104 protein-coding genes (1 of these 104 running past the window's edge) are annotated in these 114,737 nt (G+C 57.5%); 33 read left to right on the plus strand and 71 right to left on the minus strand.

From position 1 onward, the window contains the following. Positions 1-228 precede the first annotated feature (228 nt). The gene (locus tag VRY85_RS10655) at positions 229-1,620 is read left to right on the plus strand and encodes an L-serine ammonia-lyase (RefSeq protein WP_414598575.1); all 1,392 of its coding nucleotides are present in this window, start codon (positions 229-231) and stop codon (positions 1,618-1,620) included. 35 nt (positions 1,621-1,655) lie between these two features. Here VRY85_RS10655 and VRY85_RS10660 read toward each other — a convergent pair whose 3' ends face one another. Then, the gene (locus VRY85_RS10660; RefSeq protein ID WP_414598576.1) at positions 1,656-2,609 is read right to left on the minus strand and encodes a LysR substrate-binding domain-containing protein; all 954 of its coding nucleotides are present in this window, start codon (positions 2,607-2,609) and stop codon (positions 1,656-1,658) included. Between the two features lie 152 nt (positions 2,610-2,761). Here VRY85_RS10660 and VRY85_RS10665 point away from each other — a divergent pair, with 152 nt between their 5' ends. Further along, positions 2,762-3,835, plus strand: a complete 1,074-nt coding sequence (locus tag VRY85_RS10665) for a YeiH family protein (protein WP_414598577.1) — start codon at positions 2,762-2,764, stop codon at positions 3,833-3,835. A gap of 224 nt (positions 3,836-4,059) precedes the next feature. Next, positions 4,060-4,506 (plus strand): azurin, encoded by a 447-nt coding sequence (gene azu / locus VRY85_RS10670; RefSeq protein ID WP_414598578.1) that lies wholly within the window; start codon positions 4,060-4,062, stop codon positions 4,504-4,506. Positions 4,507-4,660: 154 nt separating this feature from the next. Here azu and VRY85_RS10675 read toward each other — a convergent pair whose 3' ends face one another. Next, positions 4,661-5,998, minus strand: coding sequence for an NAD(P)H-dependent oxidoreductase (locus tag VRY85_RS10675; RefSeq protein ID WP_414598579.1), 1,338 nt, complete (start codon positions 5,996-5,998; stop codon positions 4,661-4,663). A gap of 83 nt (positions 5,999-6,081) precedes the next feature. Then, a complete protein-coding gene (gene arsC / locus VRY85_RS10680; protein ID WP_414598580.1) occupies positions 6,082-6,426 on the minus strand; it encodes an arsenate reductase (glutaredoxin) in 345 nt (114 codons plus the stop codon). Positions 6,427-6,529: 103 nt separating this feature from the next. On the opposite strand from arsC, the gene VRY85_RS10685 reads away from it, so the two are divergent. Both VRY85_RS10685 and VRY85_RS10690 read left to right on the plus strand, forming a co-directional pair. Continuing rightward, complete coding sequence (locus VRY85_RS10685) at positions 6,530-7,015, plus strand: glutathione peroxidase (RefSeq protein ID WP_414598581.1); 486 nt, start codon at positions 6,530-6,532, stop codon at positions 7,013-7,015. Positions 7,016-7,039: 24 nt separating this feature from the next. Then, on the plus strand, positions 7,040-7,852 hold the full coding sequence (locus VRY85_RS10690; protein WP_414598582.1) for an RsiV family protein: 813 nt from the start codon (positions 7,040-7,042) through the stop codon (positions 7,850-7,852). Positions 7,853-7,866: 14 nt separating this feature from the next. Here the strand turns inward: VRY85_RS10690 and VRY85_RS10695 are convergent, their stop codons facing one another. Genes VRY85_RS10695 through mltG form a run of 5 tightly spaced genes read right to left on the minus strand, consistent with a single transcriptional unit; the run spans position 7,867 to position 12,254 of the window. Then, complete coding sequence (locus tag VRY85_RS10695) at positions 7,867-8,664, minus strand: ankyrin repeat domain-containing protein (protein ID WP_414598583.1); 798 nt, start codon at positions 8,662-8,664, stop codon at positions 7,867-7,869. After that, on the minus strand, positions 8,661-9,443 hold the full coding sequence (locus tag VRY85_RS10700) for a TatD family hydrolase (protein ID WP_414598584.1): 783 nt from the start codon (positions 9,441-9,443) through the stop codon (positions 8,661-8,663). The genes VRY85_RS10695 and VRY85_RS10700 overlap by 4 nt, the downstream gene beginning before the upstream one ends. A gap of 35 nt (positions 9,444-9,478) precedes the next feature. Further along, positions 9,479-10,543: a DNA polymerase III subunit delta' gene (gene holB, locus VRY85_RS10705; protein ID WP_414598585.1), complete on the minus strand. Its 1,065-nt coding sequence runs from the start codon at positions 10,541-10,543 to the stop codon at positions 9,479-9,481. Further along, entirely contained in the window at positions 10,540-11,247 is a 708-nt protein-coding gene (gene tmk / locus VRY85_RS10710; protein ID WP_414598586.1) for a dTMP kinase, read from the minus strand. The genes holB and tmk overlap by 4 nt, the downstream gene beginning before the upstream one ends. Continuing rightward, a complete protein-coding gene (mltG, locus tag VRY85_RS10715; protein ID WP_414598587.1) occupies positions 11,247-12,254 on the minus strand; it encodes an endolytic transglycosylase MltG in 1,008 nt (335 codons plus the stop codon). The genes tmk and mltG overlap by 1 nt, the downstream gene beginning before the upstream one ends. A 110-nt stretch (positions 12,255-12,364) precedes the next feature. On the opposite strand from mltG, the gene VRY85_RS10720 reads away from it, so the two are divergent. Next, complete coding sequence (locus tag VRY85_RS10720) at positions 12,365-13,336, plus strand: YgfZ/GcvT domain-containing protein (RefSeq protein ID WP_414598588.1); 972 nt, start codon at positions 12,365-12,367, stop codon at positions 13,334-13,336. Between the two features lie 27 nt (positions 13,337-13,363). On the opposite strand, the gene mmsB is transcribed toward VRY85_RS10720, so the two are convergent. From mmsB to VRY85_RS10745, 5 genes are all read right to left on the minus strand, one after another. Then, positions 13,364-14,254 (minus strand): 3-hydroxyisobutyrate dehydrogenase, encoded by an 891-nt coding sequence (gene mmsB / locus VRY85_RS10725; protein ID WP_414598589.1) that lies wholly within the window; start codon positions 14,252-14,254, stop codon positions 13,364-13,366. A 29-nt stretch (positions 14,255-14,283) separates the two neighbouring features. Continuing rightward, on the minus strand, positions 14,284-15,420 hold the full coding sequence (locus tag VRY85_RS10730) for an enoyl-CoA hydratase/isomerase family protein (RefSeq protein ID WP_414598590.1): 1,137 nt from the start codon (positions 15,418-15,420) through the stop codon (positions 14,284-14,286). Next, positions 15,417-16,571, minus strand: a complete 1,155-nt coding sequence (locus VRY85_RS10735; RefSeq protein ID WP_414598591.1) for an acyl-CoA dehydrogenase family protein — start codon at positions 16,569-16,571, stop codon at positions 15,417-15,419. Before VRY85_RS10735 ends, VRY85_RS10730 begins: the two co-directional genes overlap by 4 nt. Positions 16,572-16,685: 114 nt before the next feature. Next, positions 16,686-16,997 (minus strand): RnfH family protein, encoded by a 312-nt coding sequence (locus VRY85_RS10740; RefSeq protein ID WP_414598592.1) that lies wholly within the window; start codon positions 16,995-16,997, stop codon positions 16,686-16,688. Then, positions 16,987-17,421 carry a type II toxin-antitoxin system RatA family toxin gene (locus VRY85_RS10745; protein WP_414598593.1) on the minus strand — a complete coding sequence of 145 codons (435 nt, stop codon included), beginning with the start codon at positions 17,419-17,421 and terminating at the stop codon, positions 16,987-16,989. The genes VRY85_RS10740 and VRY85_RS10745 overlap by 11 nt, the downstream gene beginning before the upstream one ends. A gap of 59 nt (positions 17,422-17,480) precedes the next feature. Between VRY85_RS10745 and smpB the strand changes: the two genes are divergently transcribed. Continuing rightward, positions 17,481-17,948, plus strand: a complete 468-nt coding sequence (smpB, locus tag VRY85_RS10750; protein ID WP_414598594.1) for an SsrA-binding protein SmpB — start codon at positions 17,481-17,483, stop codon at positions 17,946-17,948. 106 nt (positions 17,949-18,054) lie between these two features. Here the strand turns inward: smpB and VRY85_RS10755 are convergent, their stop codons facing one another. Beyond that, the gene (locus VRY85_RS10755) at positions 18,055-19,263 is read right to left on the minus strand and encodes an alpha-hydroxy-acid oxidizing protein (RefSeq protein WP_414598595.1); all 1,209 of its coding nucleotides are present in this window, start codon (positions 19,261-19,263) and stop codon (positions 18,055-18,057) included. Positions 19,264-19,461: 198 nt separating this feature from the next. Beyond that, on the minus strand, positions 19,462-21,828 hold the full coding sequence (gene ppsA / locus VRY85_RS10760; protein ID WP_414598596.1) for a phosphoenolpyruvate synthase: 2,367 nt from the start codon (positions 21,826-21,828) through the stop codon (positions 19,462-19,464). A gap of 185 nt (positions 21,829-22,013) precedes the next feature. Between ppsA and VRY85_RS10765 the strand changes: the two genes are divergently transcribed. Further along, positions 22,014-22,850, plus strand: coding sequence for a pyruvate, water dikinase regulatory protein (locus VRY85_RS10765; RefSeq protein ID WP_414598597.1), 837 nt, complete (start codon positions 22,014-22,016; stop codon positions 22,848-22,850). On the opposite strand, the gene VRY85_RS10770 is transcribed toward VRY85_RS10765, so the two are convergent. The 16 genes from VRY85_RS10770 to rpsB form a co-directional block, all read right to left on the minus strand. Further along, positions 22,847-23,635 carry a TrmH family RNA methyltransferase gene (locus tag VRY85_RS10770; protein WP_414598598.1) on the minus strand — a complete coding sequence of 263 codons (789 nt, stop codon included), beginning with the start codon at positions 23,633-23,635 and terminating at the stop codon, positions 22,847-22,849. The two genes, VRY85_RS10765 and VRY85_RS10770, sit on opposite strands and share 4 nt — an antisense overlap. Then, positions 23,632-24,249 (minus strand): ribonuclease HII, encoded by a 618-nt coding sequence (gene rnhB / locus VRY85_RS10775; protein ID WP_414598599.1) that lies wholly within the window; start codon positions 24,247-24,249, stop codon positions 23,632-23,634. Before rnhB ends, VRY85_RS10770 begins: the two co-directional genes overlap by 4 nt. Further along, positions 24,239-25,432, minus strand: a complete 1,194-nt coding sequence (gene lpxB, locus VRY85_RS10780) for a lipid-A-disaccharide synthase (RefSeq protein ID WP_414598600.1) — start codon at positions 25,430-25,432, stop codon at positions 24,239-24,241. Before lpxB ends, rnhB begins: the two co-directional genes overlap by 11 nt. Continuing rightward, positions 25,432-26,223 carry an acyl-ACP--UDP-N-acetylglucosamine O-acyltransferase gene (lpxA, locus tag VRY85_RS10785; protein ID WP_414598601.1) on the minus strand — a complete coding sequence of 264 codons (792 nt, stop codon included), beginning with the start codon at positions 26,221-26,223 and terminating at the stop codon, positions 25,432-25,434. Before lpxA ends, lpxB begins: the two co-directional genes overlap by 1 nt. A 1-nt stretch (position 26,224) precedes the next feature. Then, positions 26,225-26,677, minus strand: coding sequence for a 3-hydroxyacyl-ACP dehydratase FabZ (gene fabZ, locus VRY85_RS10790; RefSeq protein WP_414598716.1), 453 nt, complete (start codon positions 26,675-26,677; stop codon positions 26,225-26,227). Between the two features lie 34 nt (positions 26,678-26,711). Next, the gene (gene lpxD, locus VRY85_RS10795) at positions 26,712-27,836 is read right to left on the minus strand and encodes a UDP-3-O-(3-hydroxymyristoyl)glucosamine N-acyltransferase (protein WP_414598602.1); all 1,125 of its coding nucleotides are present in this window, start codon (positions 27,834-27,836) and stop codon (positions 26,712-26,714) included. 6 nt (positions 27,837-27,842) lie between these two features. Then, positions 27,843-28,325 carry an OmpH family outer membrane protein gene (locus tag VRY85_RS10800; RefSeq protein WP_414598717.1) on the minus strand — a complete coding sequence of 161 codons (483 nt, stop codon included), beginning with the start codon at positions 28,323-28,325 and terminating at the stop codon, positions 27,843-27,845. A 199-nt stretch (positions 28,326-28,524) separates the two neighbouring features. Further along, complete coding sequence (gene bamA / locus VRY85_RS10805; RefSeq protein ID WP_414598603.1) at positions 28,525-30,870, minus strand: outer membrane protein assembly factor BamA; 2,346 nt, start codon at positions 30,868-30,870, stop codon at positions 28,525-28,527. 111 nt (positions 30,871-30,981) lie between these two features. Next, positions 30,982-32,316, minus strand: coding sequence for an RIP metalloprotease RseP (gene rseP, locus VRY85_RS10810; protein ID WP_414598604.1), 1,335 nt, complete (start codon positions 32,314-32,316; stop codon positions 30,982-30,984). 26 nt (positions 32,317-32,342) lie between these two features. Continuing rightward, positions 32,343-33,548 carry a 1-deoxy-D-xylulose-5-phosphate reductoisomerase gene (ispC, locus tag VRY85_RS10815; protein WP_414598605.1) on the minus strand — a complete coding sequence of 402 codons (1,206 nt, stop codon included), beginning with the start codon at positions 33,546-33,548 and terminating at the stop codon, positions 32,343-32,345. Further along, positions 33,545-34,402, minus strand: coding sequence for a phosphatidate cytidylyltransferase (locus VRY85_RS10820; protein ID WP_414598606.1), 858 nt, complete (start codon positions 34,400-34,402; stop codon positions 33,545-33,547). Before VRY85_RS10820 ends, ispC begins: the two co-directional genes overlap by 4 nt. A 26-nt stretch (positions 34,403-34,428) precedes the next feature. Then, positions 34,429-35,187, minus strand: a complete 759-nt coding sequence (gene uppS / locus VRY85_RS10825; protein ID WP_414598607.1) for a polyprenyl diphosphate synthase — start codon at positions 35,185-35,187, stop codon at positions 34,429-34,431. A gap of 22 nt (positions 35,188-35,209) precedes the next feature. Continuing rightward, positions 35,210-35,770: a ribosome recycling factor gene (gene frr, locus VRY85_RS10830; protein WP_414598608.1), complete on the minus strand. Its 561-nt coding sequence runs from the start codon at positions 35,768-35,770 to the stop codon at positions 35,210-35,212. Positions 35,771-35,787: 17 nt separating this feature from the next. Next, positions 35,788-36,504, minus strand: a complete 717-nt coding sequence (gene pyrH, locus VRY85_RS10835; RefSeq protein WP_414598609.1) for a UMP kinase — start codon at positions 36,502-36,504, stop codon at positions 35,788-35,790. A 102-nt stretch (positions 36,505-36,606) separates the two neighbouring features. Further along, entirely contained in the window at positions 36,607-37,482 is an 876-nt protein-coding gene (tsf, locus tag VRY85_RS10840; RefSeq protein ID WP_414598610.1) for a translation elongation factor Ts, read from the minus strand. Between the two features lie 120 nt (positions 37,483-37,602). After that, the gene (gene rpsB / locus VRY85_RS10845; RefSeq protein WP_414598611.1) at positions 37,603-38,364 is read right to left on the minus strand and encodes a 30S ribosomal protein S2; all 762 of its coding nucleotides are present in this window, start codon (positions 38,362-38,364) and stop codon (positions 37,603-37,605) included. 417 nt (positions 38,365-38,781) lie between these two features. On the opposite strand from rpsB, the gene map reads away from it, so the two are divergent. Genes map through VRY85_RS10860 form a run of 3 tightly spaced genes read left to right on the plus strand, consistent with a single transcriptional unit; the run spans position 38,782 to position 42,703 of the window. Further along, on the plus strand, positions 38,782-39,597 hold the full coding sequence (gene map / locus VRY85_RS10850; protein WP_414598612.1) for a type I methionyl aminopeptidase: 816 nt from the start codon (positions 38,782-38,784) through the stop codon (positions 39,595-39,597). A gap of 12 nt (positions 39,598-39,609) precedes the next feature. Further along, positions 39,610-42,192, plus strand: coding sequence for a [protein-PII] uridylyltransferase (locus VRY85_RS10855; RefSeq protein WP_414598613.1), 2,583 nt, complete (start codon positions 39,610-39,612; stop codon positions 42,190-42,192). A gap of 19 nt (positions 42,193-42,211) precedes the next feature. Further along, positions 42,212-42,703, plus strand: coding sequence for a disulfide bond formation protein B (locus tag VRY85_RS10860; protein WP_414598614.1), 492 nt, complete (start codon positions 42,212-42,214; stop codon positions 42,701-42,703). 110 nt (positions 42,704-42,813) lie between these two features. Here the strand turns inward: VRY85_RS10860 and VRY85_RS10865 are convergent, their stop codons facing one another. The 5 genes from VRY85_RS10865 to VRY85_RS10885 are packed head-to-tail and all read right to left on the minus strand — an operon-like array spanning position 42,814 to position 50,315. Then, on the minus strand, positions 42,814-44,346 hold the full coding sequence (locus VRY85_RS10865; RefSeq protein ID WP_414598615.1) for a thymidine phosphorylase family protein: 1,533 nt from the start codon (positions 44,344-44,346) through the stop codon (positions 42,814-42,816). After that, entirely contained in the window at positions 44,343-45,722 is a 1,380-nt protein-coding gene (locus VRY85_RS10870) for an MBL fold metallo-hydrolase RNA specificity domain-containing protein (RefSeq protein ID WP_414598616.1), read from the minus strand. Before VRY85_RS10870 ends, VRY85_RS10865 begins: the two co-directional genes overlap by 4 nt. A 29-nt stretch (positions 45,723-45,751) precedes the next feature. Further along, positions 45,752-48,160 carry a xylulose 5-phosphate 3-epimerase gene (locus VRY85_RS10875; protein ID WP_414598617.1) on the minus strand — a complete coding sequence of 803 codons (2,409 nt, stop codon included), beginning with the start codon at positions 48,158-48,160 and terminating at the stop codon, positions 45,752-45,754. A gap of 21 nt (positions 48,161-48,181) precedes the next feature. Further along, positions 48,182-49,369, minus strand: coding sequence for an acetate/propionate family kinase (locus tag VRY85_RS10880; protein WP_414598618.1), 1,188 nt, complete (start codon positions 49,367-49,369; stop codon positions 48,182-48,184). Then, a complete protein-coding gene (locus VRY85_RS10885) occupies positions 49,362-50,315 on the minus strand; it encodes a phosphate acetyltransferase (protein WP_414598619.1) in 954 nt (317 codons plus the stop codon). Before VRY85_RS10885 ends, VRY85_RS10880 begins: the two co-directional genes overlap by 8 nt. A gap of 35 nt (positions 50,316-50,350) precedes the next feature. Here VRY85_RS10885 and VRY85_RS10890 point away from each other — a divergent pair, with 35 nt between their 5' ends. Further along, positions 50,351-53,080, plus strand: coding sequence for a cation-transporting P-type ATPase (locus tag VRY85_RS10890; RefSeq protein ID WP_414598620.1), 2,730 nt, complete (start codon positions 50,351-50,353; stop codon positions 53,078-53,080). Positions 53,081-53,128: 48 nt separating this feature from the next. Here VRY85_RS10890 and purF read toward each other — a convergent pair whose 3' ends face one another. From purF to aceE, 7 genes are all read right to left on the minus strand, one after another. Then, positions 53,129-54,625: an amidophosphoribosyltransferase gene (gene purF, locus VRY85_RS10895; RefSeq protein ID WP_414598621.1), complete on the minus strand. Its 1,497-nt coding sequence runs from the start codon at positions 54,623-54,625 to the stop codon at positions 53,129-53,131. Between the two features lie 91 nt (positions 54,626-54,716). Next, positions 54,717-55,211: a CvpA family protein gene (locus VRY85_RS10900; RefSeq protein ID WP_414598622.1), complete on the minus strand. Its 495-nt coding sequence runs from the start codon at positions 55,209-55,211 to the stop codon at positions 54,717-54,719. Next, positions 55,208-56,002, minus strand: a complete 795-nt coding sequence (locus VRY85_RS10905) for an SPOR domain-containing protein (protein WP_414598623.1) — start codon at positions 56,000-56,002, stop codon at positions 55,208-55,210. The genes VRY85_RS10900 and VRY85_RS10905 overlap by 4 nt, the downstream gene beginning before the upstream one ends. Before the next feature lie 62 nt (positions 56,003-56,064). Next, a complete protein-coding gene (folC, locus tag VRY85_RS10910) occupies positions 56,065-57,501 on the minus strand; it encodes a bifunctional tetrahydrofolate synthase/dihydrofolate synthase (protein WP_414598624.1) in 1,437 nt (478 codons plus the stop codon). 297 nt (positions 57,502-57,798) lie between these two features. Then, positions 57,799-59,580, minus strand: coding sequence for a dihydrolipoyl dehydrogenase (lpdA, locus tag VRY85_RS10915; RefSeq protein WP_414598625.1), 1,782 nt, complete (start codon positions 59,578-59,580; stop codon positions 57,799-57,801). A 9-nt stretch (positions 59,581-59,589) separates the two neighbouring features. Next, positions 59,590-61,338, minus strand: coding sequence for a dihydrolipoyllysine-residue acetyltransferase (gene aceF, locus VRY85_RS10920; RefSeq protein WP_414598626.1), 1,749 nt, complete (start codon positions 61,336-61,338; stop codon positions 59,590-59,592). Positions 61,339-61,352: 14 nt separating this feature from the next. Further along, complete coding sequence (gene aceE / locus VRY85_RS10925) at positions 61,353-64,061, minus strand: pyruvate dehydrogenase (acetyl-transferring), homodimeric type (RefSeq protein ID WP_414598627.1); 2,709 nt, start codon at positions 64,059-64,061, stop codon at positions 61,353-61,355. A 309-nt stretch (positions 64,062-64,370) separates the two neighbouring features. Here aceE and VRY85_RS10930 point away from each other — a divergent pair, with 309 nt between their 5' ends. The 7 genes from VRY85_RS10930 (at position 64,371) to VRY85_RS10960 (ending at position 71,661) form a co-directional block, all read left to right on the plus strand. Then, positions 64,371-66,128, plus strand: a complete 1,758-nt coding sequence (locus tag VRY85_RS10930; RefSeq protein ID WP_414598628.1) for a PAS domain S-box protein — start codon at positions 64,371-64,373, stop codon at positions 66,126-66,128. After that, positions 66,125-66,751 (plus strand): response regulator transcription factor, encoded by a 627-nt coding sequence (locus tag VRY85_RS10935; RefSeq protein ID WP_414598629.1) that lies wholly within the window; start codon positions 66,125-66,127, stop codon positions 66,749-66,751. The genes VRY85_RS10930 and VRY85_RS10935 overlap by 4 nt, the downstream gene beginning before the upstream one ends. Beyond that, positions 66,748-67,620 (plus strand): bifunctional methylenetetrahydrofolate dehydrogenase/methenyltetrahydrofolate cyclohydrolase FolD, encoded by an 873-nt coding sequence (gene folD / locus VRY85_RS10940; protein WP_414598630.1) that lies wholly within the window; start codon positions 66,748-66,750, stop codon positions 67,618-67,620. Before VRY85_RS10935 ends, folD begins: the two co-directional genes overlap by 4 nt. A 27-nt stretch (positions 67,621-67,647) precedes the next feature. After that, a complete protein-coding gene (locus tag VRY85_RS10945) occupies positions 67,648-69,726 on the plus strand; it encodes a M3 family metallopeptidase (RefSeq protein ID WP_414598631.1) in 2,079 nt (692 codons plus the stop codon). Positions 69,727-69,771: 45 nt separating this feature from the next. Beyond that, positions 69,772-70,488: an SCO family protein gene (locus tag VRY85_RS10950; protein WP_414598632.1), complete on the plus strand. Its 717-nt coding sequence runs from the start codon at positions 69,772-69,774 to the stop codon at positions 70,486-70,488. Positions 70,489-70,588: 100 nt separating this feature from the next. Beyond that, positions 70,589-71,464, plus strand: coding sequence for a glutathione-dependent disulfide-bond oxidoreductase (yghU, locus tag VRY85_RS10955; protein WP_414598633.1), 876 nt, complete (start codon positions 70,589-70,591; stop codon positions 71,462-71,464). 68 nt (positions 71,465-71,532) lie between these two features. After that, the gene (locus VRY85_RS10960) at positions 71,533-71,661 is read left to right on the plus strand and encodes a hypothetical protein (protein WP_414598634.1); all 129 of its coding nucleotides are present in this window, start codon (positions 71,533-71,535) and stop codon (positions 71,659-71,661) included. On the opposite strand, the gene VRY85_RS10965 is transcribed toward VRY85_RS10960, so the two are convergent. From VRY85_RS10965 to VRY85_RS11035, 15 genes are all read right to left on the minus strand, one after another. Continuing rightward, positions 71,629-73,017: a dihydrolipoyl dehydrogenase gene (locus VRY85_RS10965; protein WP_414598635.1), complete on the minus strand. Its 1,389-nt coding sequence runs from the start codon at positions 73,015-73,017 to the stop codon at positions 71,629-71,631. The two genes, VRY85_RS10960 and VRY85_RS10965, sit on opposite strands and share 33 nt — an antisense overlap. Then, positions 73,014-73,586 carry a nitroreductase gene (locus VRY85_RS10970; RefSeq protein ID WP_414598636.1) on the minus strand — a complete coding sequence of 191 codons (573 nt, stop codon included), beginning with the start codon at positions 73,584-73,586 and terminating at the stop codon, positions 73,014-73,016. Before VRY85_RS10970 ends, VRY85_RS10965 begins: the two co-directional genes overlap by 4 nt. Positions 73,587-73,670: 84 nt before the next feature. Further along, positions 73,671-74,411 carry a pyridoxine 5'-phosphate synthase gene (locus VRY85_RS10975; RefSeq protein ID WP_414598637.1) on the minus strand — a complete coding sequence of 247 codons (741 nt, stop codon included), beginning with the start codon at positions 74,409-74,411 and terminating at the stop codon, positions 73,671-73,673. Positions 74,412-74,479: 68 nt separating this feature from the next. Next, positions 74,480-76,009: an efflux transporter outer membrane subunit gene (locus VRY85_RS10980; RefSeq protein ID WP_414598638.1), complete on the minus strand. Its 1,530-nt coding sequence runs from the start codon at positions 76,007-76,009 to the stop codon at positions 74,480-74,482. Beyond that, positions 76,006-79,197 (minus strand): multidrug efflux RND transporter permease subunit, encoded by a 3,192-nt coding sequence (locus VRY85_RS10985; RefSeq protein WP_414598639.1) that lies wholly within the window; start codon positions 79,195-79,197, stop codon positions 76,006-76,008. Before VRY85_RS10985 ends, VRY85_RS10980 begins: the two co-directional genes overlap by 4 nt. A 9-nt stretch (positions 79,198-79,206) precedes the next feature. Beyond that, positions 79,207-80,403, minus strand: a complete 1,197-nt coding sequence (locus VRY85_RS10990; protein ID WP_414598640.1) for an efflux RND transporter periplasmic adaptor subunit — start codon at positions 80,401-80,403, stop codon at positions 79,207-79,209. Between the two features lie 194 nt (positions 80,404-80,597). Then, positions 80,598-81,182: a hypothetical protein gene (locus VRY85_RS10995; RefSeq protein ID WP_414598641.1), complete on the minus strand. Its 585-nt coding sequence runs from the start codon at positions 81,180-81,182 to the stop codon at positions 80,598-80,600. Between the two features lie 43 nt (positions 81,183-81,225). Further along, the gene (locus VRY85_RS11000) at positions 81,226-82,200 is read right to left on the minus strand and encodes a lysylphosphatidylglycerol synthase domain-containing protein (protein WP_414598642.1); all 975 of its coding nucleotides are present in this window, start codon (positions 82,198-82,200) and stop codon (positions 81,226-81,228) included. Further along, the gene (clsB, locus tag VRY85_RS11005) at positions 82,197-83,411 is read right to left on the minus strand and encodes a cardiolipin synthase ClsB (RefSeq protein ID WP_414598643.1); all 1,215 of its coding nucleotides are present in this window, start codon (positions 83,409-83,411) and stop codon (positions 82,197-82,199) included. The genes VRY85_RS11000 and clsB overlap by 4 nt, the downstream gene beginning before the upstream one ends. Beyond that, on the minus strand, positions 83,402-84,172 hold the full coding sequence (locus VRY85_RS11010; RefSeq protein WP_414598644.1) for an endonuclease/exonuclease/phosphatase family protein: 771 nt from the start codon (positions 84,170-84,172) through the stop codon (positions 83,402-83,404). The genes clsB and VRY85_RS11010 overlap by 10 nt, the downstream gene beginning before the upstream one ends. 70 nt (positions 84,173-84,242) lie before the next feature. Next, on the minus strand, positions 84,243-85,037 hold the full coding sequence (locus tag VRY85_RS11015; RefSeq protein WP_414598645.1) for an ABC transporter ATP-binding protein: 795 nt from the start codon (positions 85,035-85,037) through the stop codon (positions 84,243-84,245). 2 nt (positions 85,038-85,039) lie between these two features. Further along, positions 85,040-85,930 (minus strand): ABC transporter permease, encoded by an 891-nt coding sequence (locus VRY85_RS11020; RefSeq protein ID WP_414598646.1) that lies wholly within the window; start codon positions 85,928-85,930, stop codon positions 85,040-85,042. A gap of 11 nt (positions 85,931-85,941) precedes the next feature. After that, a complete protein-coding gene (locus VRY85_RS11025) occupies positions 85,942-86,910 on the minus strand; it encodes an ABC transporter substrate-binding protein (protein WP_414598647.1) in 969 nt (322 codons plus the stop codon). A gap of 33 nt (positions 86,911-86,943) precedes the next feature. After that, positions 86,944-87,699 (minus strand): spermidine synthase, encoded by a 756-nt coding sequence (locus VRY85_RS11030; protein ID WP_414598718.1) that lies wholly within the window; start codon positions 87,697-87,699, stop codon positions 86,944-86,946. Positions 87,700-87,739: 40 nt separating this feature from the next. Then, positions 87,740-88,921, minus strand: a complete 1,182-nt coding sequence (locus VRY85_RS11035) for an acetyl-CoA C-acyltransferase family protein (protein WP_414598648.1) — start codon at positions 88,919-88,921, stop codon at positions 87,740-87,742. A 158-nt stretch (positions 88,922-89,079) separates the two neighbouring features. On the opposite strand from VRY85_RS11035, the gene xth reads away from it, so the two are divergent. From xth to VRY85_RS11060, 5 genes are all read left to right on the plus strand, one after another. Further along, positions 89,080-89,871 (plus strand): exodeoxyribonuclease III, encoded by a 792-nt coding sequence (gene xth, locus VRY85_RS11040; protein ID WP_414598719.1) that lies wholly within the window; start codon positions 89,080-89,082, stop codon positions 89,869-89,871. A 4-nt stretch (positions 89,872-89,875) separates the two neighbouring features. Further along, positions 89,876-90,214 (plus strand): hypothetical protein, encoded by a 339-nt coding sequence (locus VRY85_RS11045; protein ID WP_414598649.1) that lies wholly within the window; start codon positions 89,876-89,878, stop codon positions 90,212-90,214. Positions 90,215-90,236: 22 nt separating this feature from the next. Beyond that, the gene (gmk, locus tag VRY85_RS11050) at positions 90,237-90,869 is read left to right on the plus strand and encodes a guanylate kinase (RefSeq protein WP_414598650.1); all 633 of its coding nucleotides are present in this window, start codon (positions 90,237-90,239) and stop codon (positions 90,867-90,869) included. An 82-nt stretch (positions 90,870-90,951) separates the two neighbouring features. Then, the gene (rpoZ, locus tag VRY85_RS11055; protein WP_414598651.1) at positions 90,952-91,155 is read left to right on the plus strand and encodes a DNA-directed RNA polymerase subunit omega; all 204 of its coding nucleotides are present in this window, start codon (positions 90,952-90,954) and stop codon (positions 91,153-91,155) included. 18 nt (positions 91,156-91,173) lie between these two features. Then, positions 91,174-93,444 carry a RelA/SpoT family protein gene (locus VRY85_RS11060; RefSeq protein WP_414598652.1) on the plus strand — a complete coding sequence of 757 codons (2,271 nt, stop codon included), beginning with the start codon at positions 91,174-91,176 and terminating at the stop codon, positions 93,442-93,444. 53 nt (positions 93,445-93,497) lie between these two features. Here VRY85_RS11060 and VRY85_RS11065 read toward each other — a convergent pair whose 3' ends face one another. Further along, positions 93,498-94,340 carry a peptidoglycan DD-metalloendopeptidase family protein gene (locus VRY85_RS11065; protein WP_414598653.1) on the minus strand — a complete coding sequence of 281 codons (843 nt, stop codon included), beginning with the start codon at positions 94,338-94,340 and terminating at the stop codon, positions 93,498-93,500. A 187-nt stretch (positions 94,341-94,527) separates the two neighbouring features. Between VRY85_RS11065 and VRY85_RS11070 the strand changes: the two genes are divergently transcribed. The 3 genes from VRY85_RS11070 to VRY85_RS11080 are packed head-to-tail and all read left to right on the plus strand — an operon-like array spanning position 94,528 to position 97,317. Next, positions 94,528-95,505, plus strand: a complete 978-nt coding sequence (locus VRY85_RS11070) for a TRAP transporter substrate-binding protein (protein WP_414598654.1) — start codon at positions 94,528-94,530, stop codon at positions 95,503-95,505. A 2-nt stretch (positions 95,506-95,507) separates the two neighbouring features. After that, a complete protein-coding gene (locus VRY85_RS11075) occupies positions 95,508-96,014 on the plus strand; it encodes a TRAP transporter small permease (RefSeq protein ID WP_414598655.1) in 507 nt (168 codons plus the stop codon). Next, entirely contained in the window at positions 96,007-97,317 is a 1,311-nt protein-coding gene (locus VRY85_RS11080) for a TRAP transporter large permease (RefSeq protein ID WP_414598656.1), read from the plus strand. Before VRY85_RS11075 ends, VRY85_RS11080 begins: the two co-directional genes overlap by 8 nt. 41 nt (positions 97,318-97,358) lie before the next feature. On the opposite strand, the gene VRY85_RS11085 is transcribed toward VRY85_RS11080, so the two are convergent. Further along, on the minus strand, positions 97,359-98,048 hold the full coding sequence (locus tag VRY85_RS11085) for an ABC transporter ATP-binding protein (RefSeq protein WP_414598657.1): 690 nt from the start codon (positions 98,046-98,048) through the stop codon (positions 97,359-97,361). Here VRY85_RS11085 and VRY85_RS11090 point away from each other — a divergent pair. Continuing rightward, on the plus strand, positions 98,047-98,766 hold the full coding sequence (locus VRY85_RS11090) for an arylesterase (protein WP_414598658.1): 720 nt from the start codon (positions 98,047-98,049) through the stop codon (positions 98,764-98,766). The genes VRY85_RS11085 and VRY85_RS11090 overlap by 2 nt on opposite strands. 150 nt (positions 98,767-98,916) lie before the next feature. Here the strand turns inward: VRY85_RS11090 and VRY85_RS11095 are convergent, their stop codons facing one another. After that, on the minus strand, positions 98,917-100,884 hold the full coding sequence (locus tag VRY85_RS11095) for a SurA N-terminal domain-containing protein (RefSeq protein WP_414598659.1): 1,968 nt from the start codon (positions 100,882-100,884) through the stop codon (positions 98,917-98,919). A gap of 222 nt (positions 100,885-101,106) precedes the next feature. On the opposite strand from VRY85_RS11095, the gene ugpQ reads away from it, so the two are divergent. Then, on the plus strand, positions 101,107-101,862 hold the full coding sequence (gene ugpQ / locus VRY85_RS11100; protein WP_414598660.1) for a glycerophosphodiester phosphodiesterase: 756 nt from the start codon (positions 101,107-101,109) through the stop codon (positions 101,860-101,862). A gap of 12 nt (positions 101,863-101,874) precedes the next feature. Beyond that, positions 101,875-102,783 (plus strand): 23S rRNA (adenine(2030)-N(6))-methyltransferase RlmJ, encoded by a 909-nt coding sequence (locus tag VRY85_RS11105; protein ID WP_414598661.1) that lies wholly within the window; start codon positions 101,875-101,877, stop codon positions 102,781-102,783. Positions 102,784-102,911: 128 nt separating this feature from the next. On the opposite strand, the gene VRY85_RS11110 is transcribed toward VRY85_RS11105, so the two are convergent. Next, entirely contained in the window at positions 102,912-103,646 is a 735-nt protein-coding gene (locus VRY85_RS11110; protein ID WP_414598662.1) for a pseudouridine synthase, read from the minus strand. Positions 103,647-103,681: 35 nt separating this feature from the next. Here VRY85_RS11110 and VRY85_RS11115 point away from each other — a divergent pair, with 35 nt between their 5' ends. After that, positions 103,682-104,251, plus strand: a complete 570-nt coding sequence (locus VRY85_RS11115; RefSeq protein ID WP_414598663.1) for a chorismate--pyruvate lyase family protein — start codon at positions 103,682-103,684, stop codon at positions 104,249-104,251. Positions 104,252-104,331: 80 nt separating this feature from the next. On the opposite strand, the gene VRY85_RS11120 is transcribed toward VRY85_RS11115, so the two are convergent. Continuing rightward, a complete protein-coding gene (locus tag VRY85_RS11120) occupies positions 104,332-104,670 on the minus strand; it encodes a P-II family nitrogen regulator (protein ID WP_414598664.1) in 339 nt (112 codons plus the stop codon). Then, a complete protein-coding gene (locus VRY85_RS11125) occupies positions 104,667-105,950 on the minus strand; it encodes a mechanosensitive ion channel family protein (RefSeq protein WP_414598665.1) in 1,284 nt (427 codons plus the stop codon). The genes VRY85_RS11120 and VRY85_RS11125 overlap by 4 nt, the downstream gene beginning before the upstream one ends. A gap of 84 nt (positions 105,951-106,034) precedes the next feature. On the opposite strand from VRY85_RS11125, the gene argH reads away from it, so the two are divergent. Continuing rightward, positions 106,035-107,459 carry an argininosuccinate lyase gene (gene argH / locus VRY85_RS11130; RefSeq protein WP_414598666.1) on the plus strand — a complete coding sequence of 475 codons (1,425 nt, stop codon included), beginning with the start codon at positions 106,035-106,037 and terminating at the stop codon, positions 107,457-107,459. 83 nt (positions 107,460-107,542) lie between these two features. Here the strand turns inward: argH and rlmD are convergent, their stop codons facing one another. From rlmD to surE, 6 genes are all read right to left on the minus strand, one after another. After that, entirely contained in the window at positions 107,543-108,922 is a 1,380-nt protein-coding gene (gene rlmD / locus VRY85_RS11135; protein WP_414598667.1) for a 23S rRNA (uracil(1939)-C(5))-methyltransferase RlmD, read from the minus strand. Positions 108,923-109,090: 168 nt separating this feature from the next. Next, entirely contained in the window at positions 109,091-109,753 is a 663-nt protein-coding gene (locus tag VRY85_RS11140) for a hypothetical protein (RefSeq protein ID WP_414598668.1), read from the minus strand. 115 nt (positions 109,754-109,868) lie between these two features. Then, on the minus strand, positions 109,869-110,645 hold the full coding sequence (locus tag VRY85_RS11145; RefSeq protein WP_414598669.1) for a 3'-5' exonuclease: 777 nt from the start codon (positions 110,643-110,645) through the stop codon (positions 109,869-109,871). Next, positions 110,642-111,439, minus strand: coding sequence for a peptidoglycan DD-metalloendopeptidase family protein (locus tag VRY85_RS11150; RefSeq protein ID WP_414598670.1), 798 nt, complete (start codon positions 111,437-111,439; stop codon positions 110,642-110,644). The genes VRY85_RS11145 and VRY85_RS11150 overlap by 4 nt, the downstream gene beginning before the upstream one ends. A 12-nt stretch (positions 111,440-111,451) precedes the next feature. Then, on the minus strand, positions 111,452-112,321 hold the full coding sequence (locus VRY85_RS11155; protein ID WP_414598671.1) for a protein-L-isoaspartate(D-aspartate) O-methyltransferase: 870 nt from the start codon (positions 112,319-112,321) through the stop codon (positions 111,452-111,454). Next, positions 112,306-113,064, minus strand: coding sequence for a 5'/3'-nucleotidase SurE (surE, locus tag VRY85_RS11160; protein ID WP_414598672.1), 759 nt, complete (start codon positions 113,062-113,064; stop codon positions 112,306-112,308). The genes VRY85_RS11155 and surE overlap by 16 nt, the downstream gene beginning before the upstream one ends. Before the next feature lie 110 nt (positions 113,065-113,174). On the opposite strand from surE, the gene plsY reads away from it, so the two are divergent. Continuing rightward, complete coding sequence (plsY, locus tag VRY85_RS11165; protein ID WP_414598673.1) at positions 113,175-113,861, plus strand: glycerol-3-phosphate 1-O-acyltransferase PlsY; 687 nt, start codon at positions 113,175-113,177, stop codon at positions 113,859-113,861. Positions 113,862-113,922: 61 nt separating this feature from the next. Here plsY and tsaD read toward each other — a convergent pair whose 3' ends face one another. Continuing rightward, positions 113,923-114,737, minus strand: the 3' portion of a protein-coding gene (gene tsaD / locus VRY85_RS11170; protein ID WP_414598674.1) for a tRNA (adenosine(37)-N6)-threonylcarbamoyltransferase complex transferase subunit TsaD. It continues 244 nt past the right edge of the window; 815 of the gene's 1,059 nt are visible here — the last part of the coding sequence; its start codon lies off the right edge, out of view — the gene reads right to left on this strand; it ends in the stop codon at positions 113,923-113,925.

Raw genomic sequence — 114,737 nt, forward strand, 5'->3', positions numbered from 1 at the left:
GTTCCATAGAACTATAATAAATCAAGAGATTGAATAGTTGCTGCTGCCATATATGGAACAATAAACCAACTGAAAAATGTTATTTTTTTCAAGGATTGCAATGTATTATGCGTTTCTTGCATACACAATTTATTTCATATCTAGGAAAAAATACACAATTAGGCGTAGTGGTGATGTCATTGCTAAGATTGGTTAAACCTATACCTATACCTAAATGGCGAGACATACATGGCGATTGGCGTTTTCGATATCTTCAAAATAGGCATCGGCCCTTCAAGCTCCCACACAGTGGGCCCCATGCGGGCTGCCCGGATGTTTGCCAGAACCTTGCTGGCTGAGGCTTCGGGCGCCGACATCGCCCGCGTGGTGGTTGAGCTCTATGGCTCGCTGGGCGCCACGGGGAAAGGTCACGGCACTGACACCGCCGTCATGCTTGGGCTGGCTGGCCACGACCCGGAAATCGTCGATGTGTCGTTGGTGGAATCCATGTTGGCGGAAATGCGCGACCAGCAAACTCTTGTTCTGCTAGGGGCACAGCCAATCCACTTCAACGAAACCTCTGACATCCTATTTCTGCCGTCCGAAACCCTGCCCTTTCACCCCAATGGCATGCATTGCGTGGCATACGGGCATAACGGCGTAGCCCTGCTGGAGCGCAGTTATTATTCGGTGGGCGGCGGGTTTGTGGTGCAAGGTGACATCGACGGAAAACCGGGGGCTGTGCCCCCTGCTTTGCCTGATATGGCAGAACTGCCCCGCCCTTTTCGTAGCGGCGAAGACCTGCTTCGTTTATGTGAAGAGTACTCGTGCTCCATAGCCGATCTCATGCGAACCAACGAAGCGCATTGGCGGCCCGAGGAGGAAACCATTGCCGGGCTGCAACGTATTTGGGAAACCATGCAAGCCTGTGTCGAGCGGGGTTGCCAAACAGCTGGTGTATTGCCGGGAGGGTTCAACGTCAGGCGCCGAGCTCCGGAGTTGCTAGGGCGGCTGGAAGCCCGTGGCGGGCACGACGGGGCCGACCCACTGACTATCATGGATTACGTCAATCTCTATGCTTTGGCGGTCAATGAAGAAAATGCCGCCGGTGGTCGGGTGGTGACCGCGCCAACCAATGGCGCCGCTGGCATTATTCCGGCTGTGCTGCATTACTACTGGCACTTCATCGAAGGCGCGTCCAGCCGAGGCGTAGAAGATTTTCTGCTGACGGCTGCAGCCATTGGTATTCTGTACAAGGAAAATGCCTCGATATCAGGGGCGGAAGTCGGCTGCCAAGGAGAGGTCGGCGTGGCGTGCTCCATGGCGGCGGGCGCCTTGTGTGCGGTCTTGGGCGGAACGCCCGAACAGGTCGAAAATGCCGCTGAAATCGGCATGGAGCACCATCTGGGCTTAACCTGCGACCCGGTGGGCGGGCTGGTGCAAATACCTTGTATCGAACGCAATGCCTTGGCGGCGGTGAAGGCTATCAATGCCGCCCGTATGGCTTTGCATGGCGACGGTACGCACAATGTCAGCCTTGATCAAGTGATCAAAACCATGCGTGAAACCGGTGCAGACATGCTGAGTAAATATAAAGAGACGTCTCAGGGCGGCCTCGCGGTGAATATTGTCGAATGCTAGGTCACCAATGCGTGACGCCAGCCCCTGCAGAACCTTTACGCGGGACGACTCAGGACATCAAGAAAAGCGCCCACTACGCGGCTGGTGGGCCGGTCTTTACGCTCTAGGCGATAAAGCGATCTCGACAACCCGGGCATGCCGTCTATGTGGAGTTCTATCAGCCGGCCTAATAGCAGCAGGTCCTCCACCACAGCAAAAGGCAGCATTGCAACGCCCAGCCCGGCCGCCACGCCTCGAGCTATCCCTTCGTTGCTGCCGATTTCAATTGTGCGGCGCGGTTGCATGCCTTGCCGCTCTAAAAGGTCTAGCACCACTTCGCGTGTGCCTGAACCTGTTTCTCGCATCAACCAAGTGCTATCGCATAAGTCGCGTTCAGACACCCTCAAGGTTTTCTGAGCGCTAGCCACCGGCCTGAGCTCCGCTATGACCGCTTCAGGCTGTGTGTGGAAAAAGCCCGGTGGCGCCACAATAACCAGCCGTTCTTCCTTCCAGGGGTAGTACGCCACCCCTTCTTTTTGCACCGGCCCTTCTACCAGTGCCATGTCCAGACGGCAATCGTAGAGATCTTCAACAATAGTTTGCGTATTCGCTGCTACGATTTTCAGGACAATGTCCGGCCAGAGGCGCGAAAAACTCTGTAAATAGCGCGGCAGCCAGTAGCTGGCTATGGTGGTGCTGGCACCGATGATGAGTTCGCCCCGTTTAAGGCCACTGCGGGCCTGCAAGTCTTCAATAGCTGCGTGTTCTAAAGAGAATATTGCCCGGGCATGAGCATTTAGTGCCAGCCCTGCATCGGTTAGTGCCAGGCTTGGCCCGGTTTTTTTCACACGCGTGCGTTCAATCAGCATCGTATCGAGCTGACGCTCCAGCTCAGACACGGCCTTGGAAACGGCAGGCTGGCTGATGCAGAGCTGGCGTGCGGCTTCCGAGAAGCTGCCTTCCCGCGCGACATGATGGAAGACACGTAATAAGTGCAGATTGAGTCGCATATAAATCGCTGAATAGAGAATAAGCCGCCCGCTCACCGCAGGAGCAACACTTAGTTTAACTAAAAGTTATGAGGTGGTGAATATTATGCATTCGACTTATAGGATGCCGCTACGTATGCTGTTGATACATTGTTTGTCTGATCTGCCCCATTATGTCCACGCACCACTCAAACCCAACGCTTCCGACCAGCCGGCTTTTCAACTGGCCTGGCGGTTCATGGTGGGCAGGGCTGGCGCTGGCTGGCGCCATTGCCAGTGGCGGCCTGTGGCTGGCCAAGCTTGAAAGCATGAAAAGCGTGGGCTTGAGCGCTCTTACTTTCGCCATTGTGCTGGGGATGGTGCTGGGAAACACGGTTTTTCCCCGTATTGCTCCCCATACAAGTGCCGGTGTCGACTTCTGCAAGGCTAGGCTGCTTAGGCTGGGAATTATTCTGTTTGGTTTCCGGCTTACGTTTCAGGAAGCTGCTGCGGTAGGAGCAGCGGGCATTGTTCTGGATATTGTTATCATTTTTTCTGTCTATGGGCTGGCCATGGCTGTAGGCAGACGCATTCTGAAAATGGATAGCCAGACATGCATGCTGGTTGGTGCAGGCAGCGCTATCTGTGGGGCGGCAGCGGTCATGGCGATGGAACCCATCGCCCGTACGCCCGCGCACAAGGTTTCAGTCGCTGTCGCCACCGTAGTGGTGTTTGGCACCATCAGCATGTTTTTATACCCGCTGCTCTATCCTTACTTGGGGATGTCAGAACACGCTTTCGGTGTATTCATAGGCTCTACGGTGCATGAAGTCGCTCAGGTCGTAGCTGCGGGCGATGCTGTCGGGCCAGTCGCAGCCGGTACGGCCGTAGTGGAAAAAATGCTGCGCGTGATGATGTTGGCGCCCTTCTTGATGCTGGTGTCCTGGTGGGTTCAGCGTCGAGCCAACAAGAGTGCGGCCAGTAGCGCCACCAAACCGGCTGCGCCTGCCCTACCCTGGTTTGCCGTGTGGTTTGTCGTGGCGGTTGGACTCAACTCCACAGGCTTTGTGTCGCCCCAAATTGCGCAAGGGCTGGTAGAAATCAGTACAGTGCTGTTGGCCATGGCAATGGCTGCGCTAGGCCTGCGCACACATGTCAGCGCCATCCGCCAAGCAGGCGCTGCGCCACTGGCTCTGGCAGGCGTGCTGTTTCTCTTCCTGCTGTTGGGAGGCTATGGCTTGAATCTGCTGATCTCTTACTTGCTCTAATCTTAAGGCGCACCCGAAGGCGTAAAATAGGCTCAGGTTCGCTGTTTGCTTCTCACTTCTTGTTGCGAAGCCTAGGCATGGTGGCGAGCCGTTATTGATGCAGATCAATACGTACTTTCCACTAGTGCCGCATAATTAATCGATTCGTAATTACACGGTCGCCCTTGAAGCGAGGACATCCTGACTCGTGAGGGTGCTATTTGATACGACAGGGAGATCTACCTATGTTCGCAAAAGTCTCATTCGCTGCACTGCTGTCCCTCGTGGCTGTTCCTGCCATGGCAGCAAACTGCTCCGCCGACATTGAAGGCAACGATGCCATGCAGTTCAACACCAAAGAAATCGTGGTAGACAAGACCTGCGACGAATTCACGGTCAACCTGAAGCACGTAGGCAAGCTGCCCAAGGCTGCAATGGGTCACAACGTTGTCATCACCAAGGCTGAAGATCGTCAAGCCGTTGCCAACGACGCCACGTCGGCCGGCCCCGCTAATGATTACCTGAAGCCTGACGACGCTCGCGTCATCGCTCACACCGCCCTGATCGGCGGCGGCGAAACGGCTTCCGTCACCTTCAAGACTGCTGACCTCACCGCCGGCGGCGACTACGATTTCTTCTGCTCCTTCCCTGGCCACTGGGCCATCATGAGCGGCAAGGTCGTGGTTAAGTAAGCCACTGATTGCTGGGCAGAATACTGCCTTTAACCGCTGCGCCCCAGAGTTTGGATCAATATCCAGATTTCTGGGGCGCAGTTGTTTTTACGGTTGCTCTGAATCGTTTGCCCAGGATGGCATAGGTTTGTCTTAGGATGCCATGGAATCCTGACTAAACATGCATGGATTCGAGGCGCCGCCGCAGCGCATAGGCGCGGGTGCTGGTGTCCATCTCTACATCATCCCAGGTAATGACTGCGTCCGCTGCCACGTCCCGTTTGAGGCGCACGTCATGGGCCAGCCCCAAGGGAACGGCCCCTAAAGCCAGCGAACGCTCTACTGGCAGCAATTTCCCCCATACGGTGTAGCCGCCCTCCCCATCCAGGACTTCTCCTTGCTTGAGTGCGCGCTTTGAGGTGGCAACGACATCGGCCACCCACTCGGACGGCGTGCCCGTGGCTTCGCCACGCAGGGCCACCGATGCGACAGACATCCCCACTTCCAGCCCGATAAGGTGCCAGCGTTTGTACAGCGTGAAATAGCGGCCGCTCGGGTCGGTGTGGGCGTTGTATTCCTCGAAGCAATGGCGGATGTAGGAAGTTTCTCCTTCTACCGTCACCCACACCCCCATGCGGATATCGTAAGGAATGCTACGACCATCCGGCTCCAGGCAGGACACCACTTCCACCATGCCTTTACGCTCAAGAACCCCTCCCTCAGACGTGGGGCGGGTGACAAAGGGGATGTCGGCAATACTGGCTGGGGGATAAAGCAAACCGCCAGACGGCACGCCCAAGCCCGTAGCGTTGGCCACTGCGGCGCTTTCGATGGAGGGCTTGGAACCGTCGAGAAAGCTGTTGAACATTTTTGGGTTTAAACCGCCGCGTTGCGCCTGTTCGGGTGTCAGACCGTAGTACTCCCAAACGGTTTCGGGCGTGGAGGTTTTGAAATGCGGCAGCCACTTATGGCCGCGCCCTGCGGCAACAACGGGAAAGCCGCAGGTTCGTGCCCAATCGACCAGCTCACAAATCAGGGCGGGCTGGTCACCATAAGCCAGCGAATACACTACCCCCGCCTGCGCCGCTTCGCGAGCTAGCAAGGGGCCGCAAAACGCGTCGGCTTCTACCGTGACGTTGACCACATGTTTGCCATGAGCAAATGCTTGCAAGCAGTGATCCACCGCTGCAATGGGGTGGCCGGTGCATTCCACAACAATGTCGATGCGCTCATCGCTGACGACTGCCTGCCAGTCGTCGGTCACCCAGGTCGTACCCTGAGAAATAGCGGTATCCAAGTTGTCGGCTCCGGCGCGTCCCGTCTCCCAGCCCACGCGCTCAAGATTGCGATGTGCAGATTCAGGATAGAGGTCGGCGATGGCCGCCAGATGCAGGCCAGGCGTTCGGGGTATTTGCGCCAGATACATGGAACCGAACTTCCCTGCCCCGATCAGACCAACGCGAATCGGGCGACCGGCGGCTTCGCGCGCTCGCAATTGCGCATACAGACTCATTTTTTGTCTCCGAGCCGGCCAGCGAATGCAGGCCGGTTTCTACTTTATTGTTGTGCGGGCCGCCTGGAGGCAACCCGGGATGCTTAAAGAATTTCTTCGATGACTTCAGCAGGCCGGCACAGACGCGTACCCTTGTCTGTGATAGCAAACGGCCGGTTCATGAGTATGGGGTGATTCTCCATGGCCTGCAACAGGGTCTCATCGTCTACCGAAGGGGCATCCAGACCCAGTTCTGTGTACAGCGCTTCCTTGCTGCGCACGGCTTCGCGCACGCTCAGCCCGGCAGCTGCGATCATTTTTGCCAAGGCATCGCGTTTGAGCGGATGTTTGAGGTATTCGATCACTTCCACTTCGTGGCCATGTTCTTGCAAGGCTTGCAGGACTTTTCGGGATGTTCCGCAACGGGGGTTGTGATAGATAACTGCCATGCTGATTCCTGAAAAAACTTGAAGGTGCGTGCATATTATCAGAGCGCGGCGCGACGCTTGCCGCAGAATGGTAAATTAAGGCATTGACGTCCAACGCTTATTCATGGAAACGATCTCTTCTTTTTCTGCCCGTTCCATACATGGCGACGAAGTGGCCCTGGCCGACTACGCCGGTCAAGTGCTACTTATCGTTAACGTTGCTTCGGAATGTGGCTTCACGCCTCAATACGCTGGGTTGGAAATACTGTATCGCGACTACAAAGACCAAGGTTTCGCGGTGCTGGCTTTCCCCTGCAATCAGTTTGGCCGCCAGGAACCCGGCGACGCCAAAGCGATTTCGGAATTCTGCGCCTCGCGCTACGACATTACCTTCCCTTTATTTGAAAAAATTGAAGTGAACGGCCCGAACGCTCACCCGTTGTACGTTTGGCTGAAAAGCCAGAAGGCAGGCATTCTGGGAAGTGAAAGTATCAAGTGGAACTTCAGCAAGTTTCTGGTAAACCGTGAAGGCCGTGTCATACAGCGCTTGGGGCCGACCGCCAAGCCGGAAAGCTTGCGCAAGGAAATTGAGCGCGCCCTCGCATCCTGACCCTCTCTGCTACGATTTGAGCTTATGCGAAAAATAACACTCAATGCTTTAGCCCGCCCTGCTCTAGCGTTTTTAAGCGCCGCTCTTGTTGCCGGATGCGCGAGTGGGCCGGCACGTAACATCACCCTGATTCCCGACGCGACAGACGAAATCAGCAGCCGCGACGGCCTGTTCGCTCAGGAAATCAAATGGGAGCGTAGCAAGCCGGGTTGCCAGGGCGACTGCCCGACACTCGAAGTCAATACGCTGGTATTCGCCGGCCACCCAGACCTCACTAACCTGGTCGACCATGCCTTGGCGATGATGACGGGCACGAGTGATACCAGCACACCGCCTTACGACGATATCAATGAGTTCGAAGAGTATTTCTGGCAGGTTGCCGGCTCTCGGGATAGCGTCATGCTGGCAGCCAAGCTGCGTTACCGCAGCAAATTTCTGACTGTTATTGAATTAGATAGTTGGCAGTATTTCACGGGTGCAGCCCATGGCGTGGGGGCGACGCAGTTTTTGAACTGGGACAACGCCAGGCGTACGCTCGTGCCGCTCGACCAAATTTTGGTACCGGGTGGAAAACCCGCCTTTAATACGGCATTACAACGCGCCCATGCACAATGGCTGGCCCGACAGCCGGACGCGCAATCAGACCCCGATGCCTGGGCCCGGCTCTGGCCTTTCCAGCCCAGCGAGAACTATGCCTTCACTGACCAAGGCATTGTCGTGAAATACGACACTTATCAACTCGCACCCTATTCCTACGGCCAGCCTGAACTGCTGATTCCCTATCGTGAACTGGACGGGGTGTTGAGGGTAGATTATCTGTCCATGCGAGCAGGTTGATCCTGCCACATGCCTTAATCTTCTCTTTCGAAGCGATCCAAATCAAAATAGCGCGAGGTACCGCTGGGTTCAGTCGTACTGGCGGCAGGAGCAGGCGCTTCAGGCGTTTTCACAGGTTGTGGCTCAGGCCGCCCCTCGCGTCGTGCCTGCGTGCGCTGCGCGACTTCGTCAAGCTCGCTGGCCAGACGGGTGTGATTGCGCTCGCGCGCCCAGTCTGCGGCGGTATTCTTGTTCAGGTTGACTGCCGTTGCGTCCGCACCATTATCCAACAGAAGCTGCGCGACTTCACGGCTGCCCGCATAGGCTGCCATCATCAGTGCAGTCGTGCCGTCGGGCGCTGGCGCGTTCACAATGGCGCCTTTTTTGATCAGCATGCGGGCCGTGTCGGCTTGGCCGCGTGACGCAGCATAATGCAAAGGCGTCCATCCCAGCTTGTTAACCTGAGCGCCCCGCTCTATTAAGGCCGCTGCACGCTCTGTTTCCCCCAATAAAGCGAGGTACATCAGCGGCGTTTCGCCATGCTGGTTCTGGATCTCGACTTGTATGTCGGGGTGAGCCAGCAAAGCATCGTACACCTGCCACGCGCCACTGCGTATGGCCAGCATTAAGGTTGGCAACTGCTCGGCATCCAAGGCATTAGGGTCGGTGCCGCGCGCCAGCTGCTCGCGCACATTGCTGCCGCGATCATTCACGACATCAATCCACCATGACGCGGCAGGCGCTGCGTGCGCCCCCAGGCTGAATGCCGCGGCGGCTACGCCGCTGATGAGTTTGAGGCGGAGCCGGGAAAGGGGAAATGGATGTGTTTTCATGAGTGTCGGGCCGCTGCGGCTTTGCTGAACAGATCAAAGAAATTGGCTGTGGTCCGTTCTTCGACTTCAGCCACGGAGATACCCCGTAAATCGGCAATCTTCTCCGCTACATGTCGTACTTTTGATGGGTCATTGCGCTTGCCGCGATACGGAACAGGAGCTAGGAACGGCGCGTCGGTTTCGATCAGCATACGCTCAAGCGGAACCCGCTTTGCCACTTCCTGTAATTCCACCGCATTGCGGAAAGTCACGATGCCGGAAAACGAAATATAGAAGTTCAGGTCGAGTGCACCCTGAGCCACTTCCCAGCTCTCTGTAAAACAATGCATGACGCCGCCGGGCTCGTTCGCCCCCTCTTCCGCCATGATGCGCAAGGTATCTTGCGCTGCCGAACGAGTGTGGATGATGAGCGGCAAGCCGCATTGCCGACTGGCTCGAATGTGCACCCGGAAACGTTCACGCTGCCAATCGAAGGGTTCGCTGCCGCGATAATAATCTAGGCCAGTTTCACCAATGGCCACGACTTTTGGGTTTTGAGCTGCTTGCAGCAAGTCTTCAACGCTGGGTTCTTCCGTATCTTTGTAATCAGGATGCACGCCCACTGAGGCATAAAGCTCTTTGTGTGCAGCGGCCATATCGAGTATACGGCCCCATTCAGGCTTGCTGACCGCCACGACCAAGGCATGGCCGACACGATTTTCGGCCATATTGCTCAGGATTTGAGGAAGGTCCTGGGCGAGCTCGGGGAAGTCCAGGTGGCAATGCGAATCAACAAACATATAAAGAAGGAAAAGTGCAAAAGCAGAAGAGGAGTTTAAGTGCTGCCGGCGGAGGCTCGTGAACCGCAGGCCAGTGCGCAGCGTTGCAATACGCTATGGATGAAGAGCTTGGGGCTGAGGGGGTGACCCGCAATAGCGCGTTGCTCAGTTAACCATTTTACTGCTGCGGAAAGCATGGCGGGCGTGGTGCGCCCGGCAATGGTTTGCATGGCGTGTGCCTGCGCCGGGAAATAACGCGGACTGGCTCCTACGGCCACCAGCGAAAGGTCGACAAACAGTCGCTGCAGCGTATCCAGCCAGAGTGCCGGGTCCGTGCCATCGAGGGCGTCGGCGGTGGCAAGCCAGGCGCTATTGTCTGTGTGATCCCCTTTTGCCGCCAGTGCGCCCAAAAAACCTTGCAGCCATGCCGGGCATGGCGCTTCGCCGGTCTGTGAAAGCTGCAAGGCGCGTAAAGGTGCGCCCCCGGCCGCAGCAAGCCAGTCAGCAGGTTGTTTCACGCCTTCATTGCGCAGCCAGTCAGCCGCTTCATCAAAGGCTGGTACAGGCAAAGGCAGACGGCGGCAACGAGAAATAATCGTGGGCAGAAGCAGGTCAGGCGCATCTGTCGTTAATAAGAACACAGTGCGTGGCGGCGGTTCTTCCAGCACCTTAAGTAAGGCGTTGGCGGTAATGTGATTCATGGCTTGTGCTGGGTAGATCACCGCTACACGCCAGCCGCCCCGGTGGGTGGCCGTGTTGAACCAGCCGGATAAGGCTCGTATTTGTTCTACCCGAATCTCGCGTGAAGGATTCTTCTTAGCCTGGGTGCTGCTTTCTTCAGTAACCTCGCCTTCTTCCACCGCTACGGCTTCGGGGCGCACGCGGCGAAAGTCGGGATGGTTGCCCGACGTCAACCAGCGGCAAGCCTGGCATGCGCCGCAGGCCTGACCCTGCTGCGGGTCTTCGCACAGCAAGGCAGCGGCGGCAGCCAACGCGAAACTACGCTTTCCTATGCCGGCGAGACCGTGAATGAGCCAGGCATGAGCGAAACGCTCACGTTCGCCCAGCCATTCGGCTGCAAGGGTTTGTTGCCAGGGGAGAAACTGGGCCAATGTGCTCATGTTTCCTGCCAATGCTTGAGCTCGCCAGACAGGCCTGAATGGGCGGCTTGCGCGAGTTCATTCACCAGCGCAATGGCTTCAGCGGCCACTTGTTGTGCATCGCAACGTGCGTCCAGCACCCTGAAACGCCGGGGGTGCTGCTCCGCTTGCTTCAGGTAGCCGTCGCGGGCACGCTGCAAAAAAGCCAATTGCTCGGCTTCCATGCGATCCAGCGTTTCGCCGCGCTGCTGGACGCGGGACAAACCTATGGCGGGATCAAGATCAAGTATCAGATAGAGATCGGGCTGAAAACCATCCAGCGCCAGAGCATTGATACGCTCGACCAGGGTTAGGTCCAACCCCCGCGCATAATGCTGAAAACTGATGGTGGCGGAATCGAAACGATCACACAGCACAACCTTGCCAGCGGCCAGCGCGGGCAGAATTTTTTCACGCAAATGCTGGGCACGCGCCGCGCCAAACAGCATGAGTTCGGTGAGGTCGCACATTTCCGGGGAATCAGGGCTAAGCAGGATTTCACGGATTTTTTCACCAATGGCCGTGCCGCCTGGTTCGCGGGTCACCACCACCTCAAAACCCAGGCCTTCGAGGTGAGCGCGCAGGTGTTGTATGAGAGTGGTTTTGCCCGCTCCGTTACTGCCATCGCAAACCACCATGAAGCCCCGTGGAGCGCCGGGTTGAGCCGGGTTCTGCGAGGACGTCATTACTTTCTTCCCAAGATATATTTAGCCACCGCGCGGTTGTGTTCGCGCAAGTTGGTGGAAAACGCGCTGCTGCCGTCACCCCGGGCGACGAAATAGTAATAAGCGTGTTCTTCAGGGTGCAGCGCGGCATGCAGGGACGCCCTGCCGGGGCTGGCAATGGGCGTGGGCGGTAAACCGGCTCGTGTATAGGTATTCCACGGGGTGTCGGTTTGCAGATCACGCTTGCGGATGCGGCCCTGATAGCGGTCGCCCATGCCGTAGATAACAGTCGGGTCGGTCTGCAGCAGCATGCCACGCTTTAAGCGGTTGACGAAAACGCCGGATACCCGGGCCCGTTCGTCTGTCATGCCAGTTTCTTTTTCGATAATGGAAGCCAGAATCAGAGCTTCGTAGGGGGTTTTGAGCGGTAGATCGGGGTTGCGTTCTTCCCAGGCTTTCTGCAAAAGCTGTTGCTGTGCCTGGTAGGCTTGCCGCAAGACATCGAAGTCGCTGGTGCCAGGCACAAAGACATAGGTGTCAGGCAGAAACAACCCTTCTGGGTGAGTGTGTTCTGAGCCCAAACGCTTGAGAAGTTCTTTGTCGCTGACGCCTTGCAAAGTCTGCTGAATATTCGGCGATTCGCGCAAGGCCTGGCGTATGCGTTGGTAAGTCCAACCTTCCACCAGTGTCAGGCGGGATTGAACCATTTCGCCGCGCGCCATGCGTTCCAGCAGCCGCTGGGGAGAATCACCGCGCTGCGCCTCATAAGCGCCGGCTTTGATTTGCTTATCGAGGCCGGTCAGGCGTGCCAGCCCCACAAAGGCGTCAGGGTGGATATCAATACCGGCCTGCTGCATGGCATGAACGATGCCACGCAAACCGCTGCCTGGCACTACGGTATATTGAATGCGCTCGGCGTCCATGTCGACGGACTTCTGAGACCAATGCCAAGCATAGGCGGACAGACCAGCGCCGACCATGGCAACCGCCAAGACAAGCGACAATACAATAATGCTGAATTTTTTCATCTGTTCATAGTGTAACGCCGACATGGCGCCACTGGCACGGGTCTATGCGGGCAAAGCCCGTTATCATAAACGTCGGACGCCAATTTGTGTTTAAGGATGCCACCCAGACTATGACTCAATCCAAAGGTTTTCTCGCTTCTCTGGACGATCTCACGGTGATTCGCATCACCGGTGCAGACGCCATTGAGTTCCTTCATGCGCAACTGAGCAATGATATTTCCGGCATGGGCTCCGATCACGCCCGCTTGGCGGCCTACTGTAACCCCAAGGGGCGTATGCTGGGTAATTTGGTGCTCTGGCGTGAAACCGCCGCGCCCGACAGCCCTTTTCTGGCCTTGGCCAAGGCCGATGCAACAGAAGCCATGCTCAAGCGTTTGCGTATGTTTGTGCTGCGCGCCAAGGTCAACTTTGAAATGGCTTCCCTTAAAGTCTATGGCGTCAGCCAGGCAGTGCCAACGGCGCCCGAGGGCGGTGACACCGCTTGGGCGCTTGAGCGCCAGGGTGAACGGGTATTGATTACGGCGCCGACAGGCTCTGACACCCTTAGGCGCACTTGGTTGGTGGCGGGGCCGGAAAGCGCCCCTTCCAGTTTGGCAGCCGAACTGGGGCTGGATCTGGGTAATAGGGCAGCCTGGCAGGCACAGGATATTCAGGCAGGCTTGGGCTGGGTTGAGCAGTCCAATGTCGAGCTGTTCATTCCGCAAAGCTTGAATTACGACCTGAACGGCGGCGTAAGTTTTACCAAGGGCTGTTATCCCGGCCAAGAAGTTGTTGCGCGTGCACACTACCGGGGCGCCGTTAAGCGGCGCGGCATGTCGGCGGTTTGTCGCCTGCCTGACGGCCAGGCATTGCAGGCAGGAATGGATGTTTTCGATGCCGGGCGGCCAAACGCACCAGCCGGGCGCATTATTAATGCTGCCGGCCTCAAAGCGGAATCGGGGCAAGATAACACCTGGCATCTGTTTGTGGAAATCAACCTGAACGATGTCGGCCAGGTTGATTTCCGTGCACTGTCGGCAGAAGGCCCTGCTATTGTTCTTCAGCCTCTGCCCTATTCCCTGGAGCCCGGGGGCGGCCAGTAACCGGGCGAACACAGTAAGGGAAGCGGCCTATTTTTTACGTTCGTACAGCTTAACGATGCTGGAAAAATCCAGGCCGCCGCTCCCGCCTGCACTGTGTAAGGAATACAGGTTTCGAGCCAGCTCGCCCAACGGTGTGGAGGCTCCGGCGTGCAGGGCCGCTTCGGCGGCCAGGCCAAGGTCTTTCAGCATGAGATCCACCCCGAAGCCGCCCGCGTAGTTTTTGGAAGCGGGTACATCGGGCATGACGCCCGGCCATGGGTTGTAGAGTTCGGTCGCCCAGTTGCGGCCGGAACTCTTGGCAATGATGTCTGACAGAACTTTGGGGTCAAGGCCGTTGGCCGCGCCCAATGCCAACGCTTCAGACGTGCCCGCCATAAGAATGCCAAGCAGCATGTTGTTGCAGATCTTGGCAACCTGCCCCGCGCCTGAGTCCCCCGCATGGAAAATGTTCTTTCCCATTTTTTCCAGATAAGGCATTGCAGCTGCGAGGTCGTCGGCTTTACCTCCTACGATGAAGGTCAGGGTTCCTGCCACGGCGCCGCCTGTGCCACCTGATACGGGAGCATCTATCATGCGGATAGCCGCTTGCTCAGCCGCTGCGGCCACCTTGCGCGCAGATTCTGGCGCAATCGTGCTGCACTCAATGACCAGTGTTCCCGGGGCAATCTTGGCCAGCAGGCCCTCGCTACCCAGGTATAGCCCTTCAACATGGCGGCTGGCAGGCAGCATGGATATCACAACCTCAGCGTTCTGAACGCACTGTTCTGCCGAGGCCGCGCTCGCTGCACCAGAATCGACCAAACTCTGCACTGCGGCGGGCACAAGATCAAAGACGGCGAGTTCAAAACCGGCCTTGAGCAGATTCTGGGCCATGGGGCCACCCATATTCCCCAGGCCTATAAAAGCGATACGACTCATTTTTTTGTCTCCCTTATTACGGTGTTGATTCAGCTGCCAAGGTCTGCCAACGGATGTCCATCGCCGACAGGCCAGGGCTCCTCAAAGAAGCGTTCCACCCATGGGGCTGTTGCTTCTTGCAGCGTGGCGGGGTTCCAGCGCGGCTGCCGGTCTTTGTCGATTAAGAGTGCACGGATGCCTTCCTGAAGATCGCCTTGCACGCCGCATTGCAGCGCAACGATATATTCCTGCCTGAAAACATCGGCCAGCGACAGCAGGCGCGCTCGCTCAAGCAGTGTGAATGACAGCCGTGCAGAGCCCGGCGAACCGGCAGTAAATGTGGCGGCGGCTTTTTGCAGCCAGGGGTCGGAATGGTTGGCAAAACGGGCAATGCCATTGCAAACCGCTTCGAAATCGTTGCCATCGCTGACTTCACGGATGGCATCGTAATGCCGGCGCAGCGGCCCCATGTCTTGAATGGGCATGGCCATGGCTTTCAGAATGCCGTCCAGAGCAATCGCGTTCTGATCGGCTTCGTCATGCCAGCCTGCTTTTTTCACGGCGGCAATGAATTCCGGCCAGCGAGCCGATGCTAGTGCGTGATCGGCTAGGCCTAAGAACAGGCAGTCGGCAGCACCCAATTGGGCGCCTGTCAGCGCAAGAAAGCGGCCAACCCCGCCCGGCAGGCGCGACAGCAGCCACGTTCCGCCTACGTCGGGAAACAAGCCAATGGAGATTTCCGGCATTGCAAAGCGTGTGGTTTCGCTCACGACACGGTGGCTGGCTCCGGCCATAAGGCCTACGCCCCCACCCATGACAATGCCGTTACCCCAGCACAGAATGGGCTTGGGGTAGTCGTGAATCAGGTAGTCAAGCCGGTACTCGATATCGAAAAAACGACGTGTGTAGGGGTTGTCCCAGGCATTGCCGGTCTCGTTATTCAGAATGGAATCGTAAATACCATGCAGATCGCCGCCCGCGCAGAAAGCTTTTTCGCCCTCGCCTGTCAGGATGACGAAGGCGATGGAGGGGTCGTTAGCCCAGGCCATCAGTTTGTCGTACAGCAGCTCGCACATGGGCAGAGACAGCCCGTTAAGTGTGCGAGGACGGTTGAGCGTGGCAACTCCCACTTGCAGTCGGCCTGTCGTTAAAACCTCGAAAAGCACCGAATCCGCATCGTTCATCATCTTATGTCTACTCCGTTATCCAGGACCTGGCGCGCAATAATGACGCGCATGATCTCGTTGGTTCCTTCCAGTATCTGGTGCACGCGCGTGTCGCGCACCAGGCGTTCCAGCGGATAATCCTTAAGGTAACCATACCCGCCATGCAATTGCTGCGCATCCAGGCAGACTTGAAACCCAAGGTCGGTCGCCATGCGCTTTGCCATGGCGCAATATACGCTGGCTTGCGGGTTCTGTGTATCCAGCATGTTGGCTGCCAGCCGAACCATCTGCCGCGAGGCAACCACATTGGTCAGCATGTCAGCCAGCTTGAATTGCAGGGCTTGGAACGTTGCCAGAGGCCGTGAAAACTGTTCGCGTTCATGCATGTATTGCCGGGCCGCGTCGTAGGCGCCTTGCGCGGCGCCAACCGAACATGTGGCGATATTAATGCGCCCGCCATCCAGCCCTTTCATGGCGAACACAAAGCCCTGCCCTTCCTCACCCAGCAGGTTTTCAGCGGGAATTTCAACGTTCTCGAAGGTAATGGGCCGGGTGGACTGGCTGTTCCAGCCCATTTTGTCTTCCTTGCGCCCGTAAGTGATTCCTGGGGTGTCTGCAGGCACGACAAAAGCCGAAACGCCCCGCGGCCCCGCTCCGCCCGTGCGCGCCATGACGACCAGCAGGTCGGTATCGCCGCCGCCTGAAATAAAGGCTTTGGAACCATTCAGCACATAGCCTGCGCCACGCCGTTCGGCGCGGGTTTGTAGCGAACCGGCGTCGGAGCCTGCATTGGGTTCCGTCAAGCAATAAGAAGCCAGCTTTTCACCCGAGGACAACAGCGGCCCCCAGTGTTCGCGAATGCTTTCTGTGCCCCAGGTGCCGACCATCCAAGTGGCCATATTGTGAATGGTGAGAAAGGCGGTGGTGGAAGGATCCCATGCGGCCATTTCTTCAAAGACCAGGGTGGCATCAAGCCGGGGCAGGCCCAGGCCGCCTATGGATTCCGGCGCATACATGGCGCAAAAACCCAAAGCGCCGGCGCGCTGAAAGGTTTCCCGAGGGAAAATTGATTCGGCGTCCCAATGCGCTGCGTTCGGTGCCAGTTCACCCAGCGCGAACTCGCGAGCAGCCTCCGCAAAAGCAAGCTGCTCGTCGTTCAAACGAAAATCCATGCTGAAGTCTCCTTAAGAATATTGTTTTGCACTTTTAATTTTTATCAGCTGATTGATATCGCCAACCTTAACGCGTCCCGCCCCCAGCATGCTGTCATGTTGCTGACAATGTGGTCAGGCTTTCTTGCGCTGACGGTGACGCTGGCGCCGTCGCCGTGATTCCATAGGGTCGAACACTAATGGCCGATAGACTTCGACGCGGTCTCCGGCTTGCACGACTTGGTGGGAGGGGCAAATACGCCCGTAGATTCCCAATGGAGGTTCGGAATCTTGATGGAAGTCGGGGTGGCGGGTTAACAAGCCGCTGGCTTGTACGGCTTGCAGTGCGGTGGCTCCGTGGGGGAGTTCTACCTGAGTGCGCCAGATTTCGTCTGGGCGTGCGTAAATAACTTCCACCTGCAAAGTGTTGACCGCGTTATTCCCCATAAACAGCCTGTGCGCGCTGGGTGAACGAATCAATAAACGAGGTGGCAATACGATTAAAAATCGGCCCAACCACTGTTTCGAGCGTGCGGCTGGAAAAGGCATAGCGCATGGTATAGATCACTTTACAAGCGTCTTCAGCCAGTGCGTTGAATTCCCAGGTGCCGGTGAGCTCGGAAAAAGGCCCATCCACCAAGTGAATGGTGATCAGCCCAGGATAGTCGTGCTCATTGCGTGTGGTGAATGTCTGCTTGAGGCCCGCTATGCTGATGGTGACAGAGGCTTCCATGCCTTGCTCGTCGTGCCGATGAACCTCGGAGCCGCCACACCACGGCATGAACTCCGGGTAACGGGCAACATCAGCCACCAGATCAAACATCTGTTTGTTGCTGTATGGGACAAGAACGGAGCGCTGTACTGTGTGCATCGATATGGGTTGGGATAGAATGGAATGTTCTGATTTTAGCGCCTGTAAGATACAAGTTCATGAGCATCGTTGAGAACCGCAAAGCCACGCACGACTATTTCATTGAAGAACGGTTTGAGGCCGGGCTCGTGCTGGAAGGGTGGGAGGTCAAAGCCATCCGCGCCGGTCACGTCCAGCTCAAAGAAAGCTACATTATCGTGCGCAATGGCGAAATCTTCATTATCGGCATGCATGTCAGCCCCCTGCCGACAGCATCCACCCATATTCGTCCGGAAGCCACCCGCACTCGCAAACTGCTGTTGCATGCGGAAGAAATCAAAAAACTGATAGGCAAAACCGAACAGCGTGGCTACACCCTGGTGCCGCTTAACCTGCATTACCGCAACGGCCGTATCAAGCTTGATTTCGGCCTGGGGCGTGGTAAAAAGCTACACGATAAACGGGATACTGCCCGCGACAAAGACTGGGCACGTGAAAAAGAGCGTTTGCTTAAGCACGACACCCGCAACCGCCGCGACAACGACTAATTCTGCACCCCGCCCGGCTTGCCACTCGACAGCGATACCGGCGAGGGCCGCCCAGGCAGGGGGTAGTGTGAGCCTGTTTCTTTATTGGGTGACTGCTTGAAGCAAATCATTGCGCTGCCGCCGTTGTTGCGCCGGGCTCGCTGGGCAGGACGGGTTCTTGCCACGCCGCTGCTTTATGAAGTAAATGGGCTGCTGTCATCTCGTAGGGGTGGCATAAACCCAGCAAAGCTAGGTTGCGGTCCACCTCGTCGCGCAGAATTTTAATGGCGTGCGCCACCCCCTGCTGCCCCGCACATGCCAGCGCATAATTGAATGGCCTGCCCGCGAACACGCACTTTGCGCCCAAGGCAATGGCTTTCAACACATCGGAGCCGCGTCTAATACCGCTATCCATCATGACGGTGAGATCGCCCGCACTGGCAACAATGCTGGGCAGTACATCCAGAGGCGAGACCGCACCATCGACTTGCCTGCCGCCATGGTTGGAAACGATGATGCCATCTGCACCACAGGCAACGCATTGCTGTGCATCTTCTGCTGAAAGAATGCCTTTGATAATGAGGTGGCCTTTCCAGGCATCGCGGGCCATGCGAATATGCCCCCAGTTGAAGTTATCCCTGAATTTCAGATCTTTCTGGAGGTTCTTCGACAAAATCGGTGCGCCCCGTTCCGCCCGCCAATTCTCCAGGTGTGGCATCCCTTCTTTGAAGGTGCGCAACAATGTGCCGACCAACCACTTGGGTCGAGCAATGCCTTGCATGGCCAACCCCAGGCTGGGGCGTAAAGGGGAAGAAAAACCGTTGCGGATATAACGGTCCGGGTTAACGCCGACGGGCAGATCGACCGTAATGACCAACTGCCGGTAGCCTGCCTGTTCTGCCCGCTGCAAGAGACGAATGATGCCTTCCCGGTCGCCGGGCAGGTAGGCCTGAAACCATGCGTTGGGTGCAGCTTGGGCGACTTTCTCGAGCCGGGTGATGGAAGCACCGCTTAAGGCGTATGGAATGTTGGCCTGTTGCGCTGCCCTTGCCAGTGCTACATCGCCGTCGAATGCATACATGGCTCCCATCCCAACAGGGGAAACTCCAAATGGGCTGTCGTACCTGTGCCCGAATAATTCGATGCTCTGCTTGCGCCCCGATACGTCTCTCAGCATATGCGGGACAAAAGCATAATCCTCGAAAGCTTGCCGGTTTCGCCTTAGCGTGACCTCGTCGTCGGCACCGTTATTGATATAGCTGTAGAGACATTTGGGCAATGCACTTTTGGCTCGGATTTCAAAGTCGTGCAGGTTATGGATGTTACTCAGACGCATGGCTGCCCGCAAAAACATAGTAAGAATCGCGCGGGAATACCCGCACGGATGATGTTACAGAATTCTGATTATCGTGACCCTGAGCGCGATACGCTCAAACCCTGTGCACCATACCCCCATCCCCGGCCATTGGGCAATGAAAACGGCCTTGCGTCCGAAGGGATGCAAGGCCGTTTTACTCGTGTTACAGCAGCAGGATCAGGCTTGTGCCAGACGCTGCCAGGTATCTACCACGGTGTCGGGGTTAAGCGACATGGACAGAATACCTTCGTCGCGCAGCCACAGGGCGAGATCCAGGTGATCGCTGGGGCCCTGGCCGCAAATTCCAACGTACTTACCAGCCTTCAGGCAGGCCTGAATGGCACGATTGAGCATGAACTTCACTGCGGCATCGCGCTCGTCGAAGTCGGCGGCCAGGAGTTCCATGCCGGAGTCGCGGTCCAGGCCCAGGGTGAGTTGGGTCATGTCGTTGGAACCAATGGAGAAGCCGTCGAAGTATTCGAGGAACTCGTCTGCCAGAATGGCGTTGGAGGGCACTTCGCACATCATGATGATGCGCAGGCCGTTCTCGCCACGTACCAGGCCGTTCTGTGCCAGCAGCTCGATTACGCGACGTGCTTGATCGACGGTGCGGACGAAAGGCACCATGATTTCGACGTTGGTCAGGCCCATTTCATCGCGAACCTTCTTGAGCGCTTCGCATTCCATGCGGAAGCATTCGGCGAAATCGTCGGAAATGTAGCGCGATGCACCACGGAAGCCCAACATGGGGTTCTCTTCCTCGGGCTCGTAGCGGGAACCGCCGATCAGCTTGCGATATTCATTGGACTTGAAGTCGGACAGGCGAACGATGACGGGCTTGGGATAGAACGCTGCCCCCAGTGTTGCCACGCCTTCAGCAAGTTTTTCGACAAAGAATGCACGGGGGCTGGCGTAACCGCGCGCGGCGGATTCCACAGCGCTCTTGAGTTCGGTATCAACATTGGGGTAGTCAAGCACCGCCTTGGGGTGCACCGCAATATTGTTGTTAATGATGAACTCCAGACGCGCGAGGCCGACACCGGCATTGGGGATCTGGGAGAAATCGAAAGCCAGTTGCGGGTTGCCGACGTTCATCATGACCTTAAGGCCGACGTCAGGCATTTCGCCCCAGCGTACTTCTTCGATTTCGGTTTCGATCAGGCCGTCGTAAATGCGACCTTCGTCACCTTCCGCACACGAAACGGTTACTTCGCGGCCATTGCTCAGCACGTCGGTGGCGTCAGAGCAACCGACAACGGCAGGAATGCCCAGTTCACGCGCAATAATGGCTGCGTGACATGTGCGACCGCCACGGTTCGTGACAATAGCCGAGGCAAGCTTCATGACGGGTTCCCAGTTGGGGTCGGTCATGTCGGTAACGAGAATATCGCCCGCCTGGACTTTATCCATTTCGGAAGCATCGGCCACCACGCGCACGCGACCGGAACCGATCTTCTGGCCAATAGCGCGGCCGGTCACCAGAACTTCGCCGGTTGCCTTCAGGCGATAGCGTTCCTGGACGTCGTTGGCGCTTTGCTGCGATTTAACGGTTTCGGGGCGAGCCTGCAGGATGTAGATTTTGCCGTCGATACCATCGCGGCCCCATTCGATGTCCATGGGGCGCTGGTAGTGGTTTTCAATGATGACGGCGTAGCGCGCCAGCTCGATGACTTCTTCGTCGGTGAGGGAATAACGATTGCGCTCGGAGACCGGCACATCGACGGTACGCACAGCGTGATCGGTGGTGCGGTCTTCGTCGAATTCCATCTTGATCAGCTTGGAGCCAATACGGCGGCTGATGATGGGGTGTTTTTCGGCAGCCAGCGATGGCTTGAAGACATAAAACTCATCGGGGTTAACCGCGCCCTGCACAACGGTTTCGCCCAAGCCGTAAGACGACGTAATGAAGACGACATCCTTGAAGCCGGATTCGGTGTCGATGGTGAACATGACGCCGGCGCTGCCCTTGTCGGAACGCACCATGCGCTGAATACCCGCCGACAACGCGACGTCAGCGTGCGCATAGCCCTTGTGCACACGATATGAAATGGCGCGGTCGTTGTAGAGCGAGGCGAAGACGAGGCGAATTTTTTCAAGTACTTCGTCGATACCGACTACGTTCAGGTAGGTTTCCTGCTGGCCGGCGAACGAGGCATCAGGCAAGTCTTCGGCGGTCGCCGACGAACGTACGGCAAACGAACCCTTGCCATCGGTGTCGAGTTCAGCGAATGCCTTGCGGATGTCTTGTTCAAAGTCGGCTGGGAATGGCGTGTCGATAATCCACTGGCGGATTTCCGCACCCACTTCAGCCAGTTGGCGAACATCGTCCGGGTCAAGCGTCTTGAGCTTTTCGACGATGCGCTGATCGAGACCGGTGGATTTCAGAAAATTGCGGAAGGCGTCTGCTGTGGTGGCGAAGCCGCCAGGCACGCGCACACCGGCGCCCGCAAGTTGACTGATCATCTCGCCCAGCGAGGCATTCTTGCCGCCGACCGAGTCGACGTCAGTCATGCGTAGCTGTTCGAAAGATACGACGTTAGACATAAAAGTCACCTGTAAAGAAAAGAAAGCGTGTTTGCTCAGGAACCGGTGCGTAACTGTGAAGGTCACTGAGCAAACCCGCCTCGCCTGCTTTTTCTATCAGGAAGGTGACATTAAGAAGCGTTAACGCCCCCTTAATGTTAATCTTGCCGGATTGTACCGTTTTCGGTAGCTTCTGCGCCACGCACATGTCAAATCACGTTCTCCAACGCACCGTTTTTGTCGTTTCCGACAGCACCGGCATTACCGCCGCGACTTTTAGCAACTCTGTTCTCTCGCAATTCGAACAAGTGCAATTCGATACTGTGCGAATCCCCTACCTCGACAGCGTAGAAAAAGCTGAAGAGGTGGTTGCACGTATCAACCGATGCGCGGTCGAGCAAAATGGCCCGCCCTTGGTGTTCAGCACGCTGGTCGACCCGGCTGTGGCCGAAACCATACGCAGCGCCGATTGCGTATTTTTCGACCTGTTCGGGACCTTCGTTCAGCACATCGAAGAAGCCCTGGGCGTGAAATCCAGCCACTCCGTGGGCCGCTCCCACATGGGTGGGCTGTCGAAACAATACAACGAACGCATTGAAGCCATTAACTTTACGCTGGCACATGACGACGGCCAATATGTGCGCGGCTTGGAAGAAGCCGATGTGATTCTGATCGGTGTGTCGCGTTGCGGCAAAACACCGACCAGCCTGTATCTGGCCATGCAGTATGCCGTAAAGGCTGCCAATTACCCGTTGATCCCCGAGGATTTCGACCGGAATGGCTTGCCCGCCACGCTGCTGCCCTATCGTAGAAAGCTGTTTGGTTTGTCCATTCACCCGGAACGTTTGGCGGAAGTACGTAATGAGCGTCGCCCCAACAGCCAGTATTCCTCTATCCGCCAATGTCGCGATGAGGTCGCCTCGGCAGAGCGGCTGATGCGCATGGAAAACATCCCATGGCTTTCCACCACGACTAAGTCCATTGAGGAAATCTCCACCAAGGTCATGGCGGAAATCGGGCTGGAACGGCGTAGTCATTACTAGTAATAACGCCTGCGGTGTTCAAACAGGCAGATACCGGCTGCTACAGCAACGTTCAGAGATTCCACAGCCGGGCTTTGCGGAATGCTGATTCGCAAGTCGGCCGCTGCAATAAGTTCTGGCGCGACCCCCCTGCCCTCATTTCCGAACACCCAGGCAGCATGACGCGGCAGATCGGCCTCATAGAGCGGCTGTGCGTCGTCTAGGGCTGTTACCAGCAAGGGAATATTCAGACGCTTGCGCAGAGCAAGAAGGTCCACGTTTTCATGGATGTCCAGACTGAAATGTGCGCCCTGCGCACTGCGCAGCACTTTTGGCGACCAGGCCGCTACGCAACCGCTGGATACATACACCTCGCGCAGTCCTGCCGCTGCGGCGGTGCGCAGCAAGGTGCCCATATTTCCAGGGTCCTGAACGCGGTCCAGCCATAGGCAGCTCTCTGTTACCCGGCCCGGTTGGCTCGGGCGCGGCGCACGGGCCAGAAAAATCAGCCCCTGGCCCTGCACCACTTGCGATGCAGCGCGCATTAGCGCGGGTGAGCACAGGCGAACGCGGCTTGCATCCACTCTAGCCAAAATGGCAGCGATGTCCGGGTGGCTAATGCGACTTTCATCAAAAAAAGCCATGTCCGGCTGCCCGGCACTGTCCAGCCAGGCTTCGCACAGGTGTATGCCCTCCAAGGCAATACGTGATTCTCTCTGACTACGCTCGCCCGGGGGGCGTTTGCCTGCCAAAATGGTCAGCAGCAGGCGGTAATCGGGGTTGTCTCGTGAAGCCAGGGTTTTCATGACGACGACTCGGTCTCAAAATGGCGCCGCACCGGTGCAAAGCTGCGCCGGTGCTCGTCGCACGGCCCAAGCTCGGCCAGACGTTGTAGATGCACGGCTGTGCCATAGCCTTTATGCTGATTGAAGCCGTATTCGGGAAAACGCATGTGCATTTCCAGGCAATAGGCGTCACGGGCGGTTTTTGCCAAGATGGACGCAGCAGCAATTGCCGGCACCCTTGCATCGCCGCCGACAATACTCTGAGCCGCGCATGCCAGCCCTTGTGGCACCCTATTGCCATCTACTAGAACGTTTTGTGGCGCAGGGAGTAAGCCTTCACAGGCCCGGCGCATGGCCAACATGGTGGCGCCAAGTATATTGAGCTCGTCAATCTCGGCTACGCTGGCGCTGGCAATATGCCACGCCAGGGCATGTTTCTGAATGAGCAGCGCCAGCGCTTCACGCCGCGCCGCACTCAATTTCTTTGAGTCATTCAAGCCAGCGATAGGAAGGTCATCATTAAGAATGACGGCCGCTGCAAATACCGGCCCGGCCAAGGGGCCGCGACCGGCTTCGTCTACCCCGGCACATAAGCCCGTGGGCAGGTCGACGCCTTCAAACAGGCTATTTTGCACCGCCACCCGCCTGCTTGATAATCGCTTCGGCCACCAGGCGCGGTGTATCTAATGCCAAACTCTCGTGCATACGAGTGAACCGCTGTTCAATGGTTGTGGCGTAATCTGCGTCGGCCAGCGCACGCCAGGCTGCTTCGGCCAAGGCTTCAGGGGTCGCCTCATCTTGCAGAAGCTCCGGCACGACGAAATCGCGTTCCAGTACATTGGGCAGGCCGACCCAGGGCACATAAGGGCGCAACTGGCCGGATTTCCACTCCATGATTTTGCGCATCAAGGGCGTCAGGACATAGGAAATCACCATGGGGCGCTTGAACAGCGCAGCCTCCAGGGTAGCGGTACCGCTGGCCACCAGCACGGCGTCCGCCGCTTCCATTACATGCCAGGCTGCCGGCCAGTCAGGTTCGACATTATTCAGCCGTTTATTGTCAATAATGTGGCAGTTCGACAGGGGAAGCCCGCCCAGCATACGCTCAAATTCGCGACGCCTTTCTGGGTTGACCATAGGTACGACGAATTGCAGAGAAGGGTCGCGCTGCTGCAACAGGCGGGCAGCCTGAATAAAACGCGGGCCCAACTGGCGGATCTCGGAGCCCCGGCTGCCCGGCATGATGGCCAGCACACGAACGCCAGGGTCCAGACCTAAGCGTTTTCTCGCTGCGTCCCGATCCGGCTGCATAGGAATATTGGCTGCCAGCGGGTGACCGACGCAGGTCACGGGCACGCCTTCCTTTTCGTAGATTTCCACCTCAAAGGGAAAGAGCACCAACATGTGCGAGACGGCACGCCGGATGCGCTCAATGCGCTCATAGCGCCAAGCCCAAATCGAAGGCCCAACGAAATGGACGGTAGGCACGCCGGCAGCCTTGAGTTTTTCTTCCAGTCGCAGGTTGAAATCGGGAGCGTCGACTCCCACGAAGACATCGGGATGAGAGGCCTGCCAGCGGCGCGATACATCGTTATAAATACGCAACAGGCCAGGCAGGCGCTTCAGAGCATCGACATAGCCGAACACAGTGAGCGCATGCATGGGATGCCAGGCGTCGAAGCCTGCTTTTTCCATAGCCGGGCCGCCAATGCCTTCACAGTGTGCGGAGGGCGCAAACTCCGGTAGCCCGGCAATCACACGACTAGCCAGAAGGTCGCCCGATGGCTCCCCTGCCACCATGCCGATGCGCAAGGCCATCAGCGCACAATGCCCCGACCGGGGCGATCCAGAAATGCCGCCAAAACCTCAATGGCGTCCTTAGCGGCGGGGTATTCATCTTGCAGGCTGCGCATGGCTTGGGCAGCCTCGTTAACCTTGAGGTTGCGGCGATACAGCAGCTTATAGGCTTCCTTCAGCGCGGCTATCGTGTCGGCCTCGAAACCGCGTCGCTTCAGCCCTTCGGTGTTGATGCCGACCGGGCGGAAAGGGTCACCCGCTCCCACAATATAGGGAGGAACGTCTTGCCGAATGGAGCTGGCGCCACCGACCATGCTGTGTGCGCCAATATGGACAAACTGATGCACAGCAGAGGAACCGCCCAATATGGCCCAGTCTTCGATATGAATGTGGCCGGCCAGCTGGACGTTATTGGCAATAATGGTGTGGGAACCGATTTGGCAGTCGTGCGCAACGTGCACATACGCCATAATCCAGTTGTCACTGCCCAACCGGGTTACGCCGACATCCTGCGTCGTGCCGGTGTTCAGCGTGACGTATTCGCGCACCATATTGCCATCGCCGATTTCCAGGCGGGTGGGTTCACCTTTGTATTTTTTGTCCTGCGGCATGCCGCCGATGGAGCAAAAACGGTAAAACACATTGTTGGCGCCAATGGTGGTATGGCCATCAATAATGCAATGCGGCCCTACTTGTGTGCCTGGACCGATGCTGACGTTTGGGCCGATCAGGCTGTAAGCCCCGACCTCGACGTCATCGGCAAGCTCCGCCCCGGGAGAAACGATGGCGGTGGCATGGATGCGTGCAGCCATATTAGTCTTCCAGCACCCGGATCGCGCACATGATTTTGGCTTCGGCCACCAACTGGCCGTCTACCGTCGCACGAGCAGAGTACTTGCAAATTGAACGGCTGATTTTATCGGCCGTCACTTCCAGGCGCAGTTGGTCGCCGGGCACGACCGGGCGGCGGAAACGGGCTCCGTCTACCCCGACCAGGTAGTAGGCGATTTTTGGGTTGGCCGGGTTAACGCCGCTGTCATCCTCAAATGAAAACAGGGCCGCTGCCTGAGCCAGTGCCTCGATGATGAGCACGCCGGGCATAACCGGATGGTGAGGAAAGTGGCCAGTGAAGAACGGTTCGTTCAGCGTGACGTTCTTGATTGCCACAATGCTTTTGCCCGGCACCATTTCTAACACACGGTCCACCAGCAGCATCGGGTAGCGATGCGGCAGGCGTTCCATGATCTGTTTGATGTCGAGCTCTATTTTTTGTGTTTCCTGCATGAGTATGGCGTAAGTTTCATTGAGATGAGGATGGACCCGACTCTTCAGCGGCGGCTGCCTGCTGGCGCTCAAGTGCGCGTAAGCGGCGGCGCAAAGCATTGAGCTGCGGCAGTACCGCGGCATTGCGCTGCCAATCGGAATGGTCGGAATACGGAAAGACTCCGGTGTAGCGACCGGGCTTCAGAATGCTTGAGGTCACCGCTGTCGCACCTGAAATGTGCACATCGTCGCCCAGCGTTAAATGCCCGGCCGTCATGGCGGCGCCTGCCAGAGTGCAGCGCTTGCCAATAATGGTGGAGCCCGCCACGCCTACGCAAGCGGCCATAGCGGTGTGTTCGCCCACCTGGCTGTTGTGCCCGATCATGATCTGGTTATCCAGCTTGACGCCGTCAGCCAGCGTGGTGTCTTCAAGGGCGCCGCGATCAACCGTCGTGTTAGCGCCGATTTCGACATCGTTACCTATTTTTACGCCACCTAGTTGGGCGATTTTGGCCCAGGCACCTTGACCGCGCGGGTCTGGTGCAAAACCAAAACCATCGGCACCCAGCACACAACCCGAATGCAGGATGGCACGATCACCGACGGTCACGCCATGGTAAAGAGTGACGTTTGCATGCAGCAGGCAGTCCTGCCCCAGGGACGACCCGGCGCCAATGACGCAACCCGGGCCCAGTCGCGTGCCGCGCCCGATAGTGACGCCTTCTTCCACTACGCATTGTGGGCCGATACTCACGCCCTCTTCGATACGTGCGGAATCTGCAATGACTGCCGAAGGGTGAATGCCGGTAGGCAGTTTAGCTAGGCGGTGCCGGTCGAACCATTGCGCTAACAGCGCATACATCAGATAGGGTTCGCTACACAGTACCGGCACAAAAGCTAACTCTTTGCCTTGTAACGACTCTTCCCAGACCGCAGGTGTAACAATAACGGCGGCCGCCCTGCACCCTTCAAGCTGATCTTGCAGCTTAGGGTTGGACAAGAAACTGATTTGTTCCGGGCAGGCGCTAGAAAGCGACCCTAGCCCACGAATAAGGGGGGTGTCGGAACCAGGCACGGGCTTGCATTCGACGCCCAAGACATTTGCTTCGGCAAGCAGTCGATCAAGCTTAACGGCCTGTTCCGGCGCAAGCAGCAACGGCATGGTGTATTAACCGCCGAGCGCTTTGAGAACCTGGTCGGTGATATCGACACGCGGGCTGACCGTGACGGCATCTTGAATGATGAGATCGTAGCCTTCACGCTCGGCGATAGCCTTGATAGCGGTATCAGCCTGTTCGATAAGCGTTGAAAACTCTTCGCTGCGACGGCGGTTCAGGTCTTCCTGAAATTCGCGGCGCTTGCGCTGCAGATCGGTATCTTTGTCGGCCAAACGGCGCTGGCGCGTGATGCGCTCAGATTCGGACAGCACAGGTGCATCCTTATCGAACTTCTGGATATCGCTGTTCAGGCTGTCGGCCAGCTTCTGGAGCTCTTCTTCACGCTTTCTGAACTCGCGTTCGATCTTTGTTTGTGCTGCCTTGGCAGCGGGTGAATCACGCAGAATGCGATCCGTGCTCACGAAACCGATCTTGGTACCTTGCGCTTGCACGGGGGCCGCCGGCACGGCAAGCGCTGCACCCACGGCGACCATGGACGCCAACACCCAGGCGCGCTGGCTACGGCCAAGCCCCTGCGACAGCGCGGAAACTTTTAATGCGATTTGAGACTTCATGAATACTCTACCTTGCAAGGAGCGAAGATCAAAAGATTATTGTGCCATAAGGAACCCCTGAACAAACTCGTAAGGCTTAACCGCTTGCCGTTGGAGATAGGTTCAGGTTTCCCGAATATCAGAATGACGTACCGATCTGGAACTGGAACGATTGTTTTTCGTCACCCGGTTTGTCGTTGAGCGGACGGCCATACGACAGCTGCAGCGGGCCGAGCGGGGATTCCCACGACAAGCCCACGCCTGCGGAATACCTCCAGCCGCAGGGGTCTTCCGCCATGCGGCCTGGCGCCCCGCCGTAGCAGGTATCGCTGCCCGTTGTGGCGACCTGCCCTGCATCGGCGAACAGGAACCAACGCAACGAGCGATCGCGCGTTGCGCCAGGGAATGGCAAGAATAGCTGGGCATTGGCCACCAGGCGGCGCGAACCACCCAGATAGTCGTTTGTCAGGGTATCGCGTGGGCCCAAGGAGCCGCCCTCGTAGCCGCGTACCGTGCCAATCCCCCCGGCGTACATATTCTTGATAACCGGGAAGGTCTTGTCGTTATATGTTTTGCCCCAGTCAGCCATGAAGTTGAAAGCCAGTGTATAGGCCTTGCCCAACGGAATGTAATGCTGATGCTGACCGTGCAGCATGTAATAGCGCAGGTCCATAGTTGAAACGTCAGCCGACAGATGGCTGTAATAACCCTTAGTGGGCGCCAGCGCGCTGTCGCGAGTGTCTTTTGACCAGCCTACGTTAAAGACGACGGAGTTGGTGCCTTCGCCGTATTCTTCAATGAAGCTCTGGTACGCCCGCGGCGTATACAGAGGATGCAAATCGCTGATTTTGTTGTGCTCGAAACTGACACCCGCAAAGATACGATCGTGTTCAGTAATGGGTACACCAAAGTTCAACCCACCGCCGTACGATGTGATTCGGTACTCGCCCCATGCATCGTTGGCATCGTAGGGTTCGGTGCGGCGATAGTACAGCGAAGTGGTTTTGCTGATGCCATTTTCCGTCCAGTAGGGATCGGTGTGCGCCAGCACCAGGGCGCGGTTGCGGTCGCTGGTGTTTACGTTCAGCGACAAGGAATTACCGCTGCCGAAGATGTTGTCCTGGCTGATGCCTGCCGACAACATGACTTTGTCAGTTGAGCCATAGCCCACGCCCAGGTTGATTAGCCCGGTGGGTTTTTCCTTCACATCGACCTTGACGTCGACTTGATCGGGACTGCCAGGCACAGGCGAGGTGCTGATATCCACCTCGTTGAAATAACCCAGGCGGTCAACACGCTCGCGCGAGGTGCGCAGGCTGCCGGCGTCGTACCATGCCGCTTCCTGCTGCCGGAACTCACGGCGGATGACTTCATCGCGCGTGCGGGTATTACCGCCGATCTCGATGCGACGCACGTACACGCGGCGACCGGGATCAACGTAAAAAGTTAGATCGGCTTCCTGGGTTTCGCGGTCAAGCACCGGGTTGGGGTTGACGTTGGCGAAGGCGTAACCCAGGCCGCCGAGATATTCTGTGATGGTCTTGGCAGTTTCGTTGGTGTTGGCCGCAGAAAATACCTCGCCTTCCTTTACCTTCACCATTTCCTGGAGCTGCGGTTCGAGCTCCAGCAGGTCGCCCGCCAAACGCACGCTGCGCAGCGTATAGGGCTTACCTTCATGAATGGTGATAGTAATGAAGATATCGCGACGGTCGGGAGAAATCGTGACCTGTGGCGCGTCAGCCGAATATTCCAGGTAACCGCGGTCAAGGTAGAAGGAGCGCAGGCGCTCCATGTCGCCTTCCAGCTTCTCACGCGAATATTTGTTGGTACCCGTGTACCAAGTCATTATGCCGCTTTCGGTGAGTTCAAGTTCGTCGCGCAGTCGGCCTTCGGAGAAGGCCTCATTGCCGACGATGTTGATTTCTTTAATGCGAGCCAGGTCGCCTTCAAAGATATCGAAAGCAATGCCTACCCGATTACGCGGCAGCGGCGTAATGACGGGCGAGATTTCCACGCCGTACTTGCCTTTAGACAAATACTGCTGCTTGATTTCGAACTCCGCACGCTCCAGCATGGAACGATCGAATACGCGGCCCTGGCCGAAGCCCACCTGCTGCAGCGACTTGATAATGGACGCACTATCGAACTCGCGCATGCCGTTGAAGCTCACCGAGGCAATAGTCGGCCGTTCTTGTACTGTGACAACCAGTACATCGCCGCTGGTGTCAATCTTGACATCATTGAACAGCCCGCTGGCATACAGCCGCTGAATGGATTCAGCCGCCTGCTCTTCGGTGAACGTTTCCCCCACCTTGACCGGCAGATAGGTAAAGATGGTCCCGACATCCACGCGCTGGACGCCGTTTACCTGGATGTCCTTGACCACGAAGGGCGTGAACGCATGCGCGATACTCGAAGCAAGCAAGGTGCTGAGCAAGACGGGCAATACGCGTCTTGCAAATGGAAGTTTCCGGCTGAAGGACATCCTATACGATCCTTGGTCGACTAAATTGGTGAATGATTGTAAGGCACAACGAAGCTAAATACGCTGTTTGGCCGACTTGAATACTCATCTTCCAACATCGCACCCCGAACCTTAGCTGAAAATCCGGGTGAAGTCGTTGAAAAATGCGAGGCTCATCAGCGCAGCAAGCAAGCCTATCCCGATGCGCTGGCCCGTCATCACCCAGCTCTCCGGCAGGGGACGCCCTCGTAACCCTTCCAGCGCATAATAAAGCAGATGGCCACCATCCAGCATGGGGATAGGCAAAAGATTGAGTACACCAATGCTGACACTGATCAGCGCCATAAAGCTGATGTAGGCCGCCAACCCGACACGGGCTGTCTGGCCGGCATAATCGGCAATGGTGACCGGCCCGCTGACATTACGCAGAGAAACATCGCCGAAAATCATGCGCCCCATCATTTTGAATGACAGGATGACGGTGTCATAGGTGCGTTCGACGCCCCGCCACAGACTTTCGAATGGGCCGTATTTGACCTTGACCATGGCGAGGTCGGCTCCCAGCATGACGCCGATACGCCCTACCGTGTGGCCGTCGGCATCCGCCTCAGCTGAAGGCGTGATGCTCATGGCCACAGTGGTGCCATCGCGTTCTATCAACAACGGCAAAGGCTTGCCTGGAGACTTCTGCACCTCAGCCACCACGGCGGAAGCGCTAGGGTTATGCGTATCCCCAATTGAAAGGAAAATATCGCCCGGTAACAAGCCGGTGGCCTGCCCTGCTCCACCGGCGACCAGTTCACGCACCAAGGGCCGAGGCGTCATCAGCGCCAGCCCCGCTTCGGACATGGGATCGGCGGCATCCGGCTCGACAGCCACGGCCTGTAATTGCAATTGACGCGAGCGAGTCAGGCCGTCGGCGGTTTCCACTTCGACCTCGACCACGCCGCCACTGGTAAAGACATCCATCAACTGCCAACGGACATCACTCCAGGATTCCACCGCCTTGCCGTTAATGGCTGTGAGCTTATCGCCCGCTTGAAAACCGGCATGCGCCGCAGGCGTAGAAACGGGGGGATCACCGATCACCGCGGCTGGCTGCATCGTGCCTAGCAGGCCCAGCAGCGCGTACAACAAGACAGCGAGCAGTAGATTGGCGAAGGGGCCTGCAGCGACGATGGCGGCCCGATTGCGCAGCGGCTGAGAATTGAAGGCGTGCCTGGGGTCACCTGCAGCCGTGTCGGACTCAGCATCGTCGAGAAACTTGACATATCCCCCCAGGGGAATGGCTGAGAGCGCCCATTCTGTGCCATTGCGGTCGCGGCGGCGCAAAAGCACTTTTCCGAAACCCACGGAAAAGCGCTCGACGTGCACGCCACAACGTCGCGCCACCCAATAGTGGCCGAACTCGTGAAAAGTGATCAGGACGCCCAGCGCAACGGCAAAGGCCAGCAGAGTAAAAAGCATTATGTTCCGCTTGTGAGAGACTTTGCTCAGGTACGCAGCATGCAGAGCTCCGAGGCAACCGCCCGGGCGTGATTATCGTGTTCCAGCACGTCTTCCAAAGAACGGGGAGCCGCACCGTTAAACGACGCCATGCGATCAAGACAGTCGCCGATGACCTGGGGAATTTCAGTATAGCGAATTCCACCCGACAAAAACTGTGCAACCGCAACTTCATTGGCGGCGTTCAGGCTGATGCAGGAAGTCTGCCCTGCACGCAGGGCATCGTAGGCCAGCCCCAGGCACGGGAAGCGGTTGAAATCCGGGGATTCAAAGTCCAGCTTCTGCATGCGAGTCAGCTCGAACAGGCCCACCCCACTGGCGATGCGTTCGGGGAAACCCAGACCGTAAGCGATGGGGGTGCGCATGTCGGGTTGACCCAATTGCGCCAAGATGGAGCCGTCTTCGTACTCCACCATGGAATGCACCAGGCTTTGCGGGTGGATCAACACCTGAATATTGTCGGCTTCCATGGAAAACAGCCAATGCGCTTCGATGACTTCCAGCCCCTTGTTCAGCATAGTGGCCGAGTCGACGGAAATCTTGCGCCCCATACTCCAATTGGGGTGGGCGCATGCTTGTGCGGGGGTGACATCGTGCAGCGACTCAATTGAAGCCGTACGAAACGGCCCACCGGAAGCGGTCAGCAAAAGACGCCGCACACCTCGTGCGGGCAAGCGCGGGGCGCGGGCCCGATCTTCGTCTTCCGGCAAGCATTGGAAGATGGCATTGTGTTCGCTGTCGATAGGCAAGAGTTCGGCGCCGTTGTCGCGAACCGCCTGCATGAACAAGCCACCCGCCGCAACCAGCGCTTCCTTGTTAGCCAGCAACACCCTTTTGCCCGCTTGGGCCGCGGCTAGAGCGGCAGGTAACCCGGCAGTGCCGACAATGGCCGCCATCACAACGGAGACCTCTGAATCAGCCGCTGTCTCAGCCAATGCGGCTGCCCCTATACGGAGCTCCGGAGCCGGCCTGCCCGCCGGCCAGACGTTGCGGAAGCGCTGAGCAGCGGGCGTATCCGGCACTACGACGACTTGCGCATTACAGGCCAAGGCCTGCTTGGCCAACTGTTCAATCTGGCTATAGGCGCTCAGGGCATGGACGCGAAAGCGATCAGGATGTCGGGCGATGACATCCAGGGTGCTCACGCCTATGGAGCCCGTAGAGCCGAGCACGCAAACACTTTCTACCTTCATTGAAAAATAATTCCTGTCAGCATGATGGCCACTGGCGCAACAGGCAGCAGTGCATCGATGCGATCATAAACGCCCCCGTGGCCGGGAAGCAGGTTACTGGAATCCTTGACGCCCGCCCGCCTTTTCAGCAAGGACTCGAACAAATCTCCAACAATGGATAGTGCAGCCAACAACGCAGCCAGAAGGAACACAATGGGCAGCGACCAGCGCTGCGCCAGAATCGCACCAAAGCTATCGGGTATCGCGGCGGTAGCCGTGGTCCAGATGGCGGCGGCCAAAATGCCGCCTATCGCCCCGGCCCAGGTTTTACCGGGGCTGACCTTAGGAGCCAGCTTGCGCTTACCCAGGGCGCGTCCGGTGAAATACGCAGCAATGTCAGCGAACCAGATCAGCGCCATCATCGACACCAGACACCAGGCGCCGAATTCTACGAACAGCAGCACCAACGCCGCCCACGCCGCAATAACGGCCAGTGCGCCAAAGACGCTCATGGCAATCGGAAAGCGCCTTTCAGCGGTGTTTCCTTGCAGCACTTGTGGCAGAGCTAGCGCCACCCAACCGAGTAGCGCCAACGGCATAAGCCACGGGTGAACCAGTTGCTCAACGGCCGGCACCGCTGCCGTGGAAGGCATCCATGTCCAGACCAGCCAAAGCATGAATACGGACGTGAATACAGCAACCCAAGGTGCAGCAGGCGCCCAGACAGGAGTCAGCGATAAGCGCAGCCATTCCCATAGAGCGCAGCCAGCCATCACCAGCAGTAATACGATAAGGGGCCAGGGGCCGGGCGCCATGAGTGCGCCAAGGAGCACCAGCAACAGGACAATGGCAGTCAGCACACGCTGTATCAACATGGTGAACCTTCCAAAGAAACGAGTTTTCAGACGCCGCCGGCCAGTTGGGCACTGGTGCGGCCAAAGCGGCGTTCTCGCGTACGATACCACTCGAATGCAGCGTCGATATCCTGAATATTGAAATCAGGCCAGTATCGTTCTGTGAAATAGAGCTCGGTGTAGGCCAGCTGCCAGATCAAAAAGTTAGAAATACGTTGTTCGCCACCCGTACGGATGAAGAGATCTGGTTCTGGCGCGAAGGCCATTGAGAGATAGGGAGTCAGGGCTTCTTCGTCGATGCCCTTGGGGTCGGCCAGTAAGGCAGGTTGAGCAGCCACCATGCGCTGCATGGCTTGGAGAATGTCCCAGCGCCCGCCATAGTTCGCCGCAATCGTCAGATGCAATGCGTCGTTCTGCGCAGTACGTTCCTCTGCCTTGCGGATAAGTTCCTGCAAACGTGGTTCGAAGGCGGCGATATCGCCCACGATACGCAGCCTGACACCTTGCTCGCAAAGCTTGCCGACTTCTTTCTCAAGCGTCTGCACAAACAAACGCATTAAGAGGGAAACTTCTTCTTGGGGGCGCCGCCAGTTTTCGGAACTGAAGGCGAAGAGAGTGAGGTAATGTACGCCGCGGCGGCCACAGGCTTCGACCACGCGCCGCACGGCTTGGACGCCGCGCATATGCCCCGCAGTACGGGGCAGGAAACGTTGGGTGGCCCACCGCCCATTGCCGTCCATGATAATGGCTAAGTGACGAGGCACCCCGGAATGTTCCGGAACGGCAAGGGTGGAGCTTTTATGCATCGGGCCAGGCGGAGCACAACGGTCAGACCGTCATGATCTCCGCTTCTTTCTGTGTAACGGTTTTATCGATTTCAGCTACGTATTTATCCGTGAGCTTTTGGATTTCATCCTGCATGCGACGTTCGTCGTCTTCGGAGATTTCCTTATCTTTCACCAGTTTTTTGAGCGCTTCGTTGGCTTCCCGGCGCAGGTTGCGAACCGCCACTTTGGCGTCCTCGCCTTCGCTGCGAACCACTTTGGTGAGGTCGCGGCGGCGCTCTTCTGTGAGGGCGGGCATGGGTACACGGATGCTCTCGCCCATGGGAATGGGGTTCAGGCCCAGATCGGACTCACGAATCGCCTTCTCGACGGGTCCGGCCATGTTCTTTTCCCAGACCTGGACATTCAGGGTGCGTGCATCCACGACCGTGACGTTGGCCACTTGGCCAACAGGGACCATTGAGCCGTAGTATTCAACATTGACGTGATCCAGGATGCCGGCGCTTGCGCGGCCAGTACGAATCTTGGCCAAGCCGATGCGCAGCGCTTCGACGGATTTCGCCATGCGGCTATCAGCTGAACTTTTCACCTCTGAAAGACTCATTGTGATTCCTTTGTTCTTCAGACGTGCACCAGCGTGCCTTCTTCTTCACCCGAAACGGCTCGCATGAGTGCGCCTGGTTTGTTGATCGAAAAAACCTTGATAGGCAGCTTTTGGTCGCGGCACAGCGCAAATGCCGTAGCGTCCATGACCTCAAGGCGACGGACAATGGCTTCGTCGAAGCTGATACGCGTGTAAAGCGTTGCGTTGGGGTCTTTATTGGGATCAGCGCTATAAATACCGTCTACTTTAGTGGCTTTGAGTACAACTTCCGCGCCGATTTCCGCACCACGCAAGGCGGCTGCGGTGTCGGTGGTAAAGAACGGGTTGCCGGTGCCTGCCGCAAAAATAACCACCTTGCCCTCTTCCAGATAACGCAAGGTTTTGGGACGGATATAGGCTTCGACCACTTGATCGATACGCAAGGCTGATTGTACCCGGGCATCGACGCCGCCGTGCTTCAGGGCGTCCTGAAGCGCCAAGGCATTCATGACGGTGGCCATCATGCCCATGTAATCGGCGGTGGCGCGGTCCATGCCCTGCGCGCCGGGGGCAATACCGCGGAAGATATTACCTCCCCCAATGACGATGGCCAGCTCGACTCCGCTTTTTGCGACAGTGACGATCTCTTCCGTCATACGCAAGATGGTGGCTCGATTGATACCGAACGTGTCTTCGCCCATCAGGGCCTCGCCCGACAGCTTCAGGAGGACACGTTTGTATGGTCTGGTCGTCATGAAAGAAACCCCGGAATAACAAACGCAAAGTTTAAATGAGAAACACCGGCCATGGGCCGGAAACGTCGGCGCCGAAGCGCCGACATCAAAGCAAAGTGGTGCTTAGTTGTTGCCGGCAACGGCAGCGACTTCTGCGGCGAAGTCTTCAACTTTCTTTTCGATGCCTTCACCGACCACGTACAGAGCGAAACGGCTGATCTTAGCGCCGTTTTCCTTGAGCATCTGCTCAACGCTTTGTTTGTCGTTCTTGACGAACGGCTGGGACAGCAGCGTGACTTCTTTGAGGTACTTTTGTACGGTGCCTTCAACCATCTTTGTGACGATTTCAGCAGGCTTGCCAGATTCTGCAGCCTTTTGCTCAGCCACGGAACGCTCGCGCTCGATATCTTCGGCGGGCACACCAGCGGCATCCAGCGCCTTCGGCTTGGTAGCGGCAACGTGCATGGCGACATCTTTGCCGACTTCGTCTTCACCCGAAAACTCTACCAGCACGCCAATGCGGCCGCTGTGCACATAGCTGGCCAGCTTATCGGCGGTTTCGTAGCGTTCGAAGCGACGCACCGACATGTTTTCACCGATCTTGCCGATAAGAGCGGAACGGGTGCTTTCCACAGTACCTTCGCCCATGGGCAGTTCGCTCAAGGCGGCCACGTCGGCCGGGGCTTTTTCAGTGACCAGGCGAGCCAGGTCGTTGACAAATTTGATGAAGTCTTCGTTCTTGGCCACGAAGTCGGTTTCGCAGTTGACTTCGATAACCGTGCCGCTCTTTCCGTCGTCGGCAATATGCAGGCCGATCAGGCCCTCTGCCGTCACGCGCGAAGCGGCCTTGCCTGCTTTGCTACCCAGCTTGATGCGCAGGATCTCTTCAGCACGTGCGATGTCGCCGTCAGCTTCCGTCAGCGCCTTCTTGCATTCCATCATGGGCGCGTCGGTCTTTTCGCGCAGTTCCTTGACCATGCTTGCAGTGATTTGGGCCACAATTTTCTCCAGTTCGGTAAAACACGCTCCGGCGGGACCGGGGCAGGTTCAAAGCATGTACCGGCGCCCTGCCCGGAGGCGGACGCCGGCATGCGCACAGCGAGCCGTGCGCACCCGTTTTTACTCGCTGTCCTCTTGGGTCTCTTCGACCTCAACTTCGACAAACTCTTCGCCTTCGGCGATTTCTTCAACAAGGCCGTTGAGTGCCTGTTCACGGCCTTCCAGCACGGCATCCGCCATGCCACGAGCGTACAGAGCGATAGCCTTGGCCGAGTCGTCGTTGCCAGGAATCACGTGATCGATGCCCTCGGGCGAGTGGTTGGTATCCACCACGGCCACAACCGGAATGCCCAGAGTGCGGGCTTCGGCCACGGCAATCTTGTGGTAGCCAACGTCGATGACGAACAGTGCGTCAGGCAGGTTGGTCATGTCCTTGATGCCGCCGATCGACTTGTTGAGCTTGTCCAGTTCGCGTTGGAACATCAGCGCTTCTTTCTTGCTCATGAGCTCGGTCAGGCCTTCGGCTTGCTGAGCTTCCATTTCCTTGAGGCGCTTGATGGAAGATTTGACCGTCTTGAAGTTGGTCATCATGCCACCCAGCCAGCGGCTGTCTACGTAGGGCATGCCGCAGCGCTGAGCTTCTTCAGCCACTAGTTCGCGTGCTGCACGCTTGGTGCCGACAAACAAAACTTTGCCGCCACGCGCTGCGATTTGGCGCAGGTATTTTTGTGCTTCCAGGTACTTAACAACGCTCTGCTCGAGGTTGATGACGTGGATTTTGTTTCGTTGACCGAAGATGAAGGGGGCCATCTTCGGGTTCCAGTAACGGGTCTGGTGACCGAAGTGGACTCCGGCTTCCAGCATTTCACGCATTAAAGACATAATATTCTCCTAGGGTTGGGTCTAATACCTGGTGCAAGTTATTCGCAGGGTGGTGAATCACCCGACAAACACCCCGGCGCACCCGCGCTGAGTCTTTGATTCAGCGCGCCACCAGACAGGCTGGCGCAGGCATGCTATTTCCGGCTTGACTTCAATACTGCTTAATTAACCCTTACTGCCATACGCTTTGGCATGCAAGGTTCGCCTTTACGGCGTTTACTACTGCTTTATCACTGCTTTGATACTACGTTTGGTACTGCCTTTGCTACTATGGTGTGGCCTTATATCCTGCACCCTCGCCTGCTGCCCACTTGCAAAAAGCGCGGCATACACAGGCGTGACAAGGCATAGGTATAAGGCCAAAATTCCAGAAAGCCTATAATTCTACTATTTTTTCGTTAAGCTAGCACAGACACCATGAGCACCCTAGTTACAGACCCCGCCGACCTCGATAAAATGCGCGCCGCCTGCCAGGCAGCCGCTTCCACTTTGGATTATCTGACCCCATATGTGCGGGCCGGCATTACGACGGGGGAGCTCGATAAGCTTTGCATGGATTACATCACTAATGTGCTGAAGGTGGAGTCGGCCACCGTGGGTTATGCGCCGCCGGGTTACACCCCTTTCCCCGCTTCCATCTGCACGTCGGTCAACCATGTGATTTGCCACGGCATTCCTGGCGATAAAATACTGAAGAACGGCGATATCATGAATATCGACGTTACCGTAATCAAGGACGGCTGGTTTGGCGATACCAGCCGCATGTTCCATATTGGCGAACCTTCTATTTTGGCCCGCCGCCTCGTAGATATCACATACGAATGCATGTGGCTGGGCATTGAGCAAGTCAAACCCGGCGCAACGCTGGGCGATGTCGGCCACGCGATTCAAAAACATGCGGAAGGCGCCGGGTTTTCCGTGGTGCGCGAATACTGCGGCCACGGCGTGGGCCGCCAGTTCCACCAAGACCCTCAAGTACTGCACTATGGCAAACCCGGCACAGGTGTGCGGCTAGAGCCCGGCATGATTTTCACCATTGAACCCATGATCAACGCCGGCAGGCGCGATATCCGCACCCTGGCTGACGGCTGGACGGTTGTGACACGCGACCGCAGCTTATCGGCGCAATGGGAACACGCCGTGCTGGTGACAGACACGGGTTATGAGGTTCTGACCATTTCGCCCGACATGCCTGCCCCGCCCGCCTTTGTTAAAGGTTATCAGGCAGCCTAACCTACCGCCGCCATGGCTTTCACTCGTGACATCGCGCTGCTTCGCCATCAGCTTGCTTCAAGCCGGCGCGATGCCATACAACTTTTTCGAGAGAACCGGCGGCCTGAATCCCTACTGCAAAACCTACGGCGTATTGCGGATCGCACGCTGAAAAGCTTGGTGGCGCTCCACCCTCTGCCGCCGGGAGCCACCCTGGTGGCGGTCGGCGGCTACGGGCGCGGCGAGCTTTACCCCTTTTCTGATGTCGACGTCCTGATACTCTTGCAGGAACCGCCTTCAGCCGAGGCGACTCGCTACCTCGAAGCCTTTGTTGCCGCCATGTGGGACTTGGGCTTGGAGCCTAGCCATAGTGTGCGCACCATTGAAGATTGCACACGCGAAGCGGCAGCAGATGTCACGGTAGAAACTTCATTGCTGGAATCTCGCTGGCTAGAAGGCGACCGTAAACTGATGCAGGCTTTGCGAGAAGCCATGTCGCGCCAAAGGAACCCGCGGAGTTTTTTTCAGGCTAAACGGGCTGAAATGCAGCAACGCCATGCCCGCTTTCAGGATACCGCCTACGCGCTGGAGCCCAATTGCAAGGAATCCCCTGGCGCTTTACGCGATTTGCAAGTGGTGTTGTGGATGGCGCAGGCGGCCGGCATGGGCAGCACTTGGGCTGAAATCGCCCGCAATGACGGCCTGACCTCTTCTGAATTGCGAGCGTTGCGCCGCGCCGAACTCGCCTTTAAGCGGCTGCGTATTGAGCTGCACTTACTGGCCGGGCGGCGCGAAGATCGCCTGCTGTTCGACTTGCAGCCTGCCTTGGCGGAAATCTACGGCTTCGAAGCCACCAAGAACCGGCGCCCCAGCGAGCTGTTGATGCAGCGTTATTACTGGGCGGCGCGGGTCGTCTGCCAGCTGAATAGTATCTTGCTGCATACTCTGGAAGATCGCCTGTTCCCACTGCCCGTGGAGCAATTTCAAGCCATTGATGAGGATTTTTGCGCCGTACGTGGTCGCCTCGCCGTGCGCCGCGAAGATGCTTTTGAGCGCAACCCGGCACTGATCTTTCGCGCCTTTCTTGTAATGCAAGAGCATAGCGAGCTGACCGGAGTCACGGCACAGACGCTACGCGCGCTATGGCATGCCCGGCGCCGCATCGACACGCAATTCCGGCGCAACCCCGTTCATCGCCATCAGTTCATCCAGATTCTGCAACAGCCTCGCAGGGTGACTCAAACCCTGCAGCGCATGACCATGCTGAATATTCTGCCACGTTACCTGCCGGTGTTCCGCCGCGTTGTCGGGCAGATGCAGCATGATCTATTTCATGCCTACACGGTTGACCAACACACGCTACTGGTCATTCGCAACTTGCGGCGTTTTACGCTGCCGGAACATGCTCAGGAGCACCCGCTGGCCAGCCAGTTAATGGCCGATTTTGAAGACCCATGGCTGCTATATGTGGCCGCCCTGTTTCATGACATCGCCAAGGGGCGCGGCGGCGACCACTCTGAGCTGGGCGCTCAGGACGTACGCCGCTTTTGCCGCGAGCACAATATCGAAGGCGAACAGGCGCAGCTGTGCGAGTTTCTCGTCAGGCATCATCTGCTGATGTCCATGGTGGCCCAGAAGCGCGATCTCAGCGACCCAGCGGTGATTCTAGAGTTTGCCGCTCAAGTGGGAAATGAGCGACGCCTGACCGCGCTGTATCTACTCACGGTAGCCGACATACGGGGCACCAGCCCCAAGGTTTGGAATGCGTGGAAGGGGAAATTACTGGAAACCCTTTTCCATCTCAGCCTGAAAGCACTGGGTACCAGCCAACCAGATCCAGGCGCCGTGCTGGCTCGCCGCAAACTAGATGCACAAGACGAAATTCGTCGTTTTGGCTTGACCGACGCTAATCGGGAAGCGTTTTGGTCGCAAATGGATGTCGCCTATTTCTTGCGCCACGACGCAAGCGATATCGCCTGGCACACTTACCATCTTCATGCTTGCGTCAATACGCCTGAGCCCGTTGTCAAGGCCCGGGTAATTGGTCAAAACGAGGCCTTGCAAGTATTGGTCTACACCCCTGATCGTGAAGACCTCTTTGTATCTATCTGCCGTTATTTCGATGAAGCCCGCTACAGTGTGCAGGACGCCAGGGTTCACACAACCCACCACGGTTGGGCGCTGGACAGCTTCATCGTATTGCTGCTCGATGCGCAAGCCGACTATCACAGCTACGCAGCACTGGTGCAACGCGAGCTTGCGGCGAGTTTGCGCGAACCGTCGCGCACTCCATGCCCGGAAACGCGCTTGGCACGCAAGCGTTCGCGCCGTTCGCGGGTATTTCCCATTGTGCCTAGTGTGGAGCTGCAACCCGATGAGCATCATCTTTCCTGGCGGCTGGCCATTACTGCCGCGGATCGCCCGGGCCTATTGCACAGTCTTGCTAAAGTTTTTGCCACGCACGAGGTGGATCTAAAAATGGCCAAAATCATGACGCTAGGCGACCGCGTTGAGGACATTTTCATCGTGGGCGGCGCTTCACTTGAACAGCCGCGTGCCCAACGCCAGTTCGAACGCGATATCCTAGCCGCCCTGGAAGCCCCTTTTTCTGTTTAACCGACCAAGAAGCAACATCGTGACACTCTCATCTACCCGCCTATTGCATCTGATCGCCCTGCTCTGTGTGGCGGCCGTTGGCGCAGCGCTGATTTCTCAGCACGCATTCGACATGCCTCCATGCGCCTGGTGCGTGTTTCAACGCCTGCTGTTTTTGGGGATTGCGGTGATCGCCTGGTTAGGGACCCTCGGTGGTCGCTTCTGCACTGTGACGCCTCGGGTTGCCGGGGCACTTGCTGCAATCGGGGCAGCAGGCGGTGTCGTGGCCGGTTGGTATCAACATACGGTCGCTGCACAGATGTTTTCTTGCGACCGTACTTTCGCTGATCATTTCATGGGGTATAGCGGCCTGGAGGCGGGCATTCCCTGGCTGTTCGGCATCTATGCCACCTGCATGGACGCTCAGGTGAAACTCTTTGGCGTTGAATATGTCTTTTGGGCGATTGCGCTATTTGTCATCGTGGCGATTCTTGGAGTGATGGCACTGTTACGTCGCCCGGTTGAAGAATAAACCCGCCTGCGGGCGGCTGCGCTATGGCACCCAGTGCATCGCTAGTGAATTATTAAAGCCGGTTCAAGGTTCTGACAGCTGAAACGCCGTATCCAGAGCTGGTACGGCCTTCAGCAAGGTTCTATGGCGATGATGTCCGGGTTGCCCTCTGCATAGGCCAAGGCGTATTCCAGCTCGCCCCGGCTGGCTGAGTGAATCACACACAAGGGCTGGTCGGGGCTGATGTTTTCATCCAGACGCACCAGCATTTCCAGCCCTGCTGAAGCGCTTTCGGGCGCACCGGCCAGTTTGGCCAGGCGAGCCAGCTTGCGATTGTCAATTCCACACACCCGGCCTGCCTCAGTCGCCCGCAGCACTTGCTTTAAGGGCGCTACAGGAGGCTCGCGCATGCCGCCCTGCGCCTCGCAAATCGCCATGAACTTCTGCCAGGCTCGGCCATCTTCCAAGGTTTTCAGGGCCAGCTCGTAACCGGTGTCCTGCGGAGCCTTACCGCCCATTTCCAATAAAATTCCTGCCAGACGGCAGGAACGTTCTTTAAGGTCGGCGGGCGCATGCGGTTCATTACGCAAAATGGCAAGCAGATCGCGTGCTTCCAGAGCCGGACCAATGCCACGCCCGACCGGCTGGCGCCCATCCGTGCGTAAAGTAATAAGCTCAATGCCGAAATCTCTGGCAACGGACTCCATCAGGAGTTGCAGATGGTCTGCCGCCGCTGGACTACGCACCTTGGCTGTTGGCCCCACCGGGATGTCAATCACCATATGAGTCGCGCCGGCAGCGATTTTTTTGGATAAGACGGAAGCCACCATCTGACCGTCGTTTTCCAGATCAAGCGCCCGCTGTACTCGTATCATGACGTCATCGGCAGGGCTTAATTGCATGGAACCGCCCCACACCACACAGCCTCCTTCCCGATCAACGACCTGCCGAATGCGTTCAATCGGCAAATCAACCGGCGCCAGGGTTTCCATGGTGTCGGCTGTACCGGCAGGCGAGGTGATGGCCCGAGAAGAGGTTTTAGGAATGAGCAGCCCATGGGCGGCGACGATGGCGACCACCAGCGGTGTGGTGCGATTGCCGGGCAAGCCGCCCACGCAGTGCTTATCCAGCACCATGGAGGCCGGCCACTCCAGCCTAACGCCGGTTTCCACCATGGCCCGGGTCAACGCACGCGTTTCGTCGAGGTCGAGTGGCAGTGTGGTGCAGGCGGTGAGAAAAGCACCGATGTGGACGTCGGAATAACGGCCTGCGGCCATATCGTCAATCACCATACTTAGCGATGGACCATCGAGACGTAAGCCGAAAATACGCCGTCGCAAGGCGGAATACGAGTCTACAGGGCGCTGATGCCGGATAGACACGGTATTTCCTTCCTGAAGCCCCAGTTGGGCCCAAGCCGATTCTGACAGGCCTGCTTCATCCAGCCCTAAAGCGTCGCCATCCACCTGGTAGAGCGTGGCAATAATTTCGCGCGCGCCCGACCTGACGGAAACCCTGACTTGGCTTGCCAAGCCTTCAGACTTGCCCACGGGGCTGTCCGAGCGCATAAAGACGACGGCTTCGTGATCGGTATGGATACGCAAGCGCCGGGCTTTGAGCGGCGCCATTGCGCTGTCGTCAAAACGAGGGGTGAATTTTTTCATTTCAGAATGAACTCATCGAGGTGTTCAGGTACGCTGACTTTCCAGCCCAGCTCATCCTTGATGCGCAAGCGCAGCGTATCGGCAGCTTGTGGCTCGCCGTGATTCAGGAAGCAATGATTAGGAGCGACTTCAAAGCCCGACAGCCAGCGCATGATTTCGTTGCTGTCGGCATGGGCGGACAGCATAGAAAGGTTTTCCACTTCCGCACGGATCGGGATGTACTCGCCGTGAATCTTAACCTTGGACGCACCGCTGACCATGGTGGCGCCCCGCGTGCCTGCTGCCTGATAACCTGCGAACAGAATGGTGGAACGTGGGTCGGGCGCATAATGCTTGAGATGATGGAGCACCCTGCCCCCGGTCGCCATGCCGCTGGCCGAAATAATAATTTTCGGCATAGGAGAGATGTCCAGCGCTTTAGACTCCTGCACATCGCGCACATAGCGAGGCATCTGGAAAGCAGCCTGAAGTTCGGTGTAGTCGTGCCGCAATAAACGGGTGTTACGCCGATAAATTTCGGTGGCGTTGGTGGACATCGGGCTATCCACATAGACGGGCAGGCTGGCCGGCAAGCGGCCACTGCCGCGCAACCGGTACAAATACCACAGCAACAACTGCACCCGCCCCACGGCAAAAGCCGGAATCAAAACCGTTCCGCCGCGCTGAGTCGTGCGGGTGATGAGATCGCCCAGCACCTGCAAGGGGTCGGCATCACTATGCTCCCGGTCGCCATAGGTGGATTCCACCACCAGATAGTCGGCTTGTTTAAGCTGTGCAGGGTCCTGCATGATGGCGTCGTCGTAGCGGCCCAGGTCGCCGGAAAACACCACGCGGCGGCCCGCGTGTTCGATTTCTACGATGGAGGCGCCCAGAATATGCCCGGCGTCATGCCAGCGCGCTCGCCAGCCCGGCATGACATCTACCCACTCGTTAAGCTCCACTTTTTGAAACTGCTTAAGTGCGTGCTCTGCATCGGCCACGGTGTATAGCGGCAAGGCTGGTTTATGCGATGTGAGATTATGCCGGTTCAGAAATTCGGCGTCTGCCTCTTGAATACCAGCGCTATCCAGCAACAGAATATGAGCCAGCTCAACCGTGGCGGCCGTCGCTAGAATCGGCCCCTTATAACCCAGGCGGACCAGCCGGGGCAGATAGCCGGAATGATCAAGGTGGGCATGGGTAAGAAGAACGGCCCCCAGACTGGACGCCTCGACAGGAAATGGCGCCCAGTTGCGTTTCCTGAGATTTTTCAACCCCTGGAACAGGCCGCAATCCACCAGCAGCTTCTGGTCGCCATCCTGCAGCAACGCTCGGGAGCCCGTAACCGTACTTGCTGCCCCAAGAAAACTCAGTTTGAAAGCGTCGCTGTGGCTCATTGCGCCCCCTTGTTACGAGTGGTTTGTGCTTACTGGTAAATGTCGTTCAGTTTGCCGCGCCCCGCAAGGGCTTTCACAACGTTTTCTGGCAGATAAACCGCCGCGTCTTCACCCAACAAGGCTGCCGCTTTCTGGACAATATGCGCCCAGGTACATTGGTTGGCGAACAGCATACCTTCGGCGTCGAAGGTGCCGCCCCGGTTGATATAGCCCAAGGCGACTGTCTTCCCAGGCCCACCGTCAATACGGCGCAAAGCGCCCAGCATGGGTTCAGGCCGACTATGCGAAATGATGACGCGAGCAAGCCCTGTGGGGAACGCCTCGGTCACGACATCGTCGGGCGTGACAAAACCCGCTTCGATGCGGTCGCGCGGGATGCGTAAACGGCCTGGTTCCAAAATGGCCACCACTTGCGCCCGGCACCCATGGTTCCCCAGTACCTGAGCGGCCCGCAGCGCTTCCTGCAATTGATAGGCGCCAACCGCCAACAGCTGAATGCGGGTATCGTCGGCCAGCGGCTGCAAGGCTGCAAAGCCGATTTCCATGGCTTGCGTCGCGTGCTGTGTGTCAAAGACCTGTGGCATTTCCTGTTTGGGCGCGACCACTGCGCCGATCACACCGTGACTGGAATAGACTTCCCGCAAGGCGGCTACTGCGGTATTTGCGTCGACAGGAAACATGACGCGAGCGGTATCGGACATTTCCCCCAAGAGGGCTTCACACAGAGTCGGGTCTTGGTGAGACTGCTCGTTCTTGCCGTTTTCCCAGGTGTGGGAAGTCAGCACCACAGGCACCCCCAACCAGCCCGGCGGTGTCCCCGCCTCGCGTTGGTGGCGGGCAAAGAGAATGTCCTGCCGCAGCGCCCCCAGCATCTTGACGGCAAACGCCTCGTAGCTGACCGCAATATTCAGCCCGCCCTTATTGCCCAAAGCAGCGCCAACCACGGCTTCTTCATTGAGTGCAGTGATGACCGCGCCATCGACGGCTTCGTGGCCGCCCGGCTCGGGCTTATCGACACGATGTTTTAGCAGGGCCAGGGTACGGCCCATGCGGTTACTTTGAAGCTCGTCGGGGTTGCCCACCCTTACGCGCAGGCCCGGGTTGGCTTCAACTAGCTCGACGAATGCATCGTCCATGGCTCTCATGGGAGAGATGGGCTGTTGCGCGTCGTATTGGGGAGGCGTCGGGAAAACCGGTTGCTCCACCTGCCGGCGAGTCAGCGGGTGGTCCCGTTCCAACGGCCGGTTCTGCGTACGGTGCAATTTGAACATGCCGCGCGCCGCATCCAGCGACGGCAAGTCGACATAAAGCCGGGCCGCGCCACGATTGAACTCATCGCGAGCCGCCTCGTCGAATGCCGGGTTCTGTTCCAATGGCAGATTGTGTGAGTGATTGGTGCCCGCTCCTGGAAAGCCGTAGCCCTTAACGCATGTAGCGATGGCGTGCGGCAGGCGCAACGGGTAACTCAGCCGCCCTTCTTCTTCCAACTTTCCATAGCCAGCCAGGACATCTTCCATTTGAAGCAGGGCCCATGCATAGGCAGCCGGGTCGTGGCCATCAATTTCAAAGGGATCAAAGCCATTCAGACGCAGATGGTCCATCAGCCAGCCTGCGCCCCCTTCCTGAACGATATTGGTGCGTTGTTCGATGCGCCGCCCATTGAGAATCATGAAGGGCATCACATAGCCGCTGTCGGAAGGCCGCCACCAACGCGGCGCCCAGTCGCCACCCCGTTGTTCTTCAAAGGCGCCGTCACTCAAGAACACAGCCAAGCTTTCTCCCGGCAGCGGCATGTGTACATACTGCACCTCGGCAAACCCCAGATAGCCGCCTTCCAGCACGCCGCCGGCCGTATGGACGTTGACATGACTGCCTAAGGGAACACCCGGCAGGCCTTCAGGGGTGATGGCATAGGAGTAGAAGTCCTGTACCAGCTGGGTAAGCCCTTCATCCGTGGCGGTGTAGCGCCCTTTCTGACCGGGCGAAACATTACCAATCAGAACGTTGACCGCCTCAATGGCCGCCACGCAATGCCCCTGCCCCATGACCCAACTGCGGGTATGGCCGGTCAAGACATTAGCGGCCAAGTACCCTACATAGGCGGGCACCATATTGAGGGAGCCCCCGGTATGGCCTTGCGGCGAAGGCTTGAAATCTTCCGCCTGCAAAGGCTGGCCGTCCAGCCGCACACGTTGGGCGTAAGTCATGTGCGCAACCAACCACATGGCGGCGCTTGTCAGGCGGTCGGCAGCCGCCAGGACATCAAATACGAATGCCGCATCGGGCACTCTGCCTTCTTCCACCAGGCGCGCGGCCAATGAGAGCACACGCTCATTGGTGCGCTCCTGATGTTGGATGACACTATGGCCCTGCGCCCAGCGCGCGTAGGAAGGCAGGGAACGGAGCGTGGATGATTCAGGGCGATGAGTATGCGGCATAGTGTCCTCCAGACAGTAGTTTTAGAGCACGCCAGTCAGGGTGTCGTAGGTCTGCTGTGCAATGATTTGTTCCTCATTGGTTGGCACGACATATACCCCGATGCGGCTATCAGGCTGAGAGATGGTTAGCGCGTTGGCCGCATTCGCGGCCGGGTCGAGGCGAATGCCCATCCATTCCAGGTGGTTACACACTTGCGCACGGATTTCAGGGGAGTTCTCACCGACCCCGGCAGTAAATACCAGGGCATCCAAGCCTTGCGTGGCTACACATAGCCCGGCAATGCTTTCTGCGGTACGGTACGTGAAGTAATCGACGGCCAGGCGCGCTGACAGTTCATTGCTGGCAAGTAACGTGCGCATGTCGTTACAGATGCCCGACAAGCCTTTCATACCAGAACCGTTGTAGAGCAGATCTTGAATTTCATCGTGCTCCATGCCTTGTTCCAGCATCCACAGAACGACGCCTGCATCCAAGCGGCCCGGCCGGGTGCCCATGGGTAAACCATCCAACGCTGTAAAGCCCATGGTGGTTTCCTGGCTGACCCCATTGACCATGGCGCAAGCCGATGCCCCTGACCCCAAGTGTGCGGTAATCACCCGCCCTGCTGCGACTTCAGGAAGGATTTCGCGCAGGCGGGACGCGATGTACTGATATGACAGGCCGTGAAAGCCATAGCGGCGCACACCGCGATCGTAATATTCCTGAGGCAATGCAAAGCGTTCAACCACTTTGCTCTGTGTGCGATGGAAGGCGGTGTCGAAGCACGCAACCTGACGAATTTCTGGCCAATGTTCAAAAATTACGCGCACCGGCGCGAGATTATTCTGCTGGTGCAGTGGGGCCAAGGGAACGAGTTCGTCCAGGTAGTCAAGAATTTCGCGCGTCACCAGAACGGCGCGGCTCATCTTGGGCCCGCCATGCACAATGCGGTGCCCTACAGCGATGGGGGGTTGTGGAATACGTTCCTGCAACCAACCTGCCATGATCTCCTGAGCAGCGCCTAGGTCTTTAGCCTGAGCAGGTTCCAGTTGGCGGTTCACCAGACATTCGCCGCTCGCGTCGGTTACTTTGAATGCAGGCCGGCTGCCGCCAATGCCTGTCAAACTGCCGCCCAGTATCAGCGCCAGGGTTTTGTCACCCTGTATTTCGTGCGCTTGGAACTTAAGACTGGAGCTGCCGGCATTGACGACCAGAATCACATCATTCATCGTTGCCCTCCGCCGCCAGGGCCAGCTGCTGTTTAATCAGATGGTCGGCATACAGGGAGGCAACCGCGCAGGACGCGAGTTTGGTACTGCCGCTGTCGGCACGACTGGTCAGCACAATGGGCACTTTGCCGCCCAGCACCACGCCCGCCGCAGAAGCGCCACCCAGGAAGGTCAGGTTTTTAGCCAGCATATTGCCCGCTTCCAGGTCTGGCACCACAAGAATTTGCGCACGCCCGGCAACTGGAGAGTTAATACCCTTGATGCGAGCGGCGTCAAGACTGATGGCGTTGTCTAAAGCGAGTGGGCCATCGAGCTCACCGCCCTGTATTTGGCCGCGCTGAGCCATTTTGCACAACGCTGCAGCTTCGATGGTGCTGGGGATCTTGCTGGTGACTTGCTCCACGGCAGACAGGATCGCCACTCGCGGCGTACCCAGCCCCAGGCCCAGATGCAGATCAATCGCGTTCTGGATGATGTCTGCTTTGGTTTCGAGATCGGGGAAGATATTGACGGCGGCGTCGGTGATAAACAGCAGCTCATCGTAGTTGGGCACATCCATGATGAAAACATGGCTGATGCGGCGTTCGGTGCGCAAACCGCCTTTGTGCTGTATCACCGAATGCATGAGCTCGTCGGTGTGCAGACTGCCTTTCATGAGCAACGATGCCTGTGCGCTTTGCACGTACTCGACAGCCAGATCTGCCGAGGCGTGGCTATGGGGCGTATCGATCAGCTCCAAGCCTGAAATATCCAGCTTGCTTTCCTGTGCTACTTTTTTGATGCGGCTGCGAGGGCCGACCAGCACTGGGCGAAACAAACCCAATTGAGCGGCTTCGACCGCAGAACTGAGCGAACTGGTATCGCAAGGGTGGGCCACTGCGCAGATTGGCGGGTCGATTTTACGCGCTGATTCGATCAAGGTCTGATAACGTAGAGATTCGCTCATAAGGATGTCCAGGGTTAACCACTACATAATGTTACATGAAAGCACAAGACAACATTATTAAATCAAAAGCCGGGGCGCCGCCCCAATCCTGGCATGCACACGGCACAGAATACGCCGCACAGACTCTGAACTCGCCTGAAAACGGCTTGTCCGGGGGCCAGGCCACTGCCAGGCTGGCAAAGTATGGCCCCAACGAACTGGCCGCCGCCAAGCCTCGCCATCCTTTGATGCGTTTGCTGATGCAGTTTAATAATTTGTTACTTTATCTCATGATGGCGGCCGGCATTATCACGGCGCTTCTGGGGCATTGGGTGGATGCAGGTGTACTGTGGGGGGCAGTCGTCATCAATGCCCTGATCGGCTTTGTGCAAGAAGGCAAGGCGGAAAATGCACTATCGGCGCTACGCAGGATGCTGGCTCCGCACGCCACAGTGATACGCGAAGGCAAGCGCCAGGAAATCAACGCGGCAGACCTTGTCCCGGGTGACCGGGTGCTGATCGCCGCTGGTGACCGCGTTCCCGCTGATTTGCGCCTTGTTCAAGCCCGCGAACTACGGGTTGACGAAGCCTCGCTCACAGGTGAATCGCTGGCCGTCGAGAAATCCACGGAAGCCGTTGCAGCCGATGCCGTGCTTGGCGACCGCGACTGCATGAGTTATTCGGGCACTTTGGTCGTTGGCGGCCAAGGTGTAGGCATTGTTGTCGCCACCGGCCTGCACACAGAATTCGGGCGCATCACCCGGATGCTCAGCAGTATGGAACAGGTCAGCACCCCCCTGATCCGCAAGTTGAACAGTTTTTCCTTTCAACTGGCTCTGGTCATTCTGGGCTTGGCGGCCGTGACATTCTTATTCGGTGTGTTTTGGCGTGGCTACGCGCTGACCGATATGTTTTTGATGTCGGTAGCGCTCGTGGCGTCGGCAATTCCCGAAGGGCTGCCCGCCATCATGACCATCACCCTGGCCCTTGGTGTACAGCGCATGGCGCGCAAGAATGCTGTGATTCGCCGCTTGCCGGCAGTGGAAACTCTGGGCTCGGTCACGATTATCTGTTCCGACAAAACCGGCACACTGACTCGCAACGAGATGACGGTCCAGCTGATGGTTACCAGTGGTGGAAGCTACCAAGTCTCCGGCGTCGGCTATGCTCCGCAAGGTGAAATTACAGACCTTAACGGCAAGCCCCAGGCAAGTCAGCAGCCCGATCTTCTGGCTGCGCTTCAGGTTGGTGTGCTGTGCAATGACAGCACCCATCAGCACAGCGAGGACGGCTGGAATATTGTGGGTGATCCGACCGAAGGTGCGCTGTTGGTACTGGGGGCTAAGGCCGGCTTGCATCCGGATACACTGGCCCGCCAGTGGGTTCGCCTGGATTCCATCCCCTTTGAGTCGGCCAACCGCTACATGGCTACTCACAATAAAGACGAAGACGGAAACGATTGGCTGTTGGTGAAAGGCGCGCCTGAACAAATACTAAATATGTGCCGTTGGCAGCTGGATGGTGACACTCTGCAGGAAATCGACGTTGATTATTGGCGCCGCATGGCCAATGACATTGCCGGTCGTGGCCTGCGCCTGCTTGCTCTGGCGCGTAAGCCTGGCGCGCCTGCCTCAGGCCTGCTTGAAACGACGGACATGGAAGCCGGCTTCACCATGTTGGCGCTCGTGGGCATTATCGACCCGCCTCGCACAGAAGCCATTACCGCAGTAGAACAGTGCCATGCCGCGGGCATCAATGTGAAGATGATTACCGGCGACCATGCTGATACTGCACGGGCTATCGGCGCCCAGTTGGGTATCGGTGTCGGGAAGCCAGCGATCACCGGCGCCGAGATCTCCCTTTTGGATGATGCGGAATTACGACGTCTGGTGAAAGAAATCGACATCTTTGCCAGAGCCAGCCCTGAACATAAGCTGAGGCTGGTGCAGGCCATGCAGGATAATGGCAACATCGTGGCCATGACGGGCGACGGCGTCAATGATGCGCCTGCCTTGAAGCGCGCCGACGTTGGCGTGAGTATGGGCATGAAAGGCACGGATGCCGCTCGCGAGGCCTCGGACATGACACTGACCGATGACAACTTCGCCACCATTGCTACCGCCGTGCGCGAAGGCCGGGCTGTGTACGACAACCTGCGAAAATTCATTCTTTTCATGTTGCCCACCAATGGCGGCGAGGCGTTGGTTGTCATTGCCGCCTTGCTGCTGGGCTTGACCTTGCCGCTGACTCCGGCGCAAGTGCTGTGGATCAACATGGTGACGGCCGGCACTTTGGGCCTGGCGCTGGCATTTGACCCGCCCGACGACAACATCATGAGCCGCCCGCCCCGCCCGCCTCAAGAACCCTTGTTCAACGCGTTTTTTATATGGCGCCTGACACTGGTTTCCGTGTTGATGATGTTGGGTGCCGTCACCCTCTTCCTCTACAAGCTAGATGCCGGCGCCAGCCTGGAGGTGGCTCGCACCATGGCAGTGAACACCGTCGTGCTGTGTGAGGTGGTGTATTTGATCAACAGCCGGCGTCTCAGGCGCTGTGTACTGGACCGCGAAGGCCTGTTCGGCAACCGCTATGCCTTACTTACCATTGGGGTCACGTTGTTGCTTCAGTTTATCTACATTTACTGGGCGCCGATGAACACGCTTTTCGGCTCTGCGCCACTCAGCGCAAACGAATGGCTGCTGACGCTGGCTGCCGCCCTGGTGCTGTTCTTCAGCGTGGAGGCTGAAAAAATTATTGTGCAGCGATTTCAGGCCTCTAGGGCCTGAAATCGGGGGCGTAGTGAAAAAGAGCGCTGTGTGCGCGCAAGCCGGTGCTCAGTCTTCGTGCTTGGGCGACATCGCACCTGCCGGCGCGCGCTGGCCACCCGTGCGCTGCAGCACTTCCAGGTAAGCGTCATCGATGTCGCCAGTCACGTAAACGCCATTGAAGCACGATGATTCAAACCGTGGAATGGCCGGGTTAAGATCACGAATGGACTGTTCCAGGTCGTCCAGATTCTGATAAACCAGCCCGTCTGCGCCGATTACTTGAGCGACTTCTTCAGTATCGCGACCGTGGGCGATCAAATCAGTCTGCACAGGCATATCGATGCCGTAAAGGTTGGGAAAGCGAACGGCAGGCGCAGCGGATGCGAAATACACCTTGTTGGCCCCTGCTGAGCGAGCCATTTCAACAATTTCCCGGCTGGTGGTGCCCCGCACGATAGAGTCATCCACCAGCAGCACGTTTTTGCCACGGAACTCCATATCAATGGCGCTCAATTTCTGACGCACGGACTTTTTGCGCACTGCCTGACCCGGCATAATAAAGGTGCGGCCCACATAGCGGTTCTTGATAAAACCTTCGCGATAGCTGAGATCGAGCTTGGATGCCAGCTGCATGGCTGCCGGGCGGGCCGAATCGGGGATGGGCATGACAACGTCGATATCCCCCAAACGCAGGGAGCGCGCCACTTTATTGCCCAGATACTCCCCCATTTGCAAACGTGCGTTATATACCGACACGCCATCTATGGTGCTGTCTGGCCGGGCGAAATAGACGTATTCGAATACGCAGGGCGTCAGTATGGGCTCATCGGCGCACTGACGGCTGCGCATCTGGCGGTCCAGGTCGATAATGACGGCCTCGCCGGGTTCAATATCGCGCAGCAGACTGAAACCGCAACCTGTCAGAGCCACGGACTCAGATGCAATCATCCATTCCTTGCCTTGTCCGGCTTCATGGGTGCCGATGCATAAGGGACGGATGCCATTCGGGTCACGAAAGGCCACCATGCCAAAATTGGCAATCTGGGCAATAACGGAATACGCACCCCGACAGCGCTTATGTACGGCTGCCACCGCCTGGTAAACCGCCTCGTCATCCAATGGGCGCCCGCCTGCCGCTTTGTCCAGCTCATGAGCAAAGACATTCAGCAGCACCTCGGAGTCGGAATTAGTATTGATATGCCGCTTATCAATGCTGAAAAGCTCTTCGCGCAGTTCCCGCCAGTTAGTGAGGTTGCCGTTGTGCACGAACATGATGCCAAACGGTGCATTCACATAAAACGGCTGCGCCTCATCAACATTCTGAGCGGAGCCTGCCGTCGGGTAGCGCACCTGCCCCAGGCCGGCGTTGCCCGGCAACGAGCGCATATTGCGCGTGCGAAACACATCGCGCACCAGGCCATGGGCCTTGTACATGCTGAAGAATTGGTCATGCGAGGTCGAAATGCCGGAGGCATCCTGGCCACGGTGCTGCAAAAGCAGCAAGCTGTCATAGATCAACTGATTGACGGGGGCGGTCGCTACGACCCCCACGATTCCACACATTTCGATGCCCCTGTTTTGACTTTGAATCGACTCTGATGATGAACCGCCCGACAGATGCGTACGGTTGCGAAGAATAAAAAAGACCGCCCGCTTACTCCATATCGGGAAGCCAGGACGATATCGCGGGTGGCAACATCGTTTTGGATTGTTGGACGGCCATGACTACGGCATTGGAGAGCTTGGCTTCACTCCACCACTTCTCCTGAGGGAGCTGGGTGTAACCTGCCAGACCAACCAAGACAAAAATTATGAGTGCACCACGCGCCAGACCAAAAACAGCTCCCAGGCCATGATCGGCAGGTGTCAGCCCGGTGCGCTCCACCAGCCCGGCCAGCGTCACATTCAGCAGGCCCACCAATAACAAAACAGCGATGAAGGTTCCGCCGTAAGCCGCCGCAGCGCGGAGAAAATCATTGGCAATGAGGTCGGACAAGGAGGCTGCGATGGAGCCCCCCCACCACACGGCGGCAGCCACAGCCACCACGAAGGCAACCAGCGAGAGTACTTCTTTGATCAAGCCACGTATCATGCCGAGCAGGGCCGAAAAGCCCAGTATGGCCAGCACGATATAGTCGAACCCTGTCACTTAGTAAAAATCAGACCGTTGTTATAACCAAGCTGGCGCAGGCGGGCCTGAGCAGCATCGGCGGCTTCGCGAGTAGGGAAAGGCCCGACACGTAAGCGATAGGCCGTTTTACCGTTGGCGATGGCCTCTTCCACGTATGCGTTGGTGACTCCTGCCTCGATGAGCTTATCGCGACGCCCCTGGGCATCCATTTGAGTCGTATAGGCGGCGACTTGCAGAACAAAATTTCCTGAAGCGGCCTGTGGAGCAGATGCAGACTGAGGCGGGATACGCCCTTCAAGCAGAGCCAGAGCGAGGGAGCCATCGTCTGTGCGGGCTCTTTGCTGTGTGGTCGGAGCGGGCTTTTCGGCAGGCGGTTTAGGCGATTCTGCTGGAGGCTCAGGCTTGGCGGCAGACGTTTCAGCAGGTTTGGATTCCTGTGGCGCAGCGGGCTGTTCGACCGGGGTTTCGGCTGCCTGAGGTGCGCCGGATGGCTGCACAGGCTGAGGCTGTTGCACCAGCCCGGCATCAGCTGGCGGCTGCCCGGGTTCCGGTGCCAACGCCACTTGTGGCTCTGAGGGGATGGGCGGAATGATTTCCGGCATGACCACCGGCACCGGCATCTCTTCTTCGGGCGGTGAGTCAAACAGCATTGGAACGAAGATGACGGCGGTCAGCACGAGCACCAAGGCCCCAATAAGACGGCGCCGTGCTCGGACACGCAACTCTGCCGCCTGAGCTTCGCTGCTGGTCCGTGCTGAACTGCCCTGGCCGCCCTTGGCGGAGGATTCTTTGCGCGAAAACAATCCCATGGACGCTAAGACCTCGCGTTTAACTGAATTTTGCGTATGTAAGACTGCTGGACGAACCCTGACTAGAAAGCATCTCGCCCGAGCTCGCTGAGCACCGGGCCAACCGTGGAAAACGACCCGAACACCACAATTCTATCATTGTCACTGACCCGCTTCCTGGCTTCTTGAAAGGCTGTAACAGGGTCTGACCAACAGCTGATTTCGACTTGGCGCTGCGACGACGCAGGGCGTGGCGCAGGTTTCACTCCTGGCCCGGAAGAGGCCGGCTGATCTGGCGTAATGGCGGGCACGACAATCGGCGATGCAGGGGCTTGAGAAGCTGACTGAGCGGCACTGCTTGCCGCTGCACCACGTTCGGCCAGCACTTTACGCACGATTTCAGCCAAAGCTTCCGCAGACAACCCGCGCCCGCCTTCTAGGCCGGCACAATACCAATGCGTGATACGGGAAGCCATGCGCTTCACCACACCCTCAACATCTTTATCGGCATACATACCCACAACGGCGTGAGTTTCGGGGCAGGACGGCATTGCATCCAGGCCCTGCCCTAATGCCCCGGCGGCATGGGGGTTGTGAGCGACGTCCAGCACGATAGAAGGCAAGCCCGGTAATATTTGCATGCGGCCCGGCAGCTCCACCCGCGACAAGCCAATACGAACTGCCTGCTGTGGCACGGCCAAGCTGCTGCGCAAGGCCTCGATGGCTGCCAGAGCCGCCGACGCGTTCAGCAATTGGTTGGCTCCCCGTAACGATGGGTAGGCCAGGCTGTTACGGCGTTGTTCGCGGCCGCCGTAAGACCATTGCAGGCGGTCGCCCGAATAGTTGAAGTCTCGCCCGAACAACCAGAGATCCGCGCCTATCGAAGCGGCGTAATCAATGAGTTTCTGTGGCGGCACGGGGTCGCTGCATATGGCCGGCCTGCCTTTGCGGAAAACATGAGCCTTTTCCCAGCCCACTTGTTCGCGGTCATTGCCAAGGTACTCCTGGTGATCGAGGTCGACACTGGTGATGATGGCGCAATCTGCATCCAGCATATTGACAGCATCCAGCCGCCCGCCCAACCCGACTTCAAGAATGGCGACATCCACCCCGCGCGCCTCAAATAGCAACATGGCGGCAAGCGTGGAAAACTCGAAATAGCTCAGCGTAATATCGCCTCGCGCGTCTTCAATGCGAACAAACTGTTCTACGATGTCAGCATCTTGCGCATTCTCGCCGTTCAGGCGAATTCTCTCGTTGTAGCTAACAAGGTGCGGAGAACTATAGGTTCCCACCTTGTAGCCAGCCGCCAGATAAATGGCTTCAAGCGTAGCGCAAGTCGAGCCTTTGCCGTTGGTGCCCCCCACTGTGATGCGCACACATGGCAGCTTCAGCTCCAACCGCTTTGCTACTTCTGTAATACGAGCCAGCCCCATGTCGATAGCCGTAGGGTGCAAGGTTTCCAAGTAGGATAGCCACTCAGAAAGCGGCGCTGAAGAACGGGGGGATGGGGTGGGCATTTTGATGACAACCAATGAGTACGGCGGAAGGTTCTATTGTAAGGGATACAGAACTACGCCTTGCTAGTACTTCCGTACCGTCGCCCCGTCTATGCCGAGGACTTGGCCAACTGGTTTATGGCCGCCGACCTGCTTCGACAAATAATCCCGAACCACTTTGGGTTGAGGTTACTCGCACTGCCAGCTCATTGAAAACACCCCAAAAGTGAGGACGGTGTCCAAACTTTTGGGGTGCAGTTCAACACTCTTGCGGCGCTTTTTGTGCAGATTGATAAAGCCCGCAACTTACAACAGGCCCTACTTCTTGCGCTGGGCGGGTAAGTCTGTGCAACTCCCTAGAGCAACGGCCGCGGCCATGCCGACGGATTCGCCCAAGGTGGGATGCGGGTGGATGCTGCTACCGATATCCACGGCGTCGGCGCCCATTTCGACCGCCAGTACGACTTCACTGATGAGATCTCCGGCTCCGGTACCCACGATGCCGCCGCCCAGAATACGACCCGTGTCGGCATCAAACAGCAGCTTGGTAAAGCCTTCGTCGCGGCCGTTGGCAATGGCCCGACCTGATGCAGCCCAGGGGAAGACGCCTTTATCGAACTTAATGCCCTGCTTGCGGGCCTCTTCTTCGGTCAGGCCTACCCAGGCGATTTCCGGGTCGGTGTACGCCACGGATGGAATGACGCGGGCGTCGAAAAAGCTCTTCTGCCCTGCAATGACTTCCGCAGCAACATGCGCTTCGTGAACAGCCTTATGCGCCAGCATGGGCTGGCCCACGATGTCGCCAATCGCGTAAATATGCGGGACATTGGTACGCATCTGGCGGTCAACAGCGATAAAGCCGCGTTCGTCCACCTGCACGCCGGCAGCATCGGCTCCGATACGCTTGCCGTTGGGTGCGCGCCCCACAGCCTGCAAGACCAGATCGTAGCGCTGGGGTTCTTTGGGGGCATTCTTGCCTTCGAATGTCACCCAAATACCATCGTCCCGGGCTTCCGCAGAAACGGTACGGGTTTCGAGCATGACATGGTCGAAACGCTTGGCGTTGAATTTTTCCCACACCTTAACCAGGTCGCGGTCGGCACCCGGCATCAGGCCCGGCAACATCTCTACGACATCCAGGCGAGCCCCCAGCGAGGAATACACCGTGCCCATTTCCAGGCCGATGATGCCCCCACCGATAATAAGCATGCGTTCCGGTATGGATTTGAGTTCAAGCGCGCCAGTGGAGTCAATAATGCGTTCGTCTTGCGGCAAGAACGGCAGTTTTACGGATTCACTACCTGCAGCGATGATGGCCGAAGAGAATTTCACTACTCTGGAACCGGAGTCACCTTCCACACGCAGGTGGTGGGGGTCGAGGAAAGCCCCGTTACCCTGCACAACTTCTACCTTGCGCGCTTTGGCCATGCCGGCCAGGCCGCCCGTCAGCTTGCCAATAACGCCATCTTTGTAAGCACGCAGTTTGTCCAGATCAATGCTGGGTTCGCCGAAAGAAATGCCGTTTTCAGCCAACTTGCGGGCTTCGTCCAGCACAGCCACGTTATGCAGCAATGCTTTGGATGGAATGCAACCGACGTTCAGGCAAACCCCACCCAAGGTTGAATAGCGTTCAACCAGCACTACTTTAAGGCCGAGGTCGGCAGCACGGAAGGCGGCTGAGTAGCCGCCGGGCCCTGCTCCCAGCACTAGCACGTCACATTGCAAATCAGCTTGGCCGGAATAGGAAGCGGCTTGTGTCACCGATGCAGAGGAAACCGCTGCACTGGGTGCCGGAGATGCAGGGGCTGCAGGCGTTGACTGCGGCGCCGCTTTCGCGTCGTTTTGAGCGGGGTTCGCGCCCTGAGTCGCAGGCTCGATCTCAACCAGGGGCGTGCCCTGGTTGATCTTGTCGCCCACTTTGACCAGCACCTTCACGACTTTGCCGGGCTGATCGGCCGGCAGCTCCATGGAGGCCTTATCCGATTCCACCGTGACAATGCCTTGCTCTAATTCGAGCTCATCGCCTTCGGAAACCAGCACTTCGATGACTTCAACATCGGCAAAGTCGCCAATGTCGGGGACGGTGATTTGAACAGTCATGCCCGGCTCCTATAGCGTAATGCGACGGAAATCCGCCAACAGCGAGGCCAGGTAGACGTTGAACCGCGCGGCGGCCGCACCGTCGATGACTCGATGGTCGTAGGACAGCGACAGCGGCAGCATCAGGCGTGGCTTGAACTTTTTACCGTTCCAGACAGGCTGCATAGTGGAGCGCGACACACCCAAGATGGCGACTTCAGGTGCGTTGATAATGGGGGTGAAATCCGTACCGCCAATACCACCGAGCGAAGAGATGGAGAAACATCCGCCCTGCATTTGTGCAGGAGCCAGTTTGCCTTCGCGCGCTAGCTTGGCAAGCTCAGAGGTTTCTTCAGCGATTTCCAGAATACCCTTGCGATCGGCATCGCGGATCACAGGCACTACCAGACCGTTGGGGGTATCTGCGGCAAAGCCAATGTGGAAGTATTTTTTCAGAACTAAGCTGTCGCCATCTAGCGAAGCGTTGAATTCCGGGAACTTCTTCAATGCGGCGACCACCGCCTTGATCAGGAAGGCCAGCATGGTCAGCTTGACGCCCGACTTGGCTTTTTCCTGCTCTTTGTTCAGTTCCTGGCGGAACGCTTCCAAGCCTGTGATATCGGCCACATCGTTATTGGTGACATGGGGGATCATTACCCAATTGCGATGCAGGTTGGCCCCGGAGATCTTCTTGATGCGTGACAGCGGCTGGACTTCGACTTCACCAAACTTGGTGAAATCGACTTTCGGCCACGGCAATACGTTGAAACCGCCCTCGCCCATCGACACGCTGGTTGTGACGGTCGCATCGCTGCCTTGCGCCAGCGCCTGCTTGACGTAGTTGCGGACATCGTCGGGGGTAATGCGGCTTTTGGCGCCCGAACCTTTGACCTTGGTGAGGTCCACGCCCAATTCGCGCGCAAACTTGCGCACTGATGGGGAAGCGTGTGGCAGAGTGCGCATAGGAACATCCGCACTGGCAAAGGCTTCTGTCGGCGAATGGCGCTCGGGGGGCGCAGAGGCCAACTGCCCGGTTCCTCCACTGACCACCGGAGCGGAGGACGTGGCTACGGGCCGCTCCACACCGCCCGTCGGCGCTTCGGGCGCAACATCGGGCTCGCGCTCAGCAGCTGTAGGAGCCGGAGCGCTGTCTGCGGCGGCTTCACCTTTGGGGCTGGCAACGCCTTCAAGAATGACGATTTCGCTGCCTTGGTTGACTTTGTCACCCAACTTGACGCGAACCTCCTTGACGACGCCCCCATGGGAAGACGGCACTTCCATTGACGCCTTGTCGGACTCCACCGTAATCAGGCTTTGCTCGGGTTCGACCTGATCGCCGACCGACACCATGATTTCGATCACTTCGACATCGGTGGCGTCGCCGATATCCGGCACCACAACGGTGGCTCGTTCGGCTTGACCGCCTGCCGGGGCAGGCTTAGACGGTGCGGCATCAGCGGCTTGCTGCGCAGGCGCTTCGGCATCTGGCGCCCTGGCCGTTGGGGCTGCGACAGCCGGCGGCTGCGCAGAAGCACTTGCGTCGTCAGCCAGTTCCAAAATCACAGAGCCTTCGCTGACTTTGTCACCCACTTTGACCTTCAGCAGTTTCACCACACCAGCTGCGGTGGAGGGAATTTCCATGGAGGCTTTGTCAGACTCCACAGTGATCAGGCTTTGCTCTTGTGCAACGGTATCGCCTTCCGCCACCAGCACCTCAATGACATCGACTTCCGCTACGTCGCCGATATCGGGTACTTTGATTTCAATGATGTTGCTCATCGTACTGTCTCCCCTCAGGCGTAGTGCGGATTCGCTTTGTCCGGATTGATGCCGTATTTTTTGATGGCCTCGCTCACCTTGGACAACGGGATGGAGCCTTCGTCGGCCAAGCTGCGCAAGGCAGCCAGCACCACAAAGTGGCGATCGACTTCAAAGTGTTCACGCAGCTTGTAGCGGAAATCGGAACGGCCATAGCCGTCGGTTCCCAATACGCGGTATTCACGCCCTTTGGGAATGAATTGGCGAATTTGATCGGCATAGGATTTGACGTAGTCGGTAGAGGCCACAATGGGGCCGGTCGAACGCTCAAGCTGCTGAGTCACGTAAGGCACACGTTGATTCGGCTCTTCAGGGTGCAACAGGTTGTGTCGTTCGCAATCCAGGCCTTCGCGCCGAAGCTCGGTAAAGCTGGTCACGCTCCAGACATCGGCTGCAACGCCCCAGTCTTGCTCCAGCAGCTTTTGAGCCTCAATCACTTCACGCAAAATCGTGCCCGAGCCCAGCAATTGCACGCGCTGTTTGGATTCCCCGCCTTCCCGCAAGCGATACATGCCGCGAATAATGCCTTCCTCGTCGCCTTCCTTGATGCCGGGGTGCGCATAGTTCTCGTTCATGACCGTGATGTAGTAGAAAACGTTGTCCTGGTTTTCCACCATGCGCTTGAGGCCATCGTGAATAATGACAGCCAGCTCATAAGCAAAAGTCGGGTCGTAGGAAACGCAGTTCGGAATCAGGCCAGACATCACGTGGCTGTGGCCGTCTTGGTGTTGCAGCCCTTCCCCGTTCAACGTGGTACGGCCAGCGGTGCCACCCAGCAGGAAGCCACGCGCCTGCATGTCGCCAGCGGCCCAGGCCAAGTCGCCCACGCGCTGGAAACCGAACATCGAGTAGTAGATGAAGAAGGGAATCATGATGCGGTTGTTCGTCGAGTATGACGTCGACGCCGCAATCCAGGAGCTGAACGCCCCGGCCTCATTAATACCTTCTTGCAGCAGCTGACCGTTTTCGGTTTCGCGGTAGTACATGACCTGGTCTTTATCGACCGGCGTGTACTTCTGCCCTTCCGGAGAATAGATACCAATTTGGCGGAACAGGCCTTCCATACCAAACGTGCGGGATTCGTCCGCCAAGATGGGCACAACGCGCGGGCCCAGCTGCTTGTCGCGCAGGACTTGGTTCAGAATGCGCACAAACGCCTGTGTGGTGGAGATTTCGCGCCCTTCTGCCGTGGGCTCCAACACCGGCTTGAAAATTTCCAGGCCGGGAACCGGCAGGTGTTCATCCGCCTTGGGGCGTCGTTTGGGCAGATACCCGCCCAGCGCTTTACGGCGCTCGTGCAGGTACTTCATTTCCGGAGAGTCTTCCGCCGGCTTGAAATACGGCAGCTCTTCCAGCTTGTCGTCGGGAATCGGGATATTGAAGCGGTCGCGGAATTCGCGCACGGCATCCATATCGAGTTTTTTCTGCTGGTGGGTGGGGTTTTTGGCCTGACCCACATGCCCCATGCCATAACCCTTAATGGTTTTAGCCAGGATGACGGTCGGCTGTCCTTCATGATTCGCCGCTGCATTGAAGGCGGCATATACCTTGTAGGGGTCGTGCCCCCCACGGTTCAGACGCCAGACGTCTTCATCGCTCATGCGGCTGACCATTTCCAGCAGCTTGGGGTGCTTGCCGAAAAAGTGTTCACGCACATAAGCACCGTCGTGGGCCTTGTAGGCCTGGTATTCGCCGTCGACGGACTCTTCCATAATGCGGCGCAGAATGCCTTCCTTATCGCGCTGCAAGAGAGGATCCCAATACCCGCCCCAGATCAGTTTAATAACGTTCCAACCTGAACCACGGAAGTCGCCTTCAAGTTCTTGAATGATTTTGCCGTTACCGCGCACCGGGCCATCCAGCCTCTGCAGGTTGCAGTTGATGACAAAAATCAGGTTGTCGAGTTTTTCGCGCGAAGCCAGGCTGATGGCGCCCAGGGATTCGGGCTCATCCATTTCGCCGTCGCCACAAAACACCCAGACCTTACGTTTACTGGTGTCGGCAATGCCACGCGCATGCAGGTACTTAAGAAAACGGGCCTGATAAATGGCCATCAGCGGCCCAAGCCCCATGGAAACCGTGGGGAACTGCCAGAACTCCGGCATCAACTTAGGGTGCGGGTAAGAAGACAGGCCTTTACCGTCGACTTCCTGGCGGAAATGATCGAGCTGTTCTTCAGTAATGCGGCCCTCAAGGTAGGCGCGACCATAGATGCCGGGCGACGAGTGACCTTGGAAGTACACCAAATCACCGCCGTGGTCTTCGGTTTCAGCGTGCCAGAAATGGTTTTGGCCGCAGCCGATCATCGTTGCCAGCGAAGCAAAAGAAGCAATATGACCGCCGAGATCGCCGCCGTCGGCCGGGTGCTTGCCATTGGCTTTCACCACCATGGCCATGGCGTTCCAGCGCACGTAGGAGCGCAGACGCTCTTCCAGAACCAGGTTGCCGGGGTGTGGAGGCTCAAGGCCGGGAGGAATCGTGTTCACATAGGCGGTATTCGCTGAGAACGGAATATATGCGCCGGAGCGCCGGGCAAGGTCGATCAGCCGTTCAAGCAGGTGATGCGCGCGTTCCGGACCTTCACGGTCGAGCACCGCTTCGAGCGCTTCCAGCCATTCTTGTTCTTCAAGGAGTGCATCATCGACCTCCGTGGCCGAAGACTGTGCGTGTGCAAGAGAGGACATGCGGGGGTCTCCTGTTGATTCAATTGTTCGATGCCCAATGGATGCGGAAGGAACCGACCTGGTCTCCAGGCAGAGACAACATAAGGCGCCTGCCTGCCAGGCAAGAGTGATGCCAAGCCGCGACTCTCGTCCATTCTATGTAGAAGGTGCGCCATCGGCAAGCTATATTTCATTTTATGGGAATCTATTTCGTAATATGAAATAGGTTGGCCATTTTCGGCCATTCTGGAGCCGGTAAAGTCCTCTAAACACCGCCCGCCTCTGCCACAGACTACAATTGATACTGCGTGCGTTTTCCGGCTTGGTTCCATGGCTAGTCACTCAAAAAAAACCCTGATTCCTACTACGTTCTACGACCAGGCTCATCATCCGCGCCGGGGCCTGTACTGGCTGACGCCGGTCATTGTTCTGATCCTGTATTTGTGCGTCATGGGTGCATTTATATGGCTGCAGCGCCTGCACCATGACAGCGTCATGTTTGTGACGATTGATCAGGAAACCCGCCAACAGCGCTTGATGATGATTATTGTCGCGCTGTCATTTGTGATTGTTCTCAACCTGCTGGCCTTGTGGCGTTATACCCGCTTCCGCACTCAGGCAGAAGCTGCTCTTATTGCCGAGACCGGGTTTCGTCGCGCCATGGAAAACTCCATGTCCACCGGCATGCGGGTCTTTGACATGCAAGGGCGCATTGCCTACGTCAACCCGGCTTTTTGCCGCATGATAGGCTGGAACGAAGCCGACCTGATTGGTCGTACCGCCCCCTTCCCCTATTGGATACCGGGGCGTCATGCCCAACACCGCGAAACGCTGGACTTGCTGCTTTCTGGCCGAACCCCTAGTTCAGGCCTGGAAGTCGAGGCCCAGCGGCGTGACGGCTCGCGCTTTACCGCCCGTCTGTATGTGTCGCCTCTACGTGACCCCAACGGCGAACAGATCGGCTGGATGACTTCCATGACCGATATCACCGAACCCAAACGGATCCGCGAAGCGTTGACTGCCGCGCACGAGCGTTTCATGACCGTTCTGGAAGGCCTGGATGACGCGATTTCCGTGGTGGCAGACACCACAGAAGGCTTGGAGCTGCTGTTTGCCAACCGCACCTACCGGCGGTTTTTTGGTGCCCAGTCCAGCGGGCACGCAGAATTGCTTGGCGGGCGACTTGGCCGTTTCACTGATGAAACGGTAGAAATCTATTCGGATTCGGCGCAGCGTTGGTTTGAGGTTCACCATCGCATTCTGGCCTGGACGGACGGCCGCCGCGTACGACTGCAAGTGGCGCGCGACATTACCGAACGCCGCATGCATGAAGAGGCTTCCCAGCGTCAGCAGGAAAAAGTCCAGCTCACCAGCCGCCTGACTACCATGGGAGAAATGGCTTCATCGCTGGCCCATGAACTTAACCAGCCGCTTACGGCTATCGCCAACTACAACATGGCGGCTGTTGCCATGCTGAAGGCAGACAGTACCAATACCGACAGGCTGTTGGAGGCGCTGGAAAAATCGGCAGCCCAAGCGGAACGTGCCGGTAAAATCATTAGCCGCATCCGCGAATTCGTGAAGCGCAGCGAACCACGGCGGCAATATGTCAATGTGCAAGGCATATTAGATAACGCCGTCGCTTTCGCGGAAATCGACGCTCGCAAGCGGCAAATCGAAATCCAGCAGCAGCTTCCAGACCCCATGCCAGACGTCCTGGCCGACCCGATTTTGATCGAGCAGGTATTATTAAACCTTTTGAAAAACGGCGTGGAGTCGATGGAAAGAAGCGACTACCACATTCTGCATGTCAATGTCACGCAGCGGGCATCCATGCTGGAAATCGCCGTTATTGACCGTGGGCACGGGCTGGATAATCCCGAACGCCTGTTCGAACCGTTCTACAGTACCAAATCGGAGGGCCTGGGCATGGGTCTGAACATCTGCCGTACCATCATAGAGTCTCATCATGGCCGACTCTGGGCTGAAGAGAACCCGGAGGGCGGCACGATATTTCGCTTTACCCTGCCTTGCGCACCGCAAGGCACCTCAGGAACACAAGAAGAACTTCAGGAGCAAAGTGCATGACACCCCCCCAAGCAACTGGCACGATTTTTATTGTCGACGATGACGAGGCAGTACGCGACTCTCTACGCTGGCTGCTGGAGGCGAATGGCTATCGCGTTAAAAGCTTCAGTGGCGCAGAAGAATTCTTGCATGCTTACGACCCCGATCAAGTTGGCGTACTCATTGTGGATGTGCGGATGCCCGGAATGAGCGGCCTGGAACTTCAGGAAGTTCTCATTGCCCGCGAGGCGCCCCTGCCCATCGTCTTTATTACGGGTCATGGTGATGTGCCGATGGCAGTTTCCACCATGAAGAAGGGAGCCGTCGATTTTCTTGAAAAGCCTTTCAATGAAGCCGAACTGCGCCAAATCGTAGCGCGCATGCTGGAAGACGCCAACGAACGAGTCACCCAAGCGCGCGCTAAGCGAGACCAGCAGGCGGTGCTTAGTCGACTGACCGCCCGCGAACAGCAAGTGCTGGAACGCATCGTGGCCGGCCGCCTTAACAAGCAAATTGCCGGCGATTTGAATATCAGCATTAAAACGGTCGAGGCGCACCGCGCCAACATTATGGAAAAACTTGAAGTCACTACTGTGGCCGATCTCATGAAGATCGCCCTTACCCACCCCGAAGGAGCAGCATGACAGCTCGCATTATTGATGGCAAGGCACTGTCGGACACGGTGCGCGCCGAAGTCGCCGAACGCGTCAAAGCGCTGAGCGCGCAAAATATTCAACCCGGCCTGGCCGTCGTTCTCGTGGGCGAAGACCCCGCCTCGCAAGTCTATGTACGTAACAAAGCCGCAGCGTGCGAGAAAGCGGGGCTGCTGTCGCGTGTTATCCGCATGGGCCAAGACAGCACCGAAGCGGAACTGCTGGACATGATTCAGCAACTCAACGAAGACCCTGCCATTCATGGCATTCTGGTGCAGCTTCCCCTGCCCGGACATATGAATGCCGCCAAGGTGATCGAGGCGATTTCTGCCGAAAAAGACGTCGACGGTTTTCACGTGAATAACGCCGGCCTCCTCATGACAGGCAAGCCGCTGTTCCGCCCTTGCACGCCTTACGGTGTGATGCGCATGCTGGAATCCGAGAATGTGGAAATTCGCGGCGCTGAAGCCGTCGTTGTGGGCGCCAGCAATATTGTTGGAAAGCCCATGGCCTTGTTGCTGTTAGCAGCAGGTGCCACTGTCACCCTGTGCAACTCCAAAACGCGCGACTTGGCTGCTCAAACACGGCGGGCCGATATTCTGGTGGTCGCTACCGGCAAACCGGGTATGGTGACCGGAGACATGGTCAAGCCAGGCGCGGTGGTGATCGACGTAGGCATTAATCGGCTGGAAGACGGCCGTTTGGTGGGTGACGTCGAATTTGAAGAGGCGCGCAAGGTTGCAGCCGCTATTACTCCCGTCCCGGGTGGCGTTGGCCCCATGACGATTGCCATGCTGCTGGTCAACACCCTGGAAGCCGCGGAGCGCAGCGCCGCCCGTCAACACCAGGCCTCTCTCTAACCCAGATTTAAGATTCCCAAGAAAAGTATGTCCGATAACCCCTTGCTGGCTCCCATTTCTTCGCTTATCGACTACGCGGCGATCCGCCCCGAGCATATCGAAGCCGCTATTCCCGCTCTCATTGACGAGGCGCGTGCAGCGGTCGAGCTCGTGGCAGTCTCTTCCGAACCGCCATCTTGGCAAACCATAGTCGATCCACTCGAAGATGCGTCCGAGCGGTTATGGCGCGCCTGGTCTGTGGCTGGACATCTTAACGGGGTTCTGAATACACCGGAGATTCGCAGCGCCTATAACGCGTGCCTGCCTGCCATTACGGCCTATTCCACATGGGTGGGCCTGCACCAGGGGCTCTACGGCCAGTACCGGCGTCTGCGCGACTCAGCTGACTTTGCTAAGCTGCCCCCTGCTCGACAGCGCATTGTTGAGCTTGCTTTGCGAGACTTTCGCCTGAGTGGGGTTGAGCTCGAAGGCGAAGCCCGCACACGCTATACGGAAATTTCCGACCTCGCCGCGCAGGTATCGCAGAAGTTCTCGGAAAACACGCTAGACGCTGTAGATCAGTGGGAATTACTGATTACCGACGAGACGAAACTGGAAGGCATCCCCGCCGATGTCGTGGCGGCCGCGCGTACAGCGGCGGCAGACAGCGGCCGAGAAGGCTGGAAGCTGACCCTGAAAATGCCCTGCTATCTGCCGGTTATGCAGCATGCGCGTGACCGCTCCGTGCGCCAACAACTGTACCGGGGCTATGCCACCATCGCGTCCGAGCAGGGCGACACGCGCTACGATAACTCCGGCAATATCGAACAATTGCTGGCTTTGCGGGCTGAAGAGGCGGCATTGTTGGGCTTTGACAGCTTTGCCGACATGCGACTGGAAACCCGCATGGCCGACTCGCCGGCACAAGTGCTGGAATTCCTGCGCAAGCTGGCTGCCCGCGCCAAACCTCATGGCCAACGCGATCTTGCAGAACTTCAGGCCTTCGCACAGGAGCACTTGGGTATTGCAGACATGCAGCCTTGGGACGTCGCGTTTGTCTCAGAACGCCTGCGTGAAGCACGCTACGCCTATTCCGAAGAAGACGTACGTCAGTATTTCACCGAAGAACGGGTTCTGAATGGCTTGTTTGAAGTGGTTGGCCGCTTGTTTGGTGTCAGCCTTCACAATATAGATGCCTCCGTCTGGCATGAAGACGTCCGTGTGTGTGATGTGCGCAATGAACAAGGCGAATCCCTGGGTACGCTCTACCTTGACCTCTACGCCCGCCAAGGCAAGCAAAGCGGCGCATGGGTGGATAGCGAACGCGCTCGACGCCGCAGCGCAAGCAGGCTGCAGACACCCGTGGTCTACCTGACCTGCAACTTCTCTGCGCCTCAAGGCGAGCGCCCCAGCCTGCTGACCCACGACGATGTCATCACGCTATTCCACGAAAGCGGCCATGCCTTGCACGCCCTGCTTTCCCAAGTTGATGACCCGGCCGCTTCACCGTTTGCCAGCGTTGAATGGGATGCCATTGAGCTGCCATCTCAGTTTATGGAGAACTTTTGCTGGGAATGGACGGTCATACAGTCATTGAGCGCCCATGTAGATACTGGAGAACCCCTGCCACGCTCACTGTATGACAAGATGCTGGCCGCGAAAAATTACCAAAGCGGCATGCAGATGCTGCGGCAGGTTGAATTCGCGCTGTTCGATATGCTGATTCACCACCGTAACAGCGGCTTGTCAATTACTGAAGTCCTGGCCACACTTGACGAAGTGCGCCAAGAAGTTGCCGTACTGTTGCCGCCCTCCTGGCACCGCTTTCCGCACAACTTCTCACACTTGTTTGCCGGGGGCTACGGGGCCGGGTACTACAGTTATAAATGGGCAGAAGTGCTTTCAGCCGACGCGTATGCCGCTTTTGAAGAGGCTGTCGAAGTTGCCGGCGATGGCACCCGCGATACTCTGGACGCGGCCACAGGGCGCCGTTTTCTGGAAGAGATTCTGGCCGTGGGCGGCACGCGCCCGGCAGCAGAATCCTTTAAAGCGTTTCGTGGCCGTGAGCCCTCGCTGGAGGCGCTGCTACGCCATAGCGGTATGGACGAAGAAATCGCCCTGCATTGATATGTCCCGAGGCTGCGCGGTCTGGCGACATTTTCTGGAGTTGCAATGAATCTCAACACTAAGACTCTCCTATGCCCGTCCGCACTGGCGGGCTGGCTGCGCCGGTTCGCCTTGCCCGGCCTGACAGCAGGGCTGGTCATTGCGGCTGCAGCCGTGCCCAACGCTCCCACTTATGCGCAGGCAATCGACCCAAACACACTCCCCGGCTCCGCTCAGGGTGAAACAGCCCGCCATGCGGCAGGCGCGGATTCCACGATTCACCCTATACGCGGTTTTCTGCCGGATCTGAACTTTGAGCTCGTCGCTGCGGGCGATAGAACCGTTACAGAGAAAGACTTCGACGGCAAAATCGTCTTGATGTTTTTCGGCTATGCCAGTTGCCCCGATATCTGCCCCACCACCATGGCGCAGTTATCGCAAGTCATGGTGAATCTCGGTGTGGAAGCCGAGCAAGTACGCATTGTGTTTGTCAGTGTTGACCCGCATCGCGATACCCCGGAGATTCTGCAAGCCTATGTGGATGCCTTCAGCACGCATGCCATCGGCCTGACTGGCACGGAGCGGCAGATATCCCGGCTGGCGCGGCGCTACCGCGTGGCCTACCAGATCGAGAAACCGCGCAGTGACGATATTAACGATTACGAAGTCGCCCACAGCCGCGGCATTTATATTTTTGACCAGCGCGGTAAAGCCCGTATGCTGGCATCAGACGGCGAATCGGTAGAAAAGCTCACCGCCGCCGTACGCGACCTGCTTTCCTGAAAAAACGGCCTGTCTCAGGCCTATCAGAAAAACTTCGAGCAGGTGGACATTCCGGGGCGGCCAGGCGTCGCCCCCCGACAGCTTGAACAACAGAGGTGTCATGACTCAATCAACTGAATACCAGCCCCCGAAAGTCTGGAGCGCGCCGCAAGAAAGTAACGGCCGGTTTTCCAACATTAATCGTCCTGAAGCCGGGGCGCGCTTCGAGGCTGATCTGCCGCGCGGCAAGCACGTCTTGCAGCTTTATTCATTAGCGACACCGAACGGCCAGAAAGTCACCATTATGTTGGAAGAACTGTTGGCTGCAGGGGTAATGGAAGCCGAATACGACGCCCACCTGATCCGCATCATGGATCAAGAGCAGTTTTCCAGCGGCTTTGTCGCTATCAACCCTAACTCCAAGATTCCCGCTCTCATCGATTACAGCGCCGCCACTCCGCAGCGCGTGTTTGAATCCGGCGCTATCTTGCTGTATTTGGCTGACAAATTCGGGCACTTTCTACCCAGCGACTTTGCTGGACGTACCGAAGCCCTCAATTGGCTGTTCTGGCTACAAGGTTCAGCGCCTTTCGTCGGCGGCGGTTTTGGCCATTTCTATGCCTACGCGCCCTTCAAGCAGGAATACCCCATCAACCGTTACACCATGGAAACTAAACGGCTGCTGGATGTTCTGGACCAGCGGCTGGCGCAAGCCCCTTATCTCGCTGGCGATGAATACAGCATTGCCGATATGGCGTCCTGGCCCTGGTTCGGCGGGTTGATGAATAACACCGTCTACGGCGCTGCTGAATTCCTCAATGCGGAAAGCTATACCCATGTGCGGCGCTGGGTGGATGAAATCTCCGCCCGCCCGGCCGTGCAGCGTGGCATTATTGTCAACAGCGTAACCGGCGAACCCGAGCATCAACTGCACTCCAGGCATCAGGCGGCAGACATCGACGCCGTTTTGGAAGCGCGTCGCAAAGCGGCTGAATAAACACCACTTCCAAGCAGGCGCTGTACACCTTTCAGCGCCTGTGTTTTTGGCTACTTTCAGGTTCTAGCATGAGCTATATTCTGCAGGTTGATTTCCCCTACTCCGGCCCCTGGGGCGACGAAATGGTCACGGCTATGGAAGGGCTGGCCCAATCTAAACCCCGCTTAGTTGGCCAACGCTTTGGCCAGGTTCTGTAGAGCGGTGCGTACACCCTCTTCCACCACTGGGTGGTAGAAAGGCATGGCAAGCATCTGATCAACCGTCAGCTTCTGCTGGGCGGCCCAAGCCAGCAGGTGGCTGATATGCTCCATGGCCGGGCCGGCCATTTCTGCGCCCAAGAATAAGCCACTGCCACGTTCGGCATATACCCGCAGCTTGCCGCGATTTTTCAGCATGATGCGCGAACGGCCCTGGTTGGAAAAATCAACTTCACCGATGGCGACGTCTTCCGGCAATTCGTTAAAGCGCAAACCCACAGCGGCCAGTTGGGGGTCGGAAAACACAATGGAGAGTGGCGCCCGACGGCTGCCTGGTGTGACGTTGGCAGGGTAGCCCGCCGCATTGGCGCCGGCGATGCGGCCATCATCGGCGGCCTCGTGCAGCAGAGGCAACACGCCATTGACATCGCCTGCGATGAAAATTGGTGTGTCGCCGATTTGCAAGGTTGCCGCATCAAAAAGAGGACGGCCCCTGTCATCTAAAGCAATGCTGGTGTTCTCAAGGCCCATATCGTCGAGATTGGGCACCCGCCCTGCGGCGAGTAGCACGTAATCAAAGCGTTCGGTCACTTCCGGAGTTCCGGGCACCTGATAGCGGATTTCCGCCTCATTTCCCACCCTGCGCACACCCAATATGGCGGCTTCTAAGCAGAGATCCAGTTCCTGTTGGAAGGCAGCGACAGCACTTTCAAAAACCTCGGGGTCGCGTAACCCACCCAGGTGCTTACTGCGTTGCAAAATGCGGGTACGCACCCCCAGACGGCTGAGCGCCTGGCCTAACTCCAAGCCGATCACCCCTGCACCGACCACTGCGACGCTTTCCGGGAGCTCTTCCCAGTTGAATACATCGTCGTTGACGATGGCGCGATCAGCCAGGGGCTGATATTGGGGTGGAATGTTTGGCCGCGTACCCGTGGCTATGATCACACTGCGCGCTTGCACTTGTGTATGGTCATCCACCTGCAAAACCGTATCCGATAGAAAACGGGCGCGCCCGCGCAGTTTTTCTTCTTCGGGGATGCGTTCTACATCGCGCAGTACGAAGTCCACGAAACGGTCTCGCTCGCGCCGCACACGCTCCATGACTTCACGGCCATCCACCCTCACGCCGTCAATATGGACCCCAAACGGGGCTGCATGAGCTGCTGTATAAGCCGCATCGGCGGCGGCAATCAGTAGTTTGGACGGCATGCAACCCACGCGTGCGCAGGTTGTGCCGTAAGGGCCGTCCTCTATCATGACTGTGCTGGCGCCCGCCCTGCTCGCAACACGCCGGGCCGCCAGGCCTGCCGTGCCTGAACCAATGATGGCTACATCGACCTTGAGCGTCTTCATGGTCGATACTCCTTCACAAACTGCTGGTAATCAGGACGGGTGATGGGAAAGACATCGTCAATCGGCGTGCCGATAGCCAGAAAACCCATGAAACGGTAGTCGAGCGGGTCGAAACCGAGCATTTCATTGACTTCATCAATATACGTGCCCAAGCCGGTGCTCCAGAAGGCTCCGAACCCCAACATGTGGGCGGCGTTCAGCATATTCATTGCTGCGGCGCCCACGGCCAGCAGACGCTCATGCTCGGGAATTTTCGTGACACTATGATCAAGATGGCTGGCCATGGCGATCAGCAGCGGGACATCCTTCAACCAACGACGGGCATTCTCTTCTTTCTGGGCTGGAATCGGCTTGTCAGACGCTTGAGCGGTGGCAAACAGCTTATCGACAAACTCCTGCATCACTTCCTGGCGTATCAAGGAGAAACGCCAGGGGCGCAACTTGCCGTGATCAGGCGCCGACATGGCAGCCCGCAATATGAGGTCCAACTGCTGTTCATTGGGGCCAGGCGCCTTAACAAACTTAACGGATTGACGATTGAGCAAGAACTGCAAAGCGTTTTCAGACATATTCTTTCCAGGTGAACTTGAGGTCGTGTAACAAGGCGTACGTCGCCTGCGCCTGAGCCGAGACCAAAGCGCAACGCGACGCGATCAACACGAAGCGTTTTGCCGGGCGATGATCATTTCCGCCTTCATGTCGCGAATGGCTTTTTCCCAGCCATCAAAAACAGCCCGCGCCACAATGGCATGACCGATATTGAGTTCAGCGATACCGTGGAGGGCGGCAATCGCCTGCACATTGGTGTAATGCAGGCCATGGCCGGCATTCACACGAAAACCTAAGGAAACACCGTGTGCCACGCCCTTGCGCAAACGTTCCAGCTCGGCTGCCTGGACGGTTTCGTTGTTGTCAGCCTGTGCGTACGCGCCGGTATGCAATTCAACCACTGTGGCGCCGGCACGTTGGGCGGCTTCAAGTTGCTGTTCTTCGGGGTCGATAAACAGCGATACGCGGATGCCGGCATCGTGCAGGCGAGAAACGGCATTGCGAACGGAATCGAAATGGCTAACGACGTCCAGCCCCCCTTCCGTCGTCAGTTCTTCACGACGTTCAGGTACCAGGCAGACATCTTCCGGCCGCAAGCGGCAGGCGATCTCCAACATAGCCGGCGTAATGGCGCACTCCAGATTCATGCGAGTACGCAATACGGGTTTGATGGCATCGAGATCGGCATCCTGAATGTGGCGTCGATCTTCGCGCAGGTGCAAGGTGATGAGATCAGCACCAGCCTCTTCCGCCCGGCGGGCGGCTTCCACAGGGTCAGGGTATGTCGTATGACGCTGCTGCCGCAGAGTAGCGACGTGATCAATATTCACGCCCAGTTCTATCATGATAAAACCTCCAAAACTCCTATTATGGGCTTTTTGGAGGTTTTCAGCAGGCAAGGCCGTTGCGGCGGCTATTTTTCCTGGGGGTCGACGGGCGGAATACGGTCAGCGGAGTTTTCCAGCCAGCCTCCGCCCAGCGCTTTATACAGCGCTACACGGTTGAGCAGTGATTCCATACCCACCTGCAGGAAGGCCTGCTGCACGCCGTAGAGGTTTACCTCTGCGTTCTGAACCTGAAGGAAGCTGTCCACGCCGGTTTCGTAGCGCAGATTGGCCAGCCGCAAAGCTTCCGCAGCGGTGGCTTCAAGGGCACGCATGGCTTCCAACTGATCCCAGTAAGTCGCTTCGCCCGCCAAGGCATCAGCCACTTCACGGAACGCTCCCTGAATGGTTTTCTCGTATTCAGCCACAGCGATATTCTTGCGTGCTTCTGCAAGATCAAGCCCGCCCGCTATGCCGCTGTTGAAGATCGGTATCTGGATCTGAGGTGCATACTGCCAGTAGCGGTTGCCACTGGAGAACAGGCCGCCCAATTGAGGGCTGGCAAAGCCCAACATGCCTGTAATCGAGATGTTGGGGAAGAAAGCTGCCCGCGCAGCGCCGATATTGGCGTTGGCGCCCATAAGGGCGTGTTCGGCGCCGATGATGTCCGGCCTCCTGATGAGCAGATCGGACGGCAAACCGACAGGAATTGAAGCCAACACCTGATCGCGCCCGAATACTGCTGGGGGCGGCAGGTCGTCAGGAATCGGCGTTCCCACCAGCAATTGCAGCGCATTCAAGGCCTGTGCCTCCATCCGCTTAGTGGCCTGCTGATCGGCGCGCACCGTTTCAACCTGCCCCTTCGCCTGCTGAAGGTCAAGTGCAGACGCCACACCGATATCGTAGCGCGCCTGCACCAAACGATAAGTGGCTTGGCGGGACTCCAAGGTCTTTTCCATCAGCGCCTGTAACTGCTGCGCCATGCGTAGTTGGAAATACGCTTCGGCCACCTGGCTGACCAGATTGATATGCACGGTGCGTTGTGCTTCAGCCGTTGCCAGAAATTGCTGTCGCGCAGCTTCACTGAGATTGCGGATGCGACCGAAAAAATCCAGCTCGAACGTAGTCATGGCAACACCTGCCATGTAGGCACGTGTCACACTGGGGCTTTGCGGCCCGCCCATGCGCATGTCTTCCGGGTTGCGTGTAATCTGTGCATTGCCTCCTACTCCGAAAGTGGGCAGACGATCGCTGTCGGCAATACCGTACTGCGCCCTGGCCTCTTCTACCCGGGCCAGAGCAATACGCATGTCACGGTTGTTTTCCAGTGCCAAGCCGATCAGTTCTCGCAGCCGCGCATCGGAGAAAAACTCCTGCCAGCCGAGGTCGGCTGCATACTGGGCGCCGACTTCTTCGCCGCTCATCGCGCCCGCATAGGGGAACACGGCAGGAACAGGTGCAACCGGACGCTCATATTCAGGCGCCAGCGAACAACCCGCCAAAGTCACAGCGAGAAGCACCGGGAGCGCCTTGCGGTGGAATCGCTGAACGGGCGCGACGGTAAACAGTCGCCCGCACGGCTGAGTCAGGACTTTTGCAGGAAAGGAGTCAACAATCATGGTGTGTTCTTATCAGTAGGCTGCGAAGCGTGCCCACCCGCAGCGGTTTCCGCAACAGGGACATGCGCAGGCTGAGCGCCCAGCAATTTGGAGCGTGTCTTGAAAATGGACAAGATAACGACGAAGAAGGTCGGCACGAACAGAACGGCCAGAGGGGTAGCTGCCAGCATACCGCCTAGCACGCCGAAACCCACTGCGTTCTGACTTGCTGCGCCAGCACCTGTCGCCATGGCCAGCGGCACCACCCCAAGAATAAACGCGAAGGATGTCATGAGAATCGGACGGAAGCGCAGTCGCGCCGCTTCAACTGTAGCGTCCAACAGGTTTGCACCTGCTGCGTAGGAGTCTTTGGCGAACTCCACAATCAGAATGGCGTTCTTGGCCGACAAGCCAATCACCGTCACCATCCCCACCTGGAAGTAAACATCGTTGGCCAAGCCGACGCCCGCCACCATGAGGACTGCGCCCAACATGCCCAACGGCACAGCCAGCATAACGGACAAGGGAATCGCCCAGCTCTCGTAGAGAGCGGCCAGAATCATGAACACGACCAGCACCGCCAGGCCAAGCAGAATGGCCGTCTGGTTACCCGCCTGAATTTCCTGATAGGACAAGCCCGTCCAGTCGGCGAAATAGCCTTCCGGCAGTTCGCTCACCAGGCGTTCCATTTCAGCCATGGCCTGACCCGATGTATAGCCGGGAGCAGGATTACCGCCGATACGGGTGGCTTCATAGCTGTTGTAGCGCACGATTTGGGTCGCGCCCGGCGCCCATTCCAGTGTCACAAACGACGACAGCGGCACCATGCCGCCCTGGTTGTTCATGGCGTTCAGGTTCAGGATTTGCTCCGTGGACATGCGGTGCTCCTGTTCGGCCTGCACCCACACGTTCTGCACCCAACCCTGGTTGGTGAACTTCCCAACAAAAGACGAACCCAGCGCCGTGCTGATCAGCGTAGCCGCTTCGGAGAAATCCACGCCCAAGGCGGCCGCTTTATCGCGGTCAATGGTAATTTCCAGCTGTGAACCCGCCGATAACCCAGTCAGGCGAACGCCATCCAGGATGGGGCTGGCATTTGCCTTGGCCAACAACTCCTGGGTGGCCTGCATTAGGGCATCGTGCCCCATGGCGCCTCGGTCTTCAAGCCGCATATCAAAGCCCGAAGCATTGCCTAAAGCGGAAATAGCCGGCGGCACGATGGAAAACACCATGGCGTCTGGAATACCAAAAAGCAGGTTCTGCACCGCCTTGGCCGACAAGGCCTGAGCAGAGTTCTCGTAGCCCGGTCGTTCAGAAAAGTCTTTTAGCGGTACAAAGGCAATCGCGGAGTTCAAGCCGTTGCCGTTAAAGCTGAAGCCTTGCACCGTGATGATGTTCTCCACTTGAGGCTGCTGGCTGAAGAATTTCTCGACTTTCTCGATCACTTCAACCGTGCGGTTGGCCGTGGCCCCTGCAGGCAGCTCAATATTGGCAATGACATAACCCTGATCTTCTTCCGGCAAAAAGCCGGTCGGCAGGCGGAAGTACATCCAACCTAGCAGCACCACCATCATAAGAAACAGCAGCATCATCCGCCCGCCCCGCTTCAGGCTGCGCGCGACCCAAGACTCATACCGCTTGGTAATGCGGTCGAAAACGCGGTTGAAAGCCCCGAAAAAGCCGCGCTTGGATTCGTGATGGCCTTTTGGAATCGGTTTGAGGAAAGATGCGCACAAGGCGGGGGTAAACGACAGCGCCAAAAAGCCGGAGAACATGATGGACACGGCCATGGCCACCGCGAACTGCCGGTAGATGACTCCAACCGACCCACTCATAAAGGCCAGCGGCAAGAAGACCGCCGACAGCACCAGCGTGATCCCCACAATAGCGCCGGAAATTTGCGGCATGGCTTTATGGGTCGCTTCGCGAGGCGGCAAACCTTCTTCCACCATGATGCGCTCAACGTTTTCAACCACCACAATGGCATCGTCGACGAGAATACCAATGGCCAGCACCATGGCAAACATGGTGAGCACGTTGACCGACATGCCTAGCGCGTGCATGACGGCGAATGCGCCAAGCATGGCAACGGGAACGACCAGCGCAGGAATAATGGTGTAGCGGACGTTCTGCAGGAACAAGTACATCACCACAAACACCAAGAGCATGGCCTCGATAAGGGTGTACAAGACCTGCTCAATGGATAGCGACACATACGGCGATGTGTCGTAAGGAATGGCGTAAGTGATGTTTTCCGGGAAGAGCGCCGCAAGCTCTTCCATCTTTGCCTTCACCCCTTTCGCGGTAGACAAGGCATTCGCCTCGGGCGTCAGGGAAATCGCAAAGGCGGCGGTGGGCTTACCATTCAGGCGAGCGCCGAACATGTAGTTATCGGAGCCCACTTCAATACGAGCCACATCGGATAGCTTTACCGTCGAGCCATCCAGATTGGATCTCAGAATAATATTGCTGAATTCTTCAACGGTCGCCAGCTCGCCATTGACAACAATGGGTGCGGACGTACGCTGGCTGTCCGGGTTGGGCGGAGCGCCGAGCACGCCCCCGGGAACCAGACGGTTCTGCGCTGAAATCGCAGCATTGACTTGTGCCATGCTGAGGTTAAAGCCCACCAGTTTGTCGGGGTCCACCCAAATACGCATGGCTCGGGGCGACTCAAACAGCTGGAAGCGCCCCACCCCTTCAACACGGGATAATGGGTTTTGCAGATTACGCGTGATGTAATCTGCCAGAGCCTGTGAACTGACTGAGCCGTCGGTCGATGACATAGTCACAACCAGCAAAAAGCCCGTATTCACCTGCGAAACCTTCAGGCCTTGCTGCACCACTGCTGAAGGCAGCGATGAGGTGACATTCGACATGCGGTTCTGCACGTCCACCTGCGCCATGTCCGGGTCAGTGCCCGGCTCAAAGGTTACGTTCAGCTCCATCTGCCCGTTGGAATCACTGACAGACTCGTAATACAGCAGCCCCTTGGCCCCATTCAGCTCGTTTTCGATCACACTGGCGACAGAAGTGGAGACATCCTGGGCTGAAGCGCCTGGATACGTAGCACGAATATTGATGGTGGGCGGTGCAACATCCGGGTATTGCGCGACCGGCATGTTGGGAAGCGCTAACAAGCCCGCCAAAACAATGCCCAGGGCGACAACCCAGGCGAAAATCGGACGCTCAATGAAGAACAACGGCATGTGCGCTCCTCAACCCTGCGAAGTCGTATCGGCGGACTGTTCTGCGCCATCACCGGCAGGGCCTGCGCCCTGCGCACCTGCTTTTGGCTGGCCGCCGGGCTGCCAGGGCATGGGCTGCACCGGAGCCCCCGGACGGATTTTCTGGAAACCTTCGACCACTACGACATCACCCGGCGCCAGGCCTTTGTAGATCAAGGCATTACCGCCTATTTCAGGCCCCACGGCCACGGCCACGGGGTTAACCACCCCATCACGCACCACCATCAGCGTGTTGAGACCATCGGGTGTCCGCTGGATAGCCTGCATGGGCACCAGCAACGCATCTTCGTCAGTGCCCTGCTGCACTCGGACCCGAACATACATTCCAGGCAGAAGAATTTCGTCTGGGTTGTCGAACTCGGCGCGTAAGGTGACCTGCCCGGTGGATGGATCGACCGCAACACCTGAGAACAGCAATGTTCCTTCATGCGGGTAAATAGAGCCATCTTCAAGCAGCACTTGAACCGCAACGCGGCCATCACCATTTTGCTTCAGAATACCTTCCTGCAAGGCTTTGCGCAACATGAATAATTCTGTTGTTGAACGCGTGATGTCCACATAGACTCGGCTCAGCTGCTGAACCACTGCCATCTGAGTGGCATTCTGGGCGCTGACCAGCGCGCCTTCCGTCACCAAGGATTTGCCAATGCGGCCATCAATCGGTGAATCCACGCGGGTATACCCAAGATTAATCTCGGCCGTCTGCACGGCTGCCTGTGCCGCAGCGATGGCGGCGTTGGCCTGTTTGGCCGCAGCCATCGCGTTATCGTATTCCTGACGGCTGACAGCGTTAGATTGAATTAGTTTTGTGTAGCGTTCAGCCAATAAGCGGGCGCTGCCTGCATCAGCCTGCGCACGTTGTAGATCAGCACGTGCCCTGGCCAGATCCGCCTCATAAGGGGCCGGGTCTATCGTGAATAACGGCTGGCCTTCCTTGACCTCGCTGCCCTGGTCGAAGTTGATTTCCTTGACGATGCCGGTTACTCGAGCCCGTATCTGCGCATCTTTGATTGCTTCCACCCGCCCGGGCAGTTGCGCATAGACTTCTGTTGGTGTCGGTTCGACCGTCACAACGCTGACCGGCACCTTCATGCCTGCCATGTTCTGCTGGGCCGGCTGATCGCCGCACGCAGCCAGTGTTCCTGTTGCGATCACGGACAAGGCCATAATTATCTGTCTGTATGACAGGCCGAGCAAGGACATACACCCCCCTATGTTTCCAACCCACTAAGGTTGAGGAAAACCATTTCTGCACGCAGCACACGCTACCGCAGCACACACGGAAAAAGGAGCAGTATAAAGCGAAAATGTTACGCCGCCGCATGAAAGATGGCTTGAAAGGGTTTGCCGCGGTTCCGGCCTCATGATCGCGAGTCGATATTCTGAGGTATGGGCGCTTCCAGGGGGTCAAAATCTTCCCATTGTCCGTTCTTCCAGCGCCCATGCGCACGCTCCACCTCGCGCCCGCCCGACTCCACCAGCATCGATGCAATTTCAGCGGCCCGCTCGCCGGTGGTATTTACTGCCAAAAGTACCCCTGCCGGCCGCCCTTCGCCGTTTTTTTCAACACCATGAGGCTGTGCGACGCTGTGCCGCCGCCTGTCCATGCCGCGCATCGCACCGGCCAACGAGCCGATGTATGCCCCGACGCCTGTACCCGCAATAATGGGAATGAAAGAGTCCGTGACTGTGGCGACCAAGACGCCGCCCGCCACTGCGCCAAGGGCACCCAGAACGGCCGCTGTACCCAGCGCCTTGCGGGGTGCGCCGCGTGTACCCGGGTCCACCGCCTGATCGCCCCCGATTGGATAGTTATCGTGCTCCCCTGGCGGATTCACGTAGAAGACGTGCAGGGTTTCTTCGGGCAACCCGGCATCCATTAAGCGTTGAGCCGCCTTGCCTGCCGCGTCAAAAGTTGAAAATCGGGCTGCAACAATAAGTGCCATCTCAAAACTCCTTGCCAAGGGTGGAGGTCGCGCAACTCATCACTCAGGCAATCTTCGTGCCGCGCGACATCGTTGATGAAGAGCGCGTCTCAAGGATGAGATAACAAATGCCAGCCAGCAGCACGGGAGCCAGATAGTAAAGCGCCCGATAAACAAGAATCGCTCCCAGGACTTGATGGCGAGGAACTTCTGGCGCGAGCATGGTGATGAAAACATATTCTGTCACCCCAAGGCCGCCCGGAATATGGGCAACCGCGCCGACAATCGATCCGATCAGCAAGGTGCCTAGAATGGCGGCGTAACCAATGTCCCCTGGCATCACGGTATATACCACCCATCCCATCACGGACCAATTCATCATGGCAAGCACCAATTGCAGAACAGCGATACGAGCTTCCGGAAGGACAATCTTATGGTCGCGCACTGTCCAGCTGCGGCGAGTGGAAAAGGCGCACAGTGCCAGATAGCCCACCGCCACAAAAACCATCAGCACTCCAATCACTCGCAAAGGGCCGGTGCTGATCTCCCAGTCAGACGGTGGTTGAACGGCTCCTGCCGCGAATATCCCCCCGGCCAATAAGCAATAGCCCATCCAGTTGGTGGTGATGCTCAGGCCCATGATGCGCATGATTTGCCCTGGGTCCAGCCCATGTTTGCCATACAGACGCAGGCGCAACGCCAGCCCACCGACTGCAGCGCTAAAGTTCATGGTGAACGCGTAGCTGATAAAAGCCACCAACATGGTTCGCCACCAGGCAACATCATGGCCTACATACCTGCGCCCCAATAAATCAAAACAACTGTAGAGCACGTAACTCGCAGCCACCAAAGGAACTGCCATCCATAACGACGAGCGTGGTGTCTCTAGTATGGCCTGCATCACTTCGCTCCACTCAATCGTCAGCCCGACTCTTATTAGCAGCGCAATGATGAAACACACAAATACGCCGGTGGCCACCCGCTTCAACTTCGCTTTATGACGCCCGAACCAGCGGCGAGCGGTAGTGAGGGCCCTCATGACTCGCCCTTCTGAAGGTCTTCCAGATCGCCTTCGAGTGTGGTCAATTGCGGTTGTTTAGCGGGAAACTTGTTGGCCCATGCTGGAAAGCGGCGTAAAAAATGAAAAACGAACACGCCCACGAGCATTCTTTGAATTCGTCTGCGTGGGCGGCTACCTCTTTCCACCGGCCGACATTGTGACTCCAGCAAACAGTCAAGGCGCTCTTGGAGGCATGCGGAGAACGCAGCGTCACGGATAATGACATTGCCCTCAATATTCAGTGCCAGACTTAGCGGGTCGAGATTGCTGGAGCCGACTGTTGCCCACTGCCCATCCACCGTCGCCACTTTGCCGTGGAATGGGCGTTCACAATATTCGTAGATCTGCACCCCGCCGGAGAGCAAATAGTCATAGAGCATCGTTGCTGCAAACTGCGCCCACCGCATGTCAGGCTCTCCTTGCAGGATCAGCCTGACCTTCACACCTCGCTTAGCCGCGCGACGCAAATCACGCAGAAGCGAATAACCGGGAAAGAAATACGCGTTCGCTAAGGTGATTTCACGCTGTGCGGCACGTATCGCGTGCCGGTAATGGCGCTCAATATCGTTGGTGTGCTCATCGTTGTCGCGTATCACCCAGGCCGCAACTATCCCACCAGGCTGTGCACTCGGAGGCCGGCGACGCCAGCGCAATCGTTTCCATAGTGAGCTTTTTTTCTGAGCCGCCTCCAACAGACGCAAGGTATCCCGTTCAATATCAGCCACTATCGGGCCAGTGATCTTGACGGCATAATCCTGTTTAGCCAACGGGCCGCTTTTAATGAGATGATCAACAGAAAAGTTAATACCGCCCACGAAGGCAAGCTCACTATCAATGAGCACTATTTTTCGGTGCAACCGCCTGAAAAGATTAGTTCTTAGCCCGAAACGGCGCGGTTTAAGGTCGAAAAAATGCAGGCGTACGCCCGCTTGCACTAACTCGTTCACGTAGGCGTCGGGCAAGTCGGCCGTGCCGTAGCCGTCTACCGTAACTTCTACATGCACACCTCGCTGGGCAGCATTAATAAGGGCTTGCGCCAGCTCCTGGCCAACAAGGTCATCGAAAATAATGAATGTCTCAATAATGACGCTGCTGCGAGCCGCAGCGATCGCGTCAAAAACAGCGGGAAAGAATTCCTCGCCATTTTCCAAGAGTTCAAACGCATTGCCTTCGGTCCATTTCACCGGCATAGCGATACCTCCGCCGCCAAGGGTGCGTGGTCTGACAGCTTGGCCCAAGGGTGTCTGGAGAGTTTGACCGGCTGATAACTCTCTACATTACGAACATAAATTCGATCCAGCCGAAACAGGGGGAAACTCGCCGGAAACGTGCGTGGCAAGCGTCCATGTCGTTCGTAGTGAATCTCCTTCAGGCCCGCACAGCGGCCCAAGCGTCGCTGCCCTCTTTGAAGCCAGTCATTGAAATCGCCCGCCACGAATAGCGGCGCCCTAGGCGGAATCTTCTCTTTGATGAATGCGCACAAGCGATCAAGTTGGGGGGAGCGGTGCCCTTCTCGCAGCCCAAGATGCACACATATCGCATGCAGGTCCGTCTCTAGGCGAGGCGGCCTAAGCACACAATGCAATAAACCGCGGCGCTCATGATTCCCAACCGATACGTCAATATTGTCGTAGGTGGCGATGGGAAACTTGGACAGTAAAGCATTGCCATGATGGCCATGGGGATAGACCGCATTACGGCCATATGCGAATTCCGGCCAGATTGTGTCGGCTAGAAACTCGTAATGGCTGAGGGTCGGCCAACGCGCTAGGCGGCGAGCGTGACGGTGATGCTCACCCAGCACCTCCTGCAAAAAAACAATATCTGCGTGTGTGGAGCGGATCGCGTCACGCAGCTCGTTCAAGATGAAGCGCCGATTGAAAACGGTGAAACCCTTATGGGTATTCACCGTCAAAATTCGCAAAGTATCCTGAGGGGCGTCCGTATGCATGCATGGTCTGCCAAAGCGATGACATCGCATGCTTCAGCAATTGTCATGCCGCCCCTTGAAATACGGCTCTTTAGCTTAGTAGCAAAGCATCATCCGCAAGCTCTTCACCCCGCACCCGCTCAAACATATGCAGCAGATCTTCCACCTGCATGCCACGGCGCTGCTCTCCCGCCACATCAAGCACCACTTTGCCCTGATGCAGCATGACGGTGCGCTCGCCGACATCCAATGCCTGGCGCATGCTGTGTGTCACCATCATGGTGGTGAGCTGGTTTTCCTCAACGATACGCACCGTCTGCTTCAAGACGAAATCGGCAGTACGTGGGTCAAGAGCCGCTGTATGTTCATCCAGAAGCAAGATACGGGAAGGCTGAAGTGCAGCCATCAGCAGGCTGACGGCCTGTCGCTGGCCACCCGATAACAAGCCGATGCGGTCAGTCAACCGGTTTTCCAGCCCCAGCCCCAGAGTCGCCAGACGTGCGCGAAAATCTTCACGCATGGAGGCCTTCACGGCTTTGCCCAACCCGCGCCTCTGCCCCCTGGCATGAGCCAGCGCCATGTTTTCCTCGATTGTGAGGTCTTCACATGTTCCCGCCATCGGGTCCTGAAATACGCGTGCCACCTGATTGGCGCGTTCCCACACCGGTTGGCGGGTGACGTCATTGCCGTTGATGAGAATACTGCCTTCATCCACCGGAATATCGCCCGATACAGCGTTCAAGAGCGTAGACTTACCCGCCCCGTTGGAACCGATTACTGTGACAAACTGGCCTTCGGGAATATGCACCGACATGCCCCGCAAGGCACGAGTTTCGATCGGCGTGCCGGCGTTGAAAGTAATGTGGAGATCCTTGGCATTTAACATGATCAGTTCCCTTTCTTACGCCGCAGACGCTGCTTGATCATGGGCATGACCAAGGCGAATGTAACCAGCAAGGCTGTCACCAGGTTGAGGTCTTGGGCATGCAGGCCGATAAAGTCCGCATTCAGCGCCAAGGCAACGAACAACCGGTACAGTACAGCGCCGATGATGACTGCAAGGGTAATGATGAAGAAGCGGCGTGAAGGCATAATGCTTTCGCCAATAATGACCGCAGCCAAGCCAATCACAATGGTGCCTATGCCCATGGAAATGTCCGCACCGCCTTGCGACTGCGCGAACAAAGCACCGGCCAAAGCGCAGAGTGCGTTGGAGATGGCCATGCCCACCAGTACGCGACGGCCTGTGGCCACCCCTTGAGCACGCGCCATACGTGGGTTGGAGCCTGTGGCGCGCATGGCCAGACCAGCCTGAGTTGAAAAATACCAATCCAACAAGAATTTGGCCGCCACCAGCAACACCACCAACATCAAAGGTCGGAAGATGTAGTCGGAAACGCCGTCCGGTTGCAGCACATTAAAAACCGTGGGCTCCATGATAAGCGGCACATTCGGCCCACCCATGATGCGCAGATTGATAGAATACAGAGCAATCATCATCAGGATGCTGGCCAGCAGATCCATAATGCGCAGCTTAACGTTCAACCAGCCGGTAATCATGCCTGCAAACGCACCAGCGGCCATCGCTGCCAACGTGGCGGAAAAGGGATCCATGCCCACACTGATCAGCGTCGCTGCAGTGGCGCCCCCAAGGGGGAAACTGCCATCGACGGTGAGATCAGGAAAGCGCAGGATGCGAAAGGAGATCAGCACACCCAGAGCGACCAGGCCAAAAATCAGGCCGATCTCCAGGGCACCCCATAAAGCATAAATGGACATGGAAAACTAAATTACTCAATAACCTTGGTAGCAGATTTTACGAACTCTTCATCCAATGTGACGCCTTGCTGCTGCGCCGCACCCGGATTAACGAAAAGCTCCAGGTTGTCGCTGCTTTCAGAAGCAATATCACCTGGCTTCTCGCCCTTCAGAATACGCGCCACCATACGGCCTGTCTGCAGGCCCAAGTCATAATAATTAATGCCTATGGCTGCGATTGCGCCGCGCACCACACTGTCAGTGTCAGACGCAATCAGCGGCAATTTGGCATCGGTGCCGACTTTTACCAGCGCCTCGTAGGCCGACACCACGTTGTTATCTGTGTTGGTGTAGATGACGTCTACTTTTCCAACCAGACTGCGTGCCGCCGCGCCAACATCAACCGTGCGGGGCGCTGTCGCCTCAACCAGCGTCATACCGTGTTCCGGCAGAAGTTCGCGCATGGCTTTTACCACCACCACCGAATTGGCTTCTGCGGGGTTATAGACCATGCCGACCCGTTTGGCGTCTGGCACGACTTTTTTAATCAGTTCGACCTGACGTTCTAGTGACAGTCGATCAGAGACCCCGCTGACATTGGTGCCGGACGCTTCCATGGTCGGCACAAGTTGAGCCGCGACCGGATCGGTAACTGCGGAATAAACGACGGGAATATCCCGGGTGGCAGAGACGACAGCCTGTGCCGATGGGGTAGCGATGGCGACAATGACGTCGACACGATCGCCTACGAACTTGCGAGCAATCTGTGCTGCAATGGCATTATTGCCTTGAGCGGTCTGGTATTGCCATTTCAGGCCTGTCTCTTCTGTGTAACCTGCTTCAGCTAGACTGGCCTTGACGCCATCCCGGACGGAATCCAGTGCGGGATGTTCTACGATGGAGGTTACCGCAACAGATTGCGCCCATGATGGTGCATGCGCCAGCAGGCCTGCAGCAAGCAAGCCCGCAACCAGGGTACGAACAGAGAGTTTCGACTTCATGGAAAGCTCCTTGGCAACATTGATAAACGGCGGTCAGTCGTGACTGCGCGTAAGTGTATGTGAGAAATGCAGCTGTTGCAGCATGTCGCGCGCCCATCTTACGGCAGGCAGGCGATAGCGGCGTTCAATCATTTCAGCCCGTTCGATAAAGGCGCCGACGGACACATCAAGCAAATCTCCCTTTACCCCTATAGCGATGCGGTTACCCGCGTCGATTTCCGGCAACACCAGCATGCCATCGGGAAAAGCAGCCCGCAGCCCTTCAAGATTCGGCTCGAAGCTGGCGTGATCGCCAAAGAGGTTCACAGTGATTACGCCCGGGTCAGTGAGTACGCGGGCGCAGTCCTGGTAAAACTCGGGCGAACCGCACACCGGGCCCTGAGCCGTCGCATCATAGAGATCAACCATTAAGGCTGTATAGCAGCCAATATTTTCAGGTCGGCGCACCCAGTCGGCGGCATCGCAATGGTCAATATCCGAACGCTCTGACTCGGGCAGGCGGAAATGGCTGCGACACACAGCCGTGACCATAGGGTTCCATTCGACCGTTGTGATTTGCACCGGCGTATTGCGCAAGGTGTACCGCAAAAGCGAACCCGCGCCTAACCCTAATATGCCGACATGATGCTCTGCCTCAGGCTCAAGCAACAACAGCCAGGCCATCATTTGCTGGGTATAGGCGAGAACCAGATCGTTGGGGCGACGCAATCGCATGGCCCCTTGCACCCATTCGGTACCGAAATGCAGATAGCGTATGCCCGAGGATTCGGAGACGGTAGGCTCATCCATTTCCCAGGGGCGATACGCTTCTTTGGCGGATTCAAACGCTTCAGACACGCTCGAAGATCGCCGCAATACCCTGCCCCCCGCCTATGCACATGGTCACCAGTGCATAGCGGCCCTGAATACGCTCAAGCTCGTATAACGCTTTGGTGGTGATGATGGCGCCGGTCGCGCCGATGGGGTGGCCCAGGCTGATGCCGCTGCCGTTCGGGTTGACTTTGGCCGGATCCATGCCGAGCTCTTTAATCACGGCGCAGGCTTGAGCGGCGAAGGCTTCGTTGGATTCGATGACATCCATCTGATCGAGTGTCAGGCCGGCGCGTTCCAGCGCCAGTCGCGTGGCCGGAACAGGGCCAATGCCCATGTAAAGCGGCTCGACCCCTGCGTGGCCATACGACACCAGACGCGCCATCGGCTTGACGCCGCGCTTTTGCGCATGGGAAGCGCTCATCAGCAACACCGCACCCGCGCCATCGTTCAGGCCCGATGCATTGCCTGCTGTTACCGTGCCGTCTTCTTTGACAAATACCGGCTTCAGGCCCTCGAAATCTTCAGCCTTGGCCCCCATGCGTACGTGCTCGTCGGTATCAAACACAACTTCGCCTTTGCGAGTTTTCTGCACGACGGGCACGATCTGCGACTTGAAATAACCTTGTTTAATGGCGTTTTCAGCACGTTGGTGTGAAGACACAGCAAGAGCGTCTTGATCGGCGCGGCTGATTTCGTGACGCTTGGCGACGTTTTCTGCGGTCACACCCATATGCACGTTAGCCAGTGGGTCGGACAAAGCGCCGGTCATCATATCGATGAGAGCCGCATCGCCCATGCGCGCACCCCAGCGTTGCGCAGGGGCGAGATAAGGCGCGCAGCTCATGCTTTCGGCGCCTGCGCCGATCGCCACCTGCGCATCGCCCAACTTGATAGCCTGAGCCGCGCTAATGATGGCCTGCAGGCCTGAGCCGCACAGGCGGTTAACGTTCATGGCGACCGCGCTGTCGGGAATGCCGGCGTTCAGTGACGCCACACGCGACAAATACATGTCTTTGGGCTCAGTATTGACCACCTGACCGAACACGACGTGCTGCACCTCGGAAGGCTCCACCCCAGCCCGCTCCAAGACAGCCCGCACAACGGTTGTGCCCAACTCTGTTGGGCGCACATTTTTCAGGGAGCCCCCGAAATCACCAATAGCCGTTCTGCAGGCGGCAACGACAACAACGTCTTCCATGCTCGAATCTCCTGTGTATTTATAGGTACTGCGATGTGAATTAGAAGATCATACCGCGCCCCGAGACTCGCTGTCGCCCGGCGTCTTACGGAGCGCGTCAGCCGTTTCCCGCTCTCACTGATATCATGACCCCTTTGCTCCACCACATCTTTTACACTGTGAAATTAGCCACCTGGAACGTCAATTCTCTAAAAGTCCGCTTGCCACAAGTTGTCAACTGGCTGCGCAATAACCCCGTTGATGCTTTGTGCTTGCAAGAGCTCAAACTGGCCGACGAATTCTTCCCCCTAGATGCCTTCACTGAAATCGGTTACCACGCAGTCTGGGCAGGCCAAAAAACCTATAACGGCGTAGCCATTATTTCGCGGCAACCCGGTACCGACACGCACCGCAATTTGCCCGGCTTGGAAGACCCTCAGCAGCGAGTGATCGCCACGACCTTGCCTTCGCCCGCCGGCCCAGTGCGCGTTATTAGCGCCTATTGCCCCAACGGCCAGTCGCTCGACAGCGACAAATATCAATACAAGCTGCGCTGGTTCCAGGCTTTGCATGAATGGCTGCAAGAAGAGCTGCAATCCTACCCGCGCTTGGCGATATTGGGAGACTACAACGTCGCGCCTGCCGACGAAGATGTACACGACCCGGCCAAATGGGAAGGAGATGTCCTGGTGTCGGAGCCCGAACGCGCTGCGTTCCAGGCGTTGCTCGACCTCGGCCTGACCGACGCCTTCCGTCTATTCCCGCAAGAAGAGAAATCCTTCTCGTGGTGGGATTACCGGCGGATGGCCTTCCGCCGCAATGCCGGGCTGCGCATTGACCACGTCTTGCTGTCAGAGGCTTTACGCCCCCTATGTACAGAATGCGTGATCGACAAAGAGCCTCGCGGTTGGGAACAGCCCTCCGATCACACCCCCGTAATCGCCACGCTTAATTTCGGCCAGGAACCTTAACCTTATGCAAGTCACCAGCCATGTAGTGAATCGCTTCGATACCGGCGTCGTACTTGACGTCAACGCCGACGGCCTGCCTGTGCGGGCCTATGTGGCCATCAGCGCCCCCGACCCCGAAGCCGTGACTGCCTTCGTGCCGCCCGAACAATTCGAAAGTGGTTCCAGCCTGCATGTCGCGGCCATCAGCACGGCCGATGAAGCAAGCGCCACACTTGAGGACGTGCTGTTTAACATGGAGGCGGATGACGCAGTGGCTTTTTTGTGCGCCGACCCGGAAAGCTGGTTAGCCACGCTTGAGCAACTCGGTTGCGACCCCGACTCCGACTCGAGTCCGCTAGAATAACGGTTTTTCTTCGCATAGACCTATGTCGCAACGCCCTGGTAACGTATTCATGATTGTCGCCCCCAGTGGCGCCGGGAAATCCAGTCTCGTCAATGCCTTGCTCGAAAAAGAGCCTGACATGATGCTGTCGATTTCCTGTACGACACGCCCTCCTCGCCCCGGCGAAGAACATGAAAAACATTATCGCTTCGTGAGCGTCGAAGAATTCCAAGCCTTGCGCGACGCCGGCTCCATGCTTGAATGGGCCGAAGTGCACGGCAATTTTTATGGCACCCCGCGCGACAGAATCGATGAAGCCCTGCAATCCGGGCGCGATGTCCTGCTGGAGATCGACTGGCAAGGCGCCCGGCAGGTCCGCCAGTTTCTGCCCGACGCCATTGGCGTATTCATTCTGCCCCCTTCCATCGAAGCGCTTGAGTTGCGATTGAAGAAGCGCGGCCAAGATGAACCGCATGTGATCGCACGGCGCCTGCTCGCCGCAGGCGGCGAAATGTCGCATGTATCAGAGTGTCAATATGTTATTATTAATCAAGAATTTAGCACTGCATTAAGCGAGCTTTGCAGCATCGTTGCGGCTGCCAGGTTGCGGTATGCCTCGCAGGCCGCCCGGCACGCCGAACTCTTTAATCAGTTGGGCATTCGTTCTGGCACGTAAGCCCGCTGCTCCATCGCATCACGCATTGCGCCATAAAAGCGTTACCCGCCTTCACTAATAACCAATTAACTCAAGGATTCTCATGGCCCGCATCACCGTCGAAGACTGCCTCGAAAAAATCCCCAATCGCTTCCAGCTCACGCTGGCTGCTACCTATCGCGCGCGCGAACTCGCCCAGGGCCACGAGCCCCGCATCGAAAGCAAGAACAAGCCCACGGTTACTGCTTTGCGAGAAATCGCCCAAGGGCTGACCGGCCTTGAAATGTTGCGCAAGGTACCAACCTGAATCTGACGAGGCGGTACGATGGCTTTCACCACCTTGCGCGGCGCTTCTTCAGGCCTGCTGGCAGTCCTTAAAAAAGGCTCCCGGCTCAGGCGTCGTCGCAACGCGTCGCCGGCCGCTAAGGCGGATACACCGGCGACCGGCAGCACCATTGCATCGCTTGCACCGCTGATTGAAGCCATCAAGCCCTACCTTGATGCCAAAGAAATTGAGCGGGTCAAGGAAGCCTATCGCTTCTCCGATCGGGCTCATTTGGGTCAGTTCCGCGCCAGCGGCGAACCTTACATCACACATCCAATAGCCGTTACTGAGATCTGTGCGGGCTGGAAGCTCGATGCCGAATCTCTGATGGCGGCCCTGCTGCACGACGTCATCGAAGACCAAGACGTCTCCAAACAGGAACTGGCCGAGAATTTCGGCACCGATGTGGCTGAGATCGTCGATGGTCTGACCAAACTGCATCGGCTTGAGTACGCCTCAAAAGCTGAGCAGCAGGCTGAAAGCTTCCGCAAAATGCTGCTGGCCATGGCGCGCGATGTCCGCGTCATTCTCATCAAGCTGGCTGACCGCCTGCACAATATGCGCACCCTGGGTGCGGTATCCCCTGAGAAAAGTCGCCGCATTGCCCGCGAAACGCTTGAAATCTACACGCCTATCGCACACCGGCTGGGGTTGAACGCTCTATTTCGCGAGCTTCAAGACCTCTGTTTTCAGGCCATGCACCCCAACCGTTACCGGGTCTTGCATAAAGCCATGTTGGCCGCTCGCGGCAACCGCCGTGAAGTCCTGGGGAAAATCCACGAAGCCGTGAGCGCCGCTCTGCCCGCCGCTGGCATCGAAGCAGAAATCAGCGGCCGCGAAAAATCCCTTTACAGCATCTATAAAAAGATGCTCGAACAGAAAAAGTCGTTTTCCGATGTTCTCGACATCTACGGCTTTCGTATTGTCGTGCACACCCTGCCAGAGTGTTATCTGGCGATGGGCACCTTGCATCAGCTTTACCGACCCGTGCCGGGTAAGTTCAAGGATTACATCGCTATTCCCAAGCTGAATGGCTACCAATCCCTGCACACAACACTTATCGGCCCCTATGGCACCCCTGTGGAGTTCCAGTTCCGCACTCGCGACATGGACCACGTTGCCGAAGAAGGTGTGGCATCACACTGGCTCTACAAAGACCCTAACGTCTCTCTTAACGACTTACAGAAACGCACCCACCAGTGGCTGCAGTCCCTGCTCGATATCCAGAGCCAGACTGGCGACTCGGGTGAATTTCTTGAACACGTCAAGGTCGACCTCTTCCCCGACGCTGTGTATGTCTTTACGCCCCGGGGCAAGATCATCTCGCTGCCCAAGGGTGCTACGCCGGTCGATTTCGCATACGCCATTCATACCGACATCGGGAATCAGGCTGTTGCAGCCAAGATCAACGACGACTTCGCACCGTTGCGCACGGAGCTCAAAAGTGGTGATACGGTCGAAATTGTTACCTCTAGTGCCTCGCGGCCCAGTGCGCAATGGCTTAACTATGTGCGAACCGGCCGGGCGCGTTCCGAAATCCGTCATTACCTGCGTACCGTCAAGTACGAAGAGTCCGTCGCCTTTGGCCGGCGTCTGCTTCAACAGGCTTTCAACCAGCTTAACCTGAGCTACCCGGCCGACGACGACCCTGAATGGGAAAAACTTGCCAAAAGCTCGGGAGCGGTTTCCCGCGACGAAATCCTTGCTGATATAGGTCTGGGTAAACGGCTGGCGGCTGTGGTGGCAAGACGTTTCGGCCCCGAAGAAAACACCTTGGTTTCTACTACGGCTGCGGTATTCGACGAAATTTCCAGCACCAAATCTGCGCCTATCCTTATCCACGGCAACGAAGGCCAAGCCGTGCAATTGGCACCCTGCTGCGGCCCCCTTCCAGGCGATGCCATTATCGGCGGCATCCGTCTGGGCCACGGCCTGGTTGTGCACATGGCCGATTGCTCAGTGGCGCAACGACAGCGCTCCCGCGAACCCGAGCGCTGGATTCCCGTCGCATGGGACATCAAAACCGCGCGTCACCTCACCACCCGCCTGGATGTCACCGCACTCAATGAGCGCGGCGTGCTGGGCCGTCTGGCTGCGGAAATTACCGAAGCAGATTCCAATATCTTGCATCTCACCATGCAGGAAGCGGTAGGCTCGACCACCGTGCTGCACCTGACATTGCAGGTGGACAGTCGTAATCACCTGGCGCAAGTCATTCGTGCCATCCGCCATGTGCCGCAAGTGAAGAAAATTGTGCGGGTAAAAGGCTGACGGTTCATACACCCGTACAGCTCACCAAATAAACGCCTGCGTTCTCCAGGCGTTTATTTTCCTTTCAGGAAGATTGCCGGGTCCACCCGGTTGCCATTCAGGCTGACATTCCAGTGCAGATGAGGGCCGGTCGCGCGGCCCGTCGCGCCCACCTTCCCCAACACATCACCCCGTTTAAGTTCCTGGCCTTTTCGCACCAGAATCTCATCCAGATGACAATACATGGTGATGAAGCCCTGGCCATGGTCTACGAACACCGTGCGGCCATTGAAGAAATAATCGCCCACAATTGTGACCACGCCGTTGGCCGGCACGTGGACAGGAGTTCCCTTTGGCACGGCGAAATCCAGGCCTGAGTGGGGGTTACGCTCTTGGCCATTGAAGAACCGGCGCAGGCCGAATGGGCTGGACGTCCGTCCTTTGACCGGAGCGTCTAAAAGCACATTGCTGGGGCCGCTCTCCCTAAAGCTCCCATAAGCTGCCATCTGCTCGGCGTATTCGCGCTCATAGCGTTTGAGCTGCTCCGGCGCAGGAGTGACATGCGCTTGATTCTTAAGCTTGATGTGTTGACTGGCATATTCCTTGTGGCCCACATCAAAAGCCAATTGGCGTAGGTTCGGGCCTTCTTTTACTTGTGCCTCATGCCGCCCTGGCCGGGCTTTGAGATCAATGCCCAGCACAGCGACCCAGCTACCGTCGCTATCCTTTACCACCATGACCTGCGCGCCTTCGTAGTGCACAACAGGCGCTGTCGCACCCGACCCAAGCGACAATACCGCCACACCACCTGGCACCGGTTGGTGCAAAGAGCGTGCGATATAGCCGGCGCCTTGGGCCCAGGCTGCGCCAACAGTCAGCGCCGCTGCAAACAGCCCAACCAACATACGATTAACCATTGAAAACCCTGACATAGCCACTTTCTGATTGCACAGGATAGAAAGTGTACCTTTCTTCAACCGGGTTTCTACTGCTCATGGATTTCCCTGAAGCATGGCTGTCAGGCATTGATTGTGTCGCCCAGCTCTCTACAATCAATTGCGAGACAACATTCCGCAAAAGAAGCGCACACAAAAGGAATTCATAATGAAACAGATTTTCATGCTGTCGGCCTGCGCAGCAGCTCTGGCTTTTTCCGCACCGGCTTTCACCGCCCCCGCGAAATGGGATCTTCCCACCGCCTATCCCGCTTCCAATCTGCACACTGAAAACCTCCAGCAGTTCGTGAAAGACGTCAAGGAATTTTCCAACGGCGAATTTGATATCACCCTGCACATCAACGCATCGCTTTTCAAAGCCCCGGAAATCAAACGCGCTGTGCAATCTAACCAGGCTCAGGCGGGAGAAATCCTGTTAACCAACTTCGCCAACGAAGACCCCATCTACGCCCTGGACGGCCTGCCCTTCCTGGCAACCGGCTACGACGCAGCCTGGAAGCTATACCAAGCTCAAAAGCCGGTACTAAGCAAAAAGCTCGAATCCCAGGGCATGATGTTGTTATTCAGCGTGGCCTGGCCGCCTCAGGGCATTTACGTAAATAAAGAAATCAACACGGTTGACGACCTCAAAGGCCTGAAGTGGCGCGCCTACAGCCCTGTCACTGCGCGCATTGCCGACCTGGTCGGTGCACAACCCGTCACGATTCAGCAAGCTGAACTGGCTCAGGCCATGGCTACAGGTGTCGTGAATGCCTTCATGACATCCGGCTCTACTGGCTGGGATACCAAGGTGTATGAATACATGGAGCGCTTCTACGATACACAAGCCTGGCTGCCGAAGAACGCCATTCTGGTGAACAAGCGCGCTTTCGATGCACTGGATAAAGCCAACCAAGATGCACTTCTGAAAGCAGCGGAAATCGCCGAGAAAAGGGGCTGGGAACTGTCTCGTGAGAAAACCCAGTGGTATTTGGATAGCCTTGAAAAAAATGGCATGGAAATCGTCAAGCCCTCAGCTGAACTGATGGACGGCCTGAGCAAAGTAGGCGAAACCATGTTGGACGAATGGCTGAAAAGTGCAGGTGCCGACGGAAAGCAAATCATTGACACATACCGGGCGCAATAAACATGCGCAAGTGGCTTGATGGGTTGTACATGGCGGCGGGCGTGCTCGCCGCCCTCGCCATGATAGGTGTGCTCGTCTGTATCGCTGCTGCAATTGCCGTGCGGCAGCTGGCCATGCATGTCCCTGGCTTAGATTCCTACGCGGGGTATTGCATGGCTGCGGCGGGCTTTCTGGCCCTGGCCCATACTTTGAAAAAAGGCGAACACATCCGCGTCACGTTGTTGTTGTCATCCCTGCCCGAGCGTTTGCGCAGGCGGTTAGACACCTTCGCCTTCATTATCGGTGCCATTATTGCGGCCAACCTTGCATGGTTCAGCTGCAAGCTGGCACTGGATTCCTACACGTTCAACGACATTTCCACCGGCGAAGACGCCACCCCACTGTGGATTCCCCAACTTACTATGGCGGCAGGCACGGTCATCTTCTTTATCGCCATGGTGGATGAAACCCTCTGCCGCCTGCTTGGCCGGCCTCATAGCAACACCCAGGAAGCTGCACTGCATGAATGAAATCTTTGTTATCACCATGCTGGTGGTTTCCATCATCGGCTTTCTGGCCAGCGGCGTATGGGTGGGCCTGACTCTGGCAGGCGCCGCCTGGCTTGGCATGGAGATCTTTTCCGCGCGCTCTGCAGGCGATGCGATGGCCATCAGTATCTGGGGAGCGGCATCAAGCTGGACACTGACCGCCTTGCCGCTGTTTTTATGGATGGGGGAAATCCTTTTTCGAACCCGGCTGTCGCAAGACCTCTTCAGCGGTTTAGCTCCCTGGTTGAACCGGATTCCTGGCCGCCTGCTGCATACGAATGTCATAGGCTGTGCAATTTTTGCGGCAGTTTCGGGTTCATCCGCTGCTACCGTTGCGACCATAGGAAAAATGACGATTCCAGAGCTGGGCCGCCGTGGTTATCCGCAGGACAAGGTATTGGGCACCCTTGCCGGTGCGGGTACGCTGGGTCTGCTGATTCCGCCCTCGATTATCGTAATTGTCTATGGCGTAGCCGCAGACGTTTCCATTTCCCGCCTGTTTATCGCAGGTGTCTTGCCGGGCATCATGCTGGCCGTGCTGTTCATGGGCTATATCGCTGTATGGGCCATCATGAACCCGACGGAGGTTCCCGCCTCTGACGAGAACATGCCTTTCATGCAAAAGCTTAAAGCATCGGGCAGCCTGATTCCCGTCGTCCTGCTGATCGGTGCTGTGCTGGGTGCTATCTATACCGGCTTTGCCACCGCCACTGAAGCTGCCGCGATAGGGGTGATTGGCGCCCTGGCGCTTTCTCTGCTGCAAGGCTCGCTGACTTGGAGTTCCTTTACAGAATCACTGATGGGGGCAACCCGGCTGTACTGCATGATCGCACTGATTCTGGCGGGCGCTCAGTTTCTGACATTATCTATGGGCTATATCGGCCTGCCTCGTGCTCTGGCAGAATGGATAGGTTCCTTGGGCTTGTCACAATTCGGCCTCATCCTCGCGCTCATGGTGTTTTTCATCATTCTCGGTTGCTTGCTGGATGGCATTTCCATTGTGGTGCTCACCATGGGGGTTCTGCTACCCACCGTACAAGCGGCCGGCATCGACCTGATCTGGTTTGGCATCTTCCTGGTTCTGGTTATTGAGATGGCTCAGATCACCCCACCTGTGGGCTTCAACCTGTTTGTGCTGTCGGGCATGACCAAAAAAGAGCTCCCTTACCTGGCCCGGGTTTCGCTGCCCATGTTCTTATTGATGATTGCCGCCACGCTGCTGCTGTATTTCATTCCGGAACTCGCCACCTGGCTGCCTTCGCAGATGCGCATGCGAGGCATGTAGCACTGCCTTCCCTCAAGCGGCGCTAACGCAGCCAGCCTGCGTTAGCGGTCTGCAGGCAGTGCTTCCAGGAGCTTTCCACCCGCTAACCGTAATTCTCGATTGCAACGCGCTGCAAGCTTCGGGTCGTGTGTCACAAGAACGAGTGAAGTACCGTGTTCCTGGTGCAGACCAAACATTAAGTCGGTCACCATGCGACCGGTCTGCTCATCCAGACTCCCAGTTGGCTCATCGGCGAACAGAATTGCAGGCTTCTGCACAAAGGCACGAGCCAGGGAAACACGCTGCTGCTCCCCACCGGAGAGCGTTCGGGGGTAATGATTCAGGCGGTCTTTCAGGCCCACCCTTTCAAGCATGGAGCGTGCTGCGTCCTGGGCCGGCTCACCGCGCAGTTCCAGCGGAAGCATGACATTTTCCAGGGCCGTGAAGTTAGGCAAAAGATGGAAAGCTTGAAAAACAAACCCCACATAGCGCGCCCTAATCTGGGCGCGGGCTTCTTCATCCAGCGCGAACAAGTCATGCCCGAGCAACTTGACCGAACCAGATGTCGGCACGTCCAGCCCTGCCATCAGCCCCAGCAAGGTACTCTTTCCAGAACCTGAGCTGCCGGTGATAGCGACGGCCTCGCCGCTTTCCACCGTGAAACTGATCATGCTTAAAATGTCCAGCATGCCGGAGCTGTCAGCCACGCGCTGGCAGAGGTCTAACACTTCAATACTGGGAGCTGATTGCATGCGCTGGGGAAAGTCGATAGCCTTGTTGTTTGGGTTGGTGTTGCTGTTGGCGTGGCGTGCAGGCTCTGCTGCGCAGAGTGAGCAAGCCGCTAATCAGGCAAGCGCCGACGCCCCCATCCAACGTATTTTGATACTGGGCGACAGCCTCTCAGCTGAGTATGGCCTGGCCCGGGGTAGCGGTTGGGTTACTCTGGTTGAACAGCGCCTCGCGCACCGCAACCAAGCATACCAGATACGCAATGCCAGTATCAGCGGTGACACCACAATCAGCGGCCTGCAACGCCTGCCCTCCATCCTGAAAGAGTTTGATGCAGACATCTTGGTATTGCAGTTAGGTGCCAACGATGGCTTGCGGGGCTTGCCCATACCCGAGATGAAGAACAACCTTCAGAAAATGGTGGAGCTTGCACACAGCCACGGTGCCCAAGTGCTCCTGGTCGGCCAGCATATCCCGCCTAACTATGGGCAGCGTTACACACAGGCATTTCATAACGCCTATGCCGACGTGGCTAAGAATACGGGCGGCGAGCTGGTGCCTTTCATGCTGGAAGGCATCGCCACCAATACTTCACTGTTTCAGGCCGACGGCCTGCACCCCACGGAACAAGCCCAACCAACTATCGCTGACACGATCTGGCAGCATCTGGAACCCATGTTGCCGCCCATGGTGGGCCAAGCCCCTGACCACCCTCCAGTCAACTCCGATTCGGCTGGCTAAAGCTGCCCCCGCGCCGGCTCCGCTCTGCATCATAAAAATTTGAGCGGCTCATCAGGCTTCACCATGAAAAACACCCCAAAAGTCGGATTCGAGTCCAACTTTTGGGGTGTCGTTCAACCGCAGAAGCGATTATTTTTATGGAGGAGCGGATCAGCCCTCTTCGCCGGCCAGCACAGCTTCTGCGTCGGAGGTGCGGCTCACACCCAAACGCTGACGCATTTGTTGCAACACAGCTGCTTCTTCCGCCATGCCCCAAGTGCGAGCCAGTTCCATTGCCAGGCCTGCGGCCAGCAGCTCTTTGGTTTCACCCTCGCCTGCCTTCACGGCTTCAACCCGTGCCACGGCGTAGCCTTGCGGCCCTTCCACGCCAACGTAAGCGGGTAGTGCATTGGGGTCGGCTGCAAACACGGCATCCAATACTGCTTTGGCCAGGCCCTGGTCGTCAATGCGACTCACCGTCATGGCGTCGCCGAAACCATCGCTAAGGTCAGAGTCTGCGGCGGAATCGCGCAACGCAGCCAAAGCCTTTTCTCCTGCTTGTATGGTGGCCTCTTGTGCCCGTTCGGCCACGAGCGTACTTTCAACCAGCCCTTTTACCTGTTCAAGTGGCGGTACATGGGCAGGCTCAAAGGCGGCGACGCGAACCACTACCAGTGTATCAGGTGAAATTTCGATCACACCTGAATTGGCTTTTTCCTGCAGCAGCGAGGCTGAAAACAGCGTGCTTCGAACGCGCGGGTCTTCAAAAATAGCTGCGTCGGCGCTGGCGGCTGCGGCCTGGTTGCCGACAATGTCAGCATCCAGCAGGTTGTTGCGTGTCACCCCAGCAACGGTGCGAGGCTCCAGGCCCAGCTCTTGGGCGGCGGGCTCCAGACTATTGGGGTTGTCGTACACCAGATCGGTCAAGCGCATAGCTAGCTCGGCAAACCGCTCGGAAGCCAGTTGGCGGCGTACTTCGGTTTCCACCTGTTCGCGGGCTTCTTGGAATGATTCCCCTCTTTCAGCCTCAACCTGATTGGCCAAAAACACATGGAAGCCGTCCGGCCCGGCCACCACATCGGAAATGCCGCCTTCCTGCAAGGCGAACACAGCCTGCTCCAGAACGGCAGGCCAGCTGCCCGGCCGGACCCAGCCTAATTGGCCGCCATCACGAGCAGAGCCGACATCTTGGGATTCTTCGCGAGCAATCTCCGCAAAGCGGGCCGGTTCGGCCTTAACACGCTGTGCGATAGATTCCGCTTTCGCACGGGCAGCCTCGCGCTCTTCCTGGGAAGCGCCGGGCGCTACACTGACCTGAATGTGGCTCACATTGACACGCGGTGGCGTGACATAACGGGCTTTGTTCTGCTCATAGTAAGCCTGCAGATCAGTTTCGCTGATTTCTCCGACGGATTGAACCGCGACCTCTTCATCCAGCAGCAGGTACTGCACTGCGACCTGGTCGGGCACAGTCAGGCTTTCTTTATTCGCCTCGTACCACGCCTGGATGTCTGCATCGGAAACCACGATGTCTTTCAACTGTTCAGACACCGGAAAGGTCTGTAAGCGCACCGTACGCTCTTCTGTGAGAGCGGCGACTATGCTTTGCACAACAGGTTCGGGCAACACAGCGCTACCGCCCACAGGGCCTAAGACACGCCGCAACGCCAGCTCTCCCCGTTGACCCTGCTCGAAATCTCGTGCGCTCAGGCCGGACGCTGCCAGCAGTTGGTTGTAGCGTTCGGCGGAGAAGTTACCGTTTTCCTGAAACTCAGGCATTTGGGCGATTTCGTTACGCAGCGCCGCATCAGACACGCTGAAACGCTCTGCTGTAGCGACATCCACCAGCACGCGCCGGTCAACCAAGGATTCCAACAGCATTTCCCGCGCAGGACGGGTGTTGAGTACTTCCGGGTCGAAGCGCCCCATGGCGCTACGCTGGAGTTGCTCTAGCTGATTGCGCCGCGCCATTTCAAACTCTTGCAGGGTCACAGCGGAATCACCCACTTTAACAAGCTCTTTGTCGCCCGATACGTAGTTGGTATAGCCGCTAAAACCGATCAATACGAACGATGGAAGGACGAGTACCAGCAATATAAACATCATGAACCGCTGGTTCGTGCGTATAAAATCGAACATTCATCACCTGGATTCAGTTGCGAAACCTCAAGGGCTCCGGAAAATCATTTTGAAAACCCAAGGCCCACCGACCCCAGATTTTCACTTTGCGGAAGTTTACCACCAGCGACAAAAGCATCTTGTCCTATTCGCGACAGACTCCGCCCTTGCATTTTGATTCTTTCTGATGAGTAAAATGCCACCCTTGCCAACGCACAGGTGACGATCACTGGGAACCCTTGCATGCCTAGACATTTTTCAGCCTGGCCCTACCCCCAATGGGTTGCCCATCGCGGTGCCGGCCGCTCCGCTCCCGAAAACACCCTTGCAGCCTTTCGGCTAGGCTATTCTCGTGGCTTTCGTATGATGGAATACGACGTCAAGCTAACGGCGGACGACGTGCCCGTATTGCTGCATGACGACACGCTGGAACGCACATCAAACGGCCAGGGGCGAGCGGCGAACTTACGCTATGCCGAACTGGCCCGCCACGATTTCGGCGCGTGGCATTCGTCCGCTTATGCCGGTGAGCCGATTGCCACACTCTATAGTATTGCCGCTTATACGCACGCCAACTCAATACACAGCAATATAGAGATCAAGCCGACTGCCGGCATGGAAACCCACACAGGCGAGCGCATTGCTTTGCTGGCGCGGCAACTGTGGGAAGGCGCTGAACTTCCGCCTTTGCTGTCCTCATTTTCAGAAACCGCCCTGGCAGCGGCCCGTGATGCCGCGCCGGAACTGCCTCGCGCTCTGCTGATTGAAGGTGCGCTCCCTCCCGATTGGCGCGAACGCGCAATGTGGCTGAAGTGCACCGGGCTAAACCTGAACCATCGCCATGTCACGCGCGATGAGGTTCGCCAAATACGCGATGCAGGCCTGAGCCTGGCAATCTGGACGGTCAACGACCCTCAGCGGGCGCTTGAGCTTCTGGAATGGGGCTGCAACGCCATCATCACCGACGAAGTCGATACCATGGCCCCCGGCCAACTCTGAAAGAGAATTCCTTTGTTTAGCTACCGACACGCCTTTCACGCCGGCAATCATGCCGATGTGCTCAAGCACGCCATTCTGGTTCATGTGCTGGATCACTTCAATCGCAAAGACAACCCGTATTGGGTGATTGACACGCATGCGGGGGCCGGCATTTACGACCTGGAAGGGAAATGGTCGTCTGCACGGCCTTCACAAAACCCAACTACAGACAGCCTTGAAGCGCCTAAGGAGCGAAGGCCGGAGTATCTGGACGGTGTGATGCGGCTGCACACTGCAGACCACCCCCCTGAATTGATTACACGTTACTTGGAAGCTTTAGAAGCCTTCAACGCGCCGGACGAATTACGCTACTACCCCGGCTCGCCCTGGCTGACAATGGAAGCGATGCGGGACCGCGACCGCCTGCGGCTATTTGAACTGCACCCCAGCGAGGTGGATGTACTGGCTCAGAACTTGTCGCATCATGCGCGAGGCCGTTCGCGGCAGGTGGTTCTCGAGCAGGCGGATGGTTTTGCGGGCATCAAAGCCTTGTTGCCGCCTCCCACCCGGCGTGGCATGGTCCTGATAGACCCATCCTACGAAAACAAAAACGATTACAAGTACACACTGAGTGCGGTTCAGGAAGGCCTCAAGCGTTTTGCCACCGGCACTTTTATTGTGTGGTACCCCTTGGTGCAGCGGCGCGAGGTACAAAACCTAACCCGTGCCCTGGAACGCCTGGACACGGTATGGGTGCATGCTGCATTACAAGTGAAACGCCCTGCTTCAGATGGCTTTGGCCTGCACGGCAGCGGAATGTTTGTGGTGAACCCGCCTTGGACACTCCATGACAGCCTGGCCCAGGCCCTGCCCTGGTTAGCTAAAACCCTAGGGCAAGACCAACGGGCAGGCTTTACACTGACCCGAAGCGCCCGCAGCTGACCACATGCATATGCGCCAACCCCGTTCTCCAGAGCGGGGCCAAGCGACACAGCTTTAAAAAAAGATATCAGAGGCGCCTATCGCTTCAGGGGGTAAAAGCCCCGACCGATAGCAACGCCTTTCGTCCTTTAGAGAAAGCTTTCGCCTTCGCGCAGGTAGCGCCATTTGCCCTGGGGCAGATCACCTAGCACGACGCGCCCCATACGCACGCGTTTCAAGCCCACCACCTTCAGGCCCACCTGTTCACACATGCGGCGAATTTGCCGCTTTTTGCCTTCACGCAGCAGAAAGCGCAGCTGATCTTCGTTCTGCCATTCGACATGGGCACGCTTGAGCGGCGCACCATCCAGTGACAGGCCAAAGCGCAGTTTTTCCAGGCCATTGGCGGCGATGCGGCCTTCCACACGCACCAGATATTCTTTTTCGATTTCGCTGTCTTCAGCGATAAGCTGGCGAGCAATGCGCCCGTCTTGAGTCAGTACCAGCAGCCCCTGAGAATCGATATCCAGGCGGCCGGCCGGCGCCAGGCCACGCAAATGGCCGGGGTCAAACTGAAGCGGCTGCTTTTGCGGCCGATACAGATTTTCAGGCGTGATGAGCGACACCGCCCGCTTATACCCCTGCTCTGACTGATGGGAAACATAGCCCACCGGCTTATTGAGAATAATGGTGACGCGCGATGTCTGGCGCTGTCGAGCCTGCCGTTCCAGCGTGATCTTCTGGTGCGGCCAGGCCTTACTGCCCAGTTCCGACACCACAACGCCATCGACGCGCACCCAGCCGCGTTCAATGTAAGCGTCAGCCTCGCGCCGGGAACATAGGCCTTGTTGAGCCATGAGCTTGGAGATTCGTATTTTTTCCATGGGCAGTATTGTATGACTTTGGCGATAATATACCCATGGAAATTACACCCAGCAGACACAGCGGCTGGCAGTGCGCCGCTCCCCCTTCCCTGACTCCTCATCAAAAGTTCTGGCTGTTCCGCCCCAATGCGCTCACTGCTGGGCTGCGCCAGTTGGGTCGCCTGGATTTGCGCGTAGAGCGCGAGAAAGTAGATGGCCTGCATGAGCAGGAAGCCTGGATGCTGGCCCGCCCTGCCCGCAGCGAGATCTGGCTGCGTGAAATCTGCATGTCAATTGACGGCATTGACTGTGTGCTGGCCCGCAGTTTCACGCCATTAAGCGCCTCGCACGCCCTTTGGCAGGGTATGCGGCGCTTGCGCACACGGCCGTTAGCGGACATGCTTTACCACGACCCGCAAATTATCCGTTCGCCTTTTTTCGTATGCCGACTGCATAGCCAGCACCCTTTGTATCGCAGCATGCGTCTGCATCTGGGCAAGGCCTGCCCAGATGCCAGGCTTGTTCTGGCACGCTGTTCCGTATTCTGGCGGCTCGGTCAGCCCCTGCTGGTAGCCGAAGCCTTTCTGCCGCAATTCTGGGAGGTCGCAGGCGCTGCCAGGCCGTGAATGGCGCCCTCAGCAGTTCTGCAGCAGCAATAGCCGCCGGCCGCGCCTGACACGTTCATTTTTCAGGCCTGCTGTTTGCTTTACAGCGCATCAATGCCGCTTTCTCCCGTACGAATGCGCACCACCTGCTCAACCGGAGTCACAAAAATTTTTCCGTCACCAATCTTGCCCGTGTAAGCCGCTTTGATGATGGAATCAATGGCGGCCTCGACCATGACGGCTGGCAGCACAACATCGACCCGCAGCTTGGGAAGAAAATCCACCACGTATTCCGCACCGCGATACAGCTCGGTATGCCCTTTCTGCCGACCAAAGCCCCTCACCTCCGTGACGGTAACGCCCGTAGCGCCAATATCCGCCAGGGCCTCGCGCACCTCATCGAGCTTAAAGGGCTTGATAATGGCCGAGATCATCTTCATTGTTCGTTCCTTGTGATGTTTTGCAGTCGTGAAAGGTCGCTGCCTGCAGGGGCTTGGTAAAGCCGCAGCCAGAACTCGGGCAGAATAGCGAGCAGATGATCGAAGATATCACCTTGGATACGTTCGTATTCGACCCACGCCGTATTATTAGTGAAGCAATACACCTCCACCGGTATGCCTTCTGACTGCGGCTCCATCATTCTCACAATCATCAGCATGCCTTTGTGGATTTCCGGGTGATTCTCAATATACGCCTTGGCATAAGCCCTGAATGTGCCGATATTTGTCAGGCGGCGGCGGTTGGCAGGCACAGCGGTCAGTTCGCCTAATTTGCGATTCGTTTCTTCCAACTCCACCTGTTTGCCATCCAGATAATCGCGTATCAGTGCGTAGCGGCGTAAATCAGAAATTTCCGCCTCATCAAGAAAACGCACTGTGCTGGCATCAATACGCAGGGTTCTTTTAATCCGCCTGCCACCCGATTCGAACATGTGTCGCCAGTTGCGAAAGCTTTCTGAAAACAGCTTGTAGGTAGGGATGGTGGTGACGGTTTTATCCCAGTTCTGAACTTTGACCGTATGCAAGGCCATGTCAATGACAAAACCATCGGCGCCGGCCTGCGGCATTTCTATCCAGTCACCCAGGCGCAACATGTCGTAGTTGCTCATCTGCGTACTGGCCACCAGTGACAGCAAGGTGTCTTTGAATACTAATAGCAGCACCGCTGACAGCGCGCCCAAGCCGGAAAGCATCAGCAGCGGGGAACGATCCATCATGACTGACAGCACCAAAATGGCGCAAATCAACCACAAGAGAATGCGGGCCAGTTCCACATACCCCTTGATGGAACGAATCTGGCCCCGACGGCTGGACGAATAAATATCTTCCCAGGTGCGCAAAATACCAATCAGCGACATGAAGATGAACACCACGCCCGCCGAGGTAAATACGCGCGTGAGCAACACGGCCAGCTCGGGCCGGATCGCCAATTGGGGTAAATTACTTAGCACGGCCAATAAAGGCAGCGCGAAACCAATGTTGCGAAATACGTTTCGGGAGATCAGGCCCGCCGCCCATTCTGGGCGACCTACCACGCGCAAGGTGCGGCGCGCCACGCCTGCGAGCGCCCGCGCGATCAACATGGCCACACCCACGAAAACCAGCACAGCCGCCACCACCAGCAAAGCGATGCCCAGCCATTCGGCATCACGCAGCAGCTCGTTAACCAAGCCGTACCCGGAAGAGCTTAATACTTGAGAGATAGAAGTTTCGTTCTGCATAACCGTGTAAATATACCGTAGGGGCGCATTGTGCCATCGACTCGTGCCCTGTGCAGCGGCTACTCCTTTATAATTGCACGCACTATGTCGAACCCTAATTCCCCTTCCGCACAAGATCAGTTCGCCAACAAGGCAAACGCATGGTCGGCCCGCTTTTCAGAGCCTGTCTCCGACCTTGTCAAACGCTATACGGCGTCCGTCAACTTTGATAAGCGCATGGCGCGCTTCGATGTTCAAGGCTCGTTGGCCCACGCCGAAATGTTGGCGGCTGCCGGAGTCATCAGCGCAGCAGACCGCGAAGCCATCGAACGAGGCATGGAGCGCATTCTTCAAGAAATTGAAGAAGATCTCTTCACCTGGTCGCTCGATCTCGAAGACGTTCACCTCAACATCGAAAAGCGATTGGTCGAACTCGTGGGCGACGCAGGCAAGCGGCTGCACACCGGCCGTTCCCGCAATGATCAGGTCGCGACTGATATCCGTCTGTGGTTGCGCAACGAAATCGATATTGCCATCGAGTTGCTGCAACAGTTGCGCGCCGCACTGGCCCGCTTGGCCCTGGAGCACGCCGACACCATCATGCCGGGCTTCACCCACCTGCAAGTGGCACAGCCGGTCACCTTCGGCCACCATTTGCTCGCCTATGCAGAAATGTTCAGCCGCGACGCCGAACGTCTGGCCGACTGCCGTAAACGTGTTAACCGGCTGCCCTTAGGCGCCGCAGCGCTGGCAGGGACTTCCTTTCCCATTGACCGCGAACGCGTAGCCCGTACTCTGGGGTTCGACGGCGTATGCCGCAACTCGCTGGACGCCGTTTCCGACCGTGATTTCGCGATTGAGTTCTGCGCGGCAGCCGCCCTCATCATGACTCACATTTCCAGGCTATCTGAAGAGCTGGTGCTTTGGATGAGCCCGCGTGTGGGCTTTATCGACTTGGCTGACCGCTTCTGCACCGGCAGCTCCATCATGCCGCAGAAGAAAAACCCAGATGTCCCCGAGCTGGCGCGCGGAAAAACGGGCCGGGTCAATGGCCACCTGATCGCCCTGCTTACGCTCATGAAAGGCCAGCCGCTGGCCTACAACAAAGATAATCAGGAAGATAAAGAAGGCCTGTTCGATTCCGCCGACACGGTGCGCGATACGCTCACCATATTTGTCGACATGATTCCCGGCATTCAGGTCAAGCCCAAGGCGATGCGCGAAGCGGCTCTGCAAGGTTATGCCACCGCCACGGATTTAGCCGACTACTTGGTCAAAAAAGGCCTGCCTTTCCGCGATGCCCACGAAATCGTGGCCCATGCGGTGCTCGAATGCGAAAAACGCGGTTGCGATCTGGCAGACCTCAGCCTGGCGGAATTGCAGGCCTTCCATGCCTCCATCGAAGCCGACATCCACGACGTGCTGACTCTGGAAGGCAGTGTGGCTGCCCGTAATCACATTGGCGGCACCGCCCCAGCACGGGTGCGCGAAGAAGCACAACGCATACTGGCTGAGTCACCCGCTGCCTAGCCAGCGAGGCAATAAGCCGCTCTACAGCTAACCCGCTGGAAGCCGGACATACCCCCGGTTTCCAGCGGGATTTTTATTTCCGCCTAGTCGTGCTCGTTTTGCTCGCCTCGCGCTTCCTGGGCTTGCAGTTCTTCCGGTGTAAGCGCCCTCCCCGGCTCAAACACGGCAATGGATTCCACATGGCCGGTATGCGGAAACATATTCACCACACCAGCAGCCTGCAGAACATAACCGCCCTTGTGCTTCATGATGGCCGCATCACGGGCCAGCGTGGCCGGATTACAGGACACATACACAATGCGGGCCGGACGCTCGTCGTCTGCCAAGGCTGACAAGGCGCGCACCACCGCTTCCGCACCTTCCCGAGGAGGGTCAATGAGTATGCGGTCAAAATGGCCCAGCGCCCGCAACCACTCAACATCCACTTCAAACAGATTCAGTGTGGTAAAGCTGGTTTTTTCTTGTAAGCCATGCGCCTGGGCGCCTTCGAGTGCGCGCTTGGTCAGGGTGCTACTGCCTTCTATACCCACCACTTCGCGGGCATCCGTTGCCAACGGCAGGGTAAAGTTACCCAGGCCACAGAACAGATCCGCTACTCTGTCATTAGGCTGCACCTCCAATAAAGAAAGCGCCCGCGCGACCAGGCTACGGTTAATGTGCGGGTTGACCTGGGTGAAGTCGGTCGGCCTGTATTGCATACGCAAGCCGAAGTCAGGCAAGGTATAAGCCAACAAGCCTTCATCCGCAGGGTTAAGCAAATGCACGCTGTCCGGCCCCTTGGGCTGTAGCCACCACGACACATTCCAGCGTTCGGCAAAGGCGCGCAGAATGCTGAGATCTTGACCAGTGAGGGGCTCCATATGGCGCAACACCAGTGCAGTGCATTGGTCACCCACCGCCACCTCAATCTGTGGAATGCGGTTGGGTGTCGACATTGTTTCTACCATACGCCGCAAGGGCACTAGCATGTCGGACACATGCTGAGGCATGACATGGCATTCCGTCATGTCGGCAACGTAGCTGCTGTGACGCTCCCGAAAGCCCACCAGCACGCCGCCCTTGCGAGGCACCAACCGCACAGACAAGCGGGCCCGATAGCGGTAGCCCCAGGTGGGGCCGTGCATGGCAGGCAAGATGAGCGCCGGCTTCAGCTTGCCAATATGCCCGAACGCGTCTTCCAACACTCGCTGCTTGATCGCCACCTGAGCCTGGGCGTCAAGATGCTGCATGGCGCACCCACCGCAAACGCCGTAATGGGGGCAACGCGGTTCCACCCGTTGCGAGGACGCTCGCAATATACGCTGAGCCCGTGCTTTTTCGTATGAAGGCTTGCGCCGCACAATGCTCGCTTCAACGCGCTCGCCGGGCAATGCCCCTTCCACGAAAACAACTTTGCCATCGCGATGAGCCACGCCGCGCGCTTCAAGATCTAGCGACTCGATATCTAATACTTCTAAAGTCATGATGGGAAGAGAGATTCTGGTATGCAGTCGGGCATTTTACCTTGCTCTCGGCACCGATCTGGCTATCGAGCCTGGCCATAGAAAAACCGGCCTTTCTGTAAAAGAAAAAGCCGGTCGAAACTCACAAGCGGGGGTTGTGGAAAGGAGAAGCTCTACGCTGGCGGGAAATCAGGACGCAGTTCTTCCTGCAGCACGCTCCGCACGGGCCGACTCACGTTGTTGTTTGCGCTCTTGGATCGCTTCAGCACGTTTTTGCGCTTTCTCAGCCCCATTCTTTAGGTGCTCAGCCACCCGGGCCTGCTGCCCCGCATCCAGAGCATTCCAGACGGCAATCCATTTTTCATCAATCTGACGGCGCTCTGCCTGCCACTTGGCACGTTGTTCGTCCGCCTGCTTCAGGGCTTGTGCGGGGTCGAAAGAATCTGCCTTGAAAAGATCATTACGCGCCTCGCGCGCTTCTTTCATGCGCTCCTTACGGTTTTCCCGAAGTTCCTTGGCGGCATTGCGCGCATCTTCAATTAGTTTCAGTTGGTCTTCATTCAGACCCATGCCATCAACAAAATCGCCGCTAACCACGCCATAGCCTGGCACGATCAGACCGGCGCGGTGCATCTGGCCATGACGATGGCCATGCATACCTTTTCCGCCATGCCCAAACCCGTGCATCTGATGGCAAGCGGCGTGGCCATGATGGTGCTGATGAAAGCCGTGATGATGACCGCCACGATCATGAGAGCGGGAAGGCGTGTCGGCAAACACGGCCCCGGACATGGCCAGGGCAGCGCCAAGAACAGCCAACTTGATGCCTTGAGAAGTGTGTGTTTTGTTCATGACAGGTCCTTTGTTGCTTACGATGTTTGGAACCTGCATTGTGCAGCTTGGCCGGTTACCTTGATGTTTCGCGTCAGCCCGCGTTCTTTTCAGATGGTTTCACACGCAGTTGGCTTTACGCTTGCCAAAGCTCAAGGTACTCGCGCCATTGTTCGCCCTCAATCTGCTGAAGCGAGTTGCGCACCAGCTCGATTTCCGCCTCATAGGCCTGGGCATCCAGTTCGCCGCGCATCAACCTGAAGCGGCAGTACACCAACCAGGTATTGACGACATCGGTTTCACAATAGGCCCGCACTTCAGCACGCTGCCCTTGCGACCAGGCTTTCCAAACCTGGCTGCCGTCCATACCCATTTTCCCGGGAAACCCGCACAGCTTGGCGAGATCGTCCAGCGGCGCGTTGGCTCGCCCGTTGTACTTGGCCAGGAGATCCATGAGGTCGATATGCCGTTGATGGTATCGGCCAATGTAATTATTGAACTTGAAATCGCGGTCGTCTTCACCGAGATCCCAATAGCGGGCTGCCTGCACGCCGTGAATCAGGCAGCGGTAATGCAGAACAGGAAGATCGAAGCCCGACCCGTTCCAACTGATCAAGCGCGGTGTGTAACGCTCGATCGTCTTGAAAAAACCATTGAGCAAGACGGGTTCGGGGTCGTCTTCCTTGCCTAGCGACCGGACACGGAAACCGTTGTCGTCCCGAAACACACAGCCAATCGCCACCACTTTGTGGAGGTGCAGCGGCAAAAAATCATTGCCATGCGATTCGCGCCGCGCGGCAAGAGCGAGCTCGATGACCGCATCGTCTTCCAGCCCCTGCCACTCCGGATTCAGCGTGCGTAGGGCCACCGCATCCGGAATGGTTTCGAGATCGAAGACTAGGCAGGGAATCATCGTGCCGGCAGATAGGAAAGCGGGTTCACAGCCGTGCCACTGCGACGAATCTCAAAGTGCAGGCGTGGCGAGGTGGTGTCGGTCTGCCCTAGCAGAGCAATACGACTGCCCTTCTTCACGGTTTGGCCTGCTTTCACCAAACGCTCTTGGTTGTGAGCATAGGCGGTGATAAAACCGTTGGAATGTTCCAGCAGCACTAGATTACCCAAGCCACGTATGCCGTCACCGGAGTACAGAACCTTGCCATCAGCCGCCGCGACAACGGGATCGCCAACCTTGCCTTCAATATCTATGCCCTTGGTGTTGCTATTGAAGCCTTGAATAATCTTGCCCGACGCCGGCCACCCCCAACTAATGACGTTGGCATCGGCGGCTCTTGCCGCACTGGTTGCAGGCGCCGGCGTTGTGGGCTTGACTGTAGATGTCGCAGACGGCGCCGACGCCACCGCTGCGGGCTGCTGTGGCATTGACGTTGCACCATCCAAGCGCAACACCTGCCCGATTCGCAACTGCGTGGGGTCGCTGATATTGTTCAGACGCGCCAAAGTGGGGACGTCCGTGCCATGCATCTGAGCAATTTTATAAAGCGTATCGCCCGCACGCACCGTATACGTGCCGGTGGCCGCATAGCGCGGCTGACTCTTTGATGACATGTCGGTGACAGGCGCCCGCGTGCCGCTCGTGCCGCAACCGGCGAGCAGCGTCAATACGCTCAAGGCCAGCAAAGCATGTCGTGAGCCGCTAACCAGCGAACGGACTCTGGAATAGGCAGGGTGCAGATACCCTCCGTGCATAAGATTCTCCTGTCAATACTGTGTGCCCGGACGCAGGGGCACGAAGCGTACTGCATCAAGCTCCTGGCGCTTCCAGGATGCGACGCCCGTGCGCTCAATCAAAATGAGTCGCTGCTCAACACCGCCCTCAGGGGCGATTAGGCGCCCGCCTGGCGCCAGTTGCTCAAGCAACGCCTGAGGAATTTTAAGCCCTGCTGCTGCAATGGTAATCGCATCGAACGGTGCGCTGCCAGGCAGACCCGCCATGCCATCGCCAAAAACGACTCGCACACGCCCCGGAACCCGCAGCTTCTGCAGATTATGCCGGGCCATTTCGTAGAGCCCATGAATTCGTTCTATGGTGTGTACTTCGCGTGCCACGTGGGCCAGCACCGCAGCTTGATACCCACAACCGGCACCCACTTCCAGCACTTTATCAAGTTCGCGGCCCTCGGCCAGCACAGAAATCATGCGCGCCACCACCCAGGGCTGGGAAATAGTCTGCTCGTAGCCGATGGGCAGCGCGGCGTCGTCATAAGCGCGGCTGGCCAAGCCTTCATCGACGAATAAATGACGCGATACGGCGCGCATAGCGGCCAACACGCGTTCGTCGTTTATGCCCTGTTCGCGCAAGCGGCTGACCATGCGTTCACGCGAACGCTGAGAACTCAGACCGAGGTTATCTGCGGTACCGGCCGCCATACTCGAGCTTGCCGCCGCGCCTGGTGCGCTACCGATGGAAAAGGGTTTGACCGCAAACGGCGGGGCCGCCTTGGCTTTTGGCCCGGCGCCCAGAATGCGTGTATTGCTGTTAGCCGGAGACGGCCCACCACCCAGACTGGAGCGCCCGAACCGGTTGATGGTCCCGGAAGCAAACGGCGAAGGGTTCAGCGGTTTACGCATATCGGATCAGCCCAATCCCCTAGCTGTGGCAATTGATCGTAGTGAGTGAGGTCTAGCCTTAACGGCGTGATGGAAGCCATGCCCTGCTCGGTTGCGCCAAAGTCGGTGTCATCAGCGAAGTCGGAAGCGCTGCCCGCCGGACCGATCCAGTATACAGGCTCGCCATAGGGCGTGCTGCTGCGCACCACCGGCTCGGATGGATGCCGCTTGCCCAGCCGGGTCACCCGGAGACCTTGCAGCGCGTCAAGGGGAACGGAAGGAACGTTGACGTTCAACAGCATGGCCGGCCCCAGAGGCTGGGCCATATGCCGCTCGACGACCCGTCGCGCAACATGAGCAGCGGTATCCAGGTGATGCCAGCCCCTTTTAACCAGAGAAAACGCAATGGAGGGAATACCGAAAAGAAACCCTTCGGTAGCGGCTGCAACGGTGCCGGAATAAAGGGTGTCATCCCCCATATTCGCCCCGTTGTTAATCCCCGACACCACGATGTCTGGACGGAAATCCAGCAAGCCGGTCAGCGCAATATGCACGCAGTCGGAAGGCGTGCCATTTACATAATAAAACCCATTGGCCGCCTGCCGTACCGATAGCGGCCGGTTTAGCGTAAGTGAATTCGATGCCCCGCTGCAATTGGTTTCCGGCGCCACTACGGTGAGTTCGCCCAGGCCTTTCAAGGCATCAACCAGGGCTTCAATCCCGGGGGCGCTGTAACCGTCGTCGTTGCTCACCAGTATGCGCATTCAACCCTCAGAAACATTCCAACAGAAAGTAGCTGATTGTACCCGTTCATTTTGGCTATCGCCGTCGCAGCCGGTAGAATCGTGCCTCAATGAACTGGAGACCATGAACCATGGATGTTGTCTTGCCCGCCGTCGTTTCTCTCGGCCTTATTCTCTTGTCCTACCTGCTGGGCTCCATACCGTTTGCCGTGGTTATCAGCCGCTTGATGGGCCTGCAGGACCCTCGCAGCTTTGGCTCCGGCAACCCGGGAGCTACTAACGTGCTGCGCACGGGTAACAAGAAAGCCGCTGTGCTGACGCTGTTTGGCGACGCTTTCAAAGGGTGGCTGGCCGTTGTGTTGGCCGCCTATATCAGCCAACGCTTGGGGTTATCTGTTGCTGTGGTGGCGGCATGCGCGGTAGCGGCCTTTATAGGCCATGTGTATTCGTTATTCCTGAAATTCAAGGGTGGCAAAGGCGTAGCCACAGCACTGGGTGTGTTGCTGGCGCTTGAACCTTGGCTGGCTTTCGTAGTGGCGGGCTCATGGCTGGTCATTGCTTTTGCCAGCCGCTATTCTTCGCTTGCATCGGTAATGGCAGCCGCGCTGGCTCCCATTTACTACATCATGGGCGGCAAGGTCATCTGGCCTTTGCACATATCGTACGCGGCCGCCATTTTGCTGATTTCCGTCCTCGTGCTTTACCGCCACAAACAGAATATTGCGCGTTTGCTGCAAGGCAAAGAAAGCCGCATTGGCGGCGGCAAATCACAGGTTCCGCCTCCGCCGCCGGCTGGCCGCAAGAAAGGGCGCCGCTAGGCTGGTGTCGCTTACCTCACAGGCGTCGTGTTAGAGGCACCGCACAGGTGCCTCGCAACGCCTACTGTTTGCTGCATTCGCTCTGGATGCAGACATCTTCGAGGTTCCACCGCGGACGGATCGTAAAGGCATGACTGTCGTCGGATAAATCCACCAGCCCCGCCTTCACTCTCTGTGCGGCGGCAAAGGCAATCATGGCGCCATTATCAGTACAGAATTCCAATGGTGGAAAAAACACTTCCCCACCCTTGCGACGCATGGCTTCAGTCAGGTGCTGACGCAAGTGCCGGTTAGCGCCCACCCCGCCAGCCACCACCAGCCGTTTGACGCCTGCCTGCGACACCGCCTTTAGCGATTTAGCTGCCAAGACATCGACGATGGCAGATTCAGTCGCGGCGGCCAGATCGGCCAAATGCGTGTCGGACAGTGCACCGTGCTCCCTTTCAAGCGCACGCACGCGTGTCAACACAGCGGTTTTAAGGCCGCTGAAGCTAAAGTCGAGATCGCCGCTGTGCAGCATGGGGCGCGGTAATTCATGCAATGCCGCGTTCCCCTGTTCGGCCAAACGCGACAACGCCGGCCCGCCTGGGTAGCCAAGCCCCATCAGTTTGGCGCTTTTATCGAAGGCTTCGCCCGCTGCATCATCCAAGGTTTCGCCCAATAAGCTGTATCGACCTACCCCGTCGACCTGCATCAGCTGCGTATGCCCGCCTGACACCAGCAAGGCCACAAAAGGGAACTCAGGACGCGGCTGAGCCAGTAAAGGAGACAGTAAGTGGCCTTCCAGGTGATGCACGGGAATCGCCGGCCGCTGCAATGACCAGGCGATGGCCTGAGCCACACTGGCGCCCACGAGCAAGGCGCCTGCCAGCCCCG

The sequence above is a fragment of the Achromobacter sp. F4_2707 genome (genome assembly GCF_047501535.1).
GTDB lineage: Bacteria > Pseudomonadota > Gammaproteobacteria > Burkholderiales > Burkholderiaceae_B > Yanghanlia.

What these genes read in the sequence shown, in the direction of transcription:
- VRY85_RS10655 (WP_414598575.1), top strand. Translation starts at nt 229, where the DNA reads ATGGCGATTGGCGTTTTCGATATCTTCAAAATAGGCATCGGCCCTTCA.
- VRY85_RS10660 (WP_414598576.1), bottom strand. Translation starts at nt 2,609, where the DNA reads ATGCGACTCAATCTGCACTTATTACGTGTCTTCCATCATGTCGCGCGG.
- VRY85_RS10665 (WP_414598577.1), top strand. Translation starts at nt 2,762, where the DNA reads ATGTCCACGCACCACTCAAACCCAACGCTTCCGACCAGCCGGCTTTTC.
- azu (WP_414598578.1), top strand. Translation starts at nt 4,060, where the DNA reads ATGTTCGCAAAAGTCTCATTCGCTGCACTGCTGTCCCTCGTGGCTGTT.
- VRY85_RS10675 (WP_414598579.1), bottom strand. Translation starts at nt 5,998, where the DNA reads ATGAGTCTGTATGCGCAATTGCGAGCGCGCGAAGCCGCCGGTCGCCCG.
- arsC (WP_414598580.1), bottom strand. Translation starts at nt 6,426, where the DNA reads ATGGCAGTTATCTATCACAACCCCCGTTGCGGAACATCCCGAAAAGTC.
- VRY85_RS10685 (WP_414598581.1), top strand. Translation starts at nt 6,530, where the DNA reads ATGGAAACGATCTCTTCTTTTTCTGCCCGTTCCATACATGGCGACGAA.
- VRY85_RS10690 (WP_414598582.1), top strand. Translation starts at nt 7,040, where the DNA reads ATGCGAAAAATAACACTCAATGCTTTAGCCCGCCCTGCTCTAGCGTTT.
- VRY85_RS10695 (WP_414598583.1), bottom strand. Translation starts at nt 8,664, where the DNA reads ATGAAAACACATCCATTTCCCCTTTCCCGGCTCCGCCTCAAACTCATC.
- VRY85_RS10700 (WP_414598584.1), bottom strand. Translation starts at nt 9,443, where the DNA reads ATGTTTGTTGATTCGCATTGCCACCTGGACTTCCCCGAGCTCGCCCAG.
- holB (WP_414598585.1), bottom strand. Translation starts at nt 10,543, where the DNA reads ATGAGCACATTGGCCCAGTTTCTCCCCTGGCAACAAACCCTTGCAGCC.
- tmk (WP_414598586.1), bottom strand. Translation starts at nt 11,247, where the DNA reads ATGACGTCCTCGCAGAACCCGGCTCAACCCGGCGCTCCACGGGGCTTC.
- mltG (WP_414598587.1), bottom strand. Translation starts at nt 12,254, where the DNA reads ATGAAAAAATTCAGCATTATTGTATTGTCGCTTGTCTTGGCGGTTGCC.
- VRY85_RS10720 (WP_414598588.1), top strand. Translation starts at nt 12,365, where the DNA reads ATGACTCAATCCAAAGGTTTTCTCGCTTCTCTGGACGATCTCACGGTG.
- mmsB (WP_414598589.1), bottom strand. Translation starts at nt 14,254, where the DNA reads ATGAGTCGTATCGCTTTTATAGGCCTGGGGAATATGGGTGGCCCCATG.
- VRY85_RS10730 (WP_414598590.1), bottom strand. Translation starts at nt 15,420, where the DNA reads ATGATGAACGATGCGGATTCGGTGCTTTTCGAGGTTTTAACGACAGGC.
- VRY85_RS10735 (WP_414598591.1), bottom strand. Translation starts at nt 16,571, where the DNA reads ATGGATTTTCGTTTGAACGACGAGCAGCTTGCTTTTGCGGAGGCTGCT.
- VRY85_RS10740 (WP_414598592.1), bottom strand. Translation starts at nt 16,997, where the DNA reads ATGGGGAATAACGCGGTCAACACTTTGCAGGTGGAAGTTATTTACGCA.
- VRY85_RS10745 (WP_414598593.1), bottom strand. Translation starts at nt 17,421, where the DNA reads ATGCACACAGTACAGCGCTCCGTTCTTGTCCCATACAGCAACAAACAG.
- smpB (WP_414598594.1), top strand. Translation starts at nt 17,481, where the DNA reads ATGAGCATCGTTGAGAACCGCAAAGCCACGCACGACTATTTCATTGAA.
- VRY85_RS10755 (WP_414598595.1), bottom strand. Translation starts at nt 19,263, where the DNA reads ATGCGTCTGAGTAACATCCATAACCTGCACGACTTTGAAATCCGAGCC.
- ppsA (WP_414598596.1), bottom strand. Translation starts at nt 21,828, where the DNA reads ATGTCTAACGTCGTATCTTTCGAACAGCTACGCATGACTGACGTCGAC.
- VRY85_RS10765 (WP_414598597.1), top strand. Translation starts at nt 22,014, where the DNA reads ATGTCAAATCACGTTCTCCAACGCACCGTTTTTGTCGTTTCCGACAGC.
- VRY85_RS10770 (WP_414598598.1), bottom strand. Translation starts at nt 23,635, where the DNA reads ATGAAAACCCTGGCTTCACGAGACAACCCCGATTACCGCCTGCTGCTG.
- lpxB (WP_414598600.1), bottom strand. Translation starts at nt 25,432, where the DNA reads ATGGCCTTGCGCATCGGCATGGTGGCAGGGGAGCCATCGGGCGACCTT.
- lpxA (WP_414598601.1), bottom strand. Translation starts at nt 26,223, where the DNA reads ATGGCTGCACGCATCCATGCCACCGCCATCGTTTCTCCCGGGGCGGAG.
- lpxD (WP_414598602.1), bottom strand. Translation starts at nt 27,836, where the DNA reads ATGCCGTTGCTGCTTGCGCCGGAACAGGCCGTTAAGCTTGATCGACTG.
- VRY85_RS10800 (WP_414598717.1), bottom strand. Translation starts at nt 28,325, where the DNA reads ATGGTCGCCGTGGGTGCAGCGCTTGCCGTGCCGGCGGCCCCCGTGCAA.
- bamA (WP_414598603.1), bottom strand. Translation starts at nt 30,870, where the DNA reads ATGTCCTTCAGCCGGAAACTTCCATTTGCAAGACGCGTATTGCCCGTC.
- rseP (WP_414598604.1), bottom strand. Translation starts at nt 32,316, where the DNA reads ATGCTTTTTACTCTGCTGGCCTTTGCCGTTGCGCTGGGCGTCCTGATC.
- ispC (WP_414598605.1), bottom strand. Translation starts at nt 33,548, where the DNA reads ATGAAGGTAGAAAGTGTTTGCGTGCTCGGCTCTACGGGCTCCATAGGC.
- VRY85_RS10820 (WP_414598606.1), bottom strand. Translation starts at nt 34,402, where the DNA reads ATGTTGATACAGCGTGTGCTGACTGCCATTGTCCTGTTGCTGGTGCTC.
- uppS (WP_414598607.1), bottom strand. Translation starts at nt 35,187, where the DNA reads ATGCATAAAAGCTCCACCCTTGCCGTTCCGGAACATTCCGGGGTGCCT.
- frr (WP_414598608.1), bottom strand. Translation starts at nt 35,770, where the DNA reads ATGAGTCTTTCAGAGGTGAAAAGTTCAGCTGATAGCCGCATGGCGAAA.
- pyrH (WP_414598609.1), bottom strand. Translation starts at nt 36,504, where the DNA reads ATGACGACCAGACCATACAAACGTGTCCTCCTGAAGCTGTCGGGCGAG.
- rpsB (WP_414598611.1), bottom strand. Translation starts at nt 38,364, where the DNA reads ATGTCTTTAATGCGTGAAATGCTGGAAGCCGGAGTCCACTTCGGTCAC.
- map (WP_414598612.1), top strand. Translation starts at nt 38,782, where the DNA reads ATGAGCACCCTAGTTACAGACCCCGCCGACCTCGATAAAATGCGCGCC.
- VRY85_RS10855 (WP_414598613.1), top strand. Translation starts at nt 39,610, where the DNA reads ATGGCTTTCACTCGTGACATCGCGCTGCTTCGCCATCAGCTTGCTTCA.
- VRY85_RS10865 (WP_414598615.1), bottom strand. Translation starts at nt 44,346, where the DNA reads ATGAAAAAATTCACCCCTCGTTTTGACGACAGCGCAATGGCGCCGCTC.
- VRY85_RS10870 (WP_414598616.1), bottom strand. Translation starts at nt 45,722, where the DNA reads ATGAGCCACAGCGACGCTTTCAAACTGAGTTTTCTTGGGGCAGCAAGT.
- VRY85_RS10875 (WP_414598617.1), bottom strand. Translation starts at nt 48,160, where the DNA reads ATGCCGCATACTCATCGCCCTGAATCATCCACGCTCCGTTCCCTGCCT.
- VRY85_RS10880 (WP_414598618.1), bottom strand. Translation starts at nt 49,369, where the DNA reads ATGAATGATGTGATTCTGGTCGTCAATGCCGGCAGCTCCAGTCTTAAG.
- VRY85_RS10885 (WP_414598619.1), bottom strand. Translation starts at nt 50,315, where the DNA reads ATGAGCGAATCTCTACGTTATCAGACCTTGATCGAATCAGCGCGTAAA.
- VRY85_RS10890 (WP_414598620.1), top strand. Translation starts at nt 50,351, where the DNA reads ATGAAAGCACAAGACAACATTATTAAATCAAAAGCCGGGGCGCCGCCC.
- purF (WP_414598621.1), bottom strand. Translation starts at nt 54,625, where the DNA reads ATGTGTGGAATCGTGGGGGTCGTAGCGACCGCCCCCGTCAATCAGTTG.
- VRY85_RS10905 (WP_414598623.1), bottom strand. Translation starts at nt 56,002, where the DNA reads ATGGGATTGTTTTCGCGCAAAGAATCCTCCGCCAAGGGCGGCCAGGGC.
- folC (WP_414598624.1), bottom strand. Translation starts at nt 57,501, where the DNA reads ATGCCCACCCCATCCCCCCGTTCTTCAGCGCCGCTTTCTGAGTGGCTA.
- lpdA (WP_414598625.1), bottom strand. Translation starts at nt 59,580, where the DNA reads ATGACTGTTCAAATCACCGTCCCCGACATTGGCGACTTTGCCGATGTT.
- aceF (WP_414598626.1), bottom strand. Translation starts at nt 61,338, where the DNA reads ATGAGCAACATCATTGAAATCAAAGTACCCGATATCGGCGACGTAGCG.
- aceE (WP_414598627.1), bottom strand. Translation starts at nt 64,061, where the DNA reads ATGTCCTCTCTTGCACACGCACAGTCTTCGGCCACGGAGGTCGATGAT.
- VRY85_RS10930 (WP_414598628.1), top strand. Translation starts at nt 64,371, where the DNA reads ATGGCTAGTCACTCAAAAAAAACCCTGATTCCTACTACGTTCTACGAC.
- VRY85_RS10935 (WP_414598629.1), top strand. Translation starts at nt 66,125, where the DNA reads ATGACACCCCCCCAAGCAACTGGCACGATTTTTATTGTCGACGATGAC.
- folD (WP_414598630.1), top strand. Translation starts at nt 66,748, where the DNA reads ATGACAGCTCGCATTATTGATGGCAAGGCACTGTCGGACACGGTGCGC.
- VRY85_RS10945 (WP_414598631.1), top strand. Translation starts at nt 67,648, where the DNA reads ATGTCCGATAACCCCTTGCTGGCTCCCATTTCTTCGCTTATCGACTAC.
- VRY85_RS10950 (WP_414598632.1), top strand. Translation starts at nt 69,772, where the DNA reads ATGAATCTCAACACTAAGACTCTCCTATGCCCGTCCGCACTGGCGGGC.
- yghU (WP_414598633.1), top strand. Translation starts at nt 70,589, where the DNA reads ATGACTCAATCAACTGAATACCAGCCCCCGAAAGTCTGGAGCGCGCCG.
- VRY85_RS10960 (WP_414598634.1), top strand. Translation starts at nt 71,533, where the DNA reads ATGAGCTATATTCTGCAGGTTGATTTCCCCTACTCCGGCCCCTGGGGC.
- VRY85_RS10965 (WP_414598635.1), bottom strand. Translation starts at nt 73,017, where the DNA reads ATGAAGACGCTCAAGGTCGATGTAGCCATCATTGGTTCAGGCACGGCA.
- VRY85_RS10970 (WP_414598636.1), bottom strand. Translation starts at nt 73,586, where the DNA reads ATGTCTGAAAACGCTTTGCAGTTCTTGCTCAATCGTCAATCCGTTAAG.
- VRY85_RS10975 (WP_414598637.1), bottom strand. Translation starts at nt 74,411, where the DNA reads ATGATAGAACTGGGCGTGAATATTGATCACGTCGCTACTCTGCGGCAG.
- VRY85_RS10980 (WP_414598638.1), bottom strand. Translation starts at nt 76,009, where the DNA reads ATGATTGTTGACTCCTTTCCTGCAAAAGTCCTGACTCAGCCGTGCGGG.
- VRY85_RS10985 (WP_414598639.1), bottom strand. Translation starts at nt 79,197, where the DNA reads ATGCCGTTGTTCTTCATTGAGCGTCCGATTTTCGCCTGGGTTGTCGCC.
- VRY85_RS10990 (WP_414598640.1), bottom strand. Translation starts at nt 80,403, where the DNA reads ATGGCCTTGTCCGTGATCGCAACAGGAACACTGGCTGCGTGCGGCGAT.
- VRY85_RS10995 (WP_414598641.1), bottom strand. Translation starts at nt 81,182, where the DNA reads ATGGCACTTATTGTTGCAGCCCGATTTTCAACTTTTGACGCGGCAGGC.
- VRY85_RS11000 (WP_414598642.1), bottom strand. Translation starts at nt 82,200, where the DNA reads ATGAGGGCCCTCACTACCGCTCGCCGCTGGTTCGGGCGTCATAAAGCG.
- clsB (WP_414598643.1), bottom strand. Translation starts at nt 83,411, where the DNA reads ATGCCGGTGAAATGGACCGAAGGCAATGCGTTTGAACTCTTGGAAAAT.
- VRY85_RS11010 (WP_414598644.1), bottom strand. Translation starts at nt 84,172, where the DNA reads ATGCATACGGACGCCCCTCAGGATACTTTGCGAATTTTGACGGTGAAT.
- VRY85_RS11015 (WP_414598645.1), bottom strand. Translation starts at nt 85,037, where the DNA reads ATGTTAAATGCCAAGGATCTCCACATTACTTTCAACGCCGGCACGCCG.
- VRY85_RS11020 (WP_414598646.1), bottom strand. Translation starts at nt 85,930, where the DNA reads ATGTCCATTTATGCTTTATGGGGTGCCCTGGAGATCGGCCTGATTTTT.
- VRY85_RS11025 (WP_414598647.1), bottom strand. Translation starts at nt 86,910, where the DNA reads ATGAAGTCGAAACTCTCTGTTCGTACCCTGGTTGCGGGCTTGCTTGCT.
- VRY85_RS11030 (WP_414598718.1), bottom strand. Translation starts at nt 87,699, where the DNA reads ATGGATGAGCCTACCGTCTCCGAATCCTCGGGCATACGCTATCTGCAT.
- VRY85_RS11035 (WP_414598648.1), bottom strand. Translation starts at nt 88,921, where the DNA reads ATGGAAGACGTTGTTGTCGTTGCCGCCTGCAGAACGGCTATTGGTGAT.
- VRY85_RS11045 (WP_414598649.1), top strand. Translation starts at nt 89,876, where the DNA reads ATGCAAGTCACCAGCCATGTAGTGAATCGCTTCGATACCGGCGTCGTA.
- gmk (WP_414598650.1), top strand. Translation starts at nt 90,237, where the DNA reads ATGTCGCAACGCCCTGGTAACGTATTCATGATTGTCGCCCCCAGTGGC.
- rpoZ (WP_414598651.1), top strand. Translation starts at nt 90,952, where the DNA reads ATGGCCCGCATCACCGTCGAAGACTGCCTCGAAAAAATCCCCAATCGC.
- VRY85_RS11060 (WP_414598652.1), top strand. Translation starts at nt 91,174, where the DNA reads ATGGCTTTCACCACCTTGCGCGGCGCTTCTTCAGGCCTGCTGGCAGTC.
- VRY85_RS11065 (WP_414598653.1), bottom strand. Translation starts at nt 94,340, where the DNA reads ATGGTTAATCGTATGTTGGTTGGGCTGTTTGCAGCGGCGCTGACTGTT.
- VRY85_RS11070 (WP_414598654.1), top strand. Translation starts at nt 94,528, where the DNA reads ATGAAACAGATTTTCATGCTGTCGGCCTGCGCAGCAGCTCTGGCTTTT.
- VRY85_RS11075 (WP_414598655.1), top strand. Translation starts at nt 95,508, where the DNA reads ATGCGCAAGTGGCTTGATGGGTTGTACATGGCGGCGGGCGTGCTCGCC.
- VRY85_RS11080 (WP_414598656.1), top strand. Translation starts at nt 96,007, where the DNA reads ATGAATGAAATCTTTGTTATCACCATGCTGGTGGTTTCCATCATCGGC.
- VRY85_RS11090 (WP_414598658.1), top strand. Translation starts at nt 98,047, where the DNA reads ATGCGCTGGGGAAAGTCGATAGCCTTGTTGTTTGGGTTGGTGTTGCTG.
- VRY85_RS11085 (WP_414598657.1), bottom strand. Translation starts at nt 98,048, where the DNA reads ATGCAATCAGCTCCCAGTATTGAAGTGTTAGACCTCTGCCAGCGCGTG.
- VRY85_RS11095 (WP_414598659.1), bottom strand. Translation starts at nt 100,884, where the DNA reads ATGTTCGATTTTATACGCACGAACCAGCGGTTCATGATGTTTATATTG.
- ugpQ (WP_414598660.1), top strand. Translation starts at nt 101,107, where the DNA reads ATGCCTAGACATTTTTCAGCCTGGCCCTACCCCCAATGGGTTGCCCAT.
- VRY85_RS11110 (WP_414598662.1), bottom strand. Translation starts at nt 103,646, where the DNA reads ATGGAAAAAATACGAATCTCCAAGCTCATGGCTCAACAAGGCCTATGT.
- VRY85_RS11115 (WP_414598663.1), top strand. Translation starts at nt 103,682, where the DNA reads ATGGAAATTACACCCAGCAGACACAGCGGCTGGCAGTGCGCCGCTCCC.
- VRY85_RS11120 (WP_414598664.1), bottom strand. Translation starts at nt 104,670, where the DNA reads ATGAAGATGATCTCGGCCATTATCAAGCCCTTTAAGCTCGATGAGGTG.
- VRY85_RS11125 (WP_414598665.1), bottom strand. Translation starts at nt 105,950, where the DNA reads ATGCAGAACGAAACTTCTATCTCTCAAGTATTAAGCTCTTCCGGGTAC.
- argH (WP_414598666.1), top strand. Translation starts at nt 106,035, where the DNA reads ATGTCGAACCCTAATTCCCCTTCCGCACAAGATCAGTTCGCCAACAAG.
- rlmD (WP_414598667.1), bottom strand. Translation starts at nt 108,922, where the DNA reads ATGACTTTAGAAGTATTAGATATCGAGTCGCTAGATCTTGAAGCGCGC.
- VRY85_RS11140 (WP_414598668.1), bottom strand. Translation starts at nt 109,753, where the DNA reads ATGAACAAAACACACACTTCTCAAGGCATCAAGTTGGCTGTTCTTGGC.
- VRY85_RS11145 (WP_414598669.1), bottom strand. Translation starts at nt 110,645, where the DNA reads ATGATTCCCTGCCTAGTCTTCGATCTCGAAACCATTCCGGATGCGGTG.
- VRY85_RS11150 (WP_414598670.1), bottom strand. Translation starts at nt 111,439, where the DNA reads ATGCACGGAGGGTATCTGCACCCTGCCTATTCCAGAGTCCGTTCGCTG.
- VRY85_RS11155 (WP_414598671.1), bottom strand. Translation starts at nt 112,321, where the DNA reads ATGCGTAAACCGCTGAACCCTTCGCCGTTTGCTTCCGGGACCATCAAC.
- surE (WP_414598672.1), bottom strand. Translation starts at nt 113,064, where the DNA reads ATGCGCATACTGGTGAGCAACGACGACGGTTACAGCGCCCCCGGGATT.
- plsY (WP_414598673.1), top strand. Translation starts at nt 113,175, where the DNA reads ATGGATGTTGTCTTGCCCGCCGTCGTTTCTCTCGGCCTTATTCTCTTG.